Consider the following 115,343-nt stretch of genomic DNA (forward strand, 5'->3'; position numbering starts at 1 on the left):
TGGACGTGAGCAAGTGAATGGCTGTGAACCAGTATAGCAGTGGAAGGTTGCTGCCGTGCATAACCGTGCCCGACCTGAGGGTAGTCTCATGTCCGCACTTGGCACACATCCAGCGTTTGTGGCAACGGTTCCAGTACTGTTTCTCGCAGCCACAGCGGCTGCACTTTATACCTTCTTTTTCGCGAGTTTCCTTGAGGTACTTCTCACAAGCTTCCTCGCTGTCGAAATGTTTTGCAAAATCCAACAACTTCATTTGACTATGATTTTTTTCAATTGCAAAGATAACACATTTGGGGATATTGCGGATTATCATTTTACTTTTTTCATATACGACTTTCTTGTACTCATTTTTTTTCTTAAAACCGAAATTGCTGCTCTAACTCCTTTTGTTTGCTACCGATGATTTCCTCGTTACGCCGAATTTGTCGCCAGACTTATGTTCGCTTGCTACCAAAGGGGCTCAGTTAAGCCGAATTTCCGAATTCGGCTTGGGTAAAATTGGGAATTTGCAATTCCCACCGCTGAAAAAATCCATAACGAGTATGTACCGTTTCTATGCGTAACATCTTGTCGCTGAACGACAATGCAAGTTACAAACTCGCGTTTATTGCTACTCTTTTACATCCTCGAAGATGTGAAGGGTATCACAATTATCATGAACAAAAATTAGCCCATTGTTATAAAATGGGATTCTTGTTGTATTGCCTCGTAAATATCTGCCTTTTCCCGTTTGTTCTGGGGTGAACAATCTATGTGCAAACACAACTTCTTTTTTATTGTAATTATATACAACAAATCCCGAAGGCATACTATCGACATGATAACGCTCTAGCCAAAAAGTTATATAATCACTTTGGAAACCTGTGATACCACCAAGGCTATCTTCCTTGCCATTATCATAGTCATAATCAATTGAGTAGGGTGTTCTTTCAAAAACTTCAAGAGTTTTTGCATCTACGAAATTCAAAAAATCATTGCCTTCTTTATCACTCGTCACAACCAGAATGTGATTGCTTTCAAGATTTAAGTATGCATCACCTATATCACCTATATCGCAATGTGGCAAATCTGTATCTTCTTCGGAATCGGAAAATGCCTTTATAAGTTTGCCAGTATTCACATCTATGGCAAGGAGAATCTCATGTCCGTCATACTTCGATTTCACCCAAAGTTTGCCACCACAGACACCTTCAATAAGCTGCAGGCTTATTTTTGTATTGAAGTCTGGCTGATAGTCACGTTGCCACATAATGCTGCCATCCCAATCGTAGCGAATGATAACATTTCTGTTACTTTGCTTGCAAAATATCATGTTGTTGAAGACCTCGCGTACATCGGGATAATCCTTTTCGAATATCTTATTACCAGTTTCAATATCAACAAGATTGGCATAACGTATATTGTCATCACTCCTAAATGTAAAAACATTATTGTAGCGAATATTTGGTTCTCTGCGTATACAAAATGTATTCTTTACTACATTCAACAATTCACCATCTTTGCTATACAACCTAATGTCATAATAACTGTTGCCATCCTCTGACTCTGTCTGAACAACAACCTTATCATCATAACTACAAACAGAAATAGCCTCGCATATCGGAATCTCCTTGCCTCCAATATAAAGCATGGACTTTCCATCACCCACATTTGTTGCGTACGCTCCAAATCGGGCATCAAAATTGTAATATTCAACGTTCTTTACAACCTTAGTTTCTTTCCACATAGTCTTATGTTTTTTTCTTTTTGCAAAGCTATCCAAAAATAAAGAGGCGGCAAAGACATTTACATTTCTTAACTTTTGAGGGGCAGAAGTAGGCATAAAAAGTACGGCATCTTAAACAATACCGAAGTATTGTAAAAGATGCCTACTTGGATTTATATAAGGTAATGTGTCTATTTTGTGTTACTTGAGATTCTTTAGTTTTACTTATTTGCGTTTTCTGTTTTCTCGGTTTTCTTGCCGTTCTTTTTGCCGTGAGGGACGTTTATCTTTCCCGGGTTCTGTCCGTTTCTGCCAAAGGCAAAGGCGTTGGCATTTCGGTACATTTTCTCAATCTGCTTCTGGTTCAGAATCTTCGAGAAATCTTTGTAATACTTCTCTTTGATGTCGAGAGCCTTGCGTTCGTTGGCGAAACTCTCCTTGATTCTTTCGGCAATCTGCTCCTCGGTCATCTCTTGCTTTGCCTCCTTAGGATTGTTGCCGTCGCGCTTCATTCGTCTTTCGGGGCGTACAGCCTGTAGCTCAGTAAGATACTGTTTGTAGAGCGGAATGAACTTCTCGCTTGTCTTGTCGTCGAGCAGAAGTGTTTCTGACATCTTCTTGGCTCTTTGTTCTGTCATCTGTTCGGCCGATGGTCTTTCGCGCATCTGTCGTGCGTTGTCGTTCTTCTGTGCGTTTGCTGTGATTACTGTAACGAATGCAGCAGCGAGGAAAAAAAGTCTTGTCTTCATTGTTGTTAAAATTTAGTATTGTAAAAAATGTAGATTTGTTTGCTTTAACTGCTGCAAAGATATAGGGAGAAAAATCCTAAGCAAATGTAAAATCCCTAATTATCAGAAGGAAAATCCCCATTTCTGTTTTTTGATGAAACAGAAACAGGGATTCCTCAAAAGAAAATTGTCAACTGTCCATTGTCAATTCTGAATTTTCAACTTTCAAGTTTAAATTTTCAACTTACAAGTTCCAGCTCATGCCAGCCATAAGGTTGCGCCCTGTTGTAAGCGGAGCGTTGTAATAGTAGTACTTAGGCTTGTAGCCCAGCAGATTGTCGAGCGCAAGGTTGAGGCTGATGCCCTTGGCAAACTGCTGCGACAGACTGATTTTCCAGAGCGAGTAGGCTGGATATTCGATGTAGTACACAACGTATGATGTTATGTCGAGTTCCTTGTTGTTCAGGGCCGACAAGTATCTGCCGCTTAGAGTTGCCGTAAAATCGTATTTCTTGCAGAACTTACGGGTGTAGTTCAGTTTGAATGTGGCAGAATGTGGTCGCGCCGGCAGATAAGGCGTGAGGCTCGTGCCTTTCGACTCCTCTCTTGAATAGGCATAACTCAACTTTGCGCCCAGTCCGCAAGCCCATTGCGCCTGTGCCGTTAGTTCGCCTCCGTAGATGCTCAGGTTGCTTATGTTCATGTACTTCATGTATTGCTGATTGCTTTCGGCATCGGTTTGTGGCGACGACGTTGTTATGCGGTTGCTCACCTTGTTATAGAAGCCCGTAACGCTAAGCGTGTAGTGGCTCAGGTAGAACTCTGCCGAGGCATTGAAGTTGTGGCTCGTCTCGGGCCTCAAATCCTTGTTTCCGCGGATGTAGATGCTGCCTGTGCCGAGCATGTCGAAGTTCATGAAACGCTCTTTCAGGGTAGGCGTGCGGAATCCTTCGCCATACGACACGCGGAATGTCTGACGGCTGCTTGGCTTGTAGCAGATGCCTAGTTTGGTTGTGGCACGACTCGTCTTCCCGTTGCTGAAATAGTCGAATCTTACCGCGCCTATTATTTCCCATTGGCGGTTTATCTCCCAGTCGTCCTGCACAAAGACGTTGGCTGATTTCTGAACCTTCGCCCCGTCGTCGAACTGATAACTGCTAAGATAGTCGCGCATGAACTCGCCTCCTGCGGTAAGCGTGTTGCGCGTGCCGAACGAGTGGTTGTAAAGTCCGCGCACAATGTTCTGCACGTTGCTGTAGTCGCGAATGTCGAGTTTCGCCAGTTTCTGAAAATCGCTCTTGTCGTACTGGTCGAAACTGTACGAAACCTCGATGTCGTCATTTTCAGAAATGCGGTATTTGGCGCGCAGACCAGCCGAGTAGTCGCGATAGCGGTCGGGCAGAAGAAGGTTGAAGAGCCTCTCTCTGAAGAAATATCCGGCTCTTGCCGTTATCTTCAGTCCGTCGCAAGGCTTTAACACAAGATGGTCCTTGAAGTTCCATGTTCTGCCGCCGTACACGCTACTAACGATGTTCGACGACAGACCGCCCTCGGCGCTGTGCACATCGTAAGTGTCTATTCTTGTGTGCTGTATGCTCAGGGTGTTTGTTGCCATGCCTTTGCTTATGCCGATGCCTGCGCCATATCGTTGCTCGTTGTGCGCCGCTATTCGCGCGTTGGCGTTTATCTTGAATAGCGATTTCTGTTTGTCCTTAGTAATGATGTTTATAACGCCGCCGTTCGCGCTCGAGCCGTAGAGGGCCGAGGCTGCGCCCTTAACAATCTCTATTCGCTCAACGTTGCTCATGTCTATGCGCTGAAAATCGGTATTGTCCATCGTCTCGCCGGCAAGCCTCTCGCCGTCAATCAGGAACAACACGCCCTGACCGCTGAAGCCAGCCATGTTCATGTTTACCTGCTGACTCATGGAATAACTGAACTCAACGCCCGGAATCTCCTGCTGAAGAAGGTCGCTTATGTTCGTTGCATCGCTCTCTTTTATGTCCTTTGCCGAGATAAGACGCGTCTGGATAGGCGTTTCGGCAAGAACCTTGAGCGTGCGAGTGCCAGTAACCACAAACTCCTCCATCTGCACAGAGTCGGCATATTCGGTCTGCGCGCCTGCGTTGGCTGCAAATGCAAGCAGACAGGCGAGCGCGATGTATTGTCTTTTATTCATACGGATAAATGTAGTCGATGGTTAGATATCCCTTCAGATTGTTAGGGCTGATATAGTTGGCAAGATGCAGAGCCGCCATCGTTCCGTCGTGAAGACGCACGATGTAGACCTTTCCCGAAGGATGATATGTTGGCGGCGGAGTGGTGATGTCCATCACCAGCCATTTGCCCAAGACAGGGTTGCTGAGGCTGTTCTGATAGCCTATGTTGTAGGAGAGCATCCCCGAAATGTCGGTCATCACGCTGTTCTCGTTCCACACATCTTCGGTAAAGACAACGTTACTGAATTCCGATGCCGACGGAAGGTCGTCGAGCGATGTGAATTCTGTCTCGTATGCGCCGCCGTCCTTTATTCGGGAGTCGAACTTATGCACGGCAAAGTCCCAGTCCGACGGCTCGGGCATGGCATCGGTCTTGACAAGTTTCCTGAACGTGTAGGTGTCGTTCTTCAAATCTACTTCGTGATACGTTATGCCCGATTTGCCGTCCCATTCGCCCGTTAGCAACGTAGGAACATCCATAGCCGTAACGCTGCGGTCGTGCAGGTTGATGTAATGCCATTTGTCGAATGTCGAAGCATTAACGACGATGCGTCCGCGGCGGGTCGAAGGGTTGTATTCGCCCTCCGAGACGTTGCCCTCCGAAGGCTCGTCGTACACTCCGTCGAACAGTCCGTTGCACGATGATAACAGAAGAAGCGACAATGTTATTGCCGCTCCTTCTATAGTATTTGTTATTTTTTTGTTCCTCATTATTTTGATGTGAAAACGACTGTGATTACCATCGGCATCTTGCCAGCCTTAACGTTGAGCTTAACGTTTGCCTTGCCGTCTTTTACAGTTCCCGAAACAATCTCGCCTGTTATTTCCATTGTCTCGGCCTTTGCTGTAAACTGCATTGGCTTCATGCTTATTGTGCCGTCCTCGAGTTCCTCAATCTCGATGTTCTCGATTGTGAAGGCAGGGATTGTCATCGAACTGTATGTAACGGCATCGATTGTAGCGTTGATGTGGTTCTTGTCTGCTGCAGTAACGGTGATGTTCTGCTCCTTGCTTCCGAGAGACTGAGTCATCATCATGAGTTCTGCATCGCCCTTGTATGTGCCTGCAATCTTCTCAGCCAGAGTAAGAGGCTCTGAAACGTAGTTGAGTGTAAGAACGAATGGCATTGAGCCAACCTTTGTCATCTCGATGCTGAATGTAAGAACGCCGTTGTCGATAGAACCTTTGTAAGTACATTCGATGTCGAAAGAACCGCTCTTTGACGTTGTAGTCTCTTTTTGCTCGAAAGTGATTTTGCCGTTAGAGTTGCTTGTAACCTTTGCGCCCTTAACGCTGAAAGCCTCGAAAGTGATGCTCTTTCCGCCAGTTGTAGGACTCTCGAATCGGTCAATGTCAATATCGATGGTTTTGTTGTCGTTGTTAGTAGCTGTTGCTCCAACTGCGATAGGGTTGTACTGTATGTCCATGCCGGCAACGCTTGGAGTAATCTTGCCGTTGAACTTTGTAGTTACAACTCCTGCTGCTGGAGTATCGTCGTCATCGTCGCTTCCGCATGAAACGAATGTAGCTGATGTAATAACCATGAAGATAGCCATCAGAATGAATTTCAGTTTGCTCATTTTATTATTAATGTTTTTTAATTTGCAGGTGCAAAAGTAAACAGATATATTTATATACACAATCCTTATTTTTAGGGATGTATTGTATAAAAATATTGCTAATTTAATTCTTGTTTATCGGTGTTTTGCCCATCGATGCTGCCTTTTTCAGCATAAGGTCGAGGGCGGCATCGTGCTCGTTCGGAATCTTTCCGTCGAGGATGGCATTCTTTACCGTATCCTTCAGCGTCTTAATCCACGGACCGGGAGTCTCGCCGAAAATCTCCATTATCTCGTTACCGTCAACCGGCGGCTGGAAGTTGCGTATCCGGTCTTTCTCCTCCAAGTCGACAAGTTTCTGCCTTACAAGCTTGAAGTTATCGAGGAAGTGCTGCTTTCTGGCTTCGTTCTTGCTTGTGATGTCAGCCTCGCAGAGCATCATAAGGTCGTCGATGTCGTCGCCAGCCTCGAACAGAAGTCGGCGTACTGCGCTGTCGGTAACCTCCTCGTCGGCAATGACGATAGGGCGCATGTGCAGACCAACGAGTTTCTTCACATACTTCATCTTCTCGTTCATCGGCAGCTTCATGTTCCTGAATATCTCGGGAATCATCTTCTCGCCAATATAGTTATGGTTGTGGAATGTCCAGCCTATGTTGTTCTCCCATCGCTTGCTGCGCGGCTTGCCTATGTCGTGAAGAAGGGCAGCCCATCTAAGCCACAGATTGTCGGTGTGCTTGCTGATGTTGTCGAGCACCTCGAGCGTGTGGTAGAAGTTGTCCTTGTGGGCGCGTCCGTTGCGCACCTCAACGCCCTGAAGCGAAACAAGTTCGGGGAAGATGATGGCAAGCAGTCCGCAGCGGTCAAGCTCAACAAAGCCTTTCGAAGGGATAGGCGAGAGCATAATCTTGTTAAGCTCGTCGATTATGCGTTCTTTTGATATTATGCTTATGCGCTCCTTGTTGCGCTCCAAAGCCTCGAATGTCTCATCTTCGATGAAGAAGTTAAGCTGGGTGGCAAAACGGATGCAACGCATCATGCGCAGCGGATCGTCGCTGAACGTGATGTCGGGGTCGCATGGTGTGCAGATTATCTTGTCTCTGAGGTCGAGAATACCGTCGAAAGGGTCGACAAGTTCGCCGAATCGCGGTTTGTTAAGGCTGATAGCCAGAGCGTTTATGGTGAAGTCGCGTCGCAGTTGGTCGTCTTCGAGAGTTCCGTCCTCGACGATAGGCTTGCGCGAGTCGTGGCTGTAGCTTTCCTTGCGTGCGCCAACAAATTCGACCTCCGTCTCGTGCCGCTCGCCGTTTATCTTTTCTGAGAACTTAACCTGAGCCGTTCCGAAGTTGCGGAAAACCGATACGTGGGCTCTCTTGCCCAGTTTCTTGCCTAACGCTTCGGCAACCTTTATTCCGCTTCCCACCACAACCACGTCGATGTCCTTCGAAGGACGTTCAAGGAAGATGTCGCGTACGTATCCGCCTACGACATAACACTCAACGCCAAGTTCATCGGCAGTCTCGGAAATGGTGTGAAAAATGGGAAGATCGAGCTTCTTAACAAGTTCTTCTTGAGTGAGTTCTAACATACGTTTTTGTTTTGCGGCTGCAAAAATACAAAAAAATGTGCATATACGACTCACTTTGCCATTCTTAGCATCATAATTCGCGAAGCATGCTGCGGTCAATCTCCGGTTCTCGCTGCTTTGGCTGAGGTTTTTTGGCTTGCTGCGGCTGCTGCTTTATGCTTCCCGGCGCAACCACCTTGATTTTCTTTGCCGGCGAGGTTATAATCTTCTCCTCGATGCGGTATTTAGGCTGGCTGAAGAAGCCGAACGGGTCGAATGGGTCGACAGTCTGGCTCTCTACCACTCGTACCATAACCTTCAGCTTTATCTGCGGAATGGTAATCTCGCCCTGCTTGTTAGGTGCTTTTATAAGATACTGATACCAGTTTAGCGTTGTGTATTTTCTGCCGTTCACGATGTCCCAGCCCTGTCTGCGCGTCAGTCTGTTTACAGGCTGCTTCAGCCCCTTGTAGCCCTTGAACGTAGGCTCCTGAACGTCGAGAATCTCCTGCAAGTCGTAAGTCGAGTAGATTCGGTAGTTTATAATCATGCTGTCGCCCGCGGCAATCTTGTGACTGTTGTACTGAACATCAACAAAGACCTCATCGTCAGAGACCGTGCTCTTTTCTGTCTCTTTCTGCTTTTCTTGCTTTGGCGCGGGATTTATCTGGATTGCTATCGGATGCGAGAACGACATGGTCGAGTCGGTCTTGAATACAATTGCCGGAATGGTAGTGCTGCCCTTCTGGATGGCTTCGAGAATGTAGGTGTAAATCTGCGAATATTTTTCCACTCTCTTTCCGCCCTGAACGGATATTGAACTTTGGCTGCTATGCATCGGTCCCGAAACAATCTTCATGTTTTGCACGTCGCCATCTTCAAAATCGAACGAAACATTGTCTTTCGTCTGTACTTCGAATCTAAGGTGAATCTTCTGCCCAACGCAGACAACGCTGTCGCTAACCGAGGCTTTTACGCTGAACGAAACTCTACGAACCGTTGCATCTATCGCCCTAACTGGCAAAATTCCTATCAGAATGACTAAGATTTGGCAAAAAATGTATTTTATCATCGTTGATATATAAAAACGGAGCAAAATTAAACTTTTTTTTATAAAGGCAAATGCTAAGGTTACAGAAAAGAATTTTTTTGTTACATTTGCAATGTTGTTTCTTTTAAAAATGTAATTAAAAATAATGGCAAAGCAAGAAATTATCATTTCAGAGAATCTTGAGCAGAGTATTGCACACGCAGTTGAGAAGTGTCCGCACGACAAGTTGTTCGTCCTTACGGATGTCACCACAAGGGAATTGTGCTGGCCCATGATTGAGAAATTCGAGTGTCTGAAAGATGCAATACACATCGTTATCGGAGCAACCGACGTGCACAAGAATCTCGAAACAATAGCCTCGGTATGGAAGCAGATGGGCGACAACGGCGGAACACGCCACTCGCTTATGATAAACCTCGGCGGAGGAATGGTTACAGACCTTGGCGGCTTTGCTGCATCGACCTTTAAGCGAGGCATAAATTACATTAACATCCCTACAACGCTGCTGGCTATGGTCGACGCTTCGGTTGGCGGAAAGACTGGCATCAACTTTAACGGACTGAAGAACGAGATTGGCGTGTTCAGCCCGGCATCGTCGGTTCTTCTCGATACCGAATTCCTGAAGACACTCGACGCGGCAAACATTGCATCGGGTTATGCCGAGATGCTGAAGCACGGCGTGATAAGCAATACCGAGAACTGGAGTGAACTTCTTAACTTCGACCTTCAGAACGTAGATTACAAGCACTTGCAGCAGATGGTTGCCACAAGTGTTGCCATAAAAGAAAGAATTGTTGAGGAAGACCCGTTCGAGAAGGGTATACGCAAGGCTCTGAACCTTGGCCATACAGCCGGACATGCCTTCGAGAGTCTGGCTCTTGAAGAAAACCGTCCTGTCTTGCACGGATATGCCGTGGCGTGGGGAATGGTGTGCGAACTCTATCTGAGTGCCGTGAAGACCGACTTCCCGAAGGATAAACTCCGACAGACGGTAGACTACATTAAGCAGTACTACGGAACGTTCGCGTTCGACTGCAAACAGTACGACCGGCTCTACGAACTGATGACGCACGACAAGAAGAATACCGCCGGCATCATCAACTTCACGCTGATGGGAGAGATTGGAGACATCCGCATAAATCAGAGCGCAGACAAGAAAGAGATTTTCGAGATGCTCGACTTTTTCAGAGAAACAGTTGGATAACAAGACAACTTTTCAGAACTCAGCATCAACAACCTGTAAGGTAAAATCATGGAATTAACGATATATCAGTATTCATTCCTATTGTTCGGCCTTTTCAGTCTGGCTCTGGGCTTGACAATGCTTGTGTGTTGGCCTACCGGAAGTTTCAAACTGAGCAAGTACCGCGACTCTAAGATTATGTTTGGCGTAACGTTTACGGCTATAAGCGTCGGAAACTGCTTCAGAATGTACAACTCAGCCTTCGGCGAGACGCCGCAGGTCTATGCCGACTTTCTGTCGCCATACGTTATCTCGCTGATTCTCATGTTTATAATTCTCTTCGGATATTCCATTCTCGCGCTCTACCGCTCCGAGCATATCGGTATAAGGACTGCGCTTGCCGACGTGGGCATTACCGCCGTTGCCATCTTGGTCTACTTTGTTCACGAGCGCAACAACATAATGGAGATTTATGATTTAGACTATTTCCTTACGCATATTGGCGAGTTTGCGATGTACTGGCGAGTGGTGATGCTTGCCGTGGCTGTATTCCTGTTCCTGAAATATGCCATTCTTATCGAGTCTACCCGAAAGAAGTTCAAGGAGATAATCGACATGTTCTTCTCCGAGGCAGAGAGATACAGCCTTCCGTGGGTGCGCTCGGCTTTCTACGGGGCGATTATGGTGGGAATTCTGGCTATCGTGTGCGTGGCGGTAAACTCGCAGACTCTGTTCGTGTTCTTTGTTGTTGTGCTGCTCACATTCATGTTCATCTTCGTGGTTTCGTATCTGATGTATCCGATAACATATTTCGACATCAGTTCGGTAATCGAGGCACCCGAAAGTCTGAGGATGAGACTTGAAGAGGAGATGGGCTCGACCGAGAAGATTGACGAGAAGATTGAGAAGTGGAAGCAGAGACGCGGCTACACTCAGTTTAACATAAATGTGGTGCGCATGAGCGAGGATGTGATTTGCTCGCAGGTTGCCATTCTCAACTACTTGAAGAGAGCCAACATAAGTTTCTACGACTGGATTGGCAAGATGCGTATGCAGGAGGCCAAGAAGCGCATGCTCGAAGAAAAAAAGAATACCGACTTGGGCGACTTGTCGTTCGAACTCGGCTATTCCTCATATCACGTTTTTGTGAGAGAGTTTGTAAAGCGCGAGGGCACAACGCCTTCGCAATGGATTGAAAAGAACACAAAGTGAAACTAAAACATATTATTAATTTCAAATTATTTTTAATTTACAATTTTAATTATGAAAAGGTTTGTTACGTCGTTTTTGCTGATGACCGTAGCGGCTTTTGCCTTCGCGCAGAAGGTGAACGTTACAGGCTCGGTAATCGACAGAGAAACGAAAACGGCTGTGCCTCAGGCTACTGTGCAGTTGCTCAACCCAAAAGACAGCTCGTTTGTGGCTGGTGCGGTGAGCGGAAATGACGGCCGTTTTTCGGTTCAAGGTGTGAGTATTGGTAACTACGTTGCAAAGGTATCCTTCATCGGATATGTTACGCAAACCCGAAACGTTAGTGTAACCGCCGAGAAGCATCACATCGGCAGTTTCAGAATGGCGGTCGATGCCATAATGCTGAAAGAGGCGGTTGTTACGGCTCAGGCAGCAAAGGTTCAGGTGGTAGAAGATACGGTTGTGTATAACGCCGCTGCCTTCCGTATTCCCGAAGGCTCAGCCCTCGAGGAACTTGTGAAGAAACTGCCGGGAGCGAAGGTTGCCGAAGACGGCTCTATCACCATCAACGGAAAGAGCGTTTCTAAGATTATGGTCGACGGAAAGGAGTTCTTCAGTAGCGACACAAAGGTGGCAATGAAGAATCTGCCTGTCGAGATGGTAGAGAAAATCAAGGCTTACGAGAAGAAGAGCGACCAAGCACGAATCACAGGCATCGACGACGGCGAGGAGGAGACTGTTCTCGACCTCACCGTAAAGAAAGACATGAAGAAAGGCTGGTTCGGAAACTTCGACCTCTCTGCCGGAACAAAGCACAGATATTCGGAGAAGCTGATGGTTAACCGATTCCGCGACAATCAGCAGATTTCGGTATTCGGCTCGGCAAACAATACGGGCGACCGCGGTTTCGCTGGCGGCGGATTTGGCGGAAGCAACGGTTTGCAGGCTAACAAGAACATCGGTATAAACTATGCTCAGAGCACTAAGAAACTCGAGGTTGGCGGAAACGTGAGATACTCTCACACCGACGGCGATGTTAAGAGCGACACTTATTCAGAGCGTCTGTCGGCTGGAACAACGTCTTATTCTAAGTCGCTGTCGTCAACGCTCAATTGCAACGGCTCTTTCGGAGCTGACTTCCGCCTTGAATGGAAGCCAAACGACAACTGGAACATCTTGCTTCGCCCTACATTCTCTTATTCAGAGAGCGAGAGCACAAGACAGTCATCATCGGCTACATTCAAGATTGGCCCTTACGAACTAACCAACGACCCTCTGGAGGATGTAACCAACGAGTCTATAGCATGGGGCGAAACCGACCGTGTGAACCGAAACATAAGCAAGTCGCTTTCTACCGGCAATAACCTGAAGGTTGGAACAGATGCCCAGATTAACCGCAAACTCGGCAAGGAGGGCAGAAACATCACGGCACGAGGCTCAATCTCATATTCAGACAGCGAGTTGGAGCAGTACGACAACTCTCAAATCAACTATTTCCAGCTTCGTAACTTTATGGGACTTGATTCTGTTTATTACAGAAACCAGTACTATAACGCACCAAACAGCCAGTGGACTTATTACGGTCAGATTGGTTACAGCGAGCCTATCTTCAAGGGCGGTTACTTGCAGCTTACATACCGATACACATACAAGACTCAGGACAACAGCAAGAATACCTACGATGTTGCCGGATATACTGGTGAGTTCGGCTCTCTGCCAACTGGATATGCAAACTCGCTTGTAGATACGCTCAGCAATTCGGCTGAATATCGCAACTATATCAACGACATCACCATGATGTTGCGCATTGTAAAGAGCAAGTTCAGATTCAACATCGGAGCGGTTCTTCAGCCACAGAGCAGTAACATGCTCTACACAAAGGCAGGAAAGAACTACGACATAAAGCGAAATGTTACGAACTTCTCTCCACGAATGGACTTCAGATACCGATTCACAAAGACGCATCAGCTCAGACTTACTTATCGTGGAAACACAAGTCAGCCGTCAATGACTTATCTGTTGCCTATTACCGACTATAGTAACCCTACAAACATCAAGTTTGGTAACGCAACGCTGCTGCCATCGTTCACAAATAACTTCCGTTTGATGTATAACAACTACAACACGAGCAAGCAGAGCAGTATTGTAGCCTTCATCAATGCAAGTTTCAGCAAGGACGATGTGGCTCGTACAGAACTTTACAACAGCACAAACGGTGTTACTTACACGGGCTACGACAACATTAACGGTAACTGGAACGGAAGCGTGAACCTTAACTACAACGTGGCGTTCCTCGACAACAAACTTACGCTCAACTCAAGTTCTTCGGCAAGATACCAGAACTATGAGTCGTATACAGGCGAGATTTCGGGTGTAGATGTGTCTGACATTGATTTCTACTCAATGGGCAAGTACTGCAAGCAGTATTCAACACAGAACTCAACGCTGGCTGAACGCTTGTCGTTTGGCTACCGAAACAATTGGCTCGATGTAACGGCTAACGGAAGCATCAACTACTCTCACTCGGAGAGCGAGGCGCAGAAGAATAGTAACAACCAGAATATCTACGATTATTCGTATGGCCTGAATGTCAACTTTACCTTGCCTTGGTCAATAACCTTGTCGTCGGATATCAACAACAACTTCCGCCGAGGCTATTCGGAGAGCAGCATGAACACCAACGAACTTGTGTGGAACGCTCAAGTGTCAAAGAATTTCCTGAAGGGTAATGCGGCAACCATCACGTTGCAGGTGTTCGACATCTTGGGTAAGCAGAGCAATCTGTCGCGCTCAATCTCGGCAACAAGCCGTCAGGATTCGCGCTACAACTCGATAAACAGTTATTGTATGCTCCACTTCATCTATCGCCTTAACATCATAGGAAGCAAGGCTGCACGCGACAAGATGCGCGAGCGTTACGGCGACTTCCCAACGGGCGGCAGAGGCGGCGGTCGTCCAATGGGACCTCCTCCGGGTGGCGGACGTTTCTAAGGATATTTACAGAGGTCGAATCATGTAGATTCGACCTCTGTTTTTTATGTGTTTTGGAAGGGGAGAGCAGAGGCGTTTTCTTATGCTATGTAAGGCATATTTGGATAAAATCCAAACAAATAATTCGCTCAAAAATGACAAAATCCAAACAAAAAAATCGCCGATTTTTGACAAAATCCAAACAAATAATTTGTTAAAATGTGACAAAATCCAAACATATAATATGAATCTCCCACACAAGCAAGTTTTTTTGTTGGCAGAAGATTAGTAAAAGCCACTTTCTGCGTTTGATAACTTTTGCCCAACCAACGTTGACGGTTCGACCGACTTCTTGTTTTGTAGCGTTATGCTGATGCTATTGCAAATATTTCTCTAAAATTTGCTTCTTCCGTTCTGCACATCCTTCCATAACTGCCTTTGCCTTGGCTATTTCTGCTTCGTAGGATTCGATTTTAGAAACGATGCGTTGCTGCTCAGCGAGCGAAGGAATAGGGATATGAATGTTCTTTATATTCGATAAATTCAAAATGTCATATTGTTGTAAATCTTTTACAAATACATTATATGAAGAGCGACACATATAGAAAAGAAATAACTCGTTAAGTTCGTTCTTGTTATTTACCCGCAATCCCGCAATATTTTGATTCGTTGTAGTTTCAAATTTTAGAAAGGCAGTTTTCCCTTTTGTTGCACCTACTAATGCAATTAAGGTCGTACCTTCTGGAAACATTTTTGCGCTTGAATGATTTAATCCTTCTTCTGTAATAAATTCATTAGTTGAATAAACAAAATCACCTTTGCAAACTTCAGATTTAACCCAAGGTATAGTTCCGTTAGACCAATATGAAACAATCTTTTTAGATGGTGTTCCTCCTGAATTTATATCGCACACATCTCCCAATCTTTTTATTTCACCTTTCACTGCGTTCGTCACTTCTGCGATCTTCTCTTTGTATTCCTCAATGCTCATTCGGCTGTCGTTGTATTCTTCATCAACCTTTTTACATTCAGAAACGATTTGGGCTTGGATGTCAAGAGGTGGGAGAGGAATTTTGACATCTTTCAAATACTTGAAATGACGTTCATATTTGTCTTTATTGTCTATGTCAACAGAACAAAGGAATTCATAAATGTACTTCAGATTCTGATTGTTTACTTTGATTAGTTGCGTCCCGTCAGCACCTCTCACGAACTCAAAATCCACATATTTGAATGTGCAACTATGGTCGCCAAAAACGATCAATGGCAAATCTGTGATTACTTTTTGTTCCTCTGTATAACCAGTAATGAAACTACTAGCTTCTTGTGTTATTACTGGAATTGAACCGGATGACAAAATGTCTTCTTTAGCGACTTTTGTTTGATTTCCTTCAACTTTCAAAAGCAAATCGCCCAGCCTTTGTAACGGATACTTACTCTTAATTTCAATCTTCTTATCAACAGTCAGTTTTATAGATTTGTCAAACTCGGTTCGGCTGAAATCAACCATATCCGACAAGTTGGCGAATGAAAGCAGTTCGCCCATTTCGCCGTTGAAATCCGATTTTATCTCCTCCTTGTTTTCGCCGAAAGAGAATTTGCGACATTGATTGTAAATATGCTTGCGTATGGCAAATGCAAATTTTGAGTTATCCCACGCGTCGTTAGGATTATAAAGTGGAGTGTCGATATATTTTATTGAGTTGATGGCTGTTGCGATTTCTACGTCGCTTTCATCGCTATCAGCGATGTCTTCGTTATTTTCCTTATGAGTTGTTTCATACTTTATGCCCTCATCGCCTTTACGATTGCTCCAATCGTAGCCCAAGAACTTCACAATCTGAGCCTTATTGCTCTTGTTGCCAACCTTGTCGGGCGGAGATTGAAGAATGGCTACTTGGTTGCTTTCTATCTGAATGAACGTATTGAGTTTGTCGTGTTCAATCTTCTTTGCAAAGGAAATAAACTGTCTTTCTTGTTCTTCCTCTGCCAGCGTTTTGTATTCGTCGCTTTTGCAAAAATCGTCAAAGAGCTTCTTAAATGCCTTACTGTTTTCCTTTACCTTATCATCGAAAAAAGATGAAGCCTTGAACCATTCCATTTGAATGGCTTTCTTTATAGGCGATGACTTAAATTTCAACTTGTAATCGGCAAATATCTCGTGTTGTTTAAGTGCTTCAGACAATTCTTCATCTTGCATAAACTTGAAATACGACGATTTGTCGTAGCCTTGCTTTTGAATATAATTGTTAATTGCTTGATACGTTGTGTATTGGGTGTAATCCTTTTTGGCTTCGAATGTCTCTAAAAGTCCATGCGAATTCTTGTTCTTTACTCTTTGTGCAAAAAGTACAATAGTATTTGTGCCAGTTGAGCCAAAGGTACGGCTATTTAGGTTTACTATTGCCAAGATGTTGAAATTGGCAAACAACAGTTCTCTTGTCTTTATGTAAAGATTACCGTTTGAAAGAATGGAACTCGGTAACACTATACCAACAAGTCCATTTGAACGCAAAAAATGCTTTGTGCGCTCAATAAAGAAACATTCTATGCTGTTGTTTGCACTGTATGCTTTTTCTTCTATCGAATCTGTAAGGGAAAATTGCTTTCTGTCATCATCCGTCAGAGTATTCAAAAAGCCTTTCACGCTATATGGTGGGTTAGCAATAATGCAGTCGAAGCTTTCATTATCGAACCCTTGAAAACGTACCTCTTGCGTATTTAGGATACTAAGCGAGTCTTTGAAAACAATTCGTGCATCTTTGCTACCATTTATGATGGTTGCAATTTTAGCCACTTGGCTGAGTGTCTGGCTCTTCTCTATGCCGTATGCTTTGGCGGCAGGGTAGCTTTTTATAAACTCCGTAAGGAAGTGACCAGCACCACAAGCATAATCAAGCACCTTAACGTTTCCGGAATTAGGGAATTCGGGTAGGCATTTGATGATAAAGTTTACAATGGGAAGTGGAGTGAAAAACTGACCTTCCGTTTGGTGTACGTTCTTAGAGAGCAAACCCTCAAACAAATCGCCGAAGAAGTGGTTCGTTTCGCTGTTGCTTAGGTTTATGTCTTGTATAAGTGCTGCTATCTTGATGAGAATCTGGAAGTTCTTTTCGAAGTCTTCTTTGTTCTCAACATCTATAAAATTGAATTTCTTGATGTTGTAGAATTTGATTTCTTCAAACAACTCTTTGATGCCGGCGAAAAGTCCGTTCGTGACAGAGCGGTTTGTATCCTCGAAAATCTGTTTGATGTCGCTTTCCTCTTTGTTTACAACATCTACATTGAAGAGTTGTTTTTTGCCTTCTTGGTATAGCTTCAACAACCTGTTACAATATTCCTTTGGCGTGTCGCGAGTGATGCCTTTGTAGTAGAATTGCAAATCTTCGGGATTGTTGCGCTCGTCGGTAATCTTGCAGAGAAACAAATCTATCAGAATGTAGAACGAGTGTTCAAAGTCTGTTATAGCATGGTTGCGCAGTATTGTTGCAAACTCATGATAAATAGGGCGGATTTCGGCGTGCGAAAGCTCCTTCAAATCGGCAACAGTATATTTCTGTTTCCCAATGGAATATGCGGCAATATCTTTCTCAAACAATCCCTTTGTCTCGAATGATTTTGCATAGGTCTCACTCCACACATCAAAATATTTACCTTGAGCGTTGCTGAACGTTTTAGGGTTATTCAGTTCGTCGATGCGCTTTTTATTATCTTTCAGCGTGATAATATGATTTTTCAGAATCAATTTATCCTCAAAATCAGCTGCAAAAAGCACAAGGTTCTCGCAGAACCCAAGTTCGTTGACAAGCGGACCGAGGTAGCTGAATAGCTGTCCGCCATCTTTTTGCATATTGTTCCACTCGTGACTGAATTCACCGCCGTAGGTCTTGTTTTCAATCAGCACAAGTGGTTTATATTCTTTGTCGAAAACAAGAATATCGCCGTATGATGGCTTGTTTACATGTCCAACCTTGAAAGCAGGTTCAAAAACAATGTGTTTTGCTTCATATCCCTTTTCGAGCAGAAGATGAACGCAAACAAGACAGACAAAATTTTCTTTTGCCTTGAAGTCCAAAGTTGTGTCTCTGTGAATCACAAAACCTTTGGCTGGATTTTCTTTAGTGGGATATTCTCCGTTCTGAAAATTGTTATCTAATGGCGCGTATGTAATCTTCTGTGTTTTGAGATTGACCTCGATGCTTGCGCCATTGGTATATGTCTTTTTGTAAACTTTATCGCTTTCGGTAAAGCCAAAGTTTGTTAAAAGACTTGTCAGTTTTTCTACTGTTATCATAGTTGAACGTTGTGCTTTTAGCGTTCAGCCACTTATCGATGAATACAGATTCACAAACAAATACCTCTGAGCCGAAATAAAAGAAGCGCGGACTTCCCTTATTGCGCTCTGAGGTATTTGGCGTGACCTGCAATCACAAATAAGTTCCGTCCACGCCAAGGCGCGAACGTTCACTGAACTTATTCGTGTGATTGCATCTTCTAATCGCCAAATTTTCAGAGCATCTCGAATAAATAGCAAACGCTATGATTTTATCAATATGTTAAAAAAAATCTTTTCTTGTATAATGTTTAAATTTTTGTTGTTTGCAAAATTATGATTTTTTGCGGCATCGACAAAGGTTTGTAAGGAAAATATCAATAGTGAAGAATTGGTGGAATGTAAAAAATAAGAGATGATTTTAATGTTTATTTCCTGATAATGGTTAGGTGGTATAAAAAACTCCCTCGGAATTATTCTTCCGAAGGAGTTTGAAAATATAAACTGTTCTTGTTTTATTCTTCGCCTTTGTTCTTAAAGAAAGAGAAGTTTACGCTGCCGTAGTGGCGGTGCTCAACAAAGTTGGGATGCTCCGAAAAATCGTAGTCCTTGCCGTGTTCCAATACGAACAGACCGTCGTCTTTTAGCAGATTATGCTCGAATACCAAATCGGGAATCGTAGCAAGCTCTTTAAGCGCGTAGGGTGGGTCGGCAAACACAAAGTCGAACTTCTCGCCGCATCGCGTAATGTACTTGAATACGTCGCCCCTCAGCGGAAGCCATTGTTCTGCCTTCAGTTCCTTTGCAATCTTGTTTATGAAGGTGTAGTGCAGCGGCTCTTTTTCGACCGAAATAACGCGCTTGCAACCGCGTGAGACGAGCTCCAGACTTATGCTTCCCGTTCCCGTAAAGAGGTCGAGTGCCTCGCAGTCGTCTTCGAAGTCGATATATGCGCGCACAACGTTAAACAGATTCTCCTTTGCAAAATCGGTTGTTGGGCGTGCCTTGAACGAGCGCGGAACATCGAAATGACGTCCTTTTAGCGTTCCTGTTATTACTCTCATAAATAAAAAAACGTTATTGTTGTGGTGTGTAGAGCAGCAGAGTCTTTGCGTCGTATGCAACATCCTCTTTCTCCGCTATTTTCTGATTTTCGAACTCCATTGCCGGGTCAATCAGATAAACCTTTCTCACATATTTTCTAAGTTCGGTTAAGAGCCGTTTGCGGTCGCGCAGGTTGCCAACCAAGTGCATCTCGTCGTTCTCTTGGCTCAGTCCGAGCTGCTTCCAGATGTAGAGGTAGTAGTAGATGCTATCGTCGGTCTCGCGGTTTGGAAAAGTGTTGGTAAACTGAAGTCTGCCACGGTCGAACACAAAGATGTCGCTGCATCTCTCGTGCTGGTAGACGAACATCTTCAGGGTGCTGCCAACGTAGCTTTTCTCGAAGAAATGCTCGGCAACCGATGTCATCTGATGGTAGAAACGGCAGTTTGGATGATGCTCTCTTATAAGCTGCTCCGTATTCTTGTCTACCGAGAACAGTATTACCGCCTTGTTTTTTGGCAGTACGTTGTGCATCACCATTGTTCCTGTCTCTTCGGGATAGTTGTAGCAGAATATCTCTTCAGCCTTATCCTCGTCGAATTCTTCTACTGGAATGATGGTGTATCTCGAATCGCAGAGGATAATGTTAACCCTCTGGTAGTCGCGTTTCAGCACATCTTCGCTCTGGAAGGCGTTCTTCAGGTTTGCTGTAATCGAGATGGTCGATTTTGTGGCATACTGAATGTGAGTGAACGAATCCTCTTGCGAAGGAGTGTGTAGAAAAAAAGAAAATCCATCCGCTGAAAGGCGGATGGATAGACTATATGCTGTAATGTTATTACTCCCAGTTACCTGCATTGTTATTTGGAGATTCTACGTCACCAACCTTAAGGCCTGCAAACTTGCCTCCCTTCTCAGCCTTGTTCTTCAATGCGTTAAGCTCTGAATCGTTAAGACCGCTCAAGTATGTGTCATAATCGATGTCGCACTGGAACAAGTAAAGAGTAGTCTCAGTCTTTGAGTTGTACTGCTGACCAGTCTTCAAGTTGAACTTCTTGCCGTTTCCGTAAGGAACCTCAGCCAAATTGTCGATGTCTTTAATCTTAAGGTTCTCAGCAACTGAAACGATCATTGTATCACGCTTGATGAGACCCAACTTAACAGCCTTCTCCTCTGTCATTCCTGCCTCAAGCTGCTCATCTGTAAGAACGCCTTCCTTCTTGATTTCCTTAGTCTTAGCGTTCTTTACGAAATCGATTAGTGAGTCGAAATCCGCTGTATAGTGACGGTTGTGAGCCTCGGCCCATGCAACTTCTGCACTACGGATATCAATAAGTTTCTTGATAATCGCTTTCTCTCTCAAATCCTTTGTCTCGCTGAATTCGATAGGAGCCTTGATGCTCTGGTAGCTGACGTATGCTAATCCTGCAACGCAGAGAACCAGAATGACATTAAAAACAGTTTTCATAATGTTATGTTAATTTTATTGTTTATATTCGTACCGCAAAAATAAGATAAATTTATTAAAACACCGATTTTTCGGCTGACTTTTTAATTGTATATGGACAATAATATCCAAATAGCGCTTCAAATTAAAGAAAAATTTTTATACCAGCCAACTTTTCAGCAGGAAAATGTAATAAAAAAGTTGGCCGAATTCCTGCGCAGCGGCGATGACGAGAGTGCGTTCATTCTTAACGGATATGCCGGAACAGGTAAGACAACGCTTATCTCGGCACTCGTAAAGGCTCTTGAGGCGATGGGCGTAAAGGTGATGCTCCTTGCCCCTACGGGAAGGGCTGCAAAGGTGTTTGCCCTCCATGCCGAACGCCCGGCTTTCACCATTCACCGCAAGATTTACCGCCAGCAGGTGCTCGATGCCGACGGCGGAAGATTCTCGCTTAACGACAATCTGCACAAGAATACGCTGTTCATCATTGATGAGGCTTCGATGATATCGCGAGCGCAGTCTGCCACGTCGCAGTTCGGCTCGGGCGCGCTTTTAGACGATATGATAAAGTATATCTACAACGGTCAGTCGTGCCGGATGCTTCTGGTAGGCGATACAGCCCAGCTTCCGCCGGTGGGCGAGAGCGAATCGCCTGCGCTCGACGCTCATGTCGTCGGCTCGTACGGATTGCAGGTGTACAGCGCGGAACTGAGCGATGTGGTGCGCCAGAAGAACGGCGGCGGAATTTTGTGGAACGCAACGCGCCTTAGGCAGATTGTTGCCGACGGCGGCGGAATGTCGCTTCCGAAGATAAAGTTCGAGGGCTTTGCCGACATCGTAAACGTGCGCGGCGACCAGCTTATAGAGAGTCTGGCAGAGAACTATCACAAGTATGGGCTCGACGACACCATCGTGATAACGCGCTCAAACAAGCGTGCCAACATCTATAATCAAGGAATAAGAAAGACGGTTCTCGACTACGAGGACGAACTCGCATCGGGCGATATGCTGATGATTGCCAAGAACAACTATTTCTGGACTCAGAAAGACAACTTCATAGCCAACGGCGAGATTGCCATACTGAGAAGATACCGAAGGGTGAGGGATTTGTACGGCTTCCGCTTTGCCGATGTAGAGCTGGAGTTTCCCGACCGCAACGACGAGGAGATGAGCGCCACCGTGTTGCTCGACACGCTTTGCAGCGAGTCGCCATCGCTCACTCCCGACGAGCAGGAAAAACTATTCAACGCCGTGCTCGAGGATTACAACGACATTCCGCTGAAGAGCGACAAACTGAAGGAGATGCGCAAGAGCGAATACTTCAACGCCCTACAGATAAAATATGCCTATGCCGTAACGTGCCACAAGGCGCAGGGCGGACAATGGAGCTGCGTATATGTTGACCAAGGTTACATGACCGACGATATGCTTACGCCCGATTATTTCAGATGGCTTTACACCGCGTTTACCCGCGCTACCGAAAAACTATTTCTGGTAAACTGGGCAAAGGAGCAGGTGCTCTGATACGAAATGAGCCGTGACAAACGTTGAAGTCTGCCACGGCTCTTTCTCATTTATGGAAAAAACAAAAGTTACTTAACCAATTCAGCCAGTTTTGTTACAGCGTCCTGCAATCCATCGGCGTTCTTTCCGCCGGCTGTTGCGAAGTGAGGCTGACCGCCACCGCCGCCCTGAATCAACTTGGCTGCTTCGCGAACCATCTGACCAGCGTTCAGACCGTTCTCCTTTACAAGATTGTCGCTGATAGCAACTGTAAGCATTGGCTTGCCGTCAGAAAGGCTACCTACGGCAAATACAGAATTCTCAACCTCGGCACGAATCTGGAAGGCAAGATCCTTCACAGCATCGGCTGGCAATGGAAGAACTGCGCTGATAACCTTGATGCCGTTCTTGTCTACAGCCTTGCTGATGAGTTCCTGCTTTGCTGAAGCGGCTTTCTCCTTTACGAATGTCTCTACCTGCTTCTTCAAGCCTGCATTCTCGTCGATATACTTCTTGATGGCAACGGTAAGGTCTGGTGCGTTGTTGAACAAAGCGCGCAAATCTTTCATTGTATCCTCAATCTTGTAGAGCAAATCCTCAACCTTGCTGCCTGTGATAGCCTCGATACGGCGCACGCCTGCTGCAACCGAACTTTCGCTTACAATCTTGAACATTCCGATGCGGCCTGTAGCCGATGCGTGAACACCACCGCAGAACTCAACAGAATCGCCGAACTTTACAACGCGGACCTTGTCGCCGTACTTCTCGCCGAAGAGGGCGATTGCGCCGAGCTTCTTAGCCTCCTCGATTGGAGTGTCGCGGAACTCTTCGAGTTTGATGTTCTCTCTGATTGCCTCGTTAACTTTGCGCTCAACCTCGCGAAGTTCTTCGTCTGTAACCTTCTGGAAGTGTGAGAAGTCGAAGCGCAGAGCCTCTGGCGAAACGTATGAACCCTTCTGCTCAACGTGTGTGCCGAGAACCTCGCGCAAAGCCTTGTCGAGAAGGTGAGTAGCTGTGTGGTTTGCCTCGCTAGCATGACGACGGTCAACATCTACACATGCCATGAAAGGTGCGTTAGGGTTAGCCGGCATCTTCTTTACGATATGTATTGGCAGGTTGTTCTCCTTCTTCGTGTCGATAACCTCGATAGTCTCGTCTGCGCTGCAAAGAACACCGCTGTCGCCAACCTGACCACCCATCTCGGCATAGAAAGGAGTCTTGTCGAGAACAATCTGGAAGAATGTCTGCTTCTTCTGAGTTACCTGACGGTAGCGCAGAATGTTACATTCGTATTCAGTATAGTCGTATCCAACGAATTCTGTTTCGCCTTCTTTCAGAGTAACCCAGTCGCCAGTCTCTACAGATGCTGCGTTGCGGGCGCGCTCCTTCTGCTTCTGCATCTCGGCGTTGAACGAGTTCTCGTCAACGGTCATTCCGTTCTCGCGGCAGATAAGTTCTGTAAGGTCGAGAGGGAAGCCGAATGTATCGAACAAAGTAAATGCCTGAACACCGTCTATCTCGGTCTTGCCAGCCTTCTTTGTGTCGCTGATAACGCCATCGAGCAGCTTGATACCAGTCTCAAGTGTGCGAAGGAATGACTCTTCCTCCTCCTGCATTACGCGAGAGATAATCTCCTTCTGTGCAGGAAGTTCTGGATAAGCATCGCCCATCTCAGCGATGAGGGTAGGCAGAAGCTTGTACATGAATGCCTTCTTCTGTCCGAGGAATGTGTAGCCGTAGCGAACGGCACGGCGAAGGATTCGGCGGATAACGTAGCCAGCCTTTGCATTGCTTGGAAGCTGACCGTCGGCAATAGAGAATGCGATGGCGCGAAGGTGGTCGGCAACAACTCGCATTGCGATGTCCTTCTTCTCGTCCTTGCCGTACTCAACGCCTGCCATCTCGGCAATAACCTTGATGATTGGCTGGAATACGTCGGTATCGTAGTTTGATGTCTTGCCCTGAAGTGTGCGTACCAGACGCTCGAATCCCATACCTGTATCGATAACCTTTGCAGGAAGTGGCTCGAGTGAGTGGTCTGCCTTGCGGTTGTACTGCATGAACACGAGGTTCCAAATCTCGATAACCTGCGGATGATCTTTGTTTACCATCTGTGCTCCCGGAACATTAGCCTTCTCCTCCTCAGAACGTGAGTCGATGTGGATTTCTGAACATGGACCGCAAGGACCTGTGTCGCCCATCTCCCAGAAGTTATCGTGCTTGTTTCCGTTTATGATGTGGTCTTTAGGAAGGAATTTCTCCCAGATGGCAGCGGCTTCGTTGTCGCGCTCCAAGCCTTCCTCGGCAGAGCCTTCAAAAACAGTTGCGTACAAATCCTTTGGGTCGAGTTTCAGTACGTCTACCAAGTACTCCCAAGCCCATTCGATGGCTTCTTTCTTGAAGTAGTCGCCGAAGCTCCAGTTGCCCAACATCTCGAACATTGTGTGGTGATAGGTATCGTGTCCTACCTCCTCAAGGTCGTTGTGCTTTCCGCTAACGCGCAGACACTTCTGTGAGTCGGCGCATCGCTTGCTCTTTGTAGGGTGGTTGCCAAGGATGATGTCCTTGAACTGGTTCATACCAGCGTTGGTAAACATAAGGGTTGGGTCATCTTTTATGACCATAGGTGCAGAAGGCACAATCAGGTGCCCCTTACTCTCAAAGAATTTCTTGTATGACTCTCTGATTTCTTTTGCAGTCAACATATTTTATAGTTATGAAGTTAATATTCTTGAATAATCTTTGCAAAGATAACTTGTTTATATTATTTTTGCCTTAAATTTGTTTAAAATATTGTTTTCTTCTGTGTAAAAAACAAAAAAATGTCGCTAAATTCCAATAAAGATCATAAACTCTTTTACTCGATAAAAGAAGTTGCTGAGATGTTTGGTGTTACAGACACTCTTCTGCGCTATTGGGAAAAGGAATTTCCGAATATCGCGCCTAAGAAGGGCAGCCGTAACGTGAGACAGTACACTCGGGAAAACGTTGAACAGATTAAACTCGTATATCATCTTGTAAAGGAGAAGGGCATGACGCTCGAAGGCGCAAAGAAAGCCCTGAAGGGGAACAAGGAGGGCGTTGCAAAGAATACCGAACTTCTTGAACGTCTTAAAAGCATAAAAGCCGAGTTGCTTGTAATAAAAAAACAACTCGGCCATCTTACCTAAACTCTTGCAATTTCTTTTATACTTTCTATCTGCTTAAGGCGGTCTATAACATCGTTTATCTCCTTGGTGTTATGGACGCTTATCTCTACCTTGCAGTCAAAAATTCCGTCGTTGGTTTCAACGTGCAGCATGTTTATGTTCACCTGCATGGTTGTGAGCACGCTTGTTACCGAATTCAGAAGTCCCACAACGTCGATTCCCTGCATCTGTATGGTTGCCGAGAACAGCGAGTTGTTGTTCATCTGCCACATAGCAGCCAGAATACGGTTTCCGTAGCTTGTCTTTAGCTTGTATGCCACGCTGCATTGGCGTTTGTGGATGTAAACCTTGTTCTTGTCGTTGTAGTAACCAAGCACGTCGTCGCCCGGAATAGGGTGGCAACATTCGGCAATGATGTATCTAGAGCCCACCGTAGCCTCGTTGAGGATTAGCGGTTTGCCTTTCTCTATGGTTACGGCTATGTTTTCGTTCTTAGGTTCTTTGCCTTGCTGAGCTTTCTTGCCGTTGCCTTCTTTCTTCTTTCCGCCGAAGAATGGGATATAGCGTGTCCACTTGCGGTCTTTTTCAGATGGCAGACCGTGAAGTGCGTTTACATCCTCGCTTCCGAGTGTGATGGTTTTCTGTCCAAGTTGATAGTAAAGTTCGTCTACGGTTTCGAGTTTGTGAAGGTCGAGCAGGTTGAGCATGTTTATCTCGGCAATATTCAGGTCGTTGTTCTGAACAAACTGCTTGAAGATTTCCTCACCGTTCTTCTGCGCCTCGTGACGCTCCTTTCGGAGGATTGCCTCAATCTTAGCCTTAGCCTTGGCGGTAGACACGAACGTAATCCACGAAGGCTGAATGTGCTGCGATTTTGATGTGAGAATCTCTACTTGGTCGCCGCTCTGGAGTTTGTGGCTTATTGGCACGAGTTTGTGGTTGACCTTTGCGCCGATGCAATGGCTTCCGAGGAAGGTGTGAATGCTGAATGCAAAGTCGAGCGCGGTACAGTCTGCCGGCATCGTCTTTATCTCGCCTTTCGGGGTGAAGACGAAGATTTCTGAAGCATACAGGTTTAGTTTTATTGTGTCGAGGAAGTCGATGGCGTCGGGCTGCGGATTGTCGAGAATCTCCTTGATGGTGTGCAGCCATTTCTCCAGTTCGCCTTCAGATGTTGTGCCTTCCTTGTACTTCCAATGTGCGGCAAACCCCTGCTCGGCAATTTCGTCCATCTTCTTGCTTCTGATCTGGCACTCAATCCATGCGCCCTGATGACTCATGAGGGTAACGTGCAGAGCCTGATATCCGTTTGCCTTCGGACGGCTAATCCAGTCGCGCAGGCGGTCGGGATGAGGCTTGTATATCTTGGTTATGGCAACATAGATGTCGAAACATTCATTCAGTTCCTGCTCCTCTTTCAGAGGCTCGAAGATGATGCGCACGGCAAGGATGTCGTAAATCTCCTCGAACGAAACATGCTTGTTCTGCATCTTGTTCCAGATGGAATAAGGCGACTTTATTCTTGCCTTGATGGTGTATTTTATGCCCCATTTGTCGAGTGCGGCGCGTATAGGTGCGGTAAACTCCTCGAAAACGGAGTCGCGCTTTGCCTGTGTAGACGCAAGCTTTTCTTCAATCTTCTTGTATTCTTCGGGATATTCAAAGCGGAAGCTCAAGTCCTCGAGTTCCGTCTTTATGGCGTTCAGTCCAAGACGGTTGGCAAGCGGAGCATAGATGTACATCGTCTCGCCTGCAATCTTGTACTGCTTTTCGGGTTTCTGCGAACCGAGTGTGCGCATGTTGTGCAGACGGTCGGCAATCTTTATCAGGATAACGCGTATGTCGTCGTTCATCGTGAGCAGAAGCTTCTTGTAGTTTTCTGCCTGAGCCGACGCATGGTCGCCAAAGATTCCTCCGGCGATTTTTGTCAGACCGTCAACAATCTGAGCTATTTTAGAACCAAAGATGTTTTCGATGTCCTCTACGGTATAGTCGGTGTCTTCGACTACATCGTGCAACAAAGCCGAGCATATTGATGTAGAGCCGAGTCCAATCTCGTTGCAGGCAATTTTTGCAACGGCGATAGGGTGCATGATATAAGGCTCGCCCGACAGTCGTCTCACACCCTTGTGAGCCTGACGCGCGAAGTTAAAAGCCTTAGTGATGATTTCAACCTTCTTTCGGTGAGGCGAAGCAAGATAGTCGTTCAGAAGTTCCTGAAACGCATCGTCAATCATCTTTTCTTCATCAATGACTGCATTTGTATGTAGTTCTTCCATTGTATTATCCTTTTATTTCACAAAGGTAATAAAAAAAAGAAAAGGAGCACCATCGGTACTCCTTTTTTTGTTATTTAACCTTTATCTTTTCGCCCGAGCGAATGTTTGTTCCTTTTATGCCGTTTATCTTTTGCAGATGTTTTACGCTTGTGTGGTATTTCTTGGCTATGCTGCTTAGGGTTTCGCCGCCCGAGATGTTGTGATAGGCTGTGTTTCCTCCGCTACCGCCGCGTCTTTTGCGCTTGCTTGCTGCCGTTGCCGGCTGGTTCTTGTAAGGCACCCAAACTCTTCTGCCGTGGCGGCGTACGTATCTGCCGCGCTTTGGCTGGCTGTTCTGCCATGAACTGATGTCGTTGCTAACCTCAACTATGTTACGCTTTGTAAACAGCTCGTCGGCTTTGTAGGCGTAGATGCTGTCGCCGGCATCGATAAACGAGTTTATGGCATTGTGCGAAAGTCTGAGGATGCAAGGCTTCTGGTTTCCCGGAATTACGTTTGTGCGATACTGGGGGTTGAGAGCCTTTATTTCGTCCATGCTCACGTTGCACATATCTGCTATCTGCTGAAAATGAAGCTGCTTGCTTATTATTACCGTGTCGGTTTCTGCTGGCAGTTTTGCCTCCATCGGACAGATGTTGTGCTCGCAGTAGAAGTTCATGACGTAGTTGGCGGCGATGAACGATGGGACATATCCGCGGGTCTCGTTTGGCAGATAGTTGTAAATCTTCCAATAGTCCTTCTCGCCGTTGGCGCGGTGGATAGCCTTGTTTACCGTGCCCGGACCGCAGTTGTAGGCTGCAATAACCAGGGTCCAGTCCTGATAGATGTTGTAAAGGTCTTTCAGATAGTGGGCAGCTGCGTAACTTGCCTTTATCGGGTCGCGGCGTTCGTCGATGAGGCTTGTAGTCTCGAGTCCGTAACGCTTTCCGGTTGTAATCATGAACTGCCAGAGTCCGGCTGCGCCTACGCGCGATGTAGCCTTCGGATTAAGTCCCGATTCGATTATCGGCAGATACTTCAGTTCGAGAGGCAGACCGTATGCATCGAGGGCCTCTTCGAATATCGGCATGTAGAAGTTTGAACTTCCGAGCATGGCCGAAACAGAGCGGCGCAGTCTGCCTGTGTAAATGTCGATGAATTTGCGCACAACATCGTTGTATGGCATTTCTATGACGTTAGGTATCATGCTTAGACGCTCGGTGTATGTCTCTGGCGTGTACTCGCGGTTCTCGTCCTTCATCTGGCAGTCGCCACTAACCTGAAGGAACTTCTGTGAGTGCCAGTTGCTCAGCAGGCTGTCGATGTTCTCGGTCATTCCCTCAGGAAGTTCGATAACCTCGTTTTCGCCTGTGTTTGTGTCGTATACGGTGATTTCATTTTGTGCCTGCATCTGGGCAGACATCAACATTGTCAAGCAGATAATACCTATTTTTCTCATCATATATTTTTAAAAGTTTAGTGAGCACTGAACGCCGTACGCCTGTCCTTTAAGCGGTACGTTGTGGTTGCCTATCACGGTAGGCTTCACTTTCATGCTCAGGTCCTTTGAAATGTCGAAAGATGACAGCTCGGCATCTACGTAGGCATCGACTACCGACAGAAGATATACTCCGATGACGCAGAACATGCTCATGTCGCGGTATCTTCTGAAATAGTTTTTGCGGCGCTTGAACAAGTCAACGAGTCGTGTCTTATTTTCCTCAACGTAGTTGTCGTCGCTGTATCGGGTTGATAGCAAATTCTTGTAGCTCTGCGTCTTTGGGTCGTCGTCTATGAGGTCTACATACGCCTTTGTATAGTCGCGGTACATCATGTTGTTCCACGTCAGGGCGTAGGCGCATCCCATGAATCCGCCGTAGACGAACGGCAGTTTCCAGTATTTGCGGTTATATATCTGTCCGCCGCCGGGAATGACGAGTGCCATCCACAGAGCCTTCTTGGGATTTGGTTGCCAGTTGGCCGCGAAATCTTTCTTTAGTTTCTTTGTCTGTTTTACCAGCGATGTCGTGTCGGCTATGAGCGAGTCGGCCTTGATGCGTGCTCGCTTCATGCTTGCCTTTGGCATTGCCGCTATCTCGGCAGACTGCGTTTCTATGGCTGCCACAACCGAGTCGCCTGCGATGCTCTGAACGGCGGTGCTGTCGGCCGAAGTTGGATTCTGCGCATAAGCACATATCCCGCTCCACATCATCAGATGACAGAGCAGGACAAGTAAGGTACGCTTTATGGTTATGTTAATGCACACCTTGGTATTTTACTGTTTTGATTCAGATTTTAGTGAATCGAAAATGTTCATAATTCGTTCCAGATCCTCTTCGTTGTTGAACGAGATGCTGATTTTGCCTTTTCCCTTGGCTGTACAAGACATCTGAACCTTGCTATTGAAGAATTCGGACAGCTGCTTCTTCAGGATGTTGTATTCCTCGGGGAGTTTTGCACCTTTCGGGGTTATCTTCTTTCCGTCCTTGGTGTTTACGGCAACTCCTTCGCTAAGTCTCTTTGCCAGTTCCTCAACCTTGTGGACCGAGTATCCGTGTGTTATGCACTCGTTAAACAGTTTTATCTGATTCTTTGGGTCTTCTACCGACAGAAGGGCGCGTGCATGTCCCATCGTTATCTGCTTGCCCTGAAGCGCGAGCTGTATAGGTGCAGGCAGCTTGAGCAGTCGGAGTGAGTTTGCAATGGCTGGACGGCTTTTTCCCACGCGCTCGCTCAGGCGGTCCTGAGTCATGTCGTACTGCTCAATCATCTTCTGGTAGGCGAGTGCAACTTCTATCGGGTTAAGGTCTTCGCGCTGGATATTCTCTACAAGAGCCATCTCCATTACCGACTTGTCGCTTACATCTTCCTTGATGTAGGCCGGAATGGTAGTCTTGCCTGCAATCTGCGATGCTCTCCAACGGCGTTCGCCGGCAATAATCTGGTAGCGGTCGTTGCCCAGCTTTTGCAGCGTGATAGGCGTAACGATGCCAATCTCGCTTATAGAGTTTGCCAGTTCCTGAAGTGCGGTCTCGTCGAACTCGCGTCGCGGCTGGTCTGGGTTTACCTGAATGCTGCTTATTTCAATCTCGTTTATCGAAGACGAGCCTTCAGCCTTGACTGGCTCTTCTGAAATGAGCGCATCAAGACCTCTGCCAAGTGCTGGATATTTCTTGTGAACTGCCATATATTACTTGTTATTCTTCTGAATTATTTCCTGAGCCAACTGAAGATGGCTCTTTGCGCCGGCCGAGTCGGCATCGTAAAGGATTACTGGGATTCCGTGGCTTGGTGCCTCGCTCAACTTAACGTTGCGCTGGATAACTGTCTTGAACACAAGTTCTTGGAAGTGACGCTTAACCTCCTCGTATATCTGGTTTGCCAGACGAAGGCGAGAGTCGTACATCGTAAGCAAGAATCCTTCAATCTCGAGCGATGGGTTTAGTTTGCTCTTGATAATCTTGATTGTGTTGAGCAGTTTGCTGATTCCTTCGAGGGCGAAGTATTCGCATTGCACCGGAATTATTACCGAATTGGCTGCGGTGAGAGAGTTGACGGTTATGAGTCCGAGAGAAGGCGAGCAGTCGATAAGGATGAAGTCGTACTCGTCCTTTACGCTGTCGAGCAGATTCTTCATAATCTTCTCGCGGTTGTCGAGGTTGAGCATCTCGATTTCGGCACCTACAAGGTCGATGTGAGAAGGTACGATGTCGAGGCCTTCGATGTCGGTTGTGTAGATTGCGTCGTGAATGTCAACCTGATTTATTATGCACTCATATATAGATGTTTCAATCTCCTTAATGTCAACGCCCAAACCTGAAGATGCATTTGCCTGAGGGTCGGCATCAATAACAAGAACCTTCTTCTCGAGAGTTGCAAGAGAAGCAGCAAGGTTAATAGAAGTGGTAGTCTTTCCAACGCCACCCTTTTGGTTTGCCAATGCGATAATTTTTCCCATACATTAAAAATATTTTAACGGTGCGAATTTAAGCAAATTCTTCAATTTGCAATCTTCCGCATACAAAGTTATTTAACAAATTGTTGATAACTTATGTTAATTGTTGAAAACTCTCATTTATGAGCATTTAATTTCGCAAAGATACTCATAAATATTTATTTTTTTTTAATTTTGTCTTTAAAAAATTAATAGAAAGAATGACAAAATTACCACTTATTTTTGTTTCTAACGATGACGGAGTAAATGCAAAAGGCATAAACACGCTTGTTTCGATGCTCCAAGGATTGGGCGAAATTCTGGTCGTTGCACCAAACGGACCGCGCAGCGGCGCATCTTGCTCCATAAATGTCACAGCATCAGCAACGTGCAAACTGATAACCCAGAAGCCGGGACTGGCAATATACGGATTTACCGGAACGCCGGTTGACTGCGTTAAATTCGGCTTGCAGGAACTTACCGACCGCGTTCCCGACCTCGTTGTGGGCGGAATAAACCACGGCGACAATTCATCGATAAATGTTCATTATTCTGGCACGATGGGAATTGCCAAGGAAGGCTGCATGAAGGGCATCCCAAGCATAGGCTTCTCGCTCGACGACTATAGTGCCGATGCCAATTTTGAACCGATGCGCGACTATGTCCGCAAGATTGTATCCGTGGTGCTCGAGAAGGGCTTGCCCCGAAACACTTGTCTGAACGTTAATTTTCCGAAGGGAGAATCGTACAAGGGCATTAAGATATGCCGCCAGATGAATGCACAATGGACCAAGGAATGGGTTAAGATGGAGCATCCGCGAGGCGGACAGGTTTATTGGCTCACGGGCGAGATGACCGACCGCGAACTCGAAGAGGGAACAGACGGATGGGCTTTGGCCAACGGCTATGTTGCCATCACTCCAACAACGGTAGACGCGACGAGTTACTCGCTTCTCGACGAAATGAAAAACTGGAATCTATGAAATATTACTTTGTGGTAGGCGAGGCGAGTGGCGACCTTCACGCCTCGAACCTGATGAAGGCGATAAAGCAACGCGATGCCGAAGCCGAATTCCGCTTCTTTGGCGGCGACAACATGAAGGCTGTTGGCGGAACGATGGTGAAGCATTACAAAGAACTTGCATACATGGGCTTCATTCCCGTAATGATGCATCTTCGAACCATTCTCGGCAACATGAAGATGTGCAAGAATGATATTGTTGGTTGGAAGCCCGATGTGCTTATTCTGGTAGATTATCCGGGCTTCAATCTCGATATCGCAAAATTCATTCATGCCAAAACCAACATTCCGGTTTATTATTACATCGCGCCAAAGATTTGGGCGTGGAAGGAATATCGCATCAAGAACATAAAGCGCGATGTAGACAAACTGTTCTCGATTCTTCCTTTCGAGGTCGATTTCTTCGAGAAGAAGCATAATTATCCAATTCAGTATGTTGGCAATCCTACGCTCGACGAGGTTGAGAAGTTCAAGAGCGAGCACAACGAGAACTTTGCCGGCTTCACAACCCGAACGCATCTCGAAGGAAAGCCGATTATCGCCCTTCTTTCAGGAAGCCGTAAGCAGGAGATTGCCGACAACCTTCCGCTGATGGTCGAGGCCGTCCGTCCGCTTATGGACAGATATCAGGTCGTTGTGGCTGGTGCGCCGAGCATCGACATGGCTCTCTACGACAAATATCTTTCGGGAACGGGAGTGAAGGTTGTTCCAAACGAAACGTATAGTCTGCTTATGCAAGCCGAGGCTGCGCTCGTAACATCGGGCACGGCAACCCTCGAGACGGCTCTTTTCGGCGTTCCGCAGGTGGTGTGCTACTATCTGCCGTTCGGAAAGGTTTACAGTTTCCTGCGCCGTTTCTTCCTCAAGATTCCTTACGTCTCGCTCGTTAATCTTGTTCTCGGTCGCGAGGGCGTTAAGGAACTCATTGCCGACGGCATGACCGTCGAGGCTGCCCGAACCGAACTTCTGAAGGTGCTGAATGGCGGAGAGGCGCGCGACGAAATGCTGGCTTCGTATGCCGAACTGAAACAGAAACTTGGCGAAACAGGCGCGCCAGAACATGCCGCAAAACTCATAATTGAATCATTAAGTTGAATTTTGTAATGGAATAGTCCGTATTTTTTATAATTTTGCAGCAAGAAATACATTTTAGTTAATAAATGGAAGAAAATAGAAACTCATTTAGTGGTTCTTTAGGTTTTGTTCTTGCTGCGGCAGGTAGCGCCGTCGGTCTCGGAAATATATGGCGATTTCCGTATCTTGCAGCCCGAGACGGCGGCGGAATATTCCTCATGACTTACATCGTTCTTGCCATAACGTTCGGCTTCACGCTTCTGATAACCGAGGTGGCTATCGGCCGAAGGTCTCAGCAAGGACCTCTTACAGCCTACAAGTTTTTCAACAAACGGTGGAGTTTCATCGGATACCTGTCGTTTGTCGTTCCGTTTATAATCTATCCCTATTATTGCGTTATTGGCGGATGGGTTCTGAAATATATGTGTACTTATGTTTCGTTCAACAGCAAGGAGGTTGTTGCCGACGGGGCTTTCGGCAATTTCATATCAGGACAATGGGCTCCGGTTTTGTATATGGTTATATTTGCGTCGCTCTGCTTCGTTATCGTTTATCGCGGAGTGGAGAAGGGCATCGAGAAGTTCTCGCGCATAATAATGCCGTTGCTCATAGTCCTCGTGCTGTTCATCTGCCTTTATTCGCTCACAATATCGCATACCGATGCCAATGGCGTTACCCGTACGGGAATAGACGGAGCGATAATCTATCTTGTCCCGAATTTCGAGGGCGTTACGTTCAAGCGCTTCCTCATGATTGTTCTCGATGCCACAGGACAGTTGTTCTACTCGCTCTCCATAGCCATGGGCATTATGGTGGCTTACGGCTCGTATATGCGCCGCGATGTGAATCTTGGCAAGGCGGTAGACCGAATTGAGATTTTCGACACTATTATAGCCGTTCTTGCCGGTCTGATGATTATTCCGGCAGTTTATGTGTTTATGGGAACCGAGGGAATGTCGCAAGGCTCTGGACTGATGTTCGTGGTTCTTCCAAAAGTATTCCATTCGCTTGGCGTGTTTGGCGCAATCTTGGGCGCGGCGTTCTTTGTTATGGTTCTTTTTGCAGCCATAACGAGTGCCGTTTCTATTCTCGAGGCGTGTGTGTCGAGTCTGATTGACCGTTTTGGGTGGAGCAGAACGAAATCAGTCTTTCTGATAGGCGGCATTGGCATGGTACTCTCGTTTATCGTCTGCAAGGGATACAACGACTTGTATTTCGAGTATGTATTGCCAAACGGAACAAAGGGGCAGATTCTCGACATTTTCGACTATATTAGCAACAACATTCTTATGCCATTCCTTGCCATCTGTACTTGCGTACTTATAGGCTGGGTTGTAAAGCCAAATCTGCTTGTTGGCGAGATGCGTCTTAACGGCTATAAATTCCGCCGCAAGACGCTCTATGTTGTAATGCTAAAGTACGTTGTCCCAATCATGCTTATAGTGCTTCTTCTCGGCTGTTTTGGACTGTATTAGACGAAACTTAAAAATAACACAAAGAAGCCATTTCAAATTTCGAAATGGCTTCTTGGGTATTGTGAAGTGACTTTTTATCCCAAATCGGTCATTAGAAGAATAGACATGCCTAATTTCTAACGACCGATTTGGGTTTATTGATATTTACCATGCATTACGTGGATCAAACCAATATTCTGAGTTTGGATTAAGTTTCTTTGTCAGTTCAGCTTCTGCTTTGGCATCGTAGATAAGAAAACCGTCTTTATCAATTTGATAAATGTGGGTTTTGTAGCATTGGATAATTGTTTCCAACCAACTTTCTATAGAATCGTATATCTTCATCGGAACTGGACACAGACAACAAGCTGGGCTGTAGAAATAAATAGCCTTGAAATCCTTGCTCTTTGGGTTTAGGTTGATTAGAACAGGATCTTCGTAAATACCATCAGAGATGATTGGAACCAGACAGCTGTCTGTAAACCAGTATTGGTCAAATTGTTGATATCCATTATACATTTTGGCTGATATTGGGTATGCTATAAGATTCCCGAAGCTACAGAGTCTCAACGCTTTGTCAAAGTCTTCAAGATAAAACAGAATCTTCTCGTTGCATCCCGACTTCCATTTGTACAGTTCTAATAGCTCAGGACAGCACTCAAGTCCTAATGCCTTGAATGAGTTCTTGATGTCTTCTTCGCTTTTACGGCTTGCTTCTACATCCATATATTTTAATATCGGATTACCGTTTTCAATAAAAATCGTCTCTAATTCTTTAAATAGCTCTTTCATCTTATCGACTTTGCCTTGATTATTACACGTATGACTTTCCGTGTGGGAATTTTGAACTGGTTTCTTTTGACAGCATATATTCAGCATAAATATCAGTAATAAAAGTATTTTTTTCATCAATATGATATGTCTTTTTGTTTGTAGCATATAATGAGTATTTTGACATGTCTTAATTATGTTACACATATATATTCCAGTATGGAGACTTTGGGTTCATTTCCTTTGACAGAATGTATTCTGCGTCTGCATTAGTAATCAAAGCACCCTTCTCGTCAATGTGATAGATCTTCTGCTTATTGCATAGGATAATAGTTTTCATCCAGCTTTCCAATGAGTCATACATCATAACAGGCTTATCCGACTTTGTGACAGGTGGGCAAAATAGACATAGTGATTTGTAGGTGTCGCTTTGTGGATTCATGTCCAAGAATATTGGATACTCGAAGTTACCATAAAAAATGAAAGGCAGCATATTGTCGCAACATTTTGGATAAAAAACGTTTGAATGTAGATTGTTTATGTACAGACTTGTAGCCGTTATGTATGATGCGTAATTACCAAAAGTTGTAAGTTTGGTGAAAGAATCAGTCTCAACTGTCTTTCTGTAATTAAAAAGCAATTCATGGCTGCATCCCGTTTTCCACAGATACAAATCCAGCAATTCTGGGAGACAATTAAAGTCACAATTGTTGAAATACTCAACAATAAGTTCTTTTGTCTTGTAATGCAGGTCTTCATCCATATTATTCAATATAGGATTACCGCTTTCTATCAGAACAGATTCCAGTTCTTCTAATAATTCGTTCATAATTATGTCTAAATATGATGTGTAAAAAAAGATGTCTGCAACCGTGCAGACATCTTTCTTCTGTTATTTTAGTCGTCGAATTGGTCTTTGTCTGGCTCAATGTTAATCCATTCCTCGCCGTTGGCTGGAACAGGCACGTAATTTTCAACGCTTACTACATTAACTTTAAGCGGGCGGCCTCTTAGACGGAGGTAGTAAATGTACTCGTTGCCCTGTTCCCATGCAAGATATTCTTGTGCCCATCTTTCGCCATAAACTACCTTCAGGTTCTCGGTTTCGATGTAGTCGTTGCCGTCTACCAGCGCAAACTTTATCGGACGCTGCTCGCCATCGGGAATTGGCACCGTAAGGGCATAGTAGTGGGTCGTTGGGTCGGTATTTATCTTCTCTGTCGGAATCTCCCAGCGGATAACGTTGTTGTTTGCCGTGCAGTCTGAAATCTTGCCTGTCTTGACATCCATCTTTGCATTGTTGCAGACCTTGTTGTCCTCGGTAAACAGTTCGAGAGCAGAGATTGCGCCCTTGCCGGTATATGTCTCGTCGCGCTGTATGATGATGTGAATCTTTGTCAGAGCGTGCCTAAGCGTAAGTCTGACATGATTGTCGTTGTCATCAGCCGAAACTGTATATCCCTGAGTAATTGCGTTCACGCCCTTGCCGTACAGATAGTCTACGGTTTCGGTTTCCTCGGGGTCGAAGCAACTCTGGCGAGTTACAATCTTCGGAGTCTTCACATCAATCTTGCCGTTTGATGGCATATCGGTAGGATACCACGCATAAACGTTTGTAGGCTTGTGCGTAAGTCTGAGTTTGTCGGGATTCCACATGTAATCGTAGCAGGTGAATTCCGAAATGTTCTGCCATTTGCTCTCCACCTCCTCGGTCATTACTTTGATGGCCAGCGGCAGCGACACCTTGTCGGGGTCGATAGGCAGGACGTATCCTCCTTCCTCGTCGGTAGGAGTGTAGTATTCAACGCCTCTCGTGTCGCCTTTTGCAACATGAAGCTTGATAGTAGTACCGTCAATCTCAAGGTCGGAAGTTGAGCGGCTACCGCTATCCAGAATCTCACACGAGGTGAATGTTGCGGCGGTAAGGGTGCAGAATGCTATGTATTTAAGTGTTTTCAATCTCTTCATAGTTAATTCATTTTAATAGGGCGTATAGGACGCGCGTATGTTCTTGCCGCATCGGCGTTGGCGTTGTTGTTGCCCATACTCTTAAGCAACAAGTAGCGGGCCTTCTGCTGGCCATTACCTGTTGTTGAACTGTAGAGCGAACCTCCGGCGTTAGAGTAGTCGATGGTCTGAAGAGTACCGGCTGTCGTAGCAGTTCCGACACCTGTGAGCCATGCTGCTATTGGCACATAGAATTGCGAAGTCTTGTATTCGATTACGGTTCTACCTGCATCAGACACGAAAGTGTTGTTTTCGAGTACTGCAAGCTCGGCTGCCGTAGGAACTCGGTAGCCGTAAGGACATGGGTCGAATACTGTCTTGCTGCCGCTGTTGTTCCAGCTGCTGTTTCCGTCGCAGCCAGACCAGTTCTCAACTTCGTCGGCAGATGTGTTGTAGAAGAATGTCGTAGGATTCTTTACAGCCTTTGTGCGAGATGCCGTAATGTTGGCGTTCAGGTCGGTAATGCCAAGTTCTGAGAAGTTCTCTATTCTGAACGGATAGTTGCTGAGAACGTAGTTCAGGTTGATGGCACTTGTGTTGGTTTCGAAATCAGTTCCGAACGGATCTTTTCGTCCCCACTGGTAGTAAAGTCCAACGCTGTTGTAGAACTCGTATGCACGGCTCACACTTGGCGAGAACTCAACTGCGCCGAGGTTCATAGACATGAATGTGTTTCCGCCTATTGTAAGGTCGTCAACCTTAGGAGCCTGCCAGATGTGCCAGCTCCACAGAAGCTCTTCCTTGCTGTTGAATACGCCGATAAGCGCATTTCCGGTAACGGCATTTCCGTCGCTGTCCTTGCGCTTGATGATAACGTGGCCGTCGTTTCCGTGGCATGTAGTACCAACGATTGAAACCCAGCTGTTCTGGCGTGCTGCGGCATCCTGCGAGCCTGTACTCCACCAGATAACCTTTGCGTGGTAGATTGTATCGTTTGTAATCAGATGATTCTTGTCGTACAACTTTCTGTACTCATTAATCTGGCTGACAGGGAAACGGTAGTACATGGCATCGTTGTCGTCGCTGTCGATGACGTAGCAGTTCTCAGGAGAGTCGCCATGGTCAACGAGCTTGCAAGGCGATGAGTAGATGTACTTGTTGCTGCTCTCGTCGCCTGTGTTGTTCGAGCCTGTAACAGGCGCGTTAAGAACATAGTAGTGGTTGTTCTCAACCTCTCTCCAAGTATCGGAGGTAGATGCACCTTCGCCCTGAAGACGCAGACGGTATGTAACGAACTTACTGTTTGTAACAGCGTTTATATACAAGTATGGGAACTCGCTGTAATCGCTTGCATAGCTTGCAGGAATATAGTAAGTGTACGTGTTCTTACCGCCGTTGCTGTTGCTCCATGTCTCAGAAGAGAAATTCTGGCTGTCGCCGTTCTTGATATCGTCCTTGCTGTCGCTGAACAGGTAGTAAGACGACTTTGTATTCTGTAACTGAACGTTCAGAATCTCGATGTTGTCAGACGATGTTGTTGGGCTTGATACGTTTACAACGACTTTTGCAACACGACGCTTCAATTGTGCTGAGATGGCATCGCCGTCCTTGAATCCGCTAAGCGAAACTACCGATGACATAGGCAAGCCCTGCTCAATCGTGTTGTAGTCGATGTCCATCGAAGCCTTCTGCAACTCAGCCTCAGAAGGAGGCGCGATGCGGCTGAAAGCCTCGTCGTCGTGAGTGTTGGCAATAAGATACAACTTCGTTGTCTCGCCGGTAAGCGTTGTGCGAAGCGTTGTATTTATCTTGTTGTTCGTAACGGTAACGTATCTTATGGCGCGGTCGGCTTCAATCTCCTTTCCGCTGTTGTTGTAGACGTACTGAACAAGCCACATGTTGCTGATCTTCTTGTCGAGAGCCGAGGTCTCGATAGTCTCGCCGGCACGTGTTGATTTTGGTTCAAGGACGTCAAGGCTGATGGTTACATTTCCCATTGCGTTGCCGCTATCCTCTACGTTGTCTTCAGAACAGCCAAAGAACATAGTGGCACACAACGCCAAAACTGAGTATTTTATTGATGCTATCTTCATAATTGCTTATTCTTTTACAGGGTGAATCTGCATAAGGTTATTACGCGACATATCGTTGTTTACAACTGTGTAACCATCGGCGGTCTTCCAATAGTATGCTCTGTTGGCTGACATAGCGTTGGCGCTCCAGTAGTAACCATACTTGTTGTCGTCCATCTTGTTGCCTGCTGGCAGACGGTAGCCTGACATAGGGAACAGACATGCGCTGCCAAACAAGTGGTAGAAGTAGTTGAAGTCTGTAATCTTCTCGTACAAACCGTTGCTTGTACCAGATGTGGCAGTCTCAAGCGCGCTGATTTCCTCGAATGTAGGAACTCGGTATCCGTAAGGGCATGGGTCGAAAACGGTCTTGCCGTTGTCGTACCAACTCTTGTTGTCAACGTCTGAGCCGCCGCTTGGATAACTTCCTGTCCAACTTGTAGACACGTCTATATAACTTGATGGGTAGTCGATGGCAGCAGTCTTGTCATTGTTTGCTGTCTTCGGGTTGTAAGTGTACACAGGGTCTTTGCATCCCCAAGGATAGTAAAGGCCGTTGATGTTAGAATACTGCAAAGACAAGATGTTGATGTCCTCGATGCTTGGGTCTGTAAGTCGTGCGCCAAGGTTACAGTTCATAAAGGTAACGTCTCTTACGGTTGTGTTTCCCGGAGTAGGGGTTACCCAGATGTGCCATGTCCAAAGCACGTTGTCCTTCATGTCGAGAACGGCAACAATGGCATTACCCGTAATGTTGCTTGCCGACTTCTTGTTGTTTGTCTTAACGATGATGTTTCCTTCGCCCTTGGTGTTGTAGCCCGAGATTGTTATCAGACTGTCGGTTGACTGCCACAGAATCTGAGCCTTCCACTGGGTATCGTGCTTAATGATGCTGTCGCCCTTGAATTGCAGACCGTATCTGTTAAGCTGGGTGATAGGGAAGTAGTAATTCAATCCTGTACCCGATGTAGGGTTGATGATGTAGCAGTTTGCAGGGTGAGAAGGGTTGCGTACTGCACCCAGACGCTCGGTTGTGATAACCACGTTCTGGTCGTTGCTGTTGTTGTTTAGCTTACCGTATGTGGTTGTTCCAACAACGCCCATGTTCTCGATGGTGCTGTTGAATGTGTATCTTCTGTTCTTCTCAACATGATAGTTGTCCTTTGCAGCATCCGCATCGTGAATGTAGTATCTCACATTCATAATCTTGTCCTCGCTGCTTGCAACAACGTTTATGTAGTTTGCCTTTCCCTTTGCCGACAGACCGAGGTTATCTGGGATATACCACACAAATCGCTTTGTGGTGTATCCAGCCTCTTGGCTTACTGTCTCGGCGCTTTCCCAACCAAGTTCCGAAAGGTCGGTCTTGTCACCAATCTGAAGAACGGCATCGCCCTCGTCGAAGTAGCAACGCTTGTTCACGTTCTTCATCTGGGCGGTAAGAACCTTAACCTTGTTAGATACGCGCAGGTTCAGCGTAACCTTAGAGACAGTTCTCTTCAGGTCTATTTTGATAGTATCGTCGGCCTGCAACTCCTTCAACTTCTTGAAGCACACCATCGGAATACCTTTCTCTGTGTAGAGTGAGTCCTGAACGTATGCTCCCGGAACGGTTGTGGTAGCCTTTGGCAGGTAGATGATTACTGACTTAGCCTGACTCTCCTTCGGACGGTTACCCCATTTGATTGTGTTTGACTGGAAGTAGTTCTCGTCGTGAGTGTTGGCAAAGCAGTAGAAGCGTACCGGAGTCTCGTCGGTGTCGCCGCCAAGATTCTTGTAAGGCTTAACCCACATTTGCAGGTTGTAGTATCTCTTTCCTGTCTTCGGGTCGATTTTCGGCTCAACCTTTGAGAGGTCTTTGTATGTGCAGAGATCAGGAATGTCCTGCTCACCCTGCCCTACATACTGCATAATCCATACGTCCGAAACGAGCGAGTCGAGAGCGTCGTCAGATGCGCCGCCTGCTGCTCTTGTAGCCTTCGAATCGTCAATAAGATCGCTTGCATTCAAACAGAAGTTCACAAGAACCTTGTCCTCTTGATTCTGTGTGTACTCTTCGATGTCGTCGTTCTGACAACTTGTTATGAGAGTACTTGTTGAGATGGCTGTTACGAAAGCCATCAGTATGCTTGATTTAAAGAACTTGTTCATATTCTGTTAATCTCCTAATGAATTATAGTCATTGTTGTTTCCACCATTGCCCCAAGTAGACTCCCAATCGATAATCCAGTCGCTTACGTTGTCTGGAGTCTTTGGAGTTCCGTCATCGTTTGTACCTTCGGAATTGTTGCCGCCGCCTACGGTTGTGTTGCTCGTCTGCTCGTCTCCGTCCCAGTCAGAAACATAGAGGAAGAGCTGAGGCTGCGATGCTGCAATCTTCAGGTTATACGAGTATGCTCTGCCGCTGAATATGTTCAGGGCTGTCTGCTCGTCTGCATCGTCGAGACTGAACAAACCTACGGTGTACGATACGCGCTGAGTATCGGTTGGGTCGGCAGGGTTGATAAGGTGCATGATAAGGTCGGCAGTTACGCTGTGAGTCTCGCTGTACTTGTATGGCACCATAGCCACCTGCACATACTGAGTAGTGCTTGATGGCTTGTTTGTAAAGGCACATTGCGATGTCACGATGAACTTGCCCGATGTCTCCTCAACCTTGTCGGCCTGATTGCCCTTGTTCTCTCCATCCTTGATGAAGCGCATAACGCCTTCTTTCAGAACGTTGTGCAGCTGGAAGGTATCAATCTTGATGTACCAGCCGTAGAATGGGTTCATCTGCTCGCCGCTGCTGTTACGCTTGTCCTGCATGCTGATGTTGAAGCCCAGCAATGCAGCCTGATGGCGCATGTTTGGCAAGGCGATTGTCGAGTCGATAATCTGAGTCTTGTCGGCAGGACGAGAGAACTTCACGTCCTTGTACGAGATGGCAACGTCTGAAGAGTGTGCAAGATTTACGGCGAATGTAGTGCTGTCGTTCTCCTTCAGGGTGATGATGCTTGCCTGTTGTGGAGTTGCCGCGATGAAGCGGTATTTCAGCACATCCTCGTCGAATGTAATCTTGTATCTTGCAGTATCTTTATTATCCTTCTTGTTATAGTTGCCGAGCGCGCTCCATGTGTTGCCCGTCTTCTTAAAGCCCAAGGCAATCCACGGATCGTTTGTCTCCAGCGCTGCTCTCGTAATCTTCAGATCACTTTCTACAACGGTGTCGACGTCTGGTCCAATCGGCAGGTTATCCTCAGAACAACTTGCAAAGCCTATTCCGAGAGCAACTGCTAACGTTGTTAATAAATTTAGCCTTTTCATTGGTCGTTCTTTTATAGGATGATATCTTTATCGATGGTTACAGGAATCCAGTCCTCAACTTGTGGCTCGCCGAACTGAACTCTGTTAGAAGAGATGTAGACAGTAACTCTGTACTGCTTTCCCTTCTCGTATGCAATTTTTTTCATTGTTGCCGATGTAGTGTTCTCGCGAAGGCTCCAAATGTCGAACATAACCTTGAAGAAGTCGTCGCCGTCGGCAGCTGAAGGAGTTGATATTGGTGCAATGTAGAATGTGAATGCATCAGAAACCCTAGTCTGTGCAGGGATAACCAGCGCAGGATCCTTTTTGCTTGTGATGGCACCGAATTCGCCAACTGTAAAGCTTCCGTTTGCAATGTCATAGTAACCGCTTGTTGCGATTGTCGTTCCCCATATTTTTGCGCTGTAGATTGAGTCTTCCTCAGTCTTGTTCAGGTTTACGATATCGAAGATGACCTTTGCTGTAACGTGGTTGAAGCGAAGTTTAGCACGATAGTAATCGCGCTTGTTGTCGTTCTCTATAAAGTCGCTCTCCTGAATCTGGATTGGAGTGGCGTACAGATAGTCGATGTTGAAGTTGTTTACCGGAATCTTCTGGCAAGTAGAGATTTCCTGCCAAGGATAATATGCAAAAATCTTTGGCAGCTTGTCCTCCTTGCGTCTGAGGGCTACAGAAGCCTTGTCCTTGCTCAGATAAAGTTCCTTGCCTGTGGCAGAAGTCAGATACCAGTTAAGTTCGCTGTTTGTATCTGAAGTATTTGCGCTGATTTTTCTGTATTCGCCGTTGATGTTGTAGTATGACTGGAATCCAGAGTTTCTCCACATTGTCTCGGCCTTTGTGTCGCCAACCTTCCAAGGCACGTAAGAGTTCTCCTCAATAACGCTACCGTTGGCACAGTCGTTCTGCATTACGCAGATTCCGAAGTTGTATGTACCCGGCTCGAAATATGTGTAGTTTGCGTCAAGAGGGTCGGAAAGACGAGTCTTTGCTTTTGACTCTGATGACTGAACAATATCAAAAGAAGGATTGAAACTTAGGAATGAACATTCGTTCTCCAACTTTTCGTTGATTAAATCTTGCCCACAGTTTTCAGAAGAGCAAGAAGTGAGGCCTGCAATAGCAGCCGCAAGAATGATATATGAATATTTATTTTTCATAATGATATGTATTTCTTAATATTGTATGTTAATGTTGTCTTCATCTCCACCAGGAACGTCCAACTCGGGATCGTTAGGTTTAGGGTCGAGGTTAATCTCTTCGTCCCACTTAACAACCTGTGGCTCGCCGAAGTACAGGTAGTTACCGCCGTCAACTCTTCCGTAGAGAACGTAACGGTAGCCAGCCTTAATCTCCAGTTCCTTGTCGAAAGTGAATTCGAACGGATTGTCCTCGCCGTCGAAGTAAACCTTCAGCGTAGGCTTAATCTTCTTCTGCGGAGCAACGAAGAAGTTTACAGAAACACGAGTAACTGTATCGTTTGGCAGAATCACCTCCGGTGTCATGGATGTAAGACTGCTTGTATAGTCAACAGCCTTTACGCGACCAAGGTCGATGGGGGTGTATTCGTCTATGAACTTTCCGTCGTCGTCTCTCAGTCTCTCCTCGAACTGAGGGAGTTTCTTTGTGTTTGGCAGATTCTTTACAACAGATTCAATGTCGCCTCCGCCAACCATGCGGTATCTTTCGGTATCGTTGTAGTCGAACCAAACGGTAAGTATCGCGTTGTTAACGAAACGGTTAGTCTCGTCGGTAATTACGGCACGGTCTATGTGACCCAGTCCTGAATAGTTGCGTCTTCTTATTCTGAACTCAACCAAACCTAATGCGTGATGCATATAAAGGTCCGCGCGCATGTTCTTGTTCGAAAGAATGCCTTCGGTCTCGTCGTTGATAAGGTCCGAGTCGTATGCAATGTTCATTGCGCGGTTCAATTCTGGGTCTTCGCTATGCAGGTTGCTACCGTAAATTACATCGTGCTGCTCTGCAATTCTGATAGGAATTGAGTCGGCCGTAACTTCCTTGTCGGTAGTAGCATAGTTCTTTACATAAGGATAGTATGCAAACATGGCAGCAAGGTAAGGAGAGTTAAGTCTGCGACGGTCTCCTTCGATGTCCCATCCTGCACTTGTAAATGTTGCGATTGTGTTAGAACAGGCAAGATCTGAGTGAATCTTGAAGTGCGCAAGCTCGGTGTTGATACACCAGATACCCATCTGGTCGCCCTCGCTCCAGCCTGTGTTGCTCTTGCTGCTTGTAAAAGCGTTTCCTGCGCTTCGCGTAGTGTTGTCCTCGCTCGCGTCGACAGTGGTGCTGCCAATTGTCAGATAGCTGTCTGATTCAGGGCTGTCTGGCGTAACAACGTCGTCGTTCTTGCACGAGCATATTGCCAATACGACAAAGGCTACTGTAAATATCTTTTTTATCATACTGTCAGAATGTTTAATCCAGTTCAAATTCATCTCCTATACCTTCGCCAGAGCCTGTCATTCCGCTGACATCTCCGTTGAGCCACTCGTCAACATACACATTGTCAATCCAAAGTGCATTGGCAATTACGCGGATATTGTAGTAATATAACTTTCCTGCCTCCCATCTTGGAATCTTGTTTGTGTAGGCTGTCATTTCCTGATTATCGCAGAGGAGCTTAATCTTCAGAAGATGGTCGTATACCTCGCCCTTCTCGAACTCCTTAGTCTTGTTGCTTGACGTGAACAATTCTTCGTCGCACTCAGCCTTTTTAATTTCGGTTGGAGCGACGAACGCCATGCAGGTAACAATGTTTCCTACCTGATTGTCGAGCGTTAGTATAGGCGAGCCGTCTTCTTTCTGCCATTGCAAGGTCGATTCGAACGTCTTGCCCTTGATGCGAGTATTGTCGTCGAGGGTAGGGTCGAACAGCATTTCGCCTTCGGTGCAGATGAAGGCCTTGTTGTATCCGTTGCTGAGGGTAATGTTCTGAATTTCACCTTTCAGCAATTTATCGTCACGATAAGACGAACCACGAGTGAATCGCAGCACGATGGCAGCCTGAGAGTGCAGCATCATGAAACTTGCTGTATCTTGTCCCAGTGCGCTGTATGCTGTGGCAATGGTGCGTGTCTTGTCCTGCTTGTATCTGAAATATTCGCAACCGAACATATAGTCTGTTCCGTTGTAGAAAGCAGAGTCGAACCTTACGACGTTCGGCTGCTTGTATGTTATCGACTTGTTTTCGTAGTTGATGTTCGTAAAATCGGGCTTGCTTTCCGAGTCTACGGCAGGAGAGTATGCAAACAAATCGGTTCTGTTCTTAGACAGATACACGTTCTTCGTCATTCCCGTTTCCGAAAGAAGGTCGGGATGCAAAGTCCATTTGTTGTTACTCTTGTAGAATACTCCTCGGTCGTTTTTGTCGGGGATGAAGGCATAGCCGTAACCCACGACTCCAATGTAACTGATAGAGGCAGAGTCGATGATGGCGCTGCTTCTTGTGATTTTGGCACAGGAACCTTCTTTAAGTGCCAAAGGTACTGTTCGCTCATTTTCGCTTGGTACAGAACCGTTGATTTCCTCGCTTGAACAGCTGGCCATTGCTGTGATCAGACAAGCTGAAATCAGGGTTCCGTTTAGCGTCCTAATTAACGCGTTCTTCATCAATTTCATTCTTTAGATTACTATTAATGTACATCATAGTTCTTACAAAAGAGCACAATTAGCCCTAATGTAATATGCAAAACAACAAAAAAATATATAAACAGACAAATTTTTAAGCATTATTTAACAAAAAATGTGACGGTTTAGTTTAAGGTTGGTACTTTTACGGTCTAAGTTGTAGAAAAATGAAAAAAGGAACCTGCGAGATGCAGATTCCTTTTTCGTGCGCTTCAAGATGGGCTTGAACCAACGACCCCCTGATTAACAGTCAGGTGCTCTAACCAACTGAGCTATTGAAGCATGTTTGCAACTCCGTTTTTAAAAGCGCTTCAAGATGGGCTTGAACCAACGACCCCCTGATTAACAGTCAGGTGCTCTAACCAACTGAGCTATTGAAGCATGTTTGTTTCAGAATTGCGGTGCAAAAGTAATATCAAATTTTTAAATAACCAAACAATTCAGAAAAAAAATACAATTTTGTATCTGATTTTTGTTTTTTGCGCTATATTTGTAACCAAATTAAATAATGTATGAAAAGATATATGTTGATTTTCTTCGGTCTGTGCATGGTTGCAGGCATGAAGGCACAAAAGCAGAATTTTGAGTTGTCTAAAAATATAGATATATTCAACTCGGTGGTGAAAGAGCTGAATATGCATTATGTTGATACGGTGAAAAACGAAAAGATAATCCACGCCGGTATCAACGGTATGTTGAACGAACTCGACCCTTATACGGTCTACTTCTCGGAAGACGAGTCGAAGGACTTGAAGATGTTCGTTACCGGAAAGTATGCCGGAATGGGCGCGATAATCCGCTATTACAAGGCTGAGGACAGAGCCGTAATCTCAGAACCGTACGAGGATATGCCTGCTCTCGTGGCTGGCGTAAAGGCTGGCGACGTTATTCTGTCGATAGACGGGAAGGATATTCCGAAGAAGGGCGACAAGCCGGTTTCTGACTATATATCTTCGGTAAGTAACCAGCTTAGAGGCGACCCAAACACAAGTTTCATCCTGAAGGTTAAGCGCGCAGGCGTTAACAAGCCCCTCGAATTTAAGATAACGAGAAAGAACATTCAGATTCCGTCGCTCACTTGCTACGACATGGTTGCCGACGGCATTGGCTACATCTGTCTTAACAGCTTTACTCAGGAGGGGCTGTCTAAATTGGTTCGCCGAGCTGTTATCGAACTGAAAAGTCAGGGTGCAAAGAAGATTATCATCGACCTTCGCAACAACGGCGGCGGTCTGGAGTCTGAGGCTGTTGATATTGCAAACCTTTTTGTTCCGAAGGGTAAGATGATTGCGCAGAACAAGGGAAAGGTTAAATCGTCGTGCGTGGTTTACAAGACAACGAAGGACGCGCTCGATACCGAGATTCCTTTGGCCGTGCTTGTGAATAGCGCATCGGCTTCGGCAAGCGAGATTCTCTCGGGTTCGTTACAGGACCTCGACCGCGCCGTGATTATCGGAACACGAACTTACGGAAAGGGTCTTGTGCAGGTGGTGCACGATCTTCCTTACGGCGGCGGTCTGAAGGTTACGACTGCAAAGTATTACATTCCGAGCGGAAGATGTATTCAGGCTATCGACTATGAACACAGAAACGAGGACGGCTCGGTGGGCAGAATCCCAGACAGCCTGACAACCGTATACAAGACAGCGGCTGGGCGTGAGGTGCGCGACGGCGGTGGTATCCTGCCCGACATCGTTGTGGCTGGCGACAGTCTGCCGAACCTCATCTACTACATGGCAAACGACGACATCCTGTTCGATTATGCCAACGAGTATGTGGCATCTCATCCAAAGCCTGCATCTGCAAAGGAGATAAACTATACCGATGCCGATTATGAGGTGTTCAAGAAGAAGGTGATTGACGGAGATTTCAAATACGACCGCCAGAGCGAGAAGACGCTGAAGGTTCTGAAGGATATTGCCAAGTTTGAGGGATATTCGGAGGATATTAAGGACGAACTTGCTTCGCTCGAGAAGAAACTGACACACAATACTGAGCACGACCTCAACCACTTCAAGAAGAACATCTGCGAGCTGATTACTCAGGAACTTGCCTTGAGATGGTTCTATCAGAAGGGTGGCGTTCTTGAGCGCAACCAGCACGACAAAGTGATAGACGAGGCTATAAGAGTCTTGAACTCAGACGAGTACACAAAGATTCTTTCGGCTCCTGCTCCTGTAAAGAAAGAAAAGAAAAAGTGATATGATACAAAACAAGGCATCAAGGTTTAACCGTTCGTTCATGTGGGGAGTGGCTTTCATGGCTGTTGCCGTGTTTGGTGTAGTGTTCATCTTTATGAACATGTGCCTCGAAAGAATGGCGGTAAAACAATATCAGGAGTCGTACGGAATTGAACTGCAAAGCGGTTTCGTGGGCGACTCGATAAAGGTTTATGTAAACGACAGTCTGCTGTACAATAAGGTGGTGCAGCGCGATAGCGTTAAGATTCCGATTCGCCGTTTCGAGGACAACTCGATGCTGATGGTTGTCGATGCCCGAACCGATTTGACGGGAAGTTTCAACCTTGGCAAACAGAGCGAGAATATAATTGTCAGGCGAAACGCCGACAAGAAGTTTGCTTTCGAGGCAAAAGAGAAGAAATAATGTAAAAGCGTAAGATACTTCACGAAAATGAGTGTTTTACGCTTTTTGTTTTGTCATTCCTCAAACTTTTCAGACGGTTTTTTGAATTCAGCCCGACCGTTGATTGTTCTTCTTGCAGACTTGAAAACCCGAACGAATCCCGAAGGCATCCCGAAGAAAACGAACGTTTGCTGGTGCTATGGGGATAATTATCTTTCGGCTTTCGTTTTTGCATCGATATGCAGTTTCCCTTCCTACCTACTTGCTACCTACTTACTATCGTCTTGCTATCCTCTTGCTACCTCGAAGCTATTTTATGCCTAAATAGTCGCTTTTGGACCTTCTACTTGCATAATAATTCTTCATTTTGCATATTGTTACGGATTATGATTTGTGGCAAAATCGGATGTTTGTGGTAAAAATGAGTCATTATACAGTTTTGTTTTAGTTGTTGAGAATCAGGTAGATGGTTTTGTGCTGGATAAATGTCAGACAAATGTCAGGAAGTTTTTTAGCCTTGTTCGAGCTCTTGCTGTTAGCTTTGTCGGAAAAACGAACGAGGTATGATAAAGCAAACAACATTTTCGAAAATCAACACCTGCATGGCATGGCTCGTTTTTGCCATCGCATCTGTTGTTTATTGCCTGACCGTTGAGCCGACGGCAAGTTTATGGGACTGTCCTGAATTTATTGCGTGCGGATATAAGTTGGAAATCGGGCATCCGCCGGGCGCGCCGGTTTTTATGTTGGCGGCAAATATTTTCTCGCAGTTTGCCAAAGACCCTTCGCAGGTTGCTCTTATGGTGAATAGGCTGTCTGCTCTTCTGAGTGCGGGCTGTATATTCTTCTTGTTTCTCACAATCACGCATCTTGTCAGAAGGCTGGTATGCCAATCTGATGATAGTCTGACTATTGTAAAAGTCATCAATATCGAGGCGTGCGGCGTGGTGGGAGCGTTGGCTTATACCTTCAGCGACACGTTTTGGTTCTCGGCTGTTGAGGCTGAAGTCTACGCCTTCTCCAGTTTCTTGACGGCCCTGATGTTCTGGCTAATCTTGAAATGGGAGGACGAAGCCGACTTACCGCAGAGCGACCGATGGATTGTTCTTATTGCCTACATCACAGGACTTTCTATAGGCGTGCATCTGCTTTGCTTGCTTTGCCTGCCGGCGATGTCATTCGTTGTCTATTTCTGAAAGGCCGAGCGTGTCACAAAATTCGGAATTATAAAGACGCTCGTGGCTGGCGGATTGCTGGTGGGCATCATTCTCTATTGTCTCATTCCCGGAGTGGTGAGGGTTGGCGGATGGTTCGAACTGTTGTTTACCAACGTGATGGGCTGTCCGTATAATACAGGGCTCATCTTCTATATTGTTCTGCTGACGGGAACGCTCGTCTTTGCGTATTATAGGGCTCGGCGGAGGATTCTGAAGTTGTCGCTGGCTTGCCTTCTGATGATATTGGCAGGCTACAGCAGTTACGGAGTCATCTTCATTCGGGCTAATGCAAATACGCCGATGTGTGAGAATGCGCCCGGAAATATCTTTTCGCTGGGAAGTTACCTGAATCGTGAGCAGTACGGAGACACTCCGCTTTTATATGGCCCGGCTTATTGCAGCGAGATTGACTATGAGGCTGGGGACGAAGAGGGTAGAGCCATCTACCGACCGACTGCCGATTCTGCTAAACATCGGTACGACGTTATTCGCCACGACACGCAGGCGGTTTACAAGAGCAATATGCATTTCCCGCGAATGTATTCTGCCCGTCATGCCAAGGCTTACGAAGAGTGGATGAACGGAGTAGAGAAGCAGAACGGCGTGCCAACAATGGGCGAGAACATGCGCTTCTTTCTGACTTATCAGGTGAACTTCATGTACTGGCGATACTTTCTTTGGAACTTTGTCGGACGGCAGAACAATATTCAGGGACATGGCGAGGTTGAGCATGGCAACTGGATAACGGGCTTCGGGTGGATTGACGACTGGCTGCTTGATTGCGACACGTCGGAACTTCCTTCGGATTTGGCGCAGAACAAGGGACGTAACGTGTTCTATGCTTTGCCGCTCATTCTTGGCTTAGCAGGAATAGTCTGGCAATGGCGCAGGCGGAGCGAGGGCAGGCATCAACTTCTTATTGTCGCGTTGTTGTTTGTGATGACGGGACTCGCCATTGTCGTCTATCTGAATCAGACGCCGCTTCAGGCGCGCGAACGCGACTATGCCTATGCTGGCTCTTTCTACGCCTTTGCAATCTGGATTGGCGTGGGAGTGGGAGGCGTCATCGCATCCCTTCAGAAATTGCTTAAAAACAAGGCTCTGACGGCTGTGGTTGCTGGCGCAATAATCTGTCTGCTTGTGCCGTTGCAGATGGTCGGTCAGACTTGGGACGACCACGACCGCTCAGACCGTTATATGTGTCGCGATTTCGGGGCAAACTATCTCGAAAGTATGCAACGCGAAGGAGATCCAATCATCCTGACAAGCGGCGACAACGAGACATTTCCGCTTTGGTACAATCAGGAGGTCGAGGGCTTCAGAACCGACACGCGAGTCTGCAATCTGGAATATCTCCAGACTGATTGGTATATCGACCAGATGAAACGGCCTGCCTACGATTCTCCAGCCTTGCCAATAAGTTGGCATCATGAAGATTATCAGGAAGGAAAGCGCGAATATGCGTGTGTTCGTCCTGAATGGAAAAACGAGGTGAAGGAATATATGAGGCTTCATCCCGGCGAAGCAGTTGAGGCTTTTGGCAAAGAACCGTTCGAACTCAAGAACATCATCGGCAAATGGATACTAAACGATGAGGCTGAGATGCAATGTGTTCCGACCGATAGCGTAACCATCACTTCCGGTTCGGGCACGATGGTTCTTTCTCTGAAGGATAAGAAAGTCTTGTACAAAAGCGACTTGATGGTGCTTGAAATGCTGTCGAAAGCCGACTGGAATCGCCCCCTTTACATAACTGTAGGTTTAGGCTCTGACTACGTGCCTTTCCTCCGCGACCATCTTGTGCTTGAGGGGCTGGCTTATCGCGTCTCTCCAGCATCTGCCTACCAGCAGGTTGATGTTGAGAAGCTTTACGAAAACATAATGCATCGCTTCCGCTTTGGCGGTCTTAAAACAAAAGGAATCTATGTTGATGAGGACGTTAGGCGCATGGCAGATATGCATCAGTTTGTTATGGGAGTGCTCATAGACTCGCTCATGAATCAGGGAGACACCAGACGGGCTGTTGCCGTGTGCCGCAAATGGCAGCATGAGATGCCGCCGGAAAATGTACCTTATACCGAATCGGCGCTTTCTATGGCTCGATGTTTCTACGCTACCAGTCAGACCGAGCGGGGAGATGAGATTGTAGGAAATCTGTTGTGCCGTTCCAACGAGTGGCTCACATGGATTGAGACCATAGCCCCTTCGCGCCGTTCCGGCTCTTTCCAGACATGGTATTCATGGGCGCAGACTATGGGCTGGGCACTTGCTGTTGCAAAGCAATTCGACAGAACAAAAATCTATCATCAATACAGTAAACAATATGAATCTCACATCAAGCAATTTCAGAAAGGTTGAGGCTCGTTTCCTCGACAAACTAACCAGAAGGCGAATCGTCATGGCATCGTGTCTTGTAATCCTTGCAGGCTACATTCTGATGCTTTGCTCAGGAAGTACCGAACAGTCTTTTACCCCCGAAATCTTCTCGTTCCGCATAATTGTCGTTGCCCCAATTCTATGTCTGGCAGGTTATCTTATGATAATTGTTGGCATTCTTTGGAAAAGGTAATCCGAAAAAACATCGTGGACCAGCTTGGATTTGAACCAAGGAACTTCAGAATGGATAGATAAAAAAAGGAATAAGTAAGCAAAAATGTGACTTTAAAAACAGAATAAGTGGCTATATTTGCAATTAGAAAAACGGAATAAGTTGGTAAAAATAGCGTTAAAATATCGGAATAAGTGGATTTTTTTTGAGTAAAATGAATTATTTGATGTATTTTTGTAGCGGATTCAAATGATATACTTATGCTTGAACGTAAATTCACTTCATTTTTGACAAGCTTCCTTATGGAAGAGTCTAATAAGATTCTGCTCGTTAATGGTGCTCGGCAGATAGGCAAGTCTTACCTTATTCGTTATGTCGGTCAAAAACCTATTGGGTAAAAACTCTCTCACTTGAAATAAACCTCCGAAAGGAGTGATTTTCTCTGATTTTATCTTTGCCATGTCATTGATGATTTTATACATTTTGATTTTGCAACACTAAGATAAGTGAAAAATCTGACATGACAAAAGTTTTGGCAATTTCTTATTGCTCAGTCTATTATAAAACAATCAAACTAAATAGTTGCGGAAATTAGGCTTATGAGTACGCTTGCAGAATATAAAATTATAGATAATAATCTCGAAGTTAACTACGAGATTATAACACCTGTAGATATAAGTACTATGTTAAATGATGAACATGGGAATATAATTGCAGGATTGAATAATGTCGAAGAATGTCTCTCCCGAAATCAAAAGACAATCGATGAACTAAATGATAAAATCAATAATAAGCTGACTTCCCATAATGATGGAATAGATAATATCATTGCTGTTGCATCTGGTATTATATCCGGGTTAATAGATTCTTTTTTTGTTGGAGAGTTTTCACTTGACGAAGGCACTAAATGGGGCAAGGAAAAGGTGGATTCTTTTGTTCAAAATGTGGCTAAAAGACAAGGATATAACGGAGATTCATTGTCAGGGGCAGTAAAATTTTTAGAAGATAAATTCCCGATACCAGCGGATAGTGCAACAGCTATTTTTGGTGGAGGAACACAGCATCATCTACGTGACTTTTCTCATCATCCGACTCCGTTGGGGTTGCTTTTCTCCATGCTAACTCAGTTTACAGGAAAAGTTTATGGTACTAATACTTTAGGGGCATTTGTTATAGAAGATGTTCCCAGTACAGATTTAATCGGAAAGGATTTCACAAGTAAACTAGCCATCGGATTTACGCATTGGATTTTTCACGTGGTCAGTGACATCGCTGGTTCTAGTAGCTCAATCGCCTATGGTAAATATGGAACAGGCCTCCCAGGCCCATTTTTGTCATTGCTTAAAGAAATTTCGTCTTTACCATTCTTCAGCCACCAAGAGAACAACAATAAGTTTTGTGTATTTATAAGCAAACTTTTCAATGGTACTTTATTATCTAAAAGAGGCGAAGATGGAAAGATTATTCCAGATAGTGTAATCAAATTCGATTTACGAGCAGAAATAGGAGTTCTTTATGAGCTCGGTAAGCAAGCGATACCAGTAATAATTAACGAATGTGTCGTTAGAATCTCATACTTTGTCAGAAGGCTGGTCCTTGAATTTAAATCCAAGGAGATAAAAACGTTTAACGATTTCATTTATAACATCGAATGGAAGAACACATTGCCATTTAACAACAGGACTATAGTAAGAATGGTTACTATAGCCTCAGGTACATTTGTGGCAATAGACGTTGCAGATGCAGCGATACGCTCTGGTCTAAAGTCGGGGGGTGAACCTGCAGCATTTTTAAACAATATGATTCTTCAAGTGAATTTCGTAGGCTTAGGTAGGTTCGCTGTTGCTATAGGAACAGATATACACATGGGGTACAAAAAGGGGAAACTGAGGGATGAGCGCATGTATCGACAATCTGAACAAATTATGCTCAATTGCGCAAAAGTGTATTACAAACAAGCAGACATGTGGTTATCTGCAAGAGATGCAGCGGAAGCCATCGATAAAATGAAAGCAGTTGCAGAAAAATCAATTGCTTTTTACAGAGAGTCTCTTGCAGAAATTGGCATTGATTTATACAATATGGGACAATGCAAGTCTGGAATAGAACAAAACAATCCTCAGTTACTTGACAACCTTTCTAGAATATTAAAATATGGAAAATAATGAATATCCGATAGTCACAAATGTAAAGTTGGAAGATTTACCATCAGTTATTACAAAGACTTTCAATCGAATTTCTGAGATTGAAAACAAGTTGAAAAATGCTGAAAACAATGCTAAAACTGCAGAAAAGTCAGCAAATGAAGCTAAACAGAAAAGTGCAGGATGGTCGTGGGACGGAAAAGATAAGAAATTAGCCATCGAGGCACTTCAACAAGCTGTAGTCGATCAGGCTGAGTGTGTCAGCAGCACTATTGAGGCGAATAAAGAAATTCTTGACAACCAAAAGGAATTGTCTAAAGCTGTCAACTATCTTTTTGGATTGGGTGTTGTTAACGTTGCGGCCAATCGTACAGTTGTTAGACAGTTGGAGATGAAGCTTCGTGATGCTTCAAAAGAAGAGCTTAGTGAATTTGCTCGAATAGAAATAGAAAGTGTTATCAAGCAATTACGCGCCCGAGAGGACATTCAAGATCGAATTAATGGTCATGACGCTCTTTTTCAAGAACATAAATCAATTCTGGACTCAAATAAAAAGGATTTGGGTGAGTTGGACGAAAAAGTTAAAGGTGCAGAATCTAGAATTGATGGTCATGACACTCTTTTTCAAGAACATAATGAACGACTTGAGGCAATAGAGAAAGACATCGCAGACATTCAAAAAAAGTTGAACCAAAAGTCCTTCTTCGACACGACGTTATTTAAAATCATAGTTAGTCTAATAGCTATTGTTGCATTAGCCTTGCATTTATTTATTGTATAACGAAGTTTGCATAAACTATGATATACCACAAAATCAATCTTCTCAAGATTGACTACAAAACGAATAACCCTACTGATTTTCAGCAGCAATGTCGATAGTCAGTGGGGTTGTTGTTCCCAAAATGTTCCTACTTATCCATAGCGTGAGAGATGTATATATGGCGCAGTATGTTATGAACGTATTTCATGAACTCTCAAAACATCACATTTAATTTCAGAAGGTCACCCCAATGTCACTTAGGTGACTCTATGTTCACCTTATGCTTACCAATAAAAGAAAAAACACTTGCGAAAAACTCGTAAGTGCTTGATTTTTTAGCGTGGACCAGCCTGGGCTTGAACCAGGGACCTCCAGATTATGAGTCTGTTGCTCTAACCAACTGAGCTACAAGTCCGATTTGCGTTTGCAAATATAGGGCAAAATATTGGAATGACAAAGAAGATTGGCAAAATTTTAAATCTTTTTGCTATTTTTGCAACCTAATTACTCGTAAAGAAAGATGATTGACAGAAAGATAAAGAATCTTGTTTTCGACTTCGGCGGAGTGCTCGTGCAACTCAACATGAAAAGATGCGTTGAACGCTTCGCTGCACTCGGATTCACCGATGTGGAGAAATATGTGAATGCTTATTCAAAAGAAGGGCTCTTTCAGGAGCTCGAACTCGGAAACGTGTCCGTGCCGGAGTTTTGCTCCGAAGTGGCAAAGCATTGTTCCGACGGCGTTTCTGATAGCCAGATTCTGGATGCGTGGAACAGTTTTCTCAACGGAGTGCCGGTTCATCTGATGAATGCCCTCATTGATTTGCAAAAAGATTATCGCGTCATCTTGCTGAGCAACACCAACAAACCGCATTGGGATTTCTCGTGCCGAGAATATTTCAGTCACGACGGACGTTCGGTCGAGGATCATTTCGAGAAGATGTTTCTTTCGTTCGAGATGCATGTCACAAAGCCCGATGCACAAATCTTCGAGCAGATGTGCGCGCAGGCTGACATCCTTCCCCAAGAAACTCTCTTTCTCGATGATGCCAAGGCAAACTGCGTTGCTGCCGAAAAACTCGGAATCAACACGCAATTGATTACGGCAGGCGAGGATTGGCGTAATTTGTTCAAATAGTACATTCTATGTTTATATATAAGGTAAATGATTGTTCGGGGATAGCACCGTCGGTTGCCACAATCGGCTTTTTCGACGGAGTGCATAGGGGGCATCAGTTCTTGCTTAATGGTGTGAGAGAACTGGCGCGCCAGCGTGGACTCGCGTCTATGGCGATAACATTTTCCGTGCATCCGCGCAAGGTCCTGCACGAATCGTACATGCCGCAACTGCTAACAACGTGCGACGAGAAACTTACACTCCTCGAGAAAATCGGGCTCGACCAGACTGCGTTGCTCGACTTCTCGCAATCGCTCTCGCAGATGACGGCTCGCGAGTTTATGCAGAAAGTCATTTCCGAACTCCTTAACGTCAAGGTTCTCGTCATCGGCTACGACCATCGCTTTGGGCACAATCGCGAGGAAGGATTCGAACAATATGTTCAGTACGGAAAGGAGATGGGGCTCGAAGTCGTTCAGGCTCAAGTCTGTTCCATCGAGCATGTAAACGTAAGTTCGTCGGTTGTCCGCAGTTTTCTTGGCGAGGGCTATGTTGATATGGCAAACCGATGCCTCGGTTACGAGTACGCCATAGAGGGTAGGGTGGTGCACGGCTTCCAAGTAGGAAGAAAACTCGGATTTCCTACGGCCAACATTCAGCTAGAGGATGCCGACAAAATGCTGCCTGCCAACGGCGTTTATGCCGTTAAGGTCGATGTACAAGGCCGAAAATGCTTCGGAATGCTGAATATCGGCTGCCGCCCTACGCTAAACAATGGCGAGAATGTCAGTATCGAAGTCCATATTATCGACTGGAATTCTGAAATATATGGCGAGAAAATTAAGGTTGGATTCGTAAAGAAAATCAGAGACGAACAGCCCTTCGACAATCTCCTTCAACTCGAATCGCAGTTGAAAAAAGACGCCGAATATGTAAGATTTTTGTTCTATTCGTAAACTTAATGTTAAAAAAACTATAAAAAAATAGTTATTTCGTATTTATTTGCGAAAAAATTTGGTGGAAATAAAAATCTGCCATAATTTTGCACAAGAAACGATATAGCGCGTTTCAATGAAGTTCGAAGAAGAAAATAATTAGAATTGATATGAAGAAAATTTTTATCATTATTTTTAGCCTTTTAGCTTTTATGCCTGATGCTCTTGCACACGGAATTGGTGCAGGTGAGATAGCATTGGCAAGAAAGAAATTTGCTTCTCCTATCAAGGCAACTGACATTTTTGTTGGTGAAAAGAAGATGGCATGCTACAGCGTTGACAGTGAGTTGGCAAACAAATATCTTAAAGAACAGATAAATAACGATATGGCAACTGCCGCAGAGGCTTGGGTGCCATTGGCATATATGTGTGTCGAGGACTTCAATAAACTGATTCTTGCAAATCAGGATTTGAACGACGAGACAGCAGTAGCACAGGTAAGTGCTGCAATGGACCTGAAGACAAAGTTCCAGGCAGAAATCGACAAGTTCGAGGCTTGGTCTGAGGCACAGGCAAAGGCAATTCAGACTGCAAGAGCAAACAGACTTGCAAAAGAGGCTGCTGCAAATGCTGCTTACCTAAGTTCTCTTACTCCAGAGCAGAGAGCACAGAACGAGAAGGCCGTTGAAAGATGGAAGACTCTTCTGAATCCGGAAACTCTTATCGTTGGTGTTGGCCTTCAGACAAAGGAGGACTTGCAGGACGAGATTGGAAAATACTTCTCAAGCGCAGAGGGCGATTTCGAGGACTATAAGTTCGGTCAGCACGAGGTTAAGATGATGTTTGCTGGCGACGATAAGGTTCTCAGCAAGATTATCTTCCGCATCTCTGGTGAGGATGGCGAGAAATACGCAGCAAACTTGGCTAATGTCTCATCTTTGAAGTTTGACCGTAGCTACAAGGTTAAGAGCCACACTACAAACGCTCTTATTGCTGATATTCCGGACCTTGATGTTGTAAAGGTTTACAAGTGTAAGGATACAACTTGTGAGGTTTACACAGGCGAAGGATTCGTAGAGGTTTCATTCTCTAATTTCAAGCGATAAAATTTTCTTCTTCATAAATACATTTTTTTAACCCCGGGGCTGTTGACAGTCTCGGGGTTTTTTATAGCTCTTTTTTGAAGGTTGATTTTATTCGAATTCCTCGCCGGCTTCAACGCCTACGTCGTTGACGTATTTGCGGATGCTTGCATCGCCTCGCTTGCAGATAAGCAGAAGGTTGTCGTGCTCAACAACCGTATAGCCTTCCAACCCCTGAATAACGGCGAGTTTGTTCTCCGGAAGGATGATGAGGTTGTTGTTGCTGTTGTAGTTCAGAATCTTTCCGCCCTTGAATACGTTGTTCTGCTCGTCTTTTGTAGAAACTTCGTGGTATGTCTCCCACGAACCGAGGTCGGCCCATCCGAAGTCGCAGTGCATTACATATACGTTTGACGAACGCTCAAGGATTCCGTAGTCGATAGAGAGGTTAGGGCAGGTAGAGTAGTGCTCCTCGATAAACTTTCGGATGTTGTCTGGTCCTTGTAGTTTCGCTGCCTCGTCGAGAATCGTTGCAATGTCGGGAATCAGCGTGTTGAAGGCATTGATAATTACCTTTACGCTCCACATAAATATACCGGTGTTCCAATAGAACTCATCGCTCTCTACAAACATCTTGGCGAACGAAATCTCAGGTTTCTCGGTAAACGATTTCACTTTGTGGAAGTTGTTTTCCGATTCTTCGAACTGGATGTATCCGTAACGAGTGTCGGGGCGTGTTGGCTTAATTCCGAAAGTGAGGAGCACGTCGTTCTGCGTTATGAACTCGAATCCGCGCTGCACATCTTTGCAAAACTCAGTTTCGTTGAGGATTATCTGGTCTGACGGAACAATTATCATGTTTGCATTAGGGTCGTTGTCGTAAATGCGGTGTGCAACCCATGCAACGCAAGGCGCGGTGTTTCGTCCCAATGGCTCATAAACGATGTGCTTGTCATCCATTTCAGGAAGTTGCTCGTTAAGCAAGTCGCGAAATCGCTCTTGTGTGCAGACGTAGATATTCTCTTTTGGAATGATATTGCAGAAACGGTCGTATGTCTGTTGCAGCATACTTCTTCCCGTTCCAAAGAAATCAATAAACTGTTTAGGCTTGTCTTTCCGACTGCATGGCCACAAACGCTTGCCAAGTCCTCCTGCCAATATAACGCAATAGTTATGATTCATCATAGTCGTCTTGTTTGTAATTGTTACTCTGGCTAAGTTAGTGTTTTATTTTGTATTCTCAAAGTAATGGAATAAAATTTGCTAAAAAGTTGCCGAAAAGTTTGCTGGTTCAATATTTTGTTGTATCTTTGCACCGCATTTAGCAAATTGAGTTGTTGCCCAGATGGCGGAATCGGTAGACGCGCTGGTCTCAAACACCAGTGAGGCAACTCATCCCGGTTCGATCCCGGGTCTGGGTACAAAGAAAGGCTGATAATCGTTCTGATTTTCAGCCTTTTTGTTTACTTGTATTTTGCATACAGATGATATTTTTAATTAAGTGGGTTGCATCACGAAAACGATTGGATATTTCTAACTAAATAATACAAATAAATGAGACGATTAACTATTACTATTCTTTCTTTGTTTCTTGCTCTAAATATCTTTGCGGAGCGCATAGACATGGGCGTGTGCAAGAGTAAGAGCGCGAAGGACAATACAAAGTTTATTGCGCAGAAAATCGCCTATCTGGCAGACAAATGCGGCGGCGGAACATTGTATTTCCCTGCCGGAGTATATAATGTCGGTCCGATAGAACTGAAAAGCAACACAACGCTCGAACTTGAGGCCGGCGCGTTGCTGAAGTTCTCTAACGATATGGACCTTTACACTCCGTTTGTTGAAGTTCGTTACGAAGGCGTTGTTATGAAGACCTTCAAGCCGCTGATTTATGCCGTAGACTGCGAAAACATCACGATAAAGGGCGAGGGTACTATCGACGGACAAGGAAAGGCTTGGTGGAATGAGAAATTCAAGGTTGACCTTGATGTTCGCGACAGAAACATCATGACTACAAACAAATATCAGCAGATGTGGGAAGATGCCAACGATGTTGAGGCTATAAAGGCTGAGACAAACGTTGATTGGGCGCAGAACATAAAAAATCGCTTCTTCAGACCGCCTTTCATTCAGCCTGTGCGATGCAAGAACGTTAAGATTGAGGGCATCCATATCCAGAATTCGCCTTTCTGGACTGTGAATCCTGAATTCTGCGACAATGTAACGGTTCACGGCATTACAATCAACAATCCGCTGTCGCCAAACACCGACGGAATCAACCCTGAGAGCTGCAAAAACGTTCATATCAGCGACTGCCATATCTCGGTTGGCGACGACTGTATCACAATCAAGGCTGGCCGCGACTATCAGGCAAGAAAGATTGGCGTTCCTTGCGAGAACATCACGATTACAAACTGCACGATGCTTTCGGGACACGGCGGCGTGGTTATTGGAAGCGAGATGAGTGGCGGTGTTAAGAAGGTTACCATCAGCAACTGTGTTTTCGACGGAACAGACCGAGGCATCCGCATCAAGAGTACTCGCGGTCGCGGCGGTGTGGTTGAGGATATTCGCGTAAGCAACATCGTGATGAGCAACATAAAGCAGGAGGCTGTTGTCTTCAATCTGAAGTACAGCAAGATGCAGAAGGAAGAGAAGACAGAACGCACTCCGACATTCAGAAACATTCACATTTCTGACATGATATGCCGAGGCGTTAAGACTCCAATCAAGATTGTCGGTCTTGAGGAGGCTCCAATCTCGAACATATCACTCAAAAACATAAACATCACCGAAGCCAAGGGCAAGTGCATCTTTGAAGATTGCAACAATATCCTTATGGACAAGGTTATTGTAAACGGCGAAGAGGTGAAACTTGACCTCTAAACCATAGGAAGGCTGTTGCCGTTTATCTTTCGGTAGAGGTCGAGTGCAAAGACATCCGTCATGCCCGAAATGTAGTCGAGAACAGTCATAATCTTATCGTAGACATTATCGCTATCAATACTGTATTGCTCGGATATTCGTCCGAGCAATATTTTTGAATACGCTTTGTCGGGATGCATCTCGGCTTCTATCAGGAGTTGAATGAGCGTGCTTATAATCTTGAAACCGGCAAGTTCGATGTCTACCACGTCTTTGCATCTGTAAATCTTTGCAAATGCCACCTTCTGACATTGTTCATAAGCCTGTCGCGGTCTTTCGGGAATATGCTTTAGCAGACAGCCCTCGAATGTTCCTGAAAGAATCTTTTCCTCGTTGTTGACAAAGACATCGGTGCATGCGCTTGTGAGCAGGCTTATTACGCAGGCGCGCAGATAGACAATCTGTTCGTTAATGTCTGTCACCTCCTCGAATCTCTCTCTTATTTTCGCCTTTTCTTCCTCGTCGAAGAAGTTGAACAGAAGTTCCTGAGTCTCTTCGGTTGAGAGAAGTTTCAGTTTGTGCGCATCTTCCAAGTCCATAATCTCGTAGCAGATGTCGTCGGCAGCCTCTACAAGATAAACCAGCGGATGACGGGCGAATTTCAGAGGTTCGCCTTCCTTGCTCATCTTTATTATTCCGAGTTCTTCGGCAATCTTTACATAATCGTCCTTCTCGCTTTCGAAGAAGCCGAATTTGCCGTTTTTAGTGGTTGCCGATGATGAGAATGGATACTTTACAATCGAGGCGAGGGTAGAGTATGTCATGACGAAACCGCCGGGGCGGCGACCCTTGAACTGGTGTGTGAGAAGTCTGAATGCGTTGGCATTTCCCTCATAGTGTATGAGGTCGTTCCATTGTTCGTCGGTGAGTTCGGCTTTCAGAGCCTTTCCTTCGCGTTCGCTGAAGTATGTGCTTATGGCTCTCTCGCCCGAATGGCCGAAAGGCGGATTGCCCATGTCGTGAGCCAGACAGGCTGCCGTTACGATGTATGATATTTCTGAAAAATGACTGTCTTTCAGTTCTGGGTGCTTTTGCAGAAGTCGCTCGGCGCAGTTATTCCCCAACGAACGTCCAACGCTTGCCACTTCGAGGCTGTGAGTCAGACGGTTATGAACGAAGACGCTTCCCGGCAGCGGAAAAACCTGAGTCTTGTTTTGCAGCCTTCTGAATGGCGCAGAAAAAATCAGACGGTCGTAATCGCGATGAAATTCGTTACGGTCGTCTTTTCTCTCTTCGTGTCTGCTTTCCTGTCCGAAACGTTTGTTTGTTATAAGTTGTTTCCAGTTCATCATAATAGGCAAATTTTCTTGCAAAAGTAACTCTTTTTTTTTACTTTTGCACCTAATTATTAACATTATAATGAAAGTTCAGATAATAAATAAATCGCATCACGCGCTGCCTGCGTATGCTACCGGATTGTCGGCAGGCATGGATTTGCGTGCCAACATAACCGAACCAATCGTATTGAAACCATTGCAGAGATGCCTTGTACCGACAGGCTTGAGCATTGCCCTTCCCGAAGGATACGAGGCTCAGGTGAGACCGCGCAGCGGCTTGGCTCTGAAGAAGGGCATCACCGTACTTAATTCGCCCGGCACAATCGATGCCGACTATCGTGGCGAGATTGGCGTTATTCTTGTTAATCTTTCTGATGCCGATTTTGTAATCGAGGATGGCGAGCGCATTGCGCAGATGGTTGTGGCACGCTACGAACAGGTAGAGTGGGAGGCAGTTGAAACTCTCTCGGAAACAGAGAGAGGCGAAGGTGGTTTTGGCCATAGTGGAAGAAAATAATGAGAATTAGTCGATTATACATTGGGATACTTCTTTTGTGCGGAGTGGGCTGCGGATTTATTTCATGCGGCTCGCAGAAGCAGGCCGTGCAGAAAAAGCACAGCGTTGCAAAGGCAAAGAGCAAGAACGCAGTAAAAATCCCTCAACTATCATACGAACAGCAGCGACAGTTTGACTATTGTTTCTCCGAAGCCCTCAGAATGAGAAGGCTGGGCGAACATTCTGCCGCATTCGAGATGTATAAGCATTGTCTGGAGATTCAGCCAATGGACGGCAGAACGCTCTTTGACCTTGCTTCTTATTACATGTCGCTTAACCTAAAAGATAAAGCCGAAGAATACTACAAGAAAGCCGTCGAGTGCGACCCCGACAATTTCTGGTACAAGCAGATTCTTGCAAATCTTTACGAATACGACAAGTCGAAGTACGACGAGGCTATTGCCGTATACGAAGATTTGTACAAGAATTTTCCGCAGCGCAACGATGTGCTTTTCTCCCTTTTGTCGCTCTACAAGAAAGTGAATGATGTTCCGAACTCAATCAGAATACTGAACGAGGTCGAGGCAATAGAGGGCAAATCGGAGGAATTGGTTATGGAGAAGATGCTTCTGCTGATGAAACTTGGCGAGAAGCAGAAAGCCATCGATGAGGTTAAGTCTCTTCAAGATGAATATCCTAACGATTCGCGCTACAAGGTTATTCTTGCCGAAACGTACAATAGCGCAGGAGAGCCTGATAAGGCATACGACTTGTATCGCGAGGTTCTTGCCGAAGATGGTTCTAACGCCTTGGCACGTCTGTCTCTGGCAAACTTCTACGATGCTGCCGGAAAAGATTCGCTCTACGAGCAGCAGGTCGATACGATTCTGTCGCTCCGCAGCGTAGAATCTGATGCAAAGGTCGTTCTTCTGCGTCAAATCGTGATAAAGAACGAGAATGCAACGCCCGACACGGCATACGTCATGAGCAAGTTCCGCAAGGCACTTGAGAATACCAACCTCGACAATGCCGGAATTCCGATGCTTGCTGTGGATTATATGCAGATGAAGAACATGCAGGAATCCGAGGTTAAGCCAATCGTGAACAAGATTCTCGATATTGAGCCCGACAACTCGCTTGCCCGCCTTCAACTTCTTAGTTATGCCGTTCAGAAGGGCGACTACAAGGAGGTGGCTGCCATCTGCGAACTCGGAATTGAGTACGACCCCGACAATCTGACATTCTACATGTACGGCGGTCTTGCCTACGACCAGATGAAGCAGCACGAAAAGGCGCTCGCTGTTCTGAAGCAGGGCGTTGAGCATATCGACGACAGCAGCGATGCCAATATAGCATCTGACTTGTATTCGATTCTTGCCGATGTGTATCACGACAAGAACATGCTGAAGGAATGTTTCGAGGCTTACGACGCATCGCTTAAATATAACAGCGACAACATCGGAACGCTCAACAACTACGCCTACTATCTGTCGTTGCAGAATCAGCAGCTCGACAAGGCGGAGGAGATGAGTTACAAAACGATAAAGAAAGAGCCCGAAAGTTCAACTTTCCTTGATACTTACGCATGGGTTCTATTCATGAAGGCACGCTATACCGAGGCTAAGATTTACATCGATCAGGCCATCAAATATGGCGGCGGTGAAAGTTCTGGAATCATTGAGCATCAGGGAGATATCTACTACAAGTGCGGCGAGACAGCCAAGGCCCTTCAGCTTTGGAAGAAAGCCGACTCGATGGGATGCGATTCAAAGACATTAAAGAAAAAAATCAGGTTAAAGAAATATATTCAGTAATGAAAAGAAGATTTATTCTGGCTGCCGTTGTCTTGGCTGTAATGCAAACAGCTGGTGCGCAGGTTGAGGCTGATTCGATTGTTGCAGATTCGTTGAAGAATGATTCTCTGAAACTTGATTCAATGGCTGTTGATACGCTCTTTGTTGATAGCGTAGAGGTGGCAAGGAAGAATGCCGTGGCGAAGAAGAAAGAGAAGGCAGCCGAAAATCTGAAAAAACTTAAACTTGTCCTTTCTAACATTGTGGACAAGGGCGCGATAACTGCCAAAGCAAGATTGAATCTGACGCTTGGCGACCACAGTCAGAAGGTGAACGCAACCCTTCGGATGAAGCGCGACGAGAGCATTCAGCTTATGATTCTTGCCCCTTTCATCGGCACAGAGATTGGACGATTGGAGTTTACACCCGATTACATGATGGTTGTTGACCGCTTTCACGCTCAGTATGTACAGATAGCATACGATGAAATCGACTTTTTGAAAGAGGCAAAGATTGATTTCTATTCAATTCAGGCAATGTTCTGGGCCGATTTGTATTCGCCCGGTGTGAAGAAAACCACCGCATCCACTCCATTTGGAATAGGAACGGCAAACAACAGTCAGATATATCTGAAGCCTCTGGGCACAGGACGAATGCAGTTCGGATTCTGGGCAAACCCAACCGATGGAACCATCGGACAGGCAAAGGTTTCGCGCGTCGGAACAAAATATCAGGTAAACTGCAAGTATCAGGCTTACCGTAAACTTCAGTCGGGCAAGAATTTCCCAACATCGGTTCTCATCTCAATCATTGCCGACCATAATCTCTCGCTCGACATGAGTCTGAGCGGTTTTGGCGACAGCAGCGACTGGGAGACCAGAACAACTCTTTCTTCAAAATACACAAAGTTGTCATCTGTCGAAGAATTGTTCTCTTCGTTTTAGTAGCCTATGAGGAAGGTCCTTTTCATATTCTGCATGTTGTGCCTTGCGTCATCGCATCCAGCGATGTCGCAGAATTCGCCTGCGCCAACGTCAAAATCAGCCACAGCAACAAAGTCGGCAAAGAAGATAAAGGAGTTGCAGGAGAAGCGCGACGGCTTGCAGCAGAAAATTTCCCAGCAGGAAGCGTTGCTTCGCTCTACAAAGAAAGATGTGAGAAGTCAGCTCAACGACCTTGCGCTTATCACCGGACAGATTGACGAACGCAAGAACTACATTCATACTATCGAGGGCGACGTGAATATCCTTACTGCCGATATTGCCGACCTTCAGAAACAGCTTGACATTCTCGAAGAAAAACTGAAGGAGCGAAAGCATCGGTATGAGCAGTCGGTAAAATATATGTACCGAAACCGTACGGTTCAGGACAAACTGATGTTTATCTTCTCTGCCAAGTCATTCTCGCAGTTGTATCGCCGTATGAGATATGTTCGCGAATATGCCGTTTATCAGCGCGCGCAGGGCGAGATTATTGCCGAGAAAGAACGTCAGATTCTTGAAAAACGTAGCGAACTCCTTAATGTGAAAGGTGCGAAGGACAATCTTCTTCAGCAAGGTGTTCACGAACAGAGAGTGCTCGAAGGCAAGCAGATGGAGCAGCGCAAAATTGTAGACGACCTGAAGAAAAAGCAAAAAAGCCTTCAGAAAGAGCTGAATAACCAGAAGAAAGATGCCACCGCCCTCGATGCTCAAATTGAGAAACTCATCGAGAAGGCGATAACGAATAGCTCGAATTCAGAGAAAATTGCCGCAGTAAAGAAGAAAGGAAAGGCAAAGACAGCCGCAGCCAAGGCAAAGGTAACGGAAAAAGAGAAGAAAGTTGCCGCTGCCAAGAAAGCCGAGGCAACCGCCAAGGCAAAGGTTCAGGCTGCGGCCAAGAAGTCGGCAACCGAGCGTGCCGCCGCTGCAAAGGAGGCTAAGAAAGCCGCAGCCGAGAAGAAGAAAGCCGAAGAAGAGGCTCTGGCAGCTGAGGAAGAGGCAAAGAAAGCCGCCGAAGAGGCAAAACGACTTCTCGACGAGGCGGTAGACAAGGATAATGCCGAGTTCAACGCCAAGTTTGAGCGGTGCAAAGGCTCTCTGCCAATGCCAATCACCGGAACTTACGTTATTGTGAGCCATTTCGGTCAGTACAAGGTCGAGGGCTTGAAGGACGTTGTGCTCGACAGCAAGGGCATTGGCATCAAGGGCGCGGCAGGAGCGAGCGTGCGCTGCGTGTACGACGGCGAGGTAACAGCCGTGTTCACCTTCAACGGAACGATAAGCGTTCTGGTGCGCCACGGAAGTTACATTTCGTTCTACAATAACCTTGCTTCGGTTAGCGTGAGCCGAGGCACGAAGATAAAAGCACGTGAAATAATAGGAAAGGTTGGTTCTGACGGCGACGGAAATTCATTTCTTAATTTCCAGCTCCGAAAAGAAACGACGAAACTGAATCCCGAGCAATGGCTTGCACGATGATATCTGAAAATCCCGATTATTTCGGGATTTTTTCGTTTCTGATGATTCGTTTTTCGCATCGTGTGATTGTTTTGTAACAATGGTGAAATCGATGCAGGGTTCAAAAATCCTATCGAATGACTGTAAAACACCAACTAATGAAAAGAATTTCCTAACAACTTTCTCCCAAATCGCATACCTTTGCAAACAGAACAACGAAACAGTGATGCTTCGCTGTTCAGAGTTAAAAGCTTTTTTGCATTTTAGACATAAGTTAGTTGTTATATCAGTTTTTGCACGATACTTATTAATTTTGGATTTTAATCTATGGTGTTTACCTGTTTTAGTTTTAATGGTTTTAGATTTGTTTTAGGAAAACGACGGAGAGCTTGCTGTAAAAGTAATTGGAAAATTAAAATGAGAGAGAACTTTTTTACTTCTAAAAATTTTAACAAACCTTGTTTTTCCAAAGTGGTTTAATTACACTTAGATACTCTAATTCACACCTATTCGTAAAATTCAGTTAAACAAATACAGCAGGCTCTCCTTTTTATTTACAAATTTTCTTATATTTGCAAAACCATTGTTTTTAATAAAAATTGAAACTATGAAGTTTTTTTTGCGTTTAACCTTTATAAAGATGCTCTCTATATCTTTGTTGATAACAGGATGTAGGGAGTTTCCCAATGCTACAAAGAATACTCTTAGCAAGACACAGCGCGATTCTATTATGGCTAAGGCCGAGAATCTGCGTGTAAGAGGCAAGGCGCTGCGCGAAGACTCGCGTTTTGCCGAGGCAATGGATTTTCAGCAAAAGGCGCTCGAACTGTCGCTTGATGCAAAGGACACGCTTAACATCGTCTACGATTACAATCAGTTGGCCACTACGCTGCGCCGTCTTGGACGCCTCGAAGAGGCTATGCACCAGCATTACAGCGCACTTCAGTATGCCGAGGAATACAGCGATAGCGCGGCAATGTTCAAGAGCCTGACGGCTGCCGTAAACGGATTGGGCAACGTATTCTATTCGCTCGGCGACCTTGATGAGGCCGAGAAATACTTCCGCCGTTCACTAAGCGGCGAGAAGGTTCTGAAGAGCGATGTCGGACTCGCCATAAACTATGCGAATCTCGGTTCTGTATTCTTGGACCGCAATCAGATAGATTCGGCAAGGGTGTACTTCGAAATGTCCATGAAGAGGAATGTCGAGATTAACAATCTTCGTGGACAGTCGCTTTGCCATGTCCATTTCGGCGATTTGTTGTCTAAAGAGAAGAAGTTTGAGGAGGCGATGGAAGAATACCGTAAGGCTGCAAACATGATGCGTGGCATCGGCGATGTGTGGCATACCATACAGCCGCTTCTGTCGCTTGGAAACCTGCTTGTAGAGAACGGCTCTTCGGTCGAGGCAAACGCCGTTTCGGACAGATGTCTTGAACTCTCCGAGATGACTAAATCCTTCGAACTGATGAAGGATACATACACGCTCAAGGCAAGACTGAAAGAGAAGGACGGCGATGCGGTTCATGCGCTCGAATACTACAAACTGGCAAATGCCATGCGCGACAGCATTATGAACCGCAAGGAAAACGAGGACATCAGAGACGTGTGCATAAACTACGAGCACGAGAAGAGCGAAAGGAAAATAGAGGTTATGCGTCTGGTGTACGAGAGCAAGCAGGAACTTCACATGATGTTCATCTGGCTTGGCGGCATCTTGGTGTTTGTTATGCTTGTTGTTATCTTTGCCGTGAGTTATGCCCTGAAGGCGCGTTCAAAGGGCTTGGAGGCTCTGCGCTCGGTAGACAGTATGCGAACAACGTTCCTTACCAACATAACACATGAGTTCAGAACTCCGCTTACGGTTATGATTGGTCTGGCCGACCAACTTAAAACGCCCGATTTGGACGAGAAAATGCGATATCATTATCTCGACTCTATAAAGAAGCAGGGCGACAAACTGCTCGACTTGGTAAACGAACTCCTGAGCATCTCTAAACTCATGGCTGGTCATGGTCAGGTTGAGTGGCGGCGCGGCGATATCATTTCGTGCATAAAGATGGCTGTTGTTGGATATGCCGACTATGCAAAGGTGAAGCACATTGACCTCAAGACCGTTTCGAGCGAAGACCGCATAGAAATGGATTTCGTTCCGGAGTATATCGACCGAATTATCCGTAATCTGCTCTCAAACTCGTTCAAGTTTACGCCGGCACTTGGCTCGATAACGCTCACGATGGAGCGTCACGAAACAAATCTGATTCTCGAGATTTCGGATACCGGCAGCGGAATTCCAGATGTCGACTTGCCGCACGTCTTCGAACTGTTCTATCAGGGCGGCTCGCAGCGCAAGCAGGGTAGTACGGGCATCGGACTGCCTTTCGTGCGCCAGATGGTTGAGTTTATGGGCGGAACGGTAGACGCCTACAATCGCGAATCGGGAACAACGATGCGCATAGTCCTGCCATTGCAGCAGACATCGCTCGAGAATGAGCCGAAGCCTTGGACGGTGGGAGACAACTATACGGTAAGCGGTTCTGTTATCGATGCGGCTGCCTTGAACATGGAAAACGAGGCTGCCGCGGCAAAGACACAGCCAGAACCATCTGGCTCAGACCTTCCGCTTGTAATGATTGTTGAGGACAACGATGATGTGGCTGACTATATAACGCTTCTGCTTCATCTGCATTACAGGGTAGTGCGCGCCTGCGACGGCTACGAGGCTCTGCACAAACTCGAGAAAGAGTTGCCCGACCTTATCCTTACCGACCTTATGATGCCGGGAATGGACGGCTACGAATTGTGTAGCGTAATCCGCCAGTCTGAGATGCTTGGCGGCGTTCCAATCGTAATAGTTTCGGCGCGCAGTTCGGACGAGGACCGAGTGCGCGGATTCGAAGTTGGAGCCGACGGATATCTTACAAAGCCGTTCAATGCCGACGAGTTGCAGGCTATCGTCTCGCGCCTTATCTCGCAGACGCAGAAGAGGCGCAAGGAGTTGCAGATGTCGCTTGCTACATCAACCCTAACATATACGGTTGGAAACGGCGTGCCAACAAATGCTGAGGAAGGCGCTCCGGTTGACGGAACTCCGTTCCCAACAACAGAGGAGGAGAAGAACGTACGCGTGGTTTCGGAAGAAGATGCCAAGTTTATGGAAAACCTTCAGGAGGTTGTTGACAAGCAGATGCTAAAGGGGCAGTTGGTGCTCGACACTATCGCGCCGATGCTGTGTGCAAGTAAATCTACTCTTAACCGAAGGATAAAGGCTATTACGGGCTATAGTGCGTCGGTTTACATATTGCAGTTGAGATTGCAGAAGGCATGCAGGCTTCTTTCTGAGACGAACACGCCTATCGGCGAGGTATCGCTTGCTTGCGGCTTTGACGATATGAGTTATTTCAGCCGAGTGTTCAGGCAGAATTTCGAGGTAACGCCGTCGGTTTACCGTCAGCAACATTCGCAGAAGAAATAAAAACAACAGAGCGGAAAGGTATATTTCATCTTTCCGCTCTGTTGCTTATTTTGCAAGGCTATGTCTTGGGGGCGTTACAAAAGACTGTTAATGCGCTCAGAGTCGGAAATCCGAGCTAGCATGATTATAATTCAACTAATAGTAATGGTTGCTTGTAATCATCGATATCTTGCGGCTCTATCCATAATGGTTCACCTTTGTGAATTCCATTAAAAGAGAAAGAAACATCTTCTTTGTCGAAGGAAATTACAACAAAAAATTTATTTTCAATATTATAACTCCTTATCATTTTCTCAAATCTGTTGACAAAGGTCAAAACATGATTGATAGTACATTTGCTGCAAAAAAAATCAAAATGGAAATCGTTCATGGCATGTTCATATTGCGTTTTATCCTTGAACATATATTCTGTCAAATGAGAATGGTTCGCTTCATAAAAGCAACGCAGGAATACACAATCATTTTTCACTATAAGCCCCTCATCCAAAATGTCATATAAACGTTTTGAAATTGTAACTTTTTTGTATGGCGTCTTTCTTATTATATCCACCATCATCTTGTTCATATAATATTTCATAAGCCTAAATATTGTTCTCCTTTTTTTATAGCCTCCTGTACAGTCAAGATACCAAACCTTTTCTTGCGAATTACATCAGGCGTTTCAACGTTTCAGCGTTTCAAGCGTTTCAGGGGGGGTGTTTTTGTTTCAAACCCTTATATATTATATATAACTAATTAATAATAAATAAGTTATATATTATAAGGCAGAAGTTTGAAACCACCAAAGGGGTAACTGAAACGCTGAAACGCCGAAACGCTTATATTGTAAAATTCATATTACCAGCCACTTACTGTAATTGGCATAGGACAAGAACCGCAAATTACCGGCATAAAACAAGCAAAAACGATGCGAAAAAGGCAAAAACGCCCCCAAATACGCATCTGAGTCGGAAGAATTTGCACATGTCCCGAACGAATCCCGAAGGCATCCCGAACAAAAAAGGTCAGCTAAGCAGACTGATATATGTGCCTATGGCATCCTCAATCTCGCTTATCTTTATGAATTCATCGGCGGTGTGCGAACGGGATGATTCGCCCGGACCGAGTTTGAACGACGGGAATCGCATCAGGGCTTGGTCGCTGAGCGTTGGCGAGCCGAAAGGCTTCTTGCCCATGCCTACAAGTTTCTGAATAAGCGGATGGCTGGTGCTTATGCGTGATGAATTCAGTCTTGTTGAGCGATATTCGGCTCCGGGAACGTGCGATTTTATTATGTCGAAAACCTCTTGGTTAGAGTAGAGCTCGTTGGTGCGTACATCGACTACAAACGTGCATTTGTCGGGCACAACATTGTGCTGAGTTCCGGCATTTATAACCGTTACCGACATTTTGTTTGCGCCCAGAAGGTCGGAAACCTTCTCGAACTGGTAGTCTCTGAACCATTCAATCCAGCCGAGGGCTTTGTAGATGGCATTTTCGCCTTCGTTGCGCGCCGCATGTCCGGCCTTTCCGGTGGCGGTAACATCAAGCACCATCAAACCCTTTTCGGCAACGGCAGGCTGCATTCCGGTAGGCTCGCCAACTATGGCAACATCAATTTTAGGAAGAAGCGGAAGAACGCTTTCTATTCCGTTTTTGCCCGAAACTTCTTCCTCGCACGATGCAAGGTAGACGAGATTGTAATCGCGTTTTCGGTCCTTCAGCACTCTGAAAGCCTGAAGCAGAGAAACCAGTCCGCCGCCGTCGTCGTTGCTGCCCAGTCCGTACAGAATGTCGTCTTCGATTGTTGGCTCGAACGGATTTCGGGTGTACGAACTTGACGGCTTTACGGTGTCGATGTGTGCGTTAAGGAGTATTGTCTGGCGGGATTCGTCAAAATCGGGCGCGATGGTCCAGATGTTGTTTCCGCTGCGGTGGGTTGGCAGATTTTTGCTGTGCATGTAGTTTTGCAGCAGGTCGGCTGCGATGTCCTCGTTTCGGCTTATCGATTCGGTTCTTATCAGATTCTGAAGCAGTTCGACAGCCTCTTGCGTTAGTTTCTTTGTGTCGGCAATCATAAATATTATTTTGTTTAGCGATGCAAAAATAGCAAAAATACACTAATATGTGATACACCTTTGGTAGTTGCTTGTTACATTTCGTAAAATAAGTGCGAAAGTATAGACGCCTGATGGCTAAAATAACTATTTTTGCCGTATAGTAATCGACTAAATGGAATCTTAATACGTAACAAAGAAGATAAACAGAATTTGATTTTGTGGCTCGTTTATATTGATGTGTGGAAAAAGGCTGACCCTCATGAAGATAATTAATCTTATAACCGATAACCGACGACATAAAACCTTATGTCTGTGCAGACCCGTTTCCGGTGGTGCACAAGTACGGCGTGTTTCTTACCGTTAGTTTCTGCTGAAAACATCTATTCGCGCGCCCAATCTGCTGGCGGTGGCGAAGCGCAATCCCAACATCTTGGACGTATGCCGAAGTCGTCACGAAGCAATCTTTATTGCAGGATGAATGGCGGGGACATCGCTCTGAAATGCGGTAAAACCGCCAAAAATGAGTGGAAGGAAAGCAACATATACAACTCCCATTCGGCGTTTCGGCTTCGAATCCAGTCTTTGCGTCGCGGACTCAGCATAATCCGCCAGAACGAAATGGTTGTAAATAAGATAATGATAGTTAGATAAGTGTTGTACGTGTTATGAGCAGTTTGCCGCAAAACGCATAACTGCAAGTTCTGAAATCTCCAGTCGTGAAACATTCGGCTGGAGATTTTGTTTTTGCGCCCCCGAAAAGCCACGATTTGCCTGCTATTCTCCGGCAACTCCGTCTGCATCTGCCGCTAATGCAAAAAAATGCGTTTTTTTGTTTATGTTATTGCAAATAAAGTAATATATTTGCAAGAATAAAAAACAAACAGATGAGAAATAAAATAACGCCTTTAAACATCTTGGTTCAAGAACAGGCTAAGAAGTATGGTAACAGAACAGCATTAAAGTACAGAGATTACAGTCAGGAAAAATGGCTGGATGTTTCGTGGATTCAGTTTGCCGAAAAGGTAAATGCTGTGTCAAGAGCACTTATGGCAATGGGTGTGAGAGTGCAGGAGAACATTGCAGTCTTCTCGCAGAATATGCCCGAGTGCTTTTATTGCGATTTCGGAGCATACGGCATCCGCGCGGTTACCATTCCGTTCTATGCAACAAGTTCCGAGGCTCAGGTTCAGTACATGCTGAACGATGCCGAGGTGCGTTTTATGTTTGTAGGCGAGCAGCAGCAGTACGACACGGCTTTCCGTTCACATTCGCTGTGTCCTACGCTTCAGAAACTTATTATCTTCAGCCGCGAAGTTGTTAAGAATCCGCAGGATACGACTTCAATATATTTCGATGAATTCTTGGCAACCGCAACCGATGCTTTCGACAAGGAGATTGAGGAGCGCAAGCAGGGCGTTCAGGATTCAGAACTCGTAAACATTCTCTACACTTCGGGAACAACGGGCGAGAGCAAGGGCGTAACCCTCCGTTACTCAAACTATTATGCAGCCTTCGATGCCAATATCATTGGTCTTCCCGAACTTAGCGAGAACGATGTAGTCCTGAATTTCTTGCCGTTCACCCACGTGTTCGAGCGCGCATGGTCGTACCTCTGCATCCATCAGGGCTGCACATTGGCTGTAAACCTGCGTCCTGTCGATGTGCTGAAGAGTATGCAGGAGGTTCATCCTTCGTGCATGTGCGCCGTTCCGCGATTCTGGGAGAAGGTCTATGCCGGCGTTATGGACAAGATAGCCTCTTCGCCGAGCGTTCAGAAGAAACTGTTGAGCGATGCGCTTGAGTGCGGACGAAAGTACAACGTAGAGTATCGTCTGAAAGGACTCACTCCGCCGCTCGGTCTGAAACTTAAATACAAGTTCTACGAGAGTACCGTAATCTCGCTTCTGAAGAAGACTCTCGGCTTGGAGAATGCCAACTTCTTCCCAACGGCTGGTGCCGCCGTGCCTCCAAAGGTCGAGGAACTTATTCACGCAGTTGGTATAAACATGATGGTTGGCTACGGACTTACAGAGAGTACCGCAACCGTATCGAACGACTTGCTGAAACAGCCGATTTCTATCGGTTCCATCGGTCGTCCTATATATAATCTCGAAGTCAAGATTGGCGAAAACGATGAGATTCTGCTTCGCGGCGAGACCATAACAAAGGGATATTACAAGAAAGATGCTGCAACAAAGGCTGCCATCGACGAAGACGGATGGTTCCACACGGGAGATGCCGGCTACATCAAGGACGGCGAACTTTATCTTACCGATAGAATCAAGGATTTGTTCAAGACTTCAAACGGAAAATACATCGCTCCGCAGATGCTCGAGAGCAAGTTTGTGGTAGACCGCTACATCGACCAGATTTCAATCATCGCCGACCAGCGCAAGTTCGCTTCGGCCTTGATTATTCCTAACTACGACGCTCTGAAGGAATATGCCGAGAACAAGGGCATATCATACAACTCGATTGCCGAACTCTGCAAGAACAAGCAGGTAAATGAGATGTTCAAGGAAAGAATCGATACTCTTCAGCAGGAATTTGCCCACTACGAGCAGATTAAAAAGTTTGTCCTGCTGCCTGAACCATTCTCTATGGCAAAGGGCGAACTCACAAACACCCTGAAGGTTAAGCGCCCTGTTCTTTACAAGAACTATCAGGCTGAAATCGATGCGATGTACGCAGAATAAACAGAAAACAACAATTAGGTAGATAAATGATTACAACAGATCAGTTAAAAGATGTTCAGGACAGAACCGAGGCGTTGAACCGTTACCTCGACATCGAGAACAAACTCATTCAGGTTGAAGAGGAACAACTCCGCACGCAGGCTCCCGGCTTCTGGGACGATGCCAAGGCTGCCGAGGAGCAGATGAAGAAGGTAAAAGACTTGCAGAAGTGGATTGACGGCTACAAGGAAGTAAAGGTTCTTGCCGACGAACTTCAGTTAAACTTCGATTTCTACAAAGACGAACTCGTTACCGAGGAGGAGGTAGACACGGCCTATGCCAACGCAATAGAGGCAATCGAGAATCTCGAACTGAAGAATATGCTTCGCGAGGAAGCCGATGGAATGGACTGCGTTCTGAAAATCAACTCGGGTGCAGGCGGCACCGAGAGTCAGGACTGGGCTTCGATGCTTATGCGTATGTATATGCGCTGGGCTGAGGCTAACAACTACAAGGTTCGCATCAGCAACCTTCAGGACGGCGATGAGGCTGGAATAAAGACCGTAACGATGGAAATCGAAGGCGACTCGGCCTACGGCTATCTAAAGGGAGAGAACGGCGTTCATCGCTTGGTCCGTGTATCGCCATACAACGCTCAGGGAAAGCGAATGACATCGTTCGCCAGCGTGTTCGTAACGCCTCTGGTTGACGATAGCATCGAGATAAATGTTGAAAAAAGCAAGATTTCATGGGATTTGTTCCGCTCGGGAGGTGCCGGCGGTCAGAACGTAAACAAGGTCGAGACGGGTGTCCGCCTTCGTTATCAGTATACCGACCCAGATACCGGTGAAACCGAAGAAATCCTTATCGAGAATACCGAGAGCCGTAAGCAGCTCGAAAACCGCGAGAACGCAATGCGATTGCTCCGCTCACAGTTGTACGACCGCGAGATGAAGCGCCGTATGGCAAAGCAGGCCGAAATAGAGGCTGGCAAAAAGAAAATCGAGTGGGGCTCGCAGATCAGAAGTTACGTATTCGACGACCGCCGCGTGAAAGACCATCGCACGCAGTTCCAGACATCTGATGTAAACGGCGTGATGGACGGAAAAATAGACGGTTTCATCAAGGCTTATCTGATGGAATTCTCTGGTTCTGCAAACAACTAAAGTCTATGGGACTCGAGATAGAAAGAAAATTTTTGGTTTTTGGAGATGGCTACAAACAACAGGCTTTCTCCAAAAGCCATATTGTACAGGGGTATATCTGTAGCGCAAAGGGGCGTACGGTAAGAGTGCGCATACGCGATGAAAAGGCGTATCTTACAATCAAAGGTCCGTCGGAAGACGGCATCGGCCGCTATGAGTTCGAGAAGGAAATAACGCTCGACGAGGGCAGGGAACTTATGCGCCTGTGCGAGCCGGGAATGATTGACAAGATTCGCTATCTCGTAAAATCGCCCGATGGAATCCATACTTTCGAGGTTGATGAGTTCTTTGGCGAGAATGAGGGGCTGGTAATGGCAGAGGTAGAACTGTCGGCGGCTGATGAAAAGTACGAAAAGCCCGATTTCATCGCTATCGAAGTTACTGGCGACAGGCGCTTCTACAACTCTCAGTTGATGAGTAATCCGTTCTGCAACTGGAAATCCGAAGTGCTGAAGAAAAATCCGGTTTAATCGGCTCGGACACCTCTGAAAACGTGATTTAAACTATGAAAAAACTTAAAACTTGTGAAGAATAAATTCTTTCTGCTTACAAAGGCCGACCGCCGCGTGCTTGTATTCCTTTCGGCGGCGTTGTGCGTGGCGACAATAGTCATGGTATTTTGCACTTTTCATCGTGCTGAGCAAGACGAAAAAGCGTCTCTGACAACCGAAGAGATAAAGTCGTTCATCGCATCGCTTAACGAACGTCCGCACGAATCGCGAAAGTGGGGTGAACGCCCGGCTTATGAGCACAAGGAGTATGTCCGCAACGAACCTGTTGCTCTGAATTTGCATACATTCGATCCAAATACGGCCGATTCCATCGAACTGCTTCAACTCGGTTTTCCCAAGTATGTGGCTCATAACATTCTTGCCTATCGTCGGAAAGGCGGCATGTTCAGAACTCCCGAAAAACTGTCTACGGTCTACGGCATGACGCCCGAGGTCTTCAATCGCGCCAAGCCGTATATTTCGATTGCCCTTCAGTCTTCAGCCGATAGAACCGGGCAAAAAGACACGGCAAGTAAGCCGCTCTACGTTGCGCAGCCCAAACTTGCCAAAGGCACAATCGTCGACCTCAACGCAGCCGATACAACCTTGCTGAAGAAAGTTCCCGGCATCGGAAGCGGATATGCAAAGGCAATAGTGCGCTATCGCGAGCAACTTGGCGGATTCGTCTCGGTATCGCAATTGAACGAAATTAAGTCGATTCCATCGGATGCTTTGGCATGGTTCGAGGTCAAGCCGAGCCATTCGGTCAAGAAGATTGACGTAAATTCGGGTGGAGTAGAGAAACTTACGCGCCATCCATACATCAATTTCTATCAGGCAAAGGCAATCGTTGAGTATCGCCGAAAGCGCGGAGACATAAAGTCCGTTCGCCAACTCGGTTTCATGGAGCAGTTTTCCGAAGCCGACATAAAGCGGCTTGAGCCATATCTCAAATTCTGATGAAAACCGTCGGGAATGTAAAAAACTTTTCATATCTTTGCTATTATGAATACAAAATACTATAATCCAGTTCTCGCAGTCTGTCTCACCCGGTGCATTCAGGCAAGAGACTGGACGCAGTTGTATTCAATGCTAAAGAAACTCTCTAATACGGATTTCCGAAACGCCGAGAGCCTTATTGCCGAGGTCATTCTGCCCGAGGAAGACAACGACGGTTTTTGGCTCGTCTACAACCAGCTTGTAAGATACCGCTGCAAGGCTTTCATGGTCTGCATAGTCCGAAGCACGGCGCGGCTTGTCTCTTCCGGAAAATTCTCTATCGCAAGCAAGAATGTAAAGCCCGTATTTGAGTTCCTGAACGGCGAGCCGCTCGATGTAAGAATGAAGTTTGTGAAGATGATTCTGCCGCTCATAGCCGATGAAACCGAGGCTGACAGACTTTTTTCGGAGGTGGATGTTGAGAGTGAGGAGGCTTTGCTTAACCAATGTCTGCTTTGTGGCACGGAAATTGCATATTACACTATGTTCAAGCATCTAAAACAGAACGATGCCGAGCGCGATGTGGTGGTGTCGTGCATCAAGAAACTTATAAAGACCAAGACCGACAAGGCGTTCAACATGGCAAGCGTTCTGCAAAGTTACTTCGACGTGGAGAAGCAGCACGGCGTTTATGCCCTCAAACTCGAGCCTTACGAGATGAATTATCTCGACTCGTCGTACAAGACATTTCTGAAAGTTTTAAACAGAATCTAAATATTAAAAATTATGGGTGATATATTTACTTCGGCAGCAATAGCGTGGGGCGTGGTAGCTCTGCTGTTCCTCATTACCGAATTGATGACCGGAACGCTCTATGTGCTTTGCGTGTTCGTTGGCGCGCTTGCTGCATCGTTTGTGCCTCTGTTTGGCGGCGGATTCATCGCGCAGGTAGCAGTATTTGCTATCTTTTCGCTATTGTCGTTGTTCTTTATTCGTCCTGTTCTGCTCAAGACACTCAAGACGAAGCAGGCTCCAAAGAGCAATGCCGATGCCATTATAGGCCGTATTGGCAGAGTGAGCCAGACAATCAAGGCTGGCGAGTATGGCAGGGTTGCCATCGATGGCGACGACTGGAAGGCTGAGTCGGTGGAATCGGAAGATATTCCGGTTGGCAGCAAGGTTGAAGTGTTAGATAGGAAAAGTTTAATATTAACTGTAAAAACAATTTAAATTATGGATCCATTACTTATTTTCTTAGGGGTTCTTGTCGTTCTGGTAATAATCGTTGTCCAGAAGTCGATAAAGATTATCCCACAGAGCGAGACAAAGATTGTTGAGCGTCTTGGACGCTATCACGCAACGCTTAATCCGGGTATAAACATCATTATACCGTTTATCGACAAGCCAAAGGAACTTGTAGTGCTGAAGCACAATTCATATCGATATACCGATGTGATTGACTTGCGCGAGCAGGTTTACGACTTCGACAAGCAGAATGTTATCACAAAGGATAACGTTCAGACGCAAATCAACGCGTTGCTGTATTTCCAGATTGTAGACCCGTTCAAGGCTGTTTACGAGATTGACAATCTGCCAAACGCTATCGAGAAGCTTACGCAGACAACGCTCCGTAACATCATCGGTGAGTTGGAACTCGATGAAACCTTGACTTCTCGCGACACCATCAATACAAAACTTCGTGCCGTACTCGACGATGCAACCGACAAGTGGGGTATAAAGGTAAACCGCGTAGAACTTCAGGACATCACGCCTCCAGCAAGCGTTCTTAACGCAATGGAGAAGCAGATGCAGGCAGAGCGTAACAAGCGTGCCGAAATCCTTAACAGCGAGGGTGAGAAGCAGAGTGCAATCCTCCGTTCAGAAGGTGAAAAGGCTTCTATGATTAACAATGCCGAGGCCGACAAGCAGGCTGCAATCCTCCGTGCCGAGGCAAACAAACAGAAGGCTGTCCTCGAGGCTGAGGGTGAGGCTCAGGCAACAATCCGCAAGGCTGAGGCTGAAGCCGAGGCTATCAACAAGATTAAGCAGGCTATAGGCGACTCAAACAACCCGATTAACTATCTTGTAGCCCTTAAGTATATGGAGACTCTTAACCAGATTGCCGGCAAGGAAGGCAACAAGACAGTCTACCTGCCATACGAGGCTACCGGAATGATGGGCTCAATTGGTGGAATCAAGGATTTGTTCAAGGACAAATAAGGCATATTGCTATATAAAAAAGAAACAGGCCGCATTTTTCAAGTGCGGTCTGTTTTTTTTATCTCTTCAAAAATCAAGATGTCGATTACTTCATGTTGCTGGCAATCTTCTCGGCAATAGCCTTGAATTCATCGGCTGAGAGTTCAAGTTTAGGGTTCTTGAAGTTCATGTCGTTCTCGCTGTTCATCGGCACGAGATGAATGTGTGCGTGAGGAACTTCGAGGCCGAGCACCGCAACGCCTACCTTAATGCAAGGGAAAGCCTCTTTTATGGCGTTTGCAACGTGCTTTGCAAAGATGTGCATACGTCCCAGTTCGTCGTCCTCGAGGTCGAAGATATAGTCAACCTCTCTCTTTGGGATAACGAGCGTATGACCTTTTGCCAGAGGCGCGATGTCGAGAAATGCATAGAACTCATCGTTTTCTGCCACCTTGTAGCTCGGAATCTCGCCTGCAACTATCTTACTGAAAATTGTTGCCATAGTCGTATTGTTTATAAGTGTTACTGCTCAAAAGAAATGTTTGTAATCTCAAGGTTTATCTTGCCCTGCGGAATTGTAATCTCGGCGATGTCGCCAACCTTCTTGTTAAGCAATCCCTGAGCGATAGGAGTCTTGATTGAAATCTTGCCATGCTTCAGGTCTGCCTCGCTTTCCGAAACGATGGTGTATTTCATCTTCATTCCTGTCTTGGTGTTCTTCATCTCTACGGTAGAAAGAATCTGAACGCTGTCGGTAGACAGTTTGCTTGTGTCTATAATCTTAGCCTCGGCGAGCACGGCTTTGAGGTTGCTGATGCGCATCTCGAGCATGCCCTGTGCCTCTTTGGCAGCATCGTATTCTGAGTTTTCAGACAAGTCGCCCTTGTCGCGTGCTTCTGCAATGGCTGCTGAAGCCGCTGGACGCTCTATTTCTTCCATGTGTTTAAGTTGAGCTACCATCTTGTCGTAGCCCTCTTGAGTCATATAAGCCATATTTATTAAAAATTTTAGTTTGTTTTTCAATTTGGTTTTGCGCGTTTTCTGGCAGGCGCAAAAAGAAAAAGAATTCCGGCAGTTTGTATTATGCCGGAACCCCTTATCCCAAAACTATCTTGTTTGCAAAGATAATGTTTTTTTCTTAACTTTGGTATCTTTTGGTAAAAAACTTTGTTTTACAACAACGACTGTATTGCTGCGTCGAGGTCTTTAATCTGCTCGTTGCGCATCTTTATTTCGTTGTCTTTGTTTATGAGGAAGATGCAAGGCACGGTGCTAACTCCGTAGATGTTTGCATAGCTGCTGCTCAGTCCTCTTTCGTCTCTTACGCATACCCAAGGCAGGGCGTCGGCCGATGTCTTCCAGAAGTGCTCGTCTTCGTCGAGTGAAACCTGATAGATTGTGAAGCCTTTGCTGTGGTACTTATTGTACAGTTCGCGCAGCATCATGTTGCGCTGTGCCGACTGCGGAGCACCAAATACGGTAAATTCGAGCAATACTGTCTGACCTTTAAGCGATGTAAGGTCGCGAACCTTTCCGTTTACATCCTTCAGCGAGATGTTTATGCATCCAGCCTCTGAAACCTTGCTTGGGTCAATCTCCAGCGTCTTTCTCTGCGGAGCGCGGGTATTGTTCATGCCTCGGATGGCTATGTTATGCAAGTTCTTTGTTCTTTCCGACTCCGGATAGGCTGCGTCCCAACTTGTTGCAACGGCCGCGAAGCACTTTATGTCGTCCTTGTTTGTCATTGGGTCGAACAAAAGATAGTTGCCAAGAGTTTGGAACAGGGCAAAGTAAGAAGCCGGTTTGTTCGGTGCCTTGAAGATGTAGTTGTACTTTATATCGTTCTTGAACGATTCAACCATCGCCTTTATGCTGTCTTCGGCAATGCCGGGCGCAATGTTCTTGTTGTCTTGCAGTTTGATGATGTTCTCCTTCAGTTTCAACTGCTTAAGGGCGATTTCCTTAATCTCGGCAACATCGTTGTTTCCCTCAATCTCGTAGTTGCCAGCCATCTGCTTGGCATCGGCCTTAATCTTGATTGTCTCGGTAGAATCGACACAGAAACTTATAATGTTGTTTCCCAGACGGATATGATAGAACTCTGGATTATCTGAAGGCGCGCCCTTGAAACTGAAGTTTCCGTTAGAGCCGAGTTTTACCGAGTCTATAGTCTCGATACCGCTCAGACCGTCAGCCTCGAGATATAGGGTTGAGTCGGCAGCGTTGCTTATGGTTCCCTCGACCACAAATTTAGGAGAGTTGTCGCACGCGGTAAATGCAAGTGCTGACATTCCTATTGCAAAAAGATATTTCTTCATGGATTTTTATGCTTTTTTGATAAATATGAGTTGCAAAGATACAATCCTTCGTTGATTTATACCGCATTTTTGGCATCAAAAATAAATAAAAATTATTTTTATCTAAACTTTTTATGAAAAATAAGGTGTGAATACAGTTTTAAATCTTTATCTTTACCGCGTTTTTTTAGATACAAATAGATATTAAGATGAATGTAATTACAAAGACAGTTGCATTGCCTGATGGAAGAACCATCAGCATTGAAACTGGAAAACTGGCAAAACAAGCCGATGGTTCTGTGATGCTCCGCATGGGCAACACTATGCTCCTGGCCACTGTATGTGCCGCAAAAGATGCAGTACCCGGTACTGATTTTATGCCTCTTCAGGTAGAGTATAGAGAGAAGTATGCCGCTAACGGCCGTTTCCCGGGCGGTTTTACAAAGCGCGAAGGTAAGGCTTCTGACGAAGAAATCCTTACTTGCCGTTTGGTTGACCGTGCTTTGCGTCCGCTTTTCCCTTCAAACTATCACGCAGAGGTTTATGTTAATGTGATTCTGTTCTCAGCAGACGGTGTAGACATGCCAGATGCACTTGCTGGTTTTGCTGCTTCAGCCGCTCTTGCTTGTTCTGATATACCTTTCGAGGGTCCAATTTCTGAGGTTCGTGTAGCACGTATCAACGGCGAGTTCGTCATCAACCCAACATTCGAGCAGTTGAAAGAGGCTGATATGGATTTGATGGTTGGTGCTACCGAGGAGAACATCATGATGGTTGAGGGCGAGATGAAGGAAGTTTCTGAGCAGGATCTTCTTGCTGCGCTCAAGGCTGCTCACGATGCCATCAAGCCACAGTGCCAGCTTCAGAAGGAACTGATGAAGGAACTTGGCACAGACGTTAAGCGCGAGTACTGCCACGAAGTAAACGACGAGGATTTGCGTGCCGATGTTCAGAAGGTATGCTATCAGCCAGCCTACGACGTAACAAAGCAGGCTTTGGAGAAGCATGCACGCGCAGAGGCTTTCGAGAAGATTCGCGAGGACTACAAGGAAGCTTACGCTGCCGCTCACTCTGACTTGACTGCTGAGGAACTCGAAGAGAAGAACGCTCTTATCGACCGCTACTATCACGATGTAGAGCGCGATGCTATGCGTCGTTGCATCCTCGACGAGGGTACTCGTCTCGATGGTCGTCATACAACCGACATCCGTCCAATCTGGTGCGAGGTTTCTCCACTTCCTGGACCTCACGGATCTGCAATCTTCACTCGTGGCGAGACTCAGTCTCTCTCAACTTGTACTCTTGGTACAAAACTCGACGAGAAACTTGTTGACGGTGCTTTGGAGCGTTACAACCAGCGTTTCCTTCTTCACTACAACTTCCCTCCATTCTCAACTGGCGAGGCTAAGGCACAGCGTGGCGTAGGCCGTCGCGAGATTGGTCACGGTCATCTTGCATGGCGTGGTATCAAGGGACAGATTCCAGAGGATTATCCTTACACAGTTCGTGTAGTTTCAGATATTCTTGAGTCAAACGGTTCTTCTTCTATGGCAACAACTTGTGCTGGTACTCTTGCACTTATGGATGCCGGTGTGCCTATCAAGAATCCAGTTGCTGGTATCGCAATGGGTCTTATCAAGAATCCGGGCGAGGACAAGTATGCAATCCTTTCTGATATCCTTGGCGACGAGGATCACTTGGGAGATATGGACTTCAAGACAACTGGTACAAAGAACGGTCTTACTGCAACTCAGATGGATATCAAGTGCGACGGTTTGTCATACGAGATTCTTGAGAAGGCTTTGATGCAGGCTAAGGCTGGCCGCGAGCATATCATGGGCGAGATGATGAAGACAATCTCTGAGCCTCGTGCTGAGCTTAAGCCACATGTACCACGCATCGAGATGATTACAATTCCTAAGGACTTTATCGGTGCTGTAATCGGTCCTGGCGGTAAGATTATCCAGAGCATGCAGGAAGAGACTGGTACTGTAATCACAATCGAGGAGGTTGACGGCGTAGGTAAGGTTTCTATCTCTGCTCCAGACAAGAGTGCAATCGAGGCTGCTCTTGCAAAGATTAAGGCTATCGTTGCAATTCCAGAGGTTGGCGAGGTTTACAAGGGTGTTGTTCGCAGCGTAATGCCTTATGGCTGCTTCGTTGAGTTCATGCCGGGCAAGGATGGCTTGCTCCACATCTCAGAGATCGACTGGAGACGTCTTGAGACAGTTGAACAGGCTGGCATCAAGGAAGGCGACGAAATTGAGGTTAAGCTTATCGACATCGACCAGAAGACTGGCAAGTTCAAGTTGAGCCACAGAGTTCTGCTCGAGAAGCCAGCCGATTACGTTGAGCGTCCAGAGCGTCCACGTCGTGAAAACCGCGGTCCGCGTCCAGAAGGCGAGCGCCGCCCACGTCCACGTCGTGAGGACAAAGAATAATAATTCTTTCGCATAAAATAATGAGAGAAGACTGGTTCGCTTCAGTCTTCTCTTTTTTTATCTTATGTGAATTATTTTGGCTTGCTTGTCCGAACCTTCCCCGTAGCTACCCCGTACCTACTCCGTAGCTACCCCGTAGCTACTCCAAACCTTCCGGCTTGTTATCCCGAATCTACTCCGAATCTACCTCGTACCTTTCGGCTTGCTATTCCTTTGCTACCTCCTTGTTGTCGGCTTACTTCAAAGAACATAAACAATTGACAATTCGTAATTGACAAATGACAATTATTGATTCTGAAAAGAAACGACATTCTCAACTGCCTGTTGTCGTGAATTGATATTAAGATCTTTCAACTTCCAATTCTCAAATTTCAATTGTCAACTGTCCATTGTCAATTAGAATTTGAAGCTTACCTTATCACTCCGTGGCGACTTTCAATCTCTTTGTCTTTGTTTATCAGAAAGATGCAAGGGTAGTTTTTCAGATTGTAGAACTTGCTGAACATCAGATAGCCCGAGTTCTCTTGCCCGACAATCCAGTCTGCTGGAATCTTAAGCCTTGCAAAGTCCTTGCTCGACTCGTCAAAGCCGATGTTTATGATTATTATCGGTGCATCGGCATACCGTTTGTCCTGCGGCTTTGCCTTGCCTTTCATCATCTTTTTCAAAAGCGATATACAATGCTCGCACTCCACGTTGAAGAATATCACCACCGAGTTTCCCTTTATCGTATTATATAAGGTGTGCTTCTCTTTGCCGATATAGAAGGTGAAGTCCTCGGCGATGTCGGCTTTTGCAGTCGAATCGCTTACGTTTGCAGACCATTTTCCGCGAAAAGATTCGGCTTGTGCGGTATTGCCGATTATCGAAAAACACAATAAAAAGAAAAATAACTTCATAAAAACGTTTTTCCGTTACGAATTGCTGCAAAAATAACGCGTTAGGGGACGATTAGCAAAAAAAAAAGGCAAAAAACCAAATTTTCACTTTATTTCACATTTTTATTTTGCATATTTTCGTGAAAGTAACTATATTTGACAAATTTTTGTTTAATAGCCTATTTATATAGTGCTTGAAGATACATATAATTCTATAGAAAATGTGTAAAAGTTTAAGTGAAAAATTAGGTTCCACTCTGAAACTTGTCATGCTTTTGCTTTTGCTTACCAATGCTAAGAATGTTGGCGCGCAAACAGGAGTTGAAGATTTGCCAGCTCCACGCATAGCTGTCAAAACGAACTTGCCTTACTGGTTGACCTTGAGCCCGAACATAGGCGCTGAAGTCGGTATCACAGATCATATCACCGTAGACCTTGAAGGCGGTATGAACGTGTGGGAGCCATTCAGAGAGAATCTAAAGTGGAGACACATGGCAGGAGCGCTTGAAGGTCGCTACTGGTTTTGTGAGAGATTTTACGGGTGGTTTGTCGGCGTACATGGTGGCTATGGAATGTATAATTTCAGTCGAGTGCCAATCTTTATGGTCGACGGATCTTGTACCAAGCGTTACGAAGGTACGGCTATTCTTGGCGGTGCAAGCGTAGGACGTTCTTGGATCATTAACAAACGTTTCAATATAGAGGCCGAAATAGGTCTCGGCATCATTCATGCCAACTACAAGATGTTCGATTGTCCTGAATGTGGCGACTTTATTAAGGAAGGAAAGAAAACATTCTTCTCTCCGACAAAGATTGCTATTAACCTTATTTATGTTATTAAGTAATATATGGCGACTATGAAGAAATTAACTTTGTTGGCATTATGCCTGTTGATGAGCGTCGTAAGTCGCGCAGAAGACTTTCTTATAAGTAATTTTAGCATTATTCACGACGGAAATTACGTGTTGGTGAACTTCATCGTTACAGTTCCCGACTACGCTACTTCCGAGAGTAATATGCTCGTAGTTACTCCACATTTGTATAATGAATCACACGGTGTAGACTTCGTTGCATTCGTAGTAGAAGGACGAAAGATGGCAAAGCGAAACGCACAGAAGCGTACCGTAAGCGGAAATACAATTCATGCAAAGTATCTGAACAATGGTTCGACAATGGTTTACAGTTCGGCTCTCCCATACGAGGAGTGGATGGGCGGTAAGCTTTCGCTGCGTTTGGATATAGAGATGAAGAACTGCTGTAACACATACGACTTGGAGCCGCAGATGATTGGCGAGGTTCGCGTAGACCTTCCATTCAAGCCTATCTATAATGGTGTGCCAAACCGTGGTGCTCTTAGTGATGCTGTTCAGACTGCATATCCATTTATACGTCCAAACAGCCAGCGTAACGACAATGGCGACCGTGGCGTAAGCGTTCGTTTCCATGTTAGCCAGAGTAACATCGAGCCAGACTTCTCAACCAACCGCGAGACTCTTACCAAGATTAAGGAGGCCATCGAGTTGCTTCGTGCTAACCCACGTACACAGATTAGCGGAATCACAATCTCTGGTTATGCATCTCCTGAAGGTGAACTCGACTTTAACATGCAGTTGTCTGGCGACCGTGCAAATGCTTTGAAGCAGTACATCAGCGAACAGTACAATATCTCGGCCGACTCAATCGAGATTGTGGCTGGTGGTATCGACTGGCAGGGACTTGAGGACTTGGTTGCCAAGAGCGACATGAACTACAAGGAAGAGGTACTCCGAATCATGCACGAGGTTCCTGAAAACCAGCGTAACTCACATTTGATGAGCATCGCAAACGGACGAACATATATCGGTATGTTGGAGCAGTTGTATCCACAGTTGCGTGATGCTTGTTACATCAACGTATGGTATTCTGAAGGTGAAGACTTCGTTGCTCCGGTTATCTCGCAGGCTCTCGACAAGATGGCTAACCGCGAGTGGGATGCAGCCTTGTCATTGTTGCACACAGTCAGCAAGGATGAGCGTTCTTGGAACGATATAGGCGTCTGCTACATGATGAAGGGCGACTATACAAACGCCGAAATCTGGTTGCAGAAGGCGGTTGATGCAGGCGAAGACAATGCTCTTCAGAACTTGAACAACTTGCGTACAATGGGTCAGTAATTTATTAAAAATACATTGACTATGATAGATTTTAGATATAGTGGATTTGTTGGAGTGTCTGCAGCCGTGCTACTCATGGCTGCATGCACCAACGATGAGGCAATAAGAAATATAACCCCTGAAGATGGCTCAGAAAAGACTGCTGTCGTCAAGTTTGCTTTCCAAGTAGAGAGAGAGGAAAGCGGCTTGCAGTCAAAGATTACTCGTGATGGAGATCCAAACGAACAAAAGCAGGATGTTAATTATGTTCCTGATAAATCTGTTTTGGAAGGTGAGTCGGATATAAATAATGTGCGAATCTTCTACTTCCCAGTAAATGAGGCAAACGATTTTTCGGGCAAGTACAATGAGATGACCATTGCTTATGATAAGAATAATACAGACGGAAGCAAGTATTATCCAATTCCGTATATTACAGACGAAAACTACGAGAAGGGACGATACCATTTCTATGCTCTTGTAAACAATACAGATTTCAAGGCATGGGACGGCATGACAGAGAAGGATTTCCGTGATGCTATCGTAACATACTCTACTCCGACATACTACGACTTTGCTAACCGCAAGATTACATCTAACGGACTTCCAATGGCGTCACGCCGTAGTGATGATAATCAGGTAACTATCACCGGCGATGCCGACCGTTTGTATGTAGACGGCCGTCTGCTTAACGGTTCAGACTCACTTACCGTTAGTTTTATTGTTGAGCGTGGCGTCGCAAAGGTGGTATATCAGTGCAAGAAGCCAGAGAACGTATATCCTGTTACGATTGCTGAGGGTACAACAACATACCACTTGGCTGATGTTACCTTGAACGAGGCGCGAATCTGCGGAAAACGTAACAGCTCATATCTGTTCCGCCATGTTGGAACATTCGAAAGTTCTGACGGCCAGACAGGAACTTTGTCGAATGTAGGCTTTGGCGCATTGGGCTTGTATGACGCAAGTGACTATTATTCTACTATAGGTTTCTTTGTTCTCGACCCTACATTCGAAGACAAGTATAACAATGTAGATAAGGTTACATTCTTTAGTGGCTCTAAGTTTAACGAACTCGATGCTACTCCTGATGAGTTTGCAAAACTCATCTCGACTGTGGATGGACAGTGTGTAATAGACTATCCGCTTGAGAATACGATGCCACGCCAGATGCAGCAGCAGCATGTAAGTACAGGTGTGGTATTCAAGGCATCGCTGACGCCAGACGCTGAACGCTATTTCGTTCAGAACGGTGGCAATGTAGTCCTTGGCACTTATGCAGCAGGTCAGGATTTGTACTATTGCGATGGCTATTTTGCCGACAGCAAGGAGACATTGGAAAAGATTCCAGCATTGAAGAATACTGGTCAGGACATAACAGCCAAGACTACCATCTACAAAGGCGGTATTTGCTACTATGTTTACTGGATTAGAGAAATCACAGCCGGCGACCCGGTTAAGATGAACAATATGGAGTTCTGTATCGTTCGTAATACTGCATATTATGTAGGTATAGATAATGTTAAGGGCCTTGGCGCACCAACTGCAAGTAGTTCAATAATTGAGGGTGACCCAGATAAGGGACGCAACCTTCTTATCGATGTCACTATTCAGGTGTTCCCATGGATAAGAAACGAGCAGGGCTCAGTAGATATATATTCAGCAAAAGCAAGAAGATAAGATATGAAAAGACTTAAGAGTTTAATACTGATCGGTTTTAGCCTTCTTGGCTTGTCATCATGTTCAGACTTGATTTATGATGACTTGGATGACTGTCCTACAGGTGTGAGAGTAAATTTGGTGGGTATTCCGCTTACTCTTACTCCAACGGTAAATGGAACTCCATATAATGAAAAGAGCGGATACGACTACGCAAACGACGCAACGTTCTTTATCTACGACTCTAACAATACGCTTGTTCATATGTATAAACAGGCGGACTTGAAAGGTTCAAACTATCAGGTTACGATTCCTACTGGAGCAGGAAACTATTCGATATATTGTTGGACTGGTGGTAATATGTACGATTATAGCGGAACTGTTGCCGGCACGAGCACGAAGAACGACTTTGTATGCTCGTACTTGGGTGATGAAGCAAATAATGCAGCTGATGTTTTGCCACCTATGGGATACGGTAAGGTTGGAAGTGTTACTGTTACTGACCATGCAATAACAAATGTTAATATGGATCTTATCAGCAATAAGAAACTTATTACTGTAGTTTGTAGATATGCCTATTCGAACACAAGTGTTAGTGGCACACAAACTTCGACAGAAGCAAATATGTCAAACTTCAAATTTGGAATTGTCGGTGATAATCGCAGATTCAATACTGAAAATGAAGTTTTGCCAGTTGGAAGAAACTTTACATATCAACAGTTGACAACTTCATTTGTAAATATTATTAACGACGTTGATTTGAATGGTCAGTCTCATAGTTATGTCGTAAATAGTGTGTCTATGAATACATTGAGATTGGTGGATGGTGACAAGACATTGCGTCTGGTAATTAGGGATGAAGAAGATAATTATATTTGCGATTTGCCTATTGTTGAATATTTAGCAATGTTTGTTGCTGCAAAGAACCCGCTAAAAAATGTAAATATGACTGTTCAAGATTATCTTGATTATACAAATGAGTACGAAATTATCTTGAATTTGGTTGAGTCAAACACTCAGGAGGCTGGTGCAAAGTTCAGAGTTGGAAGCATTCAGATTGCCGACTGGATATTCAACAGCGTAAATCAGAATGGCGAACTCATCGACCATGTAAATACTCCGAAAGGAAACTAATGTTTTTCTATTAGAAAATCTGTTAGAAAAAGCATATCAGAAGCACTGCAAACAATGCGGTGCTTCTGCTTTTTTATGCTGGTGGGCATTTTTTTGAAAAAAACATGTAAAAATTTGTCAGTTAGCAGATAAAAGTGTAATTTTGCAACGACGATGAAATGAGGGGCTTGATTAAGTCTCTCATTTGTTTTTTAAAAGTTGTTAGATGATAGATAAGAACATTGTTAGAAATTTGGTAGAGGAGTGGCTCGAAGACAAAGAGTATTTCCTTGTAGACGTGATGGTTGATGCAAACAACAAGGTGGTTGTTGAAATTGACCATGCCGAAGGCGTATGGATTGAAGATTGCGTGGAGTTGAGCCGTTTTATCGAATCGCGCATGGACCGCGATGCTGAAGACTACGAACTTGAAGTCGGTTCGGCTGGTATAGGACAGCCGTTCAAGGTCGTTCAGCAATACATAAACCATGTTGGTAAGGAAGTTGAAGTCCTGACCAAGGAGGGAAAGAAACTGGTGGGTGTGCTAAAGAATGCCAACGACAGCCAGTTTGTTGTTTCCGTGCCTACAAAGGTAAAGGAAGAGGGCGCAAAACGCCCTAAGCTCGTTGATATCGACGAGACATTTACATACGATAATATAAAATATACAAAATATCTAATTAGTTTCAAGTAATAGTATGGCTAAGAAAGTAGAGACAATCAGTTTGATTGATACATTTGCAGATTTTAAGGAGACAAAGAATATCGACAGAACCACAATGGTGAGCGTCCTTGAGGAGAGCTTCCGTAGCGTTATTGCCAAGATGTTCGGTTCTGATGAGAACTACGATGTTATTGTGAACCCGGACAAGGGCGATTTCGAGATATACAGAAACCGTCAGGTCGTTGCCGACGACCAGCTTACAAATCCTAATGTTGAAATCTCGCTGACAGAGGCACACAAGATTGACCCTTCTTTCGAGATTGGTGAGGACGTGACAGACGAGGTTAACTTTGCCGACTTCGGTCGCCGTGCAATTCTTAACCTTCGCCAGACCCTTGCGTCTAAGATCCTTGAACTTGAGCACGACAGCCTGTTCAACAAGTACAAAGATCAGGTTGGAAAGATTGTAAGTGCCGAGGTTTATCAGATTTGGAAAAAAGACACATTGCTTCTCGACGACGAGGGTAATGAACTTCTGTTGCCTAAGACAGAGCAGATTCCGGGCGACTTCTACCGCAAGGGCGAGACCGTAAGAGCCGTTGTAGCGCGTGTTGACAATCCAAACAACAATCCGAAGATTATTCTTAGCCGTACATCTCCATTGTTCTTGGAACGCTTGCTCGAGATGGAAGTGCCTGAAATTGGCGAGGGCTTGATTACAATCAAGAAGATTGCGCGTATGCCGGGCGAGCGTGCAAAGGTTGCTGTTGAGAGCTACGATGAGCGCATCGACCCAATCGGCGCGTGCGTTGGTGTAAAGGGCTCACGTATCCACGGAATTGTCCGCGAACTTCGCAACGAGAATATTGATGTTATTTGTTATACCTCTGACCCACGCTTGTTCATTGAGCGTGCGTTGTCGCCAGCAGAAATCTCTTCTATCAACCTGAATGTTGAGGAGAAGAAGGCAGATGTTTACTTGCGTCCAGAAGAGGTCTCTTTGGCAATCGGTAAGAACGGTGTCAACATCAAGTTGGCATGCAGCCTTACTGAGTATACAATTGATGTGTTCCGCGAACTCGGCAACGAAAGCTCAGACGATGTCAAGCTCGATGAGTTCTCTGACGAGATCGACCAGTGGGTTATCGATGCCATCAAGAATATCGGTCTTGAGACAGCCGTTTCTGTAATCGAGGCCCCAAGAGATATGTTGGTTGAGAAAGCCGACCTTGAGGAGGAGACAGTGGATCACGTATTAGAGGTATTAAAAACAGAATTAGAGAAGAAGTAATATATGGCAGTAAGACTAAATAAAGTAGCAAAAGAATTGGGTGTGGGTATATCAACGTTGGTCGACCATCTGGCAAAGAAGGGCGTGACCATCGAGGCTAACCCGAATACTCAAATCTCCGACGAGCAGCACGACATTCTTGTTTCTGCATTCAGCAAAGACAAGGCACTTCGTGAGGCTGCCGACGAGAAGATTGCACAAGGACACAACAAGAGTAATAAGGCAAACAAGCAGACATCCGTGGCTATCGAAGGCTACGGAGAAAACTCACCTAAGAAAGAAGAGCCTAAGAAGGCTGAAAAGCCAGAAAAGGTAGAGGTTAAGAATGTTTCATCTATCAAGATTGTTGACAAAATCGATCTTGATGCTCTGAATAATAAGAAGGCAAAGCCAGCCGAGCCAAAGAAGCCAGAGGCTCCGGCTGAGAAGAAGGCTGAGAAAGCTGCTCCTGCACCAAAGGCCGAGCCAAAGAAGCCAGAGGTTGCTCCGAAGCCTGTTGTTGAGGCTCCAAAAGAGGAGAAGACTGAAAAGCCAGCCGCAGTTCATGTCGCTGAGGTTAAGCCAGCCGAGGAGAAGAAAGACGGCGAAGACCAGTCTGAGGAAGTATTCCGTCTGTACACATCGGCAGCTCCGACAAGCGGTCTGAAGGTTGTTGATAAAATCGACCTTAGTTCAATAAACCAGACAACCCGTCCTAAGAAGAAGAGCAAGGAGGAACGCAAGAAGGAGCGCGAGGACAAGATGCGCCAAAACGGCGGCGGTGTTCAGGGCAACGGCGATGGCAAGAAGAAAAAGCGCAATCGCATTGGTGTTGAACGTGTTGACATAAACGCAGTTGCACAGCAGAACAACGGAGCCAATGGCAAGAATGGCAACAAGAACAAGAATAATAACAACAGTAATAACAACAACGGAAACGGAAAGCATAACAAGAAGAAAAATGCTCCTGTTAAGCAAGAAGTTTCTGACGAAGATGTAGCAAAGCAGGTAAAGGAGACTCTTGCACGCCTTACAAACAAGAACAAGGGTAACAAGAGCGCCAAGTACCGCAAAGACAAGCGCGAGAACGCTCGTGCCGAAATGGAGGAGCGTCTGAACGAGGAGGCAGCAGAAAGCAAGATTCTGAAGCTTACCGAATTTGTGACAGCCAACGAGCTTGCTACAATGATGGACGTGCCTGTTACAAAGGTAATCGGTACATGTATGAGCGTCGGAATCATGGTTTCTATCAACCAGCGTCTTGATGCCGAGACCATCAATCTTGTTGCCGAGGAGTTTGGCTTCACAACCGAGTTCGTAAGTGCCGAGGTTGCCGAGGCTGTTAAGGAAGAAGAGGACAGAGAGGAAGACCTCGTTCCACGTGCTCCGGTAGTAACGGTGATGGGTCACGTTGACCATGGTAAGACATCGCTGCTCGATTACATCCGCAAGAGTAACGTAATTGCAGGCGAGGCCGGCGGAATCACACAGCACATCGGTGCATACAATGTGCTTCTTGAGGACGGTCGTCACATTACATTCCTCGATACTCCGGGACACGAGGCATTTACAGCGATGCGTGCACGCGGTGCTCAGGCTACCGACGTTGCAATTATCATCATCGCAGCCGACGACTCGATAATGCCAACAACACGCGAGGCTATTGCCCATGCAACTGCCGCAAACGTGCCAATGGTATTTGCCATCAACAAGATTGATAAGCCGGGAGCAAATCCCGACAAGATAAAGGAAGACCTTGCCAACATGAACTTCCTCGTAGAGGAGTGGGGCGGTAAGTATCAGAGTCAGGACATCAGTGCCAAGAAGGGTATCGGTGTAAAGGAACTGATGGAGAAGGTGCTTCTTGAGGCCGAGATGCTCGACCTTAAGGCCAACCCAAACCGCAAGGCAACTGGTACGGTCATCGAATCGGCTCTTGACAAGGGACGCGGATATGTATCAACAGTCCTCGTATCTAACGGAACTCTGAAGCAGGGAGATATCGTTCTTGCCGGAACAAGTTTCGGTCGTGTTAAGGCAATGTTCAACGAGCGTAACTCACGAATCAACGAGGCTGGTCCTGCTGTTCCTGCAATCATCCTTGGTCTGAACGGTGCTCCAACAGCGGGCGACACATTCCATGTGATGGAGAGCGAGCAGGAGGCACGCGAACTTGCCAACAAGCGCGAGCAGTTGCAGCGCGAGCAGGGATTGCGTACAACTGGCATGCTTACACTCGAGGAGATTGCACGCCGTCGTGCTCTTGGTGAGTTCCACGAGATGAACCTTATTGTTAAGGGTGACGTTGACGGTTCTGTCGAGGCTTTGAGCGATATGTTCATCAAACTTTCTACCGAGAAGGTTCAGGTAAACATTGTATCAAAGGGCGTAGGTCAGATTTCGGAGAACGATGTAACATTCGCAGCATCATCTCAGGCTGTAATCATCGGATTCCAGGTTCGTCCTTCGGGAGCAGCGCGCAAGTTGGCTGAGCAGCAGGGTGTAAACATCCGCACATACTCAGTCATCTACGATGCAATCGAGGAGGTTAAGTCGGCTATGGAAGGAATGCTTGAGAAGGAAGTACGCGAGCAGGTTACAGGTTTGCTCGAGGTTCGTCAGGTTTACCACATCAGCAAGGTCGGTACTGTTGCCGGTGCATACGTTGTTGACGGTAAGGTTGCACGTTCTAACAAGGCACGCCTTATCCGCGACGGCATCGTAATCTTCACGGGAGAAATCAATGCCCTGAAGCGATTCAAGGACGATGTCAAGGAAGTCTCTACTAACTTCGAGTGCGGTATCAGTCTGGTTGGATACAACGATATTCAGGAAGGCGATAACATTGAGACATTCGAGGAAATAGAGGTTAAGCAGAAACTTTAATTATCAAGGCTAAAATATTTTCTGGGTGTTTCTGTACGGAATTGTTTTCTGTACGGGGCACTCAGAAATTCTTTCTATTATATGGGATTCATAGATATCTGTTTGCTCACGGTTTTGTTTATAGGGGCGTTTAAAGGTTGGTGTTCAGGATTTTTCCGCGAGATAATATCAATGTCCGGATTCGTTATCGGACTGTTGTTTGCAGGCTCGCTCTATGCCGTTGTGGGCGATTATCTTGCTCCACGTCTTGGCTCGTCGGTGACAGGTGCTCATGTAATGGCTTTTGTGTTCATCTGGTTTGTTGTGCCGATGGTGCTTGGCTTCGTAGCCAACTTTATGAGTCGCACGATGAAGAAGCTGCATCTTGGCGGACTGAATTCAACACTCGGCGCGGCAGTTGGCATCTTTAAGTATCTGTTGCTTCTGAGTGCCGTGGTTAACGTGCTCGATTTCTGCACCCGTTTCGTTAAACTCTACAGCGACGATGCAAAGCAGGAATCTTTCCTTTACTATCCGGTTAAGAGTTTCATAAGCGTTATCGTTCCTGATAACATAACAAGTTCGGAGAGTGATGCAGAACCAGCCGATGGAAACAATCAGCAAACAGTTGAGAAAGAATAAGTTATTTTAACTCTATTATAAAATAATGGAAGAGAAGAATGAGTTTGTAAAGAAGGTTGCAAGTCAGAAGTACGAGTTTGGCTTTACAACTGATGTGCAGACCGAAATTATTGAAAAGGGTCTGAATGAGGATGTGGTCCGTCTGATTTCAGCAAAGAAGAATGAGCCCGAGTGGATGCTCGAATTCAGATTGCGCGCTTTCCGCCACTGGCTCACGCTCGAGCAGCCCGAGTGGGGACATCTTGATATGCCGGAAATCGACTATCAGGCAATCTCTTACTACGCTGACCCTACAAAGAAGAAGGATAACAGCGGACCAAAGACAACCGATGAGATAGACCCCGAGTTGATGAAGACATTCGACAAACTCGGTATTCCGCTCGAGGAGCGTCTGGCTCTTGCCGGAACAGCCGTAGATGCTGTAATGGACTCGGTCAGCGTTAAGACAACATTTAAGGAAACGCTTCTTGAGAAGGGCATAATTTTCTGTTCGATAAGCGAGGCTATACGCGAGCATCCCGATTTGGTGAAGCAATATCTTGGAAGCGTCGTTCCTTATCGCGACAACTATTTTGCAGCCCTTAACAGCGCGGTGTTCAGCGATGGTTCTTTCGTCTACATTCCGAAAGGCGTTCGCTGTCCGATGGAACTATCGACATATTTTCGCATCAATGCGCGCGAGACTGGTCAGTTTGAGCGCACGCTCATTGTCTGCGACGATGATGCCTATGTTTCTTATCTCGAAGGCTGTACCGCACCGATGCGCGACGAGAACCAGCTTCATGCAGCCATAGTAGAGATTGTGGTGAACGAGAATGCCGAGGTCAAGTACAGCACCGTTCAGAACTGGTATCCGGGCGATGAGAACGGCAAGGGCGGCGTGCTGAACCTCGTAACCAAGCGCGGACATCTTCGCGGAGCAAACAGCAAGCTTTCGTGGACTCAGGTAGAGACAGGCTCGGCCATCACGTGGAAGTATCCAAGTTGCGTGCTTCAGGGCGACAACTCTCAGGCTGAGTTTTATAGTGTGGCGGTAACAAACAACTATCAGCAGGCTGATACCGGCACAAAGATGATTCATATTGGCAAGAACACAAAGAGTACCATCATAAGCAAGGGAATCTCGGCAGGAAAGAGCCAGAACTCTTACCGCGGACTCGTAAAGGTGGGCACAAATGCCGACGGGGCGCGCAACTACAGTTCGTGCGACTCTCTGCTTCTTGGCAGCGAATGTGGTGCACATACATTCCCGTATATGGACATTCACAACAACACGGCCATTGTTGAGCACGAGGCAACCACCTCGAAAATCAGCGAAGACCAGTTGTTCTACTGCAACCAGCGAGGCATCTCTACCGAAGATGCCGTCGGACTGATTGTAAACGGCTATGCCAAGGAAGTGCTCAACAAACTGCCGATGGAGTTTGCCGTTGAGGCTCAGAAACTATTAAGCGTATCACTCGAGGGTACGGTTGGTTAAACATCATAATTATACACGATTATGTTAGAGATTAAAGATTTGCATGCCAGCATAAATGGCAAAGAGATATTGAAGGGGATAAATCTTACGATTAAGGACGGCGAGGTTCATGCTCTGATGGGACAGAACGGCGCAGGAAAGAGCACGCTCAGCAATGTTCTTGTGGGACATCCGGCATACGAGGTAACGCAAGGCGAGGCAATCTACAACGGTCAGGACTTGCTTAAGATGAAACCCGAGGAGCGTTCGCACGCAGGATTGTTCATGTCGTTCCAGACACCGATAGAGATTCCGGGCGTGTCGATGGTAAACTTCATGCGTGCCGCCGTAAACGAGAAGCGCAAGTACAAAGGCGAGGAACCACTCTCAGCAAGCGCATTCCTGAAATTGATGCGCGAGAAACGCGCTATCGTCGAACTTGACAGCAAACTTGCCAACCGTTCGGTAAACGAAGGCTTCAGCGGTGGCGAGAAGAAGCGTAACGAAATTTTCCAGATGGCTATGCTCGAACCGACATTTGCCATCCTCGACGAGACCGACTCTGGTCTTGACGTGGATGCCCTTCGCATTGTGGCCGAGGGATTCAACAAACTGCGCACTCCTCAGACAAGCGCGCTCGTAATCACTCACTATCAGCGTCTGCTCGATTATCTGAAGCCAGACATCATTCACGTTCTCATTGGCGGTCAGATTGTAAAGACCGGCGGTCCTGAACTGGCACTCGAAATTGACGAAAAGGGCTTCGACTGGATAAAGGCTGAGGCTGGTCTGTAATTTAATATCTATTAGATTATGGAGAAATTGAATAGCGAAAAACAATATATCGACCTCTTTCAGGAATGTAGCGGACTGATTGCCGAGCACAGTTCGGAGGTGATGAACGCATTGCGTGCCGAAGCCTTCGAGAAGTTCAGCAAGAACGGATTCCCTACACAGAAGGTGGAGCGATACAAATATACCGATGTTCCCGAGGCTTTCAAGCCCGACTATGGTCTGAATATCAAGCGACTGAACATTCCAGTTAATCCTGCCGATGTGTTCAAGTGCGACGTGCCTAACATGAGCACGCAACTCTACTTCGTCGTAAACGATGAGTTCTACACAAAGTCTATGCCAAAGGGTGGGCTTCCCGACGGTGTGATTGTAGGTTCGCTGCGCGAGGCAAGCAAGAAGCATCCCGAACTCGTGGCAAAGTATTACGGCAAACTTGCCGACACAAACGATTCGGTAACTGCCCTGAACACGATGCTTGCGCAAGACGGATTGTTCGTCTACGTTCCAAAGAACGTGGTTCTCGACAAGACGCTTCAGATTGTGAACATCCTTCGTGCTGATGTCGATTTCATGGCAAACCGCCGCGTCCTCATCGTTCTCGAAGAGAGCGCTCAGGCTCGAATCCTCTTCTGCGACCATGCTGCCGACGACCGCAACTTCCTCACTACTCAGGTTGTCGAGGTGTTTGCTGGCGAGAACAGTTCGCTCGACATCTACGAACTTGAGGAGACTCACGAGAAGAACAAGCGTTTCAGCAATCTGTATGTCGACCAAAAATCGTACAGCAACGTGCTTCACGATTCGATAACACTCTACAACGGAAGCACCCGCAACATGGCAGATTTCAACCTTAACGGTCAGGGTGCAGAGGTTCATTCTTACGGATGCGCCATTGCCGACAGCAGTCAGCATATAGACAATAACACGCTCATCTCACACAACGTTCCAAACTGTCAGAGCGACCAACTTTACAAGTACGTTCTCGACGACAAGGCGGTTGGCGCGTTTGCCGGTCGTATTCTGGTAAGGAAAGATGCACAGAAAACCGTTTCGCAAGAGACTAACAGCAACCTCTGCGTTTCGAAAGAAGCACGGATGTTTACTCAGCCGATGCTCGAGATTTATGCTGACGATGTGAAGTGCAGCCACGGTTCAACCGTAGGACAGCTCGATGAAATGGCACTTTTCTACATGCGTCAGCGAGGAATAAGCGAGGCCGAGGCACGACGACTTTTGCAGAATGCTTTCTGTAGTCAGGCTATTGAGCAGATAAGACTCGAACCGCTTCGCGACCGTCTGCACATGCTCGTAGACAAGCGTTTCCGTGGCGAACTGAACAAATGTGGCGGCTGCAAAGGCTGCAAATAAAAAAGACAAAACGAATTATGTACAACATAGACAAGGTACGTGCCGATTTCCCGATTCTTAGCCGACAGGTTTACGGCAAGCCTCTGGTTTATCTCGACAATGGTGCAACAACGCAGAAGCCGCGTTGCGTGGTCGACGCCATCTCCGAAGAATATTATTCGGTAAATGCCAATGTTCACCGAGGCGTTCATTTTCTGTCGCAGCAGGCAACCGAGTTGCACGAGCAGAGCCGCGAGACGGTGCGCCGCTTCATCAACGCCAAGAGCGTGGCAGAGATTATCTTCACGCGCGGCACAACCGAGAGCATCAACCTCGTTGTGTCAACCTTCGGCGATGCTTTCATGAAGGAGGGCGATGAGGTCATCGTTTCAGAGATGGAACATCACTCAAATATCGTCAGCTGGCAACTTCTTCAGGCTCGCAAGGCCATCAAGATAAAGGTTATTCCAATCGACGACAAGGGCGACCTTATTCTCGACGAATACGAAAAACTCTTCAGTGAGCGCACCAAGATTGTGTCGTTTGCACACGTCTCTAACGTGCTTGGAACGGTGAATCCGGCAAAAAAGATGATTGAGATTGCGCACAGCCACGGTGTTCCCGTGCTGCTCGACGGAGCACAGAGTACGCCTCACTTCAAGGTAGATATGCAAGATCTCGACTGCGATTTCTTCGCTTTCAGCGGTCATAAGATATACGGTCCTACGGGAATCGGCGTTCTGTACGGAAAGGAAGAATGGCTCGACAAACTGCCCCCTTACATGGGCGGTGGCGAGATGATTAAGAACGTATCGTTCGAGAAGACAACCTTTAACGAACTGCCGTTCAAGTTCGAGGCAGGAACGCCAGACTATGTGGCTTCTACCGGACTTGCCAAGGCGCTCGACTATGTGTCGGCTCTCGGCATGGACAACATTGAGGCTCACGAGCAGGAACTAACAAAATATGCCATGCAGAAGATGCAGGAGATTGATGGAATGCGCATTTTCGGAACATCGGAGCACAAAGATGCTGTAATCTCGTTCCTCGTTGGCGACATTCATCATCTTGATATGGGAACGCTTCTCGACCGACTTGGAGTTGCCGTCCGCACAGGACATCATTGCGCCGAGCCGCTCATGACTCGCCTTGGCATTTCGGGCACAATCCGAGCATCCTTCGGACTCTACAATACAAAAGAGGAAGTAGATGTGCTTGTTGCTGCCATTAACCGGACAAAAAATTTCTTCTGATGCTGTTGCCTTTTTTGCACGAAGGACTTGTTGAGGCTGGCTGCGACGAAGCTGGTCGCGGATGCCTTGCCGGAAGCGTTTATGCCGCTGCCGTAATCTTGCCGCCCGATTACAAAAATGAGCGTCTGAACGACAGCAAGCAGTTGACGGAGAAACAGCGTTACGCTTTGCGCGAGGACATCGTGCGCGATGCCTTGGCATGGGCAGTCGGCATCGTTACCGCCGAGGAGATTGACAAGATAAACATCCTCAATTCGTCCATACTGGCAATGCACCGTGCGCTCGACCAACTGAAACTGCGCCCCGAGGCTGTCATCGTAGACGGAAACAAGTTCAAGCCTTATCGTGACCTTCCATACAAGACCGTGGTTAAGGGCGATGGCAAATATCTGTCGATAGCTGCGGCAAGCATTCTTGCCAAGACCTTCCGCGACGACTATATGAACGCTCTCGATGCCGAATATCCCGTATATCAGTGGAAGAAGAACAAGGGCTACCCAACAAAGGCGCATCGCCTTGCCATAAAGGAGCACGGCACAAGCCCTTATCACCGAATGACGTTCAATCTGCTTGGCGATTATCGGCAGTTAGAATTATTTTGAGTGAATAATAAAAAAGCTGCGTTGTTGATGTCACAAAAATTAAGGTAAGGTGTCATATACGTGAAGACTCTGTACCATAGAGTCTGAAATATCAATAATTTTTAAATCACAAACAAAAATGAAAAAAATCGTAATTATGTTCATGGCTGCTGCTCTGTTCGTGGCATCGGCAAACGCTCAGGACTGTAAGAAGAAGTGCGACAAGGCTAAGACTGAATGTTGCGCAAAGAAAGATGCCAAGTGTTGCGACAAGGCTGATGCCAAGTGCTGCAAAGCCGAGAATAAGTGTGACAAGGCTAGTGACAAGTGCGCTAAGGCTGATGCCAAGTGCTGCAAGGGCGAGAAGAAATGCGCAAAGAAGACTGATGCCAACACTGGCGCATCAACTCAGAACAGAAAGTAAATTCAGCCAATCATAGCAGAAATTACTGAAGAATATAAACCGTCAAGGTCGGATTTCAACTGCGAAATTCGACCTTGATTGTTTTTTCCTTAACATGAGGTCTTCGGAAAAGACAGCAAAAACTGAAAAGATTATATTTTGTCAGAAAAATGAAAAATGATAACTTTGCAGTTGTTTAAGTGTAATTTGTAAAAACAAAATAAATGTTCGATTTTTTTCTTAATTTGTTTGGGCTGAAAAAGCCTGATGGTGTTTTTGTTCTGAAAGACATTGACGATGAGAAAACAGTGCTAAGTGCCTTTAGATATAGAGATTGCTGGATAAAGTGCTACCGTAAAGGAAGACGCTATATTGTGGCTCTCTATTCTGTCAAAGCAGATGAATATATAAATGATTTCGATTTTATGTTGTCATGTTATCGTGGTAAGGATTTTTGTGCTTATTTCGACAGTTCTTTAATAGACTCTTTGCCAAAAGGACAAATGGCATATCTTACAGTAGACAGAAGACAAAGAAAATCTTGCGACGAATATTTGTCATTCTTCAGGGTAGTTACTCAGGATGGACAAAATTTTGAAGAAACAAAAATCGATGGTCAGTCTTTTGTTCCAAGTACTTATTTCCAGACCTTTCAGGCTATCGATTTAAAACAGGAACTTTTCGGAGCACAGAAAGTAAAAGACAAGTGGAAGGAATATGAGTATTTCCCCTTAATTAATTTCTTACGACGCGTTTTTATGAGAACTTTCTGCGGAGAAAAAGATAATGAATTTGAAGACGAAGATGAGAAACATGTAACATTCGAAGGTGTAGAACCAAGCAAGAATCAGAAGTTGATTGTTGCTGAGAATATCGATATTGATAAGCTGAAAAAAGAGTTTGAAGAGGATTTCGAAAATTTTTCTATTTATACAGGGTATGATGTGGAATTGCTTGAAGTCTCGAAAGATAAGTATTTCATCCGTTTCCCCAAGGGAATCAGCACTGATGTTTTTTTGGACTATTTACAAAGTGTAGATGACGCGTATGGATTGTCAAAGCCAAGTGATTTCGCTTGTTATGCCTATCTTGAAACTCATAAACTGAAAAATGTAACTGGCAGTCTCTGCATGCTTTGTGTTGATGGAGATGGCTATGATTTTGTTTTAAGCGATGACGGAAAAGCATGGGCTACATCAGTGGAGGAAAATAAAGTGTGTGAAATAAACCGTTATAGTGTCTATAAAGAAATTCCATGCACAAAATATAGTTATAAGCCTTATCCAGCTGAAGAATTGGCTAATGCAAAGGTGGTAGCAACCTACAAAGGAGAAGATGAATATCCAGATCAAGATGAACTTTGGGACAAATAGCCAAGTTTAATGCTTCTTGCAATCTCCACTCAGCAAATAAACGGCAAGTCGCTCGGCAAAACCGAGATACAGATAAAACGCAACTCTTTTTGATGCGTTTTTTTAGTGTTATCAGGCTCTCAATTCGTTAAATAATAGTATTTTTGCAGCCGTAAAGTAAACAAATAAAAAATATAATATAGATATGGCAAAGAAAGCACTTCTGATGATCCTCGACGGATGGGGCATCGGTAACCACGGTAAGGGTGACGTAATCTTCAACACCCCAACTCCTTTTATGGATTATCTTAACAAGACATACCCAAACTCACAGCTTCAGGCAAGTGGCGAGAATGTTGGTCTGCCAGACGGACAGATGGGTAACTCTGAGGTTGGTCACCTTAATATCGGTGCCGGCCGTGTGGTTTATCAGGATCTTGTAAAGATTAACCGCGCATGTGCCGATAAGAGCATCATGCAGAATCCTGAGGTTGTATCGGCTTTCACTTACGCTAAGGAGAACGGCAAGAACATCCACTTCATGGGTCTTACTTCAACTGGTGGCGTACACTCTTCACTTAACCATCTGTTCACTCTTTGCGACATTGCAAAGGAGTACGGACTCGACGGAAAGACATTCATCCATTGCTTTATGGACGGTCGTGATACCGATCCAAAGAGCGGTAAGGGCTTCATAGAGCAGCTTTTGGCTCACACAGAGAAGAGCGCAGGTCAGATTGCATCAATCGTTGGTCGTTTCTATGCAATGGACCGCGACAAGCGTTGGAATCGCGTTAAGATTGCTTACGACCTGATTGTTAACGGCATCGGTACAAAGGCAACAGACCTTGTTAAGGCTATGCAGGACAGCTACGACAAGGACGGCGTAAACGACTACAAGGGTACAGACGAGTTCATCGAGCCAATCGTAAACGCTAATGTAGATGGTAGAATTAAGGAAGGCGATGTCGTTATCTTCTTCAACTACCGCAACGACCGTGCAAAGGAGCTTACTCAGGTTCTCTCTCAGCAGGATATGCCAGAAGAGGGCATGAAGACAATTCCGGGCATCCAGTACTACTGCATGACTCCATACGATCCTAACTTCAAGAACGTTCACATCCTCTTCCCAAAGGAGAACGTGCAGAACACTCTTGGCGAGTATCTTGCAAGCAAGGGCTTGAAGCAGCTTCACACAGCCGAGACAGAGAAGTATGCTCACGTTACATTCTTCTTCAACGGTGGTAGAGAGGCTCCATACGATAACGAGGAGCGTACTCTCGTTGCTTCTCCAAAGGTTGCAACTTACGACTTGCAGCCAGAGATGAGCGCATTCGAGGTTAAGGACAAGCTCGTTGCTTCAATCAACGAGAATAAGTTCGACTTCATCGTTGTAAACTTCGCTAACGGCGATATGGTAGGTCACACAGGCATCTACAGCGCAATAGAGAAGGCTGTAACAGCCGTTGACGCTTGCGTTAAGGATGTTATCGAGGCTGCCGTTGCTAACGACTATGAGGCTGTAATCATTGCCGACCACGGAAATGCCGACAACGCAATCAATCCTGACGGCACTCCAAACACCGCTCACTCACTTAATCCTGTTCCGTTCATTTACGTTACACAGAACAAGGATGCAAAGGTAGAGAACGGTATTCTAGCCGATGTTGCTCCATCAATCTTGCACATCATGGGACTTGAGCAGCCAGCCGACATGACAGGTCATTGCCTTATTAAGTAAAAGTCAAAATAAGTCTTAAAGATAATGCTCCCTTCGGTTTCGCGTCCGAAGGGAGTTTTTTATATTAATAAATCTTAATAAATCGTTCGTTTTTCGCATATTTTGCAGGAAAAATGTATCTTTGCTATCTGAACATTCTTAAGCATTAATTATGAAAAGATTTCATATATTTCTATCGGTTTTCATGACGTTTAGCGCGGCGTTGAATGCCCAGTTGCCAACTCCGTCGCTTTCCGGCGATGTAAAGCAGATTTCCGTTCCGGAGGACTGCGACATCTCACCGGTTCACAACGGACTGATTAAGGTTACCGACCTTTCAACACTTTCGTGTGGATTCGTCAATCTGAAGGGCGAATACGTCTATCCCGTTAAGTTCTATTGCGAGAACAACGTAGACAGCGAATTCAGTGGCGGATGCGTGGTTAGAGAGCAGAACGGCAGATGGGCGGTGCTCGACACCCTTGGACACGTTGCCGAACTGCCAGCCGAATGTAAGTATGTTACCGATTTTGTAGATGGCGTGGCTCTTGTGTGGAACGAGGTGAGAGAGCACAACAAGGCAAAGGTTACGATATATTTCGTAAACGACAAGGGAGAGAAAGTTTTTCCTAACTTTGAACAGTCTGTTGTCGGTCCAAGTTATCGCGAGTTTGTAAAGCCCGGAAAACTTAACGAGCAGCGTCGTGCCTACTACGATTTCAACGCAAAACTTTGGGGCTACATGAATGACAAGGGCGAGGTGGCTATCAAGCCGCGCTTTGCCAATGCACTTGCCTTCAGCGAGGGCATGGCTGCCGTTCTCGATGCAAACACAAAACTTTGGGGCTTCATCAACCGTCAGGGCGAGCAGGTTATTCCCCCTACATACAAGGCTTTTCCGGGACAGTTCTCAGAGGGCTTCTGCCCGGTTCTGTTAGAGGATAACCGCACGACGGCTTACATAGACAAAACTGGAAAGATTGTTAACCAGAACTTCGTAAACGGAAGCGGATTCTGCTACGGTTATGCCATTGTGGGCAAACGCGAGGGACTTGGCATCAGATACATCACCGTTGATAAGGACTTCAGCGAACGTCTTACGCTCGACGGTGTGATGGCTTTTCCGACAGACAGCAAGAACCTTACGCGTGGGCATCAGTTCAGCGACGGAATGACGATAATTCAGGGCAAGATTTACAGTTCGTCGGGCGCAGTTGCAATCCAAGGCAACGAGATGGACGATGAATTCAAGCCATTCTCCGAGCAGGGTCTGGCGTTCTGCAAAACTAAAATCGGCGGTGCCGAGAAGATTGGTTTCATTAACCGAGAGGCTAAGTTTGTAGTTGTATTCAACAAAGACGGAAAGCATTCAAAATAAAGTATGATACCCGTAGGACTAAGATTATCGCGCTGCTTCGCATCGGTTCTGATGTTTGTGTTGCTGTCATCGTCTGCTTTCGCACAGCGAGGACAGTCGCCCGAGGATATAGCCTTGGCCCGCAAGAAATTCACGTCTCCGCTAAAGGAGGTAAAGATTACGCGAAGAGTATCATATCTCATAATCAACAAAGAACTGGCAGAGAATTATCTGAGCAAGGATTTGCTTGGCGATGACCTTGCCATGACGCAGAACGATTGGCTGCCGCTGTGCTACATGTGCATCGAGGACTTCAACAAACTGATTGATGCCAACGCTAAAATCACGGCTGCCGAGGCTCACAATGCCGTTCTTGAGGCACAGCGATACAAAGGTCTTTTCTTGAAGAAGATAAACGAGTATCAGACATGGCTCGATGTTTCACGAAAAAGAACCATTGAGGATGACGAGCTCGACCCGATAGGCAACGAAACGCCCGAGAAGAAAAAGCGCATATTCGAAGACCGCGCAATGCTGAAGGGTATTTTGAATGCCGATTCTGTGGTTCATATCCTCACATCGGTTTCTCGCGAGGAATTATACAAAAAATACAGAACGCGCTTCGTAAAGTATGACGACGAGAAAAAGAAAGACTATGCCGAGATGGACGGCGTGCCAATCACGTTCAAATATGACCGATATCTTAACAACTGTACCGAGGTATCGTTCAAGCTAAGCGGAAACAGAAACTCAACGTTCCTTTACAGCCTTATGAGCAAGACTTGTCCGTTCAAGTACGTAAGTCGCTCAAAATCGCACACAATGAAGCTTACGCAGTACGGCTCGCAGTGGGTCGACGGCGAGGTTACTATTTATCAGTACAAGGATTTTGTCTGCAAGGCGTTCGATAACGGTAATACCATCGAATACACATTCTACAAGAAGGTTGTAATAAAGAAGAAAACATTCTAAATTCATAATATGATTCAGATTGATGATGTTGTTGTATCTCTTGATTGTTTGAGAGAGAAGTTCTGCTGCGACATTTCGGCTTGTCATGGCGAATGTTGCATCGAGGGCGATGCTGGTGCTCCCGTAGAGCAGGAAGAGGTTGAGAAACTCGAAGAGGTGCTTCCCGAGATATGGAACGACCTCTCGGCTGCGGCGCAGGCTGTTATCGACAAGCAAGGGGTTGTTTATGTTGATGAGGAAGGCGATTTGGTTACATCTATCGTAAACGGCAAGGATTGCGTTTTTACCTGCTACGACGATAAAGGAACATGCTATTGCGCCATCGAGAAGGCTTATCGCGAGGGCAGAGTGAACTTTTACAAGCCAGTATCGTGCCACCTTTATCCCATCAGAGTGGGCGATTACGGACCGTATAAGGCCCTTAACTATCATCGGTGGGATGTATGTAAGGTTGCCGTGCTAAAAGGTCAGCAGGCGGACGTTCCGGTATATAAATTTTTGAAAGAACCTCTAATCCGCAAGTTCGGTCAGGGTTGGTACGACGAACTCTGCGATGCCGCTGAGGAACTGAAGAAGCAAAAATACATTTAGACAAACAGATATAACGATGTCGGATTCTGAGACGAAAACAGAATCCGACATTGTTTTTTTTCGTGCCCTATATAAAACGATTTGCGCTGGCTCAAGAATCACTTCTGAAGCCAGCGCGAGAATATATGTAAGATTTGAATGATAGTTGTCTACCTATTATTAAGCATCAATATTTGCGTATGTTGCGTTCTTTTCGATGAATTCGCGACGCGGGCCAACATCCTCGCCCATAAGCATTGAGAAGATGTAGTCTGCTTCCGCAGCGTTCTCTATTGTCACCTGCTTCAGAATACGCGTTTCTGGGTTCATTGTTGTCTCCCAGAGTTGTTCTGGGTTCATCTCTCCCAAACCTTTGTATCGCTGTGTGTGGATGCCGTTTTCGCTACCATTACCATATTTTGCGATGAAAGCTTCGCGCTCCTCGTCGGTATAGCAATATTCCTTAATCTTTCCCTTTGTGCAGAGATAGAGCGGTGGGGTAGCGATGTAAAGGTGTCCAGCCTCGATAAGCTGAGGCATATAGCGGTAGAACAATGTCATGATAAGCGTGTCGATGTGAGAACCATCGACATCGGCATCGGTCATGATGATTGTCTTCCAGTATTTCAGTTTTTCGATGTTGGCCTCCTTGCTGTCGCCGTTTACTCCGAATCGGATGCCGAGAGATGTGATGATGTTGTTCACCTCATCGCTCTCGAAAGCCTTGTGCCACATAGCCTTCTCTACGTTAAGAATCTTACCGCGGAGAGGAAGGATAGCCTGTGTACGACGGCTACGACCCTGTTTTGCCGAACCGCCCGCAGAATCTCCCTCGACAAGGAACAACTCACACTCTTCTGGATTCTTGCTCGAACAGTCGGCCAACTTGCCCGGCAGACCGCCGCCGCTCATCGGGCTCTTGCGCTGTACGCTCTCGCGTGCCTTGCGTGCAGCAACGCGCGCTGTAGCAGCAAGAACAACCTTGTCTACAATCAGTTTTGCCTCTTTCGGATGCTCCTCCAAATAGTAGTTCAGAGCTTCGCCAACGGCCTGCTGAACGGCTCCGGCAACCTCGTTGTTACCCAATTTGGTCTTTGTCTGGCCCTCGAACTGAGGCTCAGCAACCTTGATTGAGATAACGGCTGTAAGTCCCTCGCGGAAGTCCTCACCGCTGATTTCAACCTTGTTCTTCTCGAGTTTTTCAAGTTCCTTCTGACATTGCTCCTCTGCATATTTCTTTAGCGAGCGAGTAAGTGCCATGCGGAATCCCATAAGGTGAGTACCGCCCTCGATTGTGTTGATGTTGTTGACGTATGAGTGGATATTCTCGCTGTAGCCTGTGTTGTACATTATGGCTACTTCGATAGGAATATTCTGTTTTTCTGTGTTCAAGTAGATAACATCGTCGAACAGATGGATTCGGCTTGAATCAACGTAGCGTACAAACTCCTTCAGTCCGTCCTTTGAGTGGAAAGTCTCTGTTCTAATGTTGCCTTCCTCGTCTTTGCGTAAATCGGTAAGTGTGATTGTGATACCTGCGTTGAGGAATGCGAGTTCGCGCATACGGTTAGCCAGAATATCATATTTGTATTCTGTTGTGATGAAGATGCTTCCGTCTGGCCAGAACTGCTGACGTGTACCTGTCTTGTCGGTAGTGCCCACTTCCTTTACAGGGTAGAGAGGCTTGCCTGTCTCGTATTCCTGCTGATAAATCTTGCCGTTACGAAATACCTGCGATGTCATGTGTGTAGAAAGAGCGTTTACGCAAGATACACCAACGCCGTGCAAACCTCCGGAAACCTTATATGAGCCCTTGTCGAACTTACCTCCGGCATGAAGCACAGTCATAACTACTTCGAGTGCCGACTTGTGCTCTTTCGGATGCATGTCAACCGGTATACCGCGTCCGTTGTCTTCTACTATAATTGAGTTGTCTTCGCATATTGTAACCTCTATGTGAGTACAATATCCAGCCAATGCTTCGTCGATAGAGTTGTCTACTGTTTCGTAAACCAAATGATGGAGACCTTTCTCGCTGATGTCTCCGATATACATAGCGGGTCTTTTGCGGACAGCCTCAAGTCCTTCCAAGACCTGAATACTACTGCCGGTATATCCGCCATTATTGTTCTGTTCTTCTGCCATTTTGTAGCTTTCAAAAATTTTCAGCAAAGTTACTAAAAAACATTGAAATAGAGAAATGAAAAATGCCTAAAAAACCTTAAATAATAAGCAGATAGGATGTGTTTTTCGGAGGTGGCGTAAATATACAACAAATGGCCGAATTCAATAGAATTCAGCCATTGTTATTCTTCTTGAAAAGAGTGGAATTTAAGCCAGCTTGTTGATGTAGATAGCAAGCTTAGACTTCAGATTAGCTGCCTTGTTAGCATGGATGATGTTAATCTTAGCCAACTTGTCCAGAGTCTTCTGCATAGCAGGGTAGAGAGCCTGTGCCTCAGCCTTATCTGTAGTAGCGCGAAGCTTACGAACAGCGTTACGCATAGTCTTTGCGTAGTATCTGTTGTGAGCGCGACGCTTCTCCTCTTCTCTGATTCTCTTAATTGATGATTTGTGATTTGCCATTTCGACTAATCTTTTACTTGTTGTGAATTGTTATTATTGTAGTCCCTAGGAGAGTCGAACTCCTCTTTAGAGAATGAAAATCTCTCGTCCTAACCGATAGACGAAGGGACCGTTTATCTTCTTAGCGGTTGCAAAGATACGGCGAGTTTTTCAATTATGCAAAAAAAACTGAAAGAAAATTAGTTTTTGTGTCAAAAAATGCCTCAAAAAACTCTGTTTACGCCCTTTTTTAGTAGTTTTGTGCGTAAATTTGGTATCATGCTGCAAAAAACAAAGGGAATAGTTCTGCATGTTTTGAAGTATGCCGACGCATCTCTAATCGTTGATGTATATACCGAGAGGTTTGGGCGACTGGCTTTTTCTGTGCGTATGTCAAAGTCGAAAAGAAGTCAGGTCAGGACTTCGCTCTTCCAGCCGCTCGCGCTGCTCGACATGGAGATTGACTACAAGCCGAACCGGCAGCTTCAGCGGGTGCAGAGTATGGCTTCGGAATATCCGTACAGTACAATTCCGTATAATCCGGTTAAGTCGACCATTGCGATGTATCTTTCAGAGGTGCTTTATCGCATTATTAAGGAGCAGGTTAGCGACGAGCGTCTGTTCTCTTACCTTTATTATTCTCTGTTGTGGCTCGATAGGGCAGAACGTGGCATTGCCAACTTTCACCTTGTATTCATGATGCGTCTTTCGCGGTTCTTAGGCATCTATCCTAATCTCGACGATTTCAGCAGCAGCAGTTTCTTCGATATGCGCAACTCGTGCTTTACGCCGATGCTGCCGGGACATTCGCAGTATCTAATACCATCCGAGGCATCGAAACTTCCGCTGCTTCTGAGGATGAACTACGACACGATGTATCTGTTTTCATTCACTCGCAGTGAAAGAGACCGATGCCTCGAACTTATTAGTGACTATTATCGGCTTCACATTGCTGATTTTGCCGAGATTAAGTCGTATGAGATTTTGAAAGAAGTCTTTTCTTAGGCGAGAAGGCTCTTTACAACGGCTGAGATTGCCTTGCCGTCGGCTTTTCCTGCAAGTTTCTTGCTTGCCGTGCCCATAACCTTGCCCATGTCTTTAGCTGATGTTGCGCCAACCTCGGCAATGATTTCCTTCAGGGCTGCTTCGAGTTCTTCTGGACTCATCTGCTTTGGCAGGTAGCCCTCGATTACTCTGACCTGTGCAAGTTCTTCCTCAGCCAAGTCCTCACGACCTTTCTCCTTGTAAAGATTAGCCGATTCTGTTCCCTGCTTTGCCAATTTCTGAAGAATCTTAAGGGCTGCATCGTCCTCGAGAGTATCGTTTGCTCCCGGAGCAGTCTTTGCCTCGATGAAGTATTTCTTTATGTTGCGCAAGGTCTCGAGTCTTACCTTGTCCTTTGCCTTCATTGCTTCTTTGATGTCATTGCTGACCTGATCGAATAGTGCCATAATTGCTGTAATTTTTTATGTTGATTTTTATAAGAATCTGATTGTTCCGTCGTCGGCAACAGGATCTTCCGTAACCTGATTGTTGGTTGTTGTGACAGACTGGCGCTGCTTTATGCTGTTCAGCGTCTTGATGTCGCGCTTGTAGGCTGGCGAGTTCTCCACGTCGCTGACGATATTGTCATCGTCGAGGTCTTCGGGGTTGAAGATGAACAACTGATATTCCTTGTTGCCCTTCTGACCAAGACCGCGATAGTATTTGTCGATGGTGTCGCTCATTCGAGCCTCGTCGATGCCCTGTCCGTTTATTGCCTCCTTTGTGCCGAAGCCCGATGCCAGAACTGTGATTCTGACCTTGTCGCCAAGTGTCGGGTCGTCGTAGAGTCCCCATTTGCAGACGTAATCGTCTTCGAGGTTGTCCATAAACTCGTGTATTTCGTCCATCTCGTCGGTGCGTAGACCCGTATTGTCGTCGCCGCTGCTGGCAATGTTGAGCAGAATGCGCTGCGCCTTCCAAATCTCGTTGTCATTCAGAAGCGGAGATTTCAGAGCCTCGTCGATGGCTTTTCTTATTCTGTTGTCGCCCGAAGCCTCGCCGGTACTCATAAGTGCCACGCCGCCGTTTCGGAGAATGGTGCACACATCGTTAAAATCGAGGTTGATTGTACCGTGCATGTTAATGATGTCGGCAATGCTTTTCGCTGCGGTTGTAAGCACGTTGTTGGCATATTTGAAGCCGTTGTTCAGCGTTACGCCCGGATAAACCTTGCTTATTCGCTCATTGTTTATGATAAGCAGGGCATCAACATTTTTGCTGAGTTCCTCAACACCTTCGATAGCCTGATTGATTTTTCTCTTTCCTTCCCACATGAACGGAATGGTAACTATGCCCACGGTGAGGATGTCTTTCTCTTTTGCAGCCTTGGCTATTACAGGCGCAGCACCTGTTCCGGTTCCGCCGCCCATGCCGGCTGTGATGAATACCATTCGTGTGCCGTCGCTCAGCATCTTGTTTATGTCTTCGAGGGTAGCCTCTGCCTCGGCACGACCTTTGTTAGGGTTGTTTCCTGCTCCAAGACCTTCGACGCCGAGTTGCAGCTTGCGGGTGATAGGGGAGTCGTCGAGAGCCTTCTTATCGGTATTACAAACCACGAACGAAACGTCGTTTATTCCCGTCTGATACATCTGCTTTATGGCGTTGCCGCCACCGCCGCCAACGCCAATAACCTTGATTATCGGAGCATCTTCGGGATGATCGAGGACGAATGAATTCATAAAATCATCGTCGTTTATGTTGAAATCTATATTTGGCATAATTGGTTAAATCAAATGTTAATTATTAGGTTCATCTACCTCCTCGGTGACGACGTCGGTTAGAGTTTGGATGCCTTTTTTCAGTTTGTCAAAGAAAGGATTACCGTTTTTCTTCTTTGTTGCAGAATGTTTATGCTCTTCTGGTTCAGCTGCCTTTGGTTTGAATACTGGTTCCGGCTTTGGTTCTGGTTGAGGCTCAGGCATTGGTGTTTCTACAAAGCTGACAACCTCGGGTTCTTTTTCGTGAACAGGCTCTGGCTGAACAAAGTGTTCTGGCTCTCTCTGAATTACCTGTTCAACAGCCGGCTTAGGCTCTTCGGTAACGATTGGTCTTGGCTTGATAACCAGTTCCTCTGTGAATTTAGGAGACTCGTACACCTGCTTTGGCTCTGGTAGAGGCTCTGGTTCAAGTTCCGGCTCAGGAACAAATGGTTGGACATCCTCAGGATATGGCTGAGAATCTGGCTTTGGTTCTTTTCCGTCGAACATATTGTCCATGTCACCAGCCTTTACCATTGCGTTGCAGTTCTCGGTTGTCTTCTTTGCTGCAAGAAGCGCGAGCGCAGGAAGATAAACGAAGTCCTCGCACTTGTCGAAATCCTCGCTTATAGAACTTATGTTGATGAAGTTCTGCTGTGCGTTTCTGATTTTTACGTTGTAGATGTTTTTCTGAATGGCTGTCTCGAGAGCTTTCAGAACTGAGCCACGGCCAGTTATGATGATTCCGCCGAGCAGTTCGTTGATGCTGAAGCCCGACAGTTCAATCTGGTGTGTTACGTTTAGCAGGATCTCCTTGATTCGTGCCTCTACCACAGGCTGAAGTTCGCT

At 45.9% G+C, this 115,343-nt stretch carries 92 protein-coding genes and 5 tRNA genes (1 of these 97 running past the window's edge); 53 read left to right on the top strand and 44 right to left on the bottom strand.

Features of this window, described 5'->3' with window-relative positions:
• The 8 genes from T538_RS0100005 to T538_RS0100045 form a co-directional block, all read right to left on the bottom strand.
• A partial coding sequence (locus T538_RS0100005; RefSeq protein WP_031533027.1) for a transposase occupies positions 1–253 on the bottom strand: 253 nt, incomplete at its 3' end.
• 357 nt (positions 254–610) lie between these two features.
• Positions 611–1,822 (bottom strand): hypothetical protein, encoded by a 1,212-nt coding sequence (locus T538_RS0100015; RefSeq protein WP_031540252.1) that lies wholly within the window; start codon positions 1,820–1,822, stop codon positions 611–613.
• A gap of 104 nt (positions 1,823–1,926) precedes the next feature.
• Entirely contained in the window at positions 1,927–2,454 is a 528-nt protein-coding gene (locus T538_RS0100020) for a hypothetical protein (protein WP_031533023.1), read from the bottom strand.
• A gap of 223 nt (positions 2,455–2,677) precedes the next feature.
• Complete coding sequence (locus T538_RS0100025; protein ID WP_031533021.1) at positions 2,678–4,612, bottom strand: TonB-dependent receptor plug domain-containing protein; 1,935 nt, start codon at positions 4,610–4,612, stop codon at positions 2,678–2,680.
• Positions 4,605–5,363, bottom strand: a complete 759-nt coding sequence (locus tag T538_RS17455; protein ID WP_051655754.1) for an HmuY family protein — start codon at positions 5,361–5,363, stop codon at positions 4,605–4,607. The genes T538_RS0100025 and T538_RS17455 overlap by 8 nt, the downstream gene beginning before the upstream one ends.
• The gene (locus T538_RS0100035; RefSeq protein WP_031533017.1) at positions 5,363–6,232 is read right to left on the bottom strand and encodes a calycin-like domain-containing protein; all 870 of its coding nucleotides are present in this window, start codon (positions 6,230–6,232) and stop codon (positions 5,363–5,365) included. The genes T538_RS17455 and T538_RS0100035 overlap by 1 nt, the downstream gene beginning before the upstream one ends.
• Before the next feature lie 103 nt (positions 6,233–6,335).
• Positions 6,336–7,799: a CCA tRNA nucleotidyltransferase gene (locus tag T538_RS0100040; RefSeq protein WP_031533016.1), complete on the bottom strand. Its 1,464-nt coding sequence runs from the start codon at positions 7,797–7,799 to the stop codon at positions 6,336–6,338.
• Between the two features lie 70 nt (positions 7,800–7,869).
• Positions 7,870–8,850, bottom strand: coding sequence for a BatD family protein (locus T538_RS0100045; protein ID WP_031533015.1), 981 nt, complete (start codon positions 8,848–8,850; stop codon positions 7,870–7,872).
• Between the two features lie 124 nt (positions 8,851–8,974).
• Here T538_RS0100045 and aroB point away from each other — a divergent pair, with 124 nt between their 5' ends.
• The 3 genes from aroB to T538_RS0100060 are packed head-to-tail and all read left to right on the top strand — an operon-like array spanning position 8,975 to position 14,194.
• Entirely contained in the window at positions 8,975–10,033 is a 1,059-nt protein-coding gene (aroB, locus tag T538_RS0100050) for a 3-dehydroquinate synthase (RefSeq protein WP_031533014.1), read from the top strand.
• A gap of 48 nt (positions 10,034–10,081) precedes the next feature.
• The gene (locus T538_RS0100055) at positions 10,082–11,224 is read left to right on the top strand and encodes an AraC family transcriptional regulator (protein WP_031533013.1); all 1,143 of its coding nucleotides are present in this window, start codon (positions 10,082–10,084) and stop codon (positions 11,222–11,224) included.
• Between the two features lie 51 nt (positions 11,225–11,275).
• The gene (locus tag T538_RS0100060; protein WP_031533011.1) at positions 11,276–14,194 is read left to right on the top strand and encodes a TonB-dependent receptor; all 2,919 of its coding nucleotides are present in this window, start codon (positions 11,276–11,278) and stop codon (positions 14,192–14,194) included.
• A 355-nt stretch (positions 14,195–14,549) separates the two neighbouring features.
• Here T538_RS0100060 and T538_RS0100070 read toward each other — a convergent pair whose 3' ends face one another.
• The 4 genes from T538_RS0100070 to T538_RS0100085 all read right to left on the bottom strand — a co-directional run bounded on the left by T538_RS0100070 (position 14,550) and on the right by T538_RS0100085 (position 20,958).
• On the bottom strand, positions 14,550–18,467 hold the full coding sequence (locus T538_RS0100070) for an N-6 DNA methylase (RefSeq protein WP_051655756.1): 3,918 nt from the start codon (positions 18,465–18,467) through the stop codon (positions 14,550–14,552).
• 494 nt (positions 18,468–18,961) lie between these two features.
• Entirely contained in the window at positions 18,962–19,510 is a 549-nt protein-coding gene (locus tag T538_RS0100075; protein ID WP_031533007.1) for an RsmD family RNA methyltransferase, read from the bottom strand.
• Between the two features lie 13 nt (positions 19,511–19,523).
• Positions 19,524–20,348, bottom strand: a complete 825-nt coding sequence (locus T538_RS0100080; RefSeq protein WP_051655757.1) for a DUF3822 family protein — start codon at positions 20,346–20,348, stop codon at positions 19,524–19,526.
• Complete coding sequence (locus T538_RS0100085; RefSeq protein ID WP_031533005.1) at positions 20,329–20,958, bottom strand: hypothetical protein; 630 nt, start codon at positions 20,956–20,958, stop codon at positions 20,329–20,331. The genes T538_RS0100080 and T538_RS0100085 overlap by 20 nt, the downstream gene beginning before the upstream one ends.
• Before the next feature lie 93 nt (positions 20,959–21,051).
• Between T538_RS0100085 and T538_RS0100090 the strand changes: the two genes are divergently transcribed.
• Positions 21,052–22,464 (top strand): ATP-dependent DNA helicase, encoded by a 1,413-nt coding sequence (locus tag T538_RS0100090; RefSeq protein ID WP_031533004.1) that lies wholly within the window; start codon positions 21,052–21,054, stop codon positions 22,462–22,464.
• A gap of 68 nt (positions 22,465–22,532) precedes the next feature.
• On the opposite strand, the gene alaS is transcribed toward T538_RS0100090, so the two are convergent.
• A complete protein-coding gene (gene alaS / locus T538_RS0100095) occupies positions 22,533–25,148 on the bottom strand; it encodes an alanine--tRNA ligase (RefSeq protein ID WP_031533002.1) in 2,616 nt (871 codons plus the stop codon).
• A 117-nt stretch (positions 25,149–25,265) separates the two neighbouring features.
• Here alaS and T538_RS0100100 point away from each other — a divergent pair, with 117 nt between their 5' ends.
• The gene (locus T538_RS0100100; RefSeq protein WP_031533000.1) at positions 25,266–25,613 is read left to right on the top strand and encodes a MerR family transcriptional regulator; all 348 of its coding nucleotides are present in this window, start codon (positions 25,266–25,268) and stop codon (positions 25,611–25,613) included.
• On the opposite strand, the gene T538_RS0100105 is transcribed toward T538_RS0100100, so the two are convergent.
• From T538_RS0100105 to T538_RS0100125, 5 genes are all read right to left on the bottom strand, one after another.
• On the bottom strand, positions 25,610–27,871 hold the full coding sequence (locus T538_RS0100105; RefSeq protein ID WP_031532999.1) for a RelA/SpoT family protein: 2,262 nt from the start codon (positions 27,869–27,871) through the stop codon (positions 25,610–25,612). The genes T538_RS0100100 and T538_RS0100105 overlap by 4 nt on opposite strands.
• A gap of 70 nt (positions 27,872–27,941) precedes the next feature.
• Entirely contained in the window at positions 27,942–29,312 is a 1,371-nt protein-coding gene (locus tag T538_RS0100110; RefSeq protein WP_034538643.1) for a lytic transglycosylase domain-containing protein, read from the bottom strand.
• 6 nt (positions 29,313–29,318) lie between these two features.
• A complete protein-coding gene (locus T538_RS0100115) occupies positions 29,319–30,062 on the bottom strand; it encodes a DUF5683 domain-containing protein (RefSeq protein WP_051655758.1) in 744 nt (247 codons plus the stop codon).
• A gap of 63 nt (positions 30,063–30,125) precedes the next feature.
• Positions 30,126–31,037 carry a ParB/RepB/Spo0J family partition protein gene (locus T538_RS0100120; protein WP_031532995.1) on the bottom strand — a complete coding sequence of 304 codons (912 nt, stop codon included), beginning with the start codon at positions 31,035–31,037 and terminating at the stop codon, positions 30,126–30,128.
• A 3-nt stretch (positions 31,038–31,040) separates the two neighbouring features.
• The gene (locus T538_RS0100125) at positions 31,041–31,808 is read right to left on the bottom strand and encodes a ParA family protein (protein WP_031532994.1); all 768 of its coding nucleotides are present in this window, start codon (positions 31,806–31,808) and stop codon (positions 31,041–31,043) included.
• 197 nt (positions 31,809–32,005) lie between these two features.
• Here T538_RS0100125 and surE point away from each other — a divergent pair, with 197 nt between their 5' ends.
• From surE to T538_RS0100140, 3 genes are all read left to right on the top strand, one after another.
• On the top strand, positions 32,006–32,767 hold the full coding sequence (gene surE / locus T538_RS0100130) for a 5'/3'-nucleotidase SurE (protein WP_031532993.1): 762 nt from the start codon (positions 32,006–32,008) through the stop codon (positions 32,765–32,767).
• Positions 32,764–33,900, top strand: coding sequence for a lipid-A-disaccharide synthase (gene lpxB / locus T538_RS0100135; protein ID WP_031532992.1), 1,137 nt, complete (start codon positions 32,764–32,766; stop codon positions 33,898–33,900). Before surE ends, lpxB begins: the two co-directional genes overlap by 4 nt.
• Before the next feature lie 65 nt (positions 33,901–33,965).
• Positions 33,966–35,354, top strand: a complete 1,389-nt coding sequence (locus T538_RS0100140) for a sodium-dependent transporter (protein WP_031532991.1) — start codon at positions 33,966–33,968, stop codon at positions 35,352–35,354.
• A 144-nt stretch (positions 35,355–35,498) separates the two neighbouring features.
• Here the strand turns inward: T538_RS0100140 and T538_RS0100145 are convergent, their stop codons facing one another.
• From T538_RS0100145 to T538_RS0100195, 11 genes are all read right to left on the bottom strand, one after another.
• Positions 35,499–36,242 (bottom strand): hypothetical protein, encoded by a 744-nt coding sequence (locus tag T538_RS0100145; protein WP_031532989.1) that lies wholly within the window; start codon positions 36,240–36,242, stop codon positions 35,499–35,501.
• 61 nt (positions 36,243–36,303) lie between these two features.
• On the bottom strand, positions 36,304–36,933 hold the full coding sequence (locus tag T538_RS0100150; RefSeq protein WP_031532988.1) for a hypothetical protein: 630 nt from the start codon (positions 36,931–36,933) through the stop codon (positions 36,304–36,306).
• A 68-nt stretch (positions 36,934–37,001) separates the two neighbouring features.
• Positions 37,002–38,072 (bottom strand): fimbrillin family protein, encoded by a 1,071-nt coding sequence (locus tag T538_RS0100155; RefSeq protein ID WP_031540306.1) that lies wholly within the window; start codon positions 38,070–38,072, stop codon positions 37,002–37,004.
• Positions 38,073–38,074: 2 nt separating this feature from the next.
• On the bottom strand, positions 38,075–40,144 hold the full coding sequence (locus T538_RS0100160; protein ID WP_031532984.1) for a hypothetical protein: 2,070 nt from the start codon (positions 40,142–40,144) through the stop codon (positions 38,075–38,077).
• 6 nt (positions 40,145–40,150) lie between these two features.
• Complete coding sequence (locus T538_RS0100165; protein WP_031532982.1) at positions 40,151–42,274, bottom strand: fibrobacter succinogenes major paralogous domain-containing protein; 2,124 nt, start codon at positions 42,272–42,274, stop codon at positions 40,151–40,153.
• 6 nt (positions 42,275–42,280) lie between these two features.
• Positions 42,281–43,429: a lysozyme family protein gene (locus tag T538_RS0100170; protein ID WP_031532981.1), complete on the bottom strand. Its 1,149-nt coding sequence runs from the start codon at positions 43,427–43,429 to the stop codon at positions 42,281–42,283.
• Positions 43,430–43,440: 11 nt separating this feature from the next.
• Positions 43,441–44,586: a fimbrillin family protein gene (locus T538_RS0100175; protein WP_031532980.1), complete on the bottom strand. Its 1,146-nt coding sequence runs from the start codon at positions 44,584–44,586 to the stop codon at positions 43,441–43,443.
• Between the two features lie 15 nt (positions 44,587–44,601).
• Positions 44,602–45,855, bottom strand: a complete 1,254-nt coding sequence (locus tag T538_RS0100180) for a fimbrillin family protein (protein ID WP_031540312.1) — start codon at positions 45,853–45,855, stop codon at positions 44,602–44,604.
• 13 nt (positions 45,856–45,868) lie between these two features.
• On the bottom strand, positions 45,869–46,999 hold the full coding sequence (locus T538_RS0100185; protein ID WP_031532978.1) for a fimbrillin family protein: 1,131 nt from the start codon (positions 46,997–46,999) through the stop codon (positions 45,869–45,871).
• A gap of 289 nt (positions 47,000–47,288) precedes the next feature.
• A tRNA-Asn gene (locus T538_RS0100190) sits at positions 47,289–47,362 on the bottom strand.
• A 25-nt stretch (positions 47,363–47,387) separates the two neighbouring features.
• A tRNA-Asn gene (locus tag T538_RS0100195) sits at positions 47,388–47,461 on the bottom strand.
• 131 nt (positions 47,462–47,592) lie between these two features.
• Here T538_RS0100195 and T538_RS0100200 point away from each other — a divergent pair.
• The 7 genes from T538_RS0100200 (at position 47,593) to T538_RS0100235 (ending at position 56,353) form a co-directional block, all read left to right on the top strand.
• Positions 47,593–49,281, top strand: a complete 1,689-nt coding sequence (locus tag T538_RS0100200; protein ID WP_051655759.1) for a S41 family peptidase — start codon at positions 47,593–47,595, stop codon at positions 49,279–49,281.
• Between the two features lies 1 nt (position 49,282).
• Entirely contained in the window at positions 49,283–49,684 is a 402-nt protein-coding gene (locus T538_RS0100205; RefSeq protein WP_031532976.1) for a hypothetical protein, read from the top strand.
• A 542-nt stretch (positions 49,685–50,226) separates the two neighbouring features.
• Positions 50,227–50,859: a glycosyltransferase family 117 protein gene (locus tag T538_RS18725; protein WP_051655760.1), complete on the top strand. Its 633-nt coding sequence runs from the start codon at positions 50,227–50,229 to the stop codon at positions 50,857–50,859.
• A 42-nt stretch (positions 50,860–50,901) separates the two neighbouring features.
• Entirely contained in the window at positions 50,902–53,238 is a 2,337-nt protein-coding gene (locus T538_RS16875; RefSeq protein WP_231497042.1) for a hypothetical protein, read from the top strand.
• Entirely contained in the window at positions 53,204–53,449 is a 246-nt protein-coding gene (locus tag T538_RS16880) for a DUF3098 domain-containing protein (protein WP_034538647.1), read from the top strand. The genes T538_RS16875 and T538_RS16880 overlap by 35 nt, the downstream gene beginning before the upstream one ends.
• A gap of 578 nt (positions 53,450–54,027) precedes the next feature.
• Positions 54,028–55,593 (top strand): hypothetical protein, encoded by a 1,566-nt coding sequence (locus T538_RS0100230; protein WP_031532973.1) that lies wholly within the window; start codon positions 54,028–54,030, stop codon positions 55,591–55,593.
• Complete coding sequence (locus tag T538_RS0100235; protein ID WP_031532972.1) at positions 55,583–56,353, top strand: hypothetical protein; 771 nt, start codon at positions 55,583–55,585, stop codon at positions 56,351–56,353. The genes T538_RS0100230 and T538_RS0100235 overlap by 11 nt, the downstream gene beginning before the upstream one ends.
• A 320-nt stretch (positions 56,354–56,673) precedes the next feature.
• Here T538_RS0100235 and T538_RS0100240 read toward each other — a convergent pair.
• Positions 56,674–56,747 (bottom strand) — tRNA-Ile (locus T538_RS0100240).
• A 105-nt stretch (positions 56,748–56,852) separates the two neighbouring features.
• On the opposite strand from T538_RS0100240, the gene T538_RS0100245 reads away from it, so the two are divergent.
• From T538_RS0100245 to T538_RS0100255, 3 genes are all read left to right on the top strand, one after another.
• Positions 56,853–57,470 carry an HAD family hydrolase gene (locus tag T538_RS0100245; protein ID WP_031532971.1) on the top strand — a complete coding sequence of 206 codons (618 nt, stop codon included), beginning with the start codon at positions 56,853–56,855 and terminating at the stop codon, positions 57,468–57,470.
• Between the two features lie 8 nt (positions 57,471–57,478).
• Positions 57,479–58,405, top strand: coding sequence for a riboflavin biosynthesis protein RibF (gene ribF, locus T538_RS0100250; RefSeq protein WP_031532969.1), 927 nt, complete (start codon positions 57,479–57,481; stop codon positions 58,403–58,405).
• 149 nt (positions 58,406–58,554) lie between these two features.
• Entirely contained in the window at positions 58,555–59,490 is a 936-nt protein-coding gene (locus T538_RS0100255; RefSeq protein WP_139185278.1) for a hypothetical protein, read from the top strand.
• A gap of 87 nt (positions 59,491–59,577) precedes the next feature.
• Here T538_RS0100255 and T538_RS0100260 read toward each other — a convergent pair whose 3' ends face one another.
• Positions 59,578–60,651 carry a mannose-1-phosphate guanylyltransferase gene (locus T538_RS0100260; protein ID WP_031532965.1) on the bottom strand — a complete coding sequence of 358 codons (1,074 nt, stop codon included), beginning with the start codon at positions 60,649–60,651 and terminating at the stop codon, positions 59,578–59,580.
• A gap of 154 nt (positions 60,652–60,805) precedes the next feature.
• Between T538_RS0100260 and T538_RS0100265 the strand changes: the two genes are divergently transcribed.
• Both T538_RS0100265 and T538_RS0100270 read left to right on the top strand, forming a co-directional pair.
• Positions 60,806–60,887: transfer RNA gene (locus T538_RS0100265), tRNA-Leu, on the top strand.
• 133 nt (positions 60,888–61,020) lie between these two features.
• Complete coding sequence (locus tag T538_RS0100270; protein ID WP_031532964.1) at positions 61,021–62,352, top strand: glycoside hydrolase family 28 protein; 1,332 nt, start codon at positions 61,021–61,023, stop codon at positions 62,350–62,352.
• Here T538_RS0100270 and T538_RS0100275 read toward each other — a convergent pair.
• The gene (locus tag T538_RS0100275) at positions 62,349–63,680 is read right to left on the bottom strand and encodes a deoxyguanosinetriphosphate triphosphohydrolase (protein ID WP_031532963.1); all 1,332 of its coding nucleotides are present in this window, start codon (positions 63,678–63,680) and stop codon (positions 62,349–62,351) included. The two genes, T538_RS0100270 and T538_RS0100275, sit on opposite strands and share 4 nt — an antisense overlap.
• 70 nt (positions 63,681–63,750) lie before the next feature.
• Here T538_RS0100275 and dut point away from each other — a divergent pair, with 70 nt between their 5' ends.
• The 5 genes from dut (at position 63,751) to T538_RS0100305 (ending at position 71,870) form a co-directional block, all read left to right on the top strand.
• Positions 63,751–64,185, top strand: coding sequence for a dUTP diphosphatase (dut, locus tag T538_RS0100280; RefSeq protein WP_031532962.1), 435 nt, complete (start codon positions 63,751–63,753; stop codon positions 64,183–64,185).
• Positions 64,185–65,978, top strand: coding sequence for a tetratricopeptide repeat protein (locus T538_RS0100285; RefSeq protein ID WP_031532961.1), 1,794 nt, complete (start codon positions 64,185–64,187; stop codon positions 65,976–65,978). The genes dut and T538_RS0100285 overlap by 1 nt, the downstream gene beginning before the upstream one ends.
• Positions 65,978–66,901, top strand: a complete 924-nt coding sequence (locus T538_RS0100290) for a lipoprotein insertase outer membrane protein LolB1 (protein WP_031532960.1) — start codon at positions 65,978–65,980, stop codon at positions 66,899–66,901. The genes T538_RS0100285 and T538_RS0100290 overlap by 1 nt, the downstream gene beginning before the upstream one ends.
• Before the next feature lie 6 nt (positions 66,902–66,907).
• Entirely contained in the window at positions 66,908–68,416 is a 1,509-nt protein-coding gene (locus T538_RS0100295; RefSeq protein WP_231497043.1) for a murein hydrolase activator EnvC family protein, read from the top strand.
• A 586-nt stretch (positions 68,417–69,002) separates the two neighbouring features.
• Complete coding sequence (locus T538_RS0100305) at positions 69,003–71,870, top strand: response regulator (protein WP_081836762.1); 2,868 nt, start codon at positions 69,003–69,005, stop codon at positions 71,868–71,870.
• A gap of 124 nt (positions 71,871–71,994) precedes the next feature.
• Here the strand turns inward: T538_RS0100305 and T538_RS0100310 are convergent, their stop codons facing one another.
• Both T538_RS0100310 and T538_RS0100315 read right to left on the bottom strand, forming a co-directional pair.
• A complete protein-coding gene (locus T538_RS0100310; RefSeq protein ID WP_155992903.1) occupies positions 71,995–72,426 on the bottom strand; it encodes a hypothetical protein in 432 nt (143 codons plus the stop codon).
• Between the two features lie 448 nt (positions 72,427–72,874).
• Positions 72,875–73,927 carry a M20 family metallo-hydrolase gene (locus tag T538_RS0100315; RefSeq protein WP_031531591.1) on the bottom strand — a complete coding sequence of 351 codons (1,053 nt, stop codon included), beginning with the start codon at positions 73,925–73,927 and terminating at the stop codon, positions 72,875–72,877.
• 866 nt (positions 73,928–74,793) lie between these two features.
• On the opposite strand from T538_RS0100315, the gene T538_RS0100325 reads away from it, so the two are divergent.
• Genes T538_RS0100325 through T538_RS0100355 form a run of 7 tightly spaced genes read left to right on the top strand, consistent with a single transcriptional unit; the run spans position 74,794 to position 81,439 of the window.
• On the top strand, positions 74,794–76,605 hold the full coding sequence (locus T538_RS0100325) for an AMP-dependent synthetase/ligase (RefSeq protein ID WP_031531592.1): 1,812 nt from the start codon (positions 74,794–74,796) through the stop codon (positions 76,603–76,605).
• A gap of 26 nt (positions 76,606–76,631) precedes the next feature.
• Positions 76,632–77,750 (top strand): peptide chain release factor 2, encoded by a 1,119-nt coding sequence (gene prfB, locus T538_RS0100330; protein WP_031531593.1) that lies wholly within the window; start codon positions 76,632–76,634, stop codon positions 77,748–77,750.
• A gap of 5 nt (positions 77,751–77,755) precedes the next feature.
• Positions 77,756–78,259 carry a CYTH domain-containing protein gene (locus tag T538_RS0100335; protein ID WP_031531594.1) on the top strand — a complete coding sequence of 168 codons (504 nt, stop codon included), beginning with the start codon at positions 77,756–77,758 and terminating at the stop codon, positions 78,257–78,259.
• Positions 78,260–78,313: 54 nt separating this feature from the next.
• Complete coding sequence (locus T538_RS0100340) at positions 78,314–79,240, top strand: helix-hairpin-helix domain-containing protein (RefSeq protein ID WP_031531595.1); 927 nt, start codon at positions 78,314–78,316, stop codon at positions 79,238–79,240.
• A gap of 45 nt (positions 79,241–79,285) precedes the next feature.
• Entirely contained in the window at positions 79,286–79,993 is a 708-nt protein-coding gene (locus T538_RS0100345; protein ID WP_031540326.1) for a hypothetical protein, read from the top strand.
• A gap of 12 nt (positions 79,994–80,005) precedes the next feature.
• Positions 80,006–80,449, top strand: coding sequence for an NfeD family protein (locus T538_RS0100350; RefSeq protein ID WP_051655763.1), 444 nt, complete (start codon positions 80,006–80,008; stop codon positions 80,447–80,449).
• A gap of 3 nt (positions 80,450–80,452) precedes the next feature.
• The gene (locus T538_RS0100355) at positions 80,453–81,439 is read left to right on the top strand and encodes an SPFH domain-containing protein (RefSeq protein WP_031531599.1); all 987 of its coding nucleotides are present in this window, start codon (positions 80,453–80,455) and stop codon (positions 81,437–81,439) included.
• An 85-nt stretch (positions 81,440–81,524) separates the two neighbouring features.
• Here T538_RS0100355 and T538_RS0100360 read toward each other — a convergent pair whose 3' ends face one another.
• From T538_RS0100360 to T538_RS0100370, 3 genes are all read right to left on the bottom strand, one after another.
• Positions 81,525–81,920 carry an HIT family protein gene (locus T538_RS0100360; protein ID WP_031531600.1) on the bottom strand — a complete coding sequence of 132 codons (396 nt, stop codon included), beginning with the start codon at positions 81,918–81,920 and terminating at the stop codon, positions 81,525–81,527.
• A gap of 20 nt (positions 81,921–81,940) precedes the next feature.
• Positions 81,941–82,411, bottom strand: a complete 471-nt coding sequence (gene greA, locus T538_RS0100365; protein ID WP_031531601.1) for a transcription elongation factor GreA — start codon at positions 82,409–82,411, stop codon at positions 81,941–81,943.
• A gap of 179 nt (positions 82,412–82,590) precedes the next feature.
• Positions 82,591–83,736: a DUF4369 domain-containing protein gene (locus T538_RS0100370; protein ID WP_031531603.1), complete on the bottom strand. Its 1,146-nt coding sequence runs from the start codon at positions 83,734–83,736 to the stop codon at positions 82,591–82,593.
• Between the two features lie 188 nt (positions 83,737–83,924).
• On the opposite strand from T538_RS0100370, the gene pnp reads away from it, so the two are divergent.
• Entirely contained in the window at positions 83,925–86,156 is a 2,232-nt protein-coding gene (pnp, locus tag T538_RS0100375; protein ID WP_031531605.1) for a polyribonucleotide nucleotidyltransferase, read from the top strand.
• Positions 86,157–86,566: 410 nt separating this feature from the next.
• Here the strand turns inward: pnp and T538_RS0100380 are convergent, their stop codons facing one another.
• Positions 86,567–87,055: a thioredoxin domain-containing protein gene (locus tag T538_RS0100380; protein WP_031540327.1), complete on the bottom strand. Its 489-nt coding sequence runs from the start codon at positions 87,053–87,055 to the stop codon at positions 86,567–86,569.
• 248 nt (positions 87,056–87,303) lie between these two features.
• Between T538_RS0100380 and T538_RS0100385 the strand changes: the two genes are divergently transcribed.
• The 19 genes from T538_RS0100385 (at position 87,304) to T538_RS0100480 (ending at position 109,209) form a co-directional block, all read left to right on the top strand.
• Entirely contained in the window at positions 87,304–87,879 is a 576-nt protein-coding gene (locus tag T538_RS0100385; RefSeq protein WP_031531608.1) for a DUF3575 domain-containing protein, read from the top strand.
• Between the two features lie 12 nt (positions 87,880–87,891).
• On the top strand, positions 87,892–89,187 hold the full coding sequence (locus T538_RS0100390; RefSeq protein ID WP_170828080.1) for an OmpA family protein: 1,296 nt from the start codon (positions 87,892–87,894) through the stop codon (positions 89,185–89,187).
• Between the two features lie 21 nt (positions 89,188–89,208).
• Positions 89,209–90,846 carry an Mfa1 family fimbria major subunit gene (locus T538_RS0100395; RefSeq protein ID WP_081834807.1) on the top strand — a complete coding sequence of 546 codons (1,638 nt, stop codon included), beginning with the start codon at positions 89,209–89,211 and terminating at the stop codon, positions 90,844–90,846.
• A gap of 3 nt (positions 90,847–90,849) precedes the next feature.
• Positions 90,850–91,959 (top strand): FimB/Mfa2 family fimbrial subunit, encoded by a 1,110-nt coding sequence (locus T538_RS0100400; RefSeq protein ID WP_031531612.1) that lies wholly within the window; start codon positions 90,850–90,852, stop codon positions 91,957–91,959.
• A gap of 205 nt (positions 91,960–92,164) precedes the next feature.
• Positions 92,165–92,632 carry a ribosome assembly cofactor RimP gene (gene rimP / locus T538_RS0100405; protein WP_031531614.1) on the top strand — a complete coding sequence of 156 codons (468 nt, stop codon included), beginning with the start codon at positions 92,165–92,167 and terminating at the stop codon, positions 92,630–92,632.
• A gap of 4 nt (positions 92,633–92,636) precedes the next feature.
• Positions 92,637–93,893 carry a transcription termination factor NusA gene (nusA, locus tag T538_RS0100410; RefSeq protein ID WP_031531615.1) on the top strand — a complete coding sequence of 419 codons (1,257 nt, stop codon included), beginning with the start codon at positions 92,637–92,639 and terminating at the stop codon, positions 93,891–93,893.
• Between the two features lie 3 nt (positions 93,894–93,896).
• Positions 93,897–96,758, top strand: coding sequence for a translation initiation factor IF-2 (gene infB / locus T538_RS0100415; protein ID WP_031531616.1), 2,862 nt, complete (start codon positions 93,897–93,899; stop codon positions 96,756–96,758).
• Between the two features lie 81 nt (positions 96,759–96,839).
• Entirely contained in the window at positions 96,840–97,379 is a 540-nt protein-coding gene (locus T538_RS0100420; RefSeq protein ID WP_081834808.1) for a CvpA family protein, read from the top strand.
• A 25-nt stretch (positions 97,380–97,404) separates the two neighbouring features.
• The gene (sufB, locus tag T538_RS0100425; RefSeq protein ID WP_034538655.1) at positions 97,405–98,859 is read left to right on the top strand and encodes a Fe-S cluster assembly protein SufB; all 1,455 of its coding nucleotides are present in this window, start codon (positions 97,405–97,407) and stop codon (positions 98,857–98,859) included.
• Between the two features lie 21 nt (positions 98,860–98,880).
• Entirely contained in the window at positions 98,881–99,633 is a 753-nt protein-coding gene (sufC, locus tag T538_RS0100430) for a Fe-S cluster assembly ATPase SufC (protein WP_031531619.1), read from the top strand.
• An 18-nt stretch (positions 99,634–99,651) separates the two neighbouring features.
• Positions 99,652–101,001: a Fe-S cluster assembly protein SufD gene (gene sufD, locus T538_RS0100435; RefSeq protein WP_031531620.1), complete on the top strand. Its 1,350-nt coding sequence runs from the start codon at positions 99,652–99,654 to the stop codon at positions 100,999–101,001.
• Between the two features lie 17 nt (positions 101,002–101,018).
• Entirely contained in the window at positions 101,019–102,233 is a 1,215-nt protein-coding gene (locus T538_RS0100440) for an aminotransferase class V-fold PLP-dependent enzyme (protein ID WP_031531621.1), read from the top strand.
• A complete protein-coding gene (locus T538_RS0100445) occupies positions 102,233–102,835 on the top strand; it encodes a ribonuclease HII (protein ID WP_031531622.1) in 603 nt (200 codons plus the stop codon). Before T538_RS0100440 ends, T538_RS0100445 begins: the two co-directional genes overlap by 1 nt.
• Positions 102,836–102,953: 118 nt before the next feature.
• Positions 102,954–103,238 (top strand): hypothetical protein, encoded by a 285-nt coding sequence (locus T538_RS0100450; RefSeq protein WP_051655767.1) that lies wholly within the window; start codon positions 102,954–102,956, stop codon positions 103,236–103,238.
• Between the two features lie 203 nt (positions 103,239–103,441).
• Entirely contained in the window at positions 103,442–104,590 is a 1,149-nt protein-coding gene (locus T538_RS0100455) for a hypothetical protein (protein ID WP_031531624.1), read from the top strand.
• A gap of 184 nt (positions 104,591–104,774) precedes the next feature.
• Entirely contained in the window at positions 104,775–106,310 is a 1,536-nt protein-coding gene (gene gpmI, locus T538_RS0100465) for a 2,3-bisphosphoglycerate-independent phosphoglycerate mutase (RefSeq protein WP_031531625.1), read from the top strand.
• 151 nt (positions 106,311–106,461) lie between these two features.
• Positions 106,462–107,667 carry a WG repeat-containing protein gene (locus tag T538_RS0100470; RefSeq protein WP_031540330.1) on the top strand — a complete coding sequence of 402 codons (1,206 nt, stop codon included), beginning with the start codon at positions 106,462–106,464 and terminating at the stop codon, positions 107,665–107,667.
• A gap of 3 nt (positions 107,668–107,670) precedes the next feature.
• Positions 107,671–108,618: a hypothetical protein gene (locus tag T538_RS0100475; RefSeq protein WP_031531627.1), complete on the top strand. Its 948-nt coding sequence runs from the start codon at positions 107,671–107,673 to the stop codon at positions 108,616–108,618.
• Positions 108,619–108,627: 9 nt separating this feature from the next.
• Complete coding sequence (locus tag T538_RS0100480) at positions 108,628–109,209, top strand: DUF3109 family protein (RefSeq protein ID WP_031531628.1); 582 nt, start codon at positions 108,628–108,630, stop codon at positions 109,207–109,209.
• A gap of 159 nt (positions 109,210–109,368) precedes the next feature.
• On the opposite strand, the gene gyrB is transcribed toward T538_RS0100480, so the two are convergent.
• The 3 genes from gyrB to T538_RS18280 all read right to left on the bottom strand — a co-directional run bounded on the left by gyrB (position 109,369) and on the right by T538_RS18280 (position 111,885).
• Positions 109,369–111,333 carry a DNA topoisomerase (ATP-hydrolyzing) subunit B gene (gene gyrB / locus T538_RS0100485; protein ID WP_031531629.1) on the bottom strand — a complete coding sequence of 655 codons (1,965 nt, stop codon included), beginning with the start codon at positions 111,331–111,333 and terminating at the stop codon, positions 109,369–109,371.
• Between the two features lie 186 nt (positions 111,334–111,519).
• A complete protein-coding gene (rpsT, locus tag T538_RS0100490; RefSeq protein WP_031531630.1) occupies positions 111,520–111,774 on the bottom strand; it encodes a 30S ribosomal protein S20 in 255 nt (84 codons plus the stop codon).
• Between the two features lie 39 nt (positions 111,775–111,813).
• Positions 111,814–111,885 (bottom strand) — tRNA-Glu (locus tag T538_RS18280).
• A 147-nt stretch (positions 111,886–112,032) separates the two neighbouring features.
• On the opposite strand from T538_RS18280, the gene recO reads away from it, so the two are divergent.
• Entirely contained in the window at positions 112,033–112,758 is a 726-nt protein-coding gene (recO, locus tag T538_RS0100495) for a DNA repair protein RecO (protein WP_031531631.1), read from the top strand.
• Here recO and T538_RS0100500 read toward each other — a convergent pair.
• The 3 genes in view from T538_RS0100500 to T538_RS0100510 are tightly spaced (at most 27 nt apart) and all read right to left on the bottom strand, a layout consistent with a single transcriptional unit that may run on beyond the window.
• Entirely contained in the window at positions 112,755–113,204 is a 450-nt protein-coding gene (locus tag T538_RS0100500) for a GatB/YqeY domain-containing protein (RefSeq protein WP_031531632.1), read from the bottom strand. The genes recO and T538_RS0100500 overlap by 4 nt on opposite strands.
• Before the next feature lie 27 nt (positions 113,205–113,231).
• Complete coding sequence (gene ftsZ, locus T538_RS0100505) at positions 113,232–114,515, bottom strand: cell division protein FtsZ (RefSeq protein WP_231497044.1); 1,284 nt, start codon at positions 114,513–114,515, stop codon at positions 113,232–113,234.
• Between the two features lie 18 nt (positions 114,516–114,533).
• Positions 114,534–115,343, bottom strand: the 3' portion of a protein-coding gene (locus T538_RS0100510; RefSeq protein ID WP_051655768.1) for a cell division FtsA domain-containing protein. It continues 855 nt past the right edge of the window; only the last 810 of its 1,665 coding nucleotides appear in the window; its start codon lies off the right edge, out of view; it ends in the stop codon at positions 114,534–114,536.

Origin of the sequence: Bacteroides sp. Ga6A2 (assembly GCF_000702225.1) — a bacterium.
Classification (GTDB): Bacteria; Bacteroidota; Bacteroidia; order Bacteroidales; family Bacteroidaceae; genus Ga6A1.

Bases quoted from the DNA above. Each gene is read 5' to 3' on its own strand.
- T538_RS0100150 (WP_031532988.1), bottom strand. From the start codon at position 36,933: ATGAACGAATTATTAGAAGAACTGGAATCTGTTCTGATAGAAAGCGGT.
- T538_RS0100055 (WP_031533013.1), top strand. From the start codon at position 10,082: ATGGAATTAACGATATATCAGTATTCATTCCTATTGTTCGGCCTTTTC.
- sufC (WP_031531619.1), top strand. From the start codon at position 98,881: ATGTTAGAGATTAAAGATTTGCATGCCAGCATAAATGGCAAAGAGATA.
- T538_RS0100205 (WP_031532976.1), top strand. From the start codon at position 49,283: ATGATACAAAACAAGGCATCAAGGTTTAACCGTTCGTTCATGTGGGGA.
- alaS (WP_031533002.1), bottom strand. From the start codon at position 25,148: ATGTTGACTGCAAAAGAAATCAGAGAGTCATACAAGAAATTCTTTGAG.
- T538_RS0100290 (WP_031532960.1), top strand. From the start codon at position 65,978: ATGAAAAGAAGATTTATTCTGGCTGCCGTTGTCTTGGCTGTAATGCAA.
- ftsZ (WP_231497044.1), bottom strand. From the start codon at position 114,515: ATGCCAAATATAGATTTCAACATAAACGACGATGATTTTATGAATTCA.
- gyrB (WP_031531629.1), bottom strand. From the start codon at position 111,333: ATGGCAGAAGAACAGAACAATAATGGCGGATATACCGGCAGTAGTATT.
- T538_RS0100140 (WP_031532991.1), top strand. From the start codon at position 33,966: ATGGAAGAAAATAGAAACTCATTTAGTGGTTCTTTAGGTTTTGTTCTT.
- T538_RS0100085 (WP_031533005.1), bottom strand. From the start codon at position 20,958: ATGAAAACTGTTTTTAATGTCATTCTGGTTCTCTGCGTTGCAGGATTA.
- recO (WP_031531631.1), top strand. From the start codon at position 112,033: ATGCTGCAAAAAACAAAGGGAATAGTTCTGCATGTTTTGAAGTATGCC.
- T538_RS0100475 (WP_031531627.1), top strand. From the start codon at position 107,671: ATGATACCCGTAGGACTAAGATTATCGCGCTGCTTCGCATCGGTTCTG.
- T538_RS0100285 (WP_031532961.1), top strand. From the start codon at position 64,185: ATGAGAATTAGTCGATTATACATTGGGATACTTCTTTTGTGCGGAGTG.
- T538_RS0100295 (WP_231497043.1), top strand. From the start codon at position 66,908: ATGAGGAAGGTCCTTTTCATATTCTGCATGTTGTGCCTTGCGTCATCG.
- T538_RS0100175 (WP_031532980.1), bottom strand. From the start codon at position 44,586: ATGAAAAATAAATATTCATATATCATTCTTGCGGCTGCTATTGCAGGC.
- T538_RS0100235 (WP_031532972.1), top strand. From the start codon at position 55,583: ATGGAAAATAATGAATATCCGATAGTCACAAATGTAAAGTTGGAAGAT.
- T538_RS0100165 (WP_031532982.1), bottom strand. From the start codon at position 42,274: ATGAACAAGTTCTTTAAATCAAGCATACTGATGGCTTTCGTAACAGCC.
- T538_RS0100070 (WP_051655756.1), bottom strand. From the start codon at position 18,467: ATGATAACAGTAGAAAAACTGACAAGTCTTTTAACAAACTTTGGCTTT.
- T538_RS0100025 (WP_031533021.1), bottom strand. From the start codon at position 4,612: ATGAATAAAAGACAATACATCGCGCTCGCCTGTCTGCTTGCATTTGCA.
- T538_RS0100185 (WP_031532978.1), bottom strand. From the start codon at position 46,999: ATGGCCAGCTGTTCAAGCGAGGAAATCAACGGTTCTGTACCAAGCGAA.
- T538_RS0100325 (WP_031531592.1), top strand. From the start codon at position 74,794: ATGAGAAATAAAATAACGCCTTTAAACATCTTGGTTCAAGAACAGGCT.
- T538_RS0100345 (WP_031540326.1), top strand. From the start codon at position 79,286: ATGAATACAAAATACTATAATCCAGTTCTCGCAGTCTGTCTCACCCGG.
- T538_RS0100125 (WP_031532994.1), bottom strand. From the start codon at position 31,808: ATGGGAAAAATTATCGCATTGGCAAACCAAAAGGGTGGCGTTGGAAAG.
- dut (WP_031532962.1), top strand. From the start codon at position 63,751: ATGAAAGTTCAGATAATAAATAAATCGCATCACGCGCTGCCTGCGTAT.
- T538_RS0100315 (WP_031531591.1), bottom strand. From the start codon at position 73,927: ATGATTGCCGACACAAAGAAACTAACGCAAGAGGCTGTCGAACTGCTT.
- T538_RS0100020 (WP_031533023.1), bottom strand. From the start codon at position 2,454: ATGAAGACAAGACTTTTTTTCCTCGCTGCTGCATTCGTTACAGTAATC.
- T538_RS0100385 (WP_031531608.1), top strand. From the start codon at position 87,304: ATGCTTTTGCTTTTGCTTACCAATGCTAAGAATGTTGGCGCGCAAACA.
- T538_RS0100445 (WP_031531622.1), top strand. From the start codon at position 102,233: ATGCTGTTGCCTTTTTTGCACGAAGGACTTGTTGAGGCTGGCTGCGAC.
- surE (WP_031532993.1), top strand. From the start codon at position 32,006: ATGACAAAATTACCACTTATTTTTGTTTCTAACGATGACGGAGTAAAT.
- T538_RS0100255 (WP_139185278.1), top strand. From the start codon at position 58,555: ATGAAGAAAATTTTTATCATTATTTTTAGCCTTTTAGCTTTTATGCCT.
- sufB (WP_034538655.1), top strand. From the start codon at position 97,405: ATGGAAGAGAAGAATGAGTTTGTAAAGAAGGTTGCAAGTCAGAAGTAC.
- T538_RS0100145 (WP_031532989.1), bottom strand. From the start codon at position 36,242: ATGAAAAAAATACTTTTATTACTGATATTTATGCTGAATATATGCTGT.
- lpxB (WP_031532992.1), top strand. From the start codon at position 32,764: ATGAAATATTACTTTGTGGTAGGCGAGGCGAGTGGCGACCTTCACGCC.
- T538_RS0100160 (WP_031532984.1), bottom strand. From the start codon at position 40,144: ATGAAGATAGCATCAATAAAATACTCAGTTTTGGCGTTGTGTGCCACT.
- rimP (WP_031531614.1), top strand. From the start codon at position 92,165: ATGATAGATAAGAACATTGTTAGAAATTTGGTAGAGGAGTGGCTCGAA.
- T538_RS0100380 (WP_031540327.1), bottom strand. From the start codon at position 87,055: ATGAAGTTATTTTTCTTTTTATTGTGTTTTTCGATAATCGGCAATACC.
- sufD (WP_031531620.1), top strand. From the start codon at position 99,652: ATGGAGAAATTGAATAGCGAAAAACAATATATCGACCTCTTTCAGGAA.
- T538_RS16880 (WP_034538647.1), top strand. From the start codon at position 53,204: ATGAATCTCACATCAAGCAATTTCAGAAAGGTTGAGGCTCGTTTCCTC.
- T538_RS0100105 (WP_031532999.1), bottom strand. From the start codon at position 27,871: ATGGAAGAACTACATACAAATGCAGTCATTGATGAAGAAAAGATGATT.
- T538_RS0100200 (WP_051655759.1), top strand. From the start codon at position 47,593: ATGAAAAGATATATGTTGATTTTCTTCGGTCTGTGCATGGTTGCAGGC.
- T538_RS0100400 (WP_031531612.1), top strand. From the start codon at position 90,850: ATGAAAAGACTTAAGAGTTTAATACTGATCGGTTTTAGCCTTCTTGGC.
- T538_RS0100275 (WP_031532963.1), bottom strand. From the start codon at position 63,680: ATGAACTGGAAACAACTTATAACAAACAAACGTTTCGGACAGGAAAGC.
- prfB (WP_031531593.1), top strand. From the start codon at position 76,632: ATGATTACAACAGATCAGTTAAAAGATGTTCAGGACAGAACCGAGGCG.
- T538_RS0100270 (WP_031532964.1), top strand. From the start codon at position 61,021: ATGAGACGATTAACTATTACTATTCTTTCTTTGTTTCTTGCTCTAAAT.
- T538_RS0100455 (WP_031531624.1), top strand. From the start codon at position 103,442: ATGTTCGATTTTTTTCTTAATTTGTTTGGGCTGAAAAAGCCTGATGGT.
- T538_RS0100110 (WP_034538643.1), bottom strand. From the start codon at position 29,312: ATGATGAGAAAAATAGGTATTATCTGCTTGACAATGTTGATGTCTGCC.
- T538_RS0100420 (WP_081834808.1), top strand. From the start codon at position 96,840: ATGGGATTCATAGATATCTGTTTGCTCACGGTTTTGTTTATAGGGGCG.
- T538_RS0100335 (WP_031531594.1), top strand. From the start codon at position 77,756: ATGGGACTCGAGATAGAAAGAAAATTTTTGGTTTTTGGAGATGGCTAC.
- gpmI (WP_031531625.1), top strand. From the start codon at position 104,775: ATGGCAAAGAAAGCACTTCTGATGATCCTCGACGGATGGGGCATCGGT.
- T538_RS0100350 (WP_051655763.1), top strand. From the start codon at position 80,006: ATGGGTGATATATTTACTTCGGCAGCAATAGCGTGGGGCGTGGTAGCT.
- T538_RS0100500 (WP_031531632.1), bottom strand. From the start codon at position 113,204: ATGGCACTATTCGATCAGGTCAGCAATGACATCAAAGAAGCAATGAAG.
- T538_RS0100170 (WP_031532981.1), bottom strand. From the start codon at position 43,429: ATGAAAAGGCTAAATTTATTAACAACGTTAGCAGTTGCTCTCGGAATA.
- T538_RS0100045 (WP_031533015.1), bottom strand. From the start codon at position 8,850: ATGATAAAATACATTTTTTGCCAAATCTTAGTCATTCTGATAGGAATT.
- T538_RS0100360 (WP_031531600.1), bottom strand. From the start codon at position 81,920: ATGGCAACAATTTTCAGTAAGATAGTTGCAGGCGAGATTCCGAGCTAC.
- T538_RS0100395 (WP_081834807.1), top strand. From the start codon at position 89,209: ATGATAGATTTTAGATATAGTGGATTTGTTGGAGTGTCTGCAGCCGTG.
- T538_RS0100015 (WP_031540252.1), bottom strand. From the start codon at position 1,822: ATGCCTACTTCTGCCCCTCAAAAGTTAAGAAATGTAAATGTCTTTGCC.
- T538_RS0100040 (WP_031533016.1), bottom strand. From the start codon at position 7,799: ATGTTAGAACTCACTCAAGAAGAACTTGTTAAGAAGCTCGATCTTCCC.
- T538_RS0100480 (WP_031531628.1), top strand. From the start codon at position 108,628: ATGATTCAGATTGATGATGTTGTTGTATCTCTTGATTGTTTGAGAGAG.
- T538_RS0100370 (WP_031531603.1), bottom strand. From the start codon at position 83,736: ATGAAGAAATATCTTTTTGCAATAGGAATGTCAGCACTTGCATTTACC.
- pnp (WP_031531605.1), top strand. From the start codon at position 83,925: ATGAATGTAATTACAAAGACAGTTGCATTGCCTGATGGAAGAACCATC.
- T538_RS17455 (WP_051655754.1), bottom strand. From the start codon at position 5,363: ATGAGGAACAAAAAAATAACAAATACTATAGAAGGAGCGGCAATAACA.
- T538_RS0100060 (WP_031533011.1), top strand. From the start codon at position 11,276: ATGAAAAGGTTTGTTACGTCGTTTTTGCTGATGACCGTAGCGGCTTTT.
- T538_RS0100090 (WP_031533004.1), top strand. From the start codon at position 21,052: ATGGACAATAATATCCAAATAGCGCTTCAAATTAAAGAAAAATTTTTA.
- T538_RS0100355 (WP_031531599.1), top strand. From the start codon at position 80,453: ATGGATCCATTACTTATTTTCTTAGGGGTTCTTGTCGTTCTGGTAATA.
- T538_RS18725 (WP_051655760.1), top strand. From the start codon at position 50,227: ATGATAAAGCAAACAACATTTTCGAAAATCAACACCTGCATGGCATGG.
- T538_RS0100390 (WP_170828080.1), top strand. From the start codon at position 87,892: ATGAAGAAATTAACTTTGTTGGCATTATGCCTGTTGATGAGCGTCGTA.
- ribF (WP_031532969.1), top strand. From the start codon at position 57,479: ATGTTTATATATAAGGTAAATGATTGTTCGGGGATAGCACCGTCGGTT.
- T538_RS0100100 (WP_031533000.1), top strand. From the start codon at position 25,266: ATGTCGCTAAATTCCAATAAAGATCATAAACTCTTTTACTCGATAAAA.
- T538_RS0100115 (WP_051655758.1), bottom strand. From the start codon at position 30,062: ATGATGTGGAGCGGGATATGTGCTTATGCGCAGAATCCAACTTCGGCC.
- T538_RS0100035 (WP_031533017.1), bottom strand. From the start codon at position 6,232: ATGAGCAAACTGAAATTCATTCTGATGGCTATCTTCATGGTTATTACA.
- T538_RS0100450 (WP_051655767.1), top strand. From the start codon at position 102,954: ATGAAAAAAATCGTAATTATGTTCATGGCTGCTGCTCTGTTCGTGGCA.
- T538_RS0100245 (WP_031532971.1), top strand. From the start codon at position 56,853: ATGATTGACAGAAAGATAAAGAATCTTGTTTTCGACTTCGGCGGAGTG.
- T538_RS0100310 (WP_155992903.1), bottom strand. From the start codon at position 72,426: ATGATGGTGGATATAATAAGAAAGACGCCATACAAAAAAGTTACAATT.
- T538_RS0100120 (WP_031532995.1), bottom strand. From the start codon at position 31,037: ATGGCAGTTCACAAGAAATATCCAGCACTTGGCAGAGGTCTTGATGCG.
- aroB (WP_031533014.1), top strand. From the start codon at position 8,975: ATGGCAAAGCAAGAAATTATCATTTCAGAGAATCTTGAGCAGAGTATT.
- nusA (WP_031531615.1), top strand. From the start codon at position 92,637: ATGGCTAAGAAAGTAGAGACAATCAGTTTGATTGATACATTTGCAGAT.
- T538_RS0100305 (WP_081836762.1), top strand. From the start codon at position 69,003: ATGAAGTTTTTTTTGCGTTTAACCTTTATAAAGATGCTCTCTATATCT.
- T538_RS0100440 (WP_031531621.1), top strand. From the start codon at position 101,019: ATGTACAACATAGACAAGGTACGTGCCGATTTCCCGATTCTTAGCCGA.
- greA (WP_031531601.1), bottom strand. From the start codon at position 82,411: ATGGCTTATATGACTCAAGAGGGCTACGACAAGATGGTAGCTCAACTT.
- T538_RS0100080 (WP_051655757.1), bottom strand. From the start codon at position 20,348: ATGCAGGTAACTGGGAGTAATAACATTACAGCATATAGTCTATCCATC.
- T538_RS0100075 (WP_031533007.1), bottom strand. From the start codon at position 19,510: ATGAGAGTAATAACAGGAACGCTAAAAGGACGTCATTTCGATGTTCCG.
- T538_RS0100180 (WP_031540312.1), bottom strand. From the start codon at position 45,855: ATGATAAAAAAGATATTTACAGTAGCCTTTGTCGTATTGGCAATATGC.
- rpsT (WP_031531630.1), bottom strand. From the start codon at position 111,774: ATGGCAAATCACAAATCATCAATTAAGAGAATCAGAGAAGAGGAGAAG.
- infB (WP_031531616.1), top strand. From the start codon at position 93,897: ATGGCAGTAAGACTAAATAAAGTAGCAAAAGAATTGGGTGTGGGTATA.
- T538_RS0100230 (WP_031532973.1), top strand. From the start codon at position 54,028: ATGAGTACGCTTGCAGAATATAAAATTATAGATAATAATCTCGAAGTT.
- T538_RS0100470 (WP_031540330.1), top strand. From the start codon at position 106,462: ATGAAAAGATTTCATATATTTCTATCGGTTTTCATGACGTTTAGCGCG.
- T538_RS0100155 (WP_031540306.1), bottom strand. From the start codon at position 38,072: ATGAAGAGATTGAAAACACTTAAATACATAGCATTCTGCACCCTTACC.
- T538_RS0100260 (WP_031532965.1), bottom strand. From the start codon at position 60,651: ATGATGAATCATAACTATTGCGTTATATTGGCAGGAGGACTTGGCAAG.